General features: G+C 62.7%; 110 protein-coding genes and 1 tRNA gene (2 of these 111 running past the window's edge). 73 read left to right on the plus strand and 38 right to left on the minus strand.

Features of this window, described 5'->3' with window-relative positions:
- On the plus strand, positions 1-565 hold the 3' portion of the coding sequence (locus JAB4_RS18875; protein ID WP_070222935.1) for a LysR family transcriptional regulator. Its footprint begins 362 nt before the window's first position; the window shows 565 of its 927 coding nt (coding positions 363-927); the start codon falls outside the window, past its left edge; the stop codon is at positions 563-565.
- A gap of 197 nt (positions 566-762) precedes the next feature.
- Here the strand turns inward: JAB4_RS18875 and JAB4_RS18880 are convergent, their stop codons facing one another.
- Positions 763-3,030, minus strand: a complete 2,268-nt coding sequence (locus JAB4_RS18880) for a carboxy terminal-processing peptidase (RefSeq protein WP_070222937.1) — start codon at positions 3,028-3,030, stop codon at positions 763-765.
- A 519-nt stretch (positions 3,031-3,549) separates the two neighbouring features.
- Here JAB4_RS18880 and JAB4_RS18885 point away from each other — a divergent pair.
- Together JAB4_RS18885 and JAB4_RS18890 are read left to right on the plus strand one after the other, a co-directional pair.
- Positions 3,550-5,520, plus strand: coding sequence for a Cache 3/Cache 2 fusion domain-containing protein (locus tag JAB4_RS18885; RefSeq protein ID WP_070222939.1), 1,971 nt, complete (start codon positions 3,550-3,552; stop codon positions 5,518-5,520).
- A gap of 49 nt (positions 5,521-5,569) precedes the next feature.
- Entirely contained in the window at positions 5,570-5,842 is a 273-nt protein-coding gene (locus tag JAB4_RS18890) for a DUF2007 domain-containing protein (protein ID WP_070222941.1), read from the plus strand.
- A 9-nt stretch (positions 5,843-5,851) separates the two neighbouring features.
- Here the strand turns inward: JAB4_RS18890 and JAB4_RS18895 are convergent, their stop codons facing one another.
- Positions 5,852-6,400 carry a thymidine kinase gene (locus JAB4_RS18895; protein ID WP_034755172.1) on the minus strand — a complete coding sequence of 183 codons (549 nt, stop codon included), beginning with the start codon at positions 6,398-6,400 and terminating at the stop codon, positions 5,852-5,854.
- Positions 6,401-6,703: 303 nt separating this feature from the next.
- Between JAB4_RS18895 and JAB4_RS18900 the strand changes: the two genes are divergently transcribed.
- Together JAB4_RS18900 and JAB4_RS18905 are read left to right on the plus strand one after the other, a co-directional pair.
- Positions 6,704-8,083, plus strand: coding sequence for a cystathionine beta-synthase (locus JAB4_RS18900; protein ID WP_070222943.1), 1,380 nt, complete (start codon positions 6,704-6,706; stop codon positions 8,081-8,083).
- On the plus strand, positions 8,080-9,261 hold the full coding sequence (locus JAB4_RS18905) for a PLP-dependent aspartate aminotransferase family protein (RefSeq protein WP_070222945.1): 1,182 nt from the start codon (positions 8,080-8,082) through the stop codon (positions 9,259-9,261). Before JAB4_RS18900 ends, JAB4_RS18905 begins: the two co-directional genes overlap by 4 nt.
- A 107-nt stretch (positions 9,262-9,368) precedes the next feature.
- Here the strand turns inward: JAB4_RS18905 and JAB4_RS18910 are convergent, their stop codons facing one another.
- Positions 9,369-11,588, minus strand: a complete 2,220-nt coding sequence (locus tag JAB4_RS18910; protein ID WP_070222947.1) for a penicillin acylase family protein — start codon at positions 11,586-11,588, stop codon at positions 9,369-9,371.
- Between the two features lie 14 nt (positions 11,589-11,602).
- On the minus strand, positions 11,603-12,442 hold the full coding sequence (locus tag JAB4_RS18915) for a hypothetical protein (RefSeq protein WP_070222949.1): 840 nt from the start codon (positions 12,440-12,442) through the stop codon (positions 11,603-11,605).
- 226 nt (positions 12,443-12,668) lie between these two features.
- On the opposite strand from JAB4_RS18915, the gene JAB4_RS18920 reads away from it, so the two are divergent.
- The 11 genes from JAB4_RS18920 to JAB4_RS18970 all read left to right on the plus strand — a co-directional run bounded on the left by JAB4_RS18920 (position 12,669) and on the right by JAB4_RS18970 (position 23,106).
- Entirely contained in the window at positions 12,669-13,361 is a 693-nt protein-coding gene (locus JAB4_RS18920; RefSeq protein ID WP_070222951.1) for a hypothetical protein, read from the plus strand.
- Between the two features lie 36 nt (positions 13,362-13,397).
- Entirely contained in the window at positions 13,398-13,844 is a 447-nt protein-coding gene (locus JAB4_RS18925; RefSeq protein ID WP_070222953.1) for a DUF2939 domain-containing protein, read from the plus strand.
- A gap of 125 nt (positions 13,845-13,969) precedes the next feature.
- Entirely contained in the window at positions 13,970-14,473 is a 504-nt protein-coding gene (locus tag JAB4_RS18930; protein ID WP_070222954.1) for a DUF2939 domain-containing protein, read from the plus strand.
- Between the two features lie 86 nt (positions 14,474-14,559).
- Positions 14,560-14,772 (plus strand): hypothetical protein, encoded by a 213-nt coding sequence (locus tag JAB4_RS18935; protein WP_070222955.1) that lies wholly within the window; start codon positions 14,560-14,562, stop codon positions 14,770-14,772.
- Positions 14,773-14,783: 11 nt separating this feature from the next.
- A complete protein-coding gene (locus JAB4_RS18940) occupies positions 14,784-15,173 on the plus strand; it encodes a nuclear transport factor 2 family protein (protein WP_070222956.1) in 390 nt (129 codons plus the stop codon).
- 312 nt (positions 15,174-15,485) lie between these two features.
- Entirely contained in the window at positions 15,486-17,216 is a 1,731-nt protein-coding gene (locus JAB4_RS18945; protein WP_070222957.1) for a methyl-accepting chemotaxis protein, read from the plus strand.
- A 435-nt stretch (positions 17,217-17,651) separates the two neighbouring features.
- Positions 17,652-19,937 carry a TonB-dependent receptor gene (locus tag JAB4_RS18950; RefSeq protein ID WP_070300301.1) on the plus strand — a complete coding sequence of 762 codons (2,286 nt, stop codon included), beginning with the start codon at positions 17,652-17,654 and terminating at the stop codon, positions 19,935-19,937.
- A gap of 95 nt (positions 19,938-20,032) precedes the next feature.
- Positions 20,033-20,119: transfer RNA gene (locus JAB4_RS18955), tRNA-Leu, on the plus strand.
- A gap of 168 nt (positions 20,120-20,287) precedes the next feature.
- Positions 20,288-21,295, plus strand: a complete 1,008-nt coding sequence (locus JAB4_RS18960; RefSeq protein WP_070222958.1) for a site-specific integrase — start codon at positions 20,288-20,290, stop codon at positions 21,293-21,295.
- A 169-nt stretch (positions 21,296-21,464) separates the two neighbouring features.
- Entirely contained in the window at positions 21,465-21,860 is a 396-nt protein-coding gene (locus JAB4_RS18965; RefSeq protein WP_083287371.1) for an avidin/streptavidin family protein, read from the plus strand.
- 421 nt (positions 21,861-22,281) lie between these two features.
- Positions 22,282-23,106: a hypothetical protein gene (locus JAB4_RS18970; protein ID WP_139143782.1), complete on the plus strand. Its 825-nt coding sequence runs from the start codon at positions 22,282-22,284 to the stop codon at positions 23,104-23,106.
- A gap of 1,070 nt (positions 23,107-24,176) precedes the next feature.
- On the opposite strand, the gene JAB4_RS18975 is transcribed toward JAB4_RS18970, so the two are convergent.
- From JAB4_RS18975 to JAB4_RS18985, 3 genes are read right to left on the minus strand one after another with little or no spacing between them, the layout of a single operon-like run.
- Positions 24,177-24,392: a hypothetical protein gene (locus JAB4_RS18975; protein ID WP_070222961.1), complete on the minus strand. Its 216-nt coding sequence runs from the start codon at positions 24,390-24,392 to the stop codon at positions 24,177-24,179.
- Entirely contained in the window at positions 24,389-25,429 is a 1,041-nt protein-coding gene (locus tag JAB4_RS30725; protein WP_070222963.1) for a phage portal protein, read from the minus strand. The genes JAB4_RS18975 and JAB4_RS30725 overlap by 4 nt, the downstream gene beginning before the upstream one ends.
- 14 nt (positions 25,430-25,443) lie before the next feature.
- Positions 25,444-27,243 (minus strand): terminase ATPase subunit family protein, encoded by a 1,800-nt coding sequence (locus tag JAB4_RS18985; protein ID WP_070222974.1) that lies wholly within the window; start codon positions 27,241-27,243, stop codon positions 25,444-25,446.
- Positions 27,244-27,379: 136 nt separating this feature from the next.
- On the opposite strand from JAB4_RS18985, the gene JAB4_RS18990 reads away from it, so the two are divergent.
- The 24 genes from JAB4_RS18990 to JAB4_RS19105 all read left to right on the plus strand — a co-directional run bounded on the left by JAB4_RS18990 (position 27,380) and on the right by JAB4_RS19105 (position 45,463).
- A complete protein-coding gene (locus JAB4_RS18990) occupies positions 27,380-28,165 on the plus strand; it encodes a GPO family capsid scaffolding protein (RefSeq protein ID WP_217494533.1) in 786 nt (261 codons plus the stop codon).
- Between the two features lie 46 nt (positions 28,166-28,211).
- Entirely contained in the window at positions 28,212-29,231 is a 1,020-nt protein-coding gene (locus JAB4_RS18995; RefSeq protein WP_070300297.1) for a phage major capsid protein, P2 family, read from the plus strand.
- The gene (gpM, locus tag JAB4_RS19000; protein WP_070300299.1) at positions 29,231-29,947 is read left to right on the plus strand and encodes a phage terminase small subunit; all 717 of its coding nucleotides are present in this window, start codon (positions 29,231-29,233) and stop codon (positions 29,945-29,947) included. The genes JAB4_RS18995 and gpM overlap by 1 nt, the downstream gene beginning before the upstream one ends.
- A gap of 96 nt (positions 29,948-30,043) precedes the next feature.
- On the plus strand, positions 30,044-30,547 hold the full coding sequence (locus JAB4_RS19005; protein ID WP_070308513.1) for a head completion/stabilization protein: 504 nt from the start codon (positions 30,044-30,046) through the stop codon (positions 30,545-30,547).
- Positions 30,547-30,756: a tail protein X gene (locus JAB4_RS19010; RefSeq protein WP_070223008.1), complete on the plus strand. Its 210-nt coding sequence runs from the start codon at positions 30,547-30,549 to the stop codon at positions 30,754-30,756. Before JAB4_RS19005 ends, JAB4_RS19010 begins: the two co-directional genes overlap by 1 nt.
- A 65-nt stretch (positions 30,757-30,821) precedes the next feature.
- A complete protein-coding gene (locus JAB4_RS19015; protein WP_035820867.1) occupies positions 30,822-31,193 on the plus strand; it encodes a hypothetical protein in 372 nt (123 codons plus the stop codon).
- Positions 31,193-31,753, plus strand: coding sequence for a glycosyl hydrolase 108 family protein (locus JAB4_RS19020; protein ID WP_227741994.1), 561 nt, complete (start codon positions 31,193-31,195; stop codon positions 31,751-31,753). Before JAB4_RS19015 ends, JAB4_RS19020 begins: the two co-directional genes overlap by 1 nt.
- Entirely contained in the window at positions 31,750-32,262 is a 513-nt protein-coding gene (locus JAB4_RS19025) for a lysis system i-spanin subunit Rz (RefSeq protein WP_070223006.1), read from the plus strand. The genes JAB4_RS19020 and JAB4_RS19025 overlap by 4 nt, the downstream gene beginning before the upstream one ends.
- On the plus strand, positions 32,246-32,734 hold the full coding sequence (locus JAB4_RS19030; RefSeq protein ID WP_070223004.1) for a phage tail protein: 489 nt from the start codon (positions 32,246-32,248) through the stop codon (positions 32,732-32,734). The genes JAB4_RS19025 and JAB4_RS19030 overlap by 17 nt, the downstream gene beginning before the upstream one ends.
- Positions 32,731-33,198, plus strand: a complete 468-nt coding sequence (locus JAB4_RS19035) for a phage virion morphogenesis protein (protein ID WP_070223003.1) — start codon at positions 32,731-32,733, stop codon at positions 33,196-33,198. Before JAB4_RS19030 ends, JAB4_RS19035 begins: the two co-directional genes overlap by 4 nt.
- Before the next feature lie 147 nt (positions 33,199-33,345).
- On the plus strand, positions 33,346-34,062 hold the full coding sequence (locus JAB4_RS19040; RefSeq protein ID WP_070223002.1) for a hypothetical protein: 717 nt from the start codon (positions 33,346-33,348) through the stop codon (positions 34,060-34,062).
- A gap of 153 nt (positions 34,063-34,215) precedes the next feature.
- Complete coding sequence (locus JAB4_RS19045; RefSeq protein WP_227741995.1) at positions 34,216-34,887, plus strand: phage baseplate assembly protein V; 672 nt, start codon at positions 34,216-34,218, stop codon at positions 34,885-34,887.
- A gap of 5 nt (positions 34,888-34,892) precedes the next feature.
- Positions 34,893-35,228: a GPW/gp25 family protein gene (locus tag JAB4_RS19050; protein ID WP_343216239.1), complete on the plus strand. Its 336-nt coding sequence runs from the start codon at positions 34,893-34,895 to the stop codon at positions 35,226-35,228.
- Complete coding sequence (locus JAB4_RS19055) at positions 35,225-36,136, plus strand: baseplate J/gp47 family protein (RefSeq protein WP_070222999.1); 912 nt, start codon at positions 35,225-35,227, stop codon at positions 36,134-36,136. Before JAB4_RS19050 ends, JAB4_RS19055 begins: the two co-directional genes overlap by 4 nt.
- Entirely contained in the window at positions 36,129-36,749 is a 621-nt protein-coding gene (locus tag JAB4_RS19060; RefSeq protein WP_175444805.1) for a phage tail protein I, read from the plus strand. Before JAB4_RS19055 ends, JAB4_RS19060 begins: the two co-directional genes overlap by 8 nt.
- Positions 36,750-36,775: 26 nt before the next feature.
- Positions 36,776-37,999 (plus strand): phage tail protein, encoded by a 1,224-nt coding sequence (locus tag JAB4_RS19065; protein WP_254670563.1) that lies wholly within the window; start codon positions 36,776-36,778, stop codon positions 37,997-37,999.
- A 2-nt stretch (positions 38,000-38,001) separates the two neighbouring features.
- Positions 38,002-38,490, plus strand: coding sequence for a hypothetical protein (locus JAB4_RS19070; RefSeq protein ID WP_070222997.1), 489 nt, complete (start codon positions 38,002-38,004; stop codon positions 38,488-38,490).
- A gap of 30 nt (positions 38,491-38,520) precedes the next feature.
- On the plus strand, positions 38,521-39,696 hold the full coding sequence (locus JAB4_RS19075) for a phage tail sheath protein (RefSeq protein WP_070222996.1): 1,176 nt from the start codon (positions 38,521-38,523) through the stop codon (positions 39,694-39,696).
- Positions 39,697-39,756: 60 nt separating this feature from the next.
- The gene (locus JAB4_RS19080; RefSeq protein ID WP_070308512.1) at positions 39,757-40,266 is read left to right on the plus strand and encodes a phage major tail tube protein; all 510 of its coding nucleotides are present in this window, start codon (positions 39,757-39,759) and stop codon (positions 40,264-40,266) included.
- 43 nt (positions 40,267-40,309) lie between these two features.
- Positions 40,310-40,618 carry a phage tail assembly protein gene (locus JAB4_RS19085; RefSeq protein ID WP_070224413.1) on the plus strand — a complete coding sequence of 103 codons (309 nt, stop codon included), beginning with the start codon at positions 40,310-40,312 and terminating at the stop codon, positions 40,616-40,618.
- Positions 40,619-40,626: 8 nt separating this feature from the next.
- Entirely contained in the window at positions 40,627-40,740 is a 114-nt protein-coding gene (locus JAB4_RS19090; RefSeq protein ID WP_071650284.1) for a GpE family phage tail protein, read from the plus strand.
- Entirely contained in the window at positions 40,741-43,611 is a 2,871-nt protein-coding gene (locus JAB4_RS19095; protein ID WP_070308511.1) for a phage tail protein, read from the plus strand.
- A 14-nt stretch (positions 43,612-43,625) separates the two neighbouring features.
- Positions 43,626-44,234 carry a phage tail protein gene (locus JAB4_RS19100; protein ID WP_070218902.1) on the plus strand — a complete coding sequence of 203 codons (609 nt, stop codon included), beginning with the start codon at positions 43,626-43,628 and terminating at the stop codon, positions 44,232-44,234.
- Positions 44,231-45,463 (plus strand): phage late control D family protein, encoded by a 1,233-nt coding sequence (locus JAB4_RS19105; protein ID WP_070218901.1) that lies wholly within the window; start codon positions 44,231-44,233, stop codon positions 45,461-45,463. The genes JAB4_RS19100 and JAB4_RS19105 overlap by 4 nt, the downstream gene beginning before the upstream one ends.
- Before the next feature lie 71 nt (positions 45,464-45,534).
- On the opposite strand, the gene JAB4_RS19110 is transcribed toward JAB4_RS19105, so the two are convergent.
- The 3 genes from JAB4_RS19110 to JAB4_RS19120 all read right to left on the minus strand — a co-directional run bounded on the left by JAB4_RS19110 (position 45,535) and on the right by JAB4_RS19120 (position 48,593).
- Complete coding sequence (locus JAB4_RS19110; RefSeq protein ID WP_139143780.1) at positions 45,535-46,920, minus strand: hypothetical protein; 1,386 nt, start codon at positions 46,918-46,920, stop codon at positions 45,535-45,537.
- A gap of 12 nt (positions 46,921-46,932) precedes the next feature.
- Positions 46,933-47,985, minus strand: a complete 1,053-nt coding sequence (locus JAB4_RS19115) for a DUF4062 domain-containing protein (RefSeq protein WP_071650160.1) — start codon at positions 47,983-47,985, stop codon at positions 46,933-46,935.
- A 164-nt stretch (positions 47,986-48,149) separates the two neighbouring features.
- Complete coding sequence (locus tag JAB4_RS19120; RefSeq protein WP_070308510.1) at positions 48,150-48,593, minus strand: helix-turn-helix transcriptional regulator; 444 nt, start codon at positions 48,591-48,593, stop codon at positions 48,150-48,152.
- An 80-nt stretch (positions 48,594-48,673) separates the two neighbouring features.
- On the opposite strand from JAB4_RS19120, the gene JAB4_RS19125 reads away from it, so the two are divergent.
- From JAB4_RS19125 to JAB4_RS19205, 17 genes are all read left to right on the plus strand, one after another.
- Positions 48,674-48,877, plus strand: coding sequence for a ribbon-helix-helix protein, CopG family (locus JAB4_RS19125; RefSeq protein ID WP_139143779.1), 204 nt, complete (start codon positions 48,674-48,676; stop codon positions 48,875-48,877).
- A gap of 10 nt (positions 48,878-48,887) precedes the next feature.
- Entirely contained in the window at positions 48,888-49,091 is a 204-nt protein-coding gene (locus JAB4_RS19130) for a hypothetical protein (RefSeq protein ID WP_070218898.1), read from the plus strand.
- 37 nt (positions 49,092-49,128) lie between these two features.
- Positions 49,129-49,317 (plus strand): hypothetical protein, encoded by a 189-nt coding sequence (locus JAB4_RS19135; protein ID WP_035825591.1) that lies wholly within the window; start codon positions 49,129-49,131, stop codon positions 49,315-49,317.
- Positions 49,314-49,577, plus strand: a complete 264-nt coding sequence (locus JAB4_RS19140) for an ogr/Delta-like zinc finger family protein (RefSeq protein ID WP_070218897.1) — start codon at positions 49,314-49,316, stop codon at positions 49,575-49,577. Before JAB4_RS19135 ends, JAB4_RS19140 begins: the two co-directional genes overlap by 4 nt.
- A 120-nt stretch (positions 49,578-49,697) precedes the next feature.
- On the plus strand, positions 49,698-50,099 hold the full coding sequence (locus JAB4_RS19145; RefSeq protein ID WP_070218896.1) for a hypothetical protein: 402 nt from the start codon (positions 49,698-49,700) through the stop codon (positions 50,097-50,099).
- 101 nt (positions 50,100-50,200) lie between these two features.
- On the plus strand, positions 50,201-50,554 hold the full coding sequence (locus JAB4_RS30730; protein ID WP_034745810.1) for a hypothetical protein: 354 nt from the start codon (positions 50,201-50,203) through the stop codon (positions 50,552-50,554).
- Positions 50,544-52,382 carry a replication endonuclease gene (locus JAB4_RS19155; protein ID WP_083287368.1) on the plus strand — a complete coding sequence of 613 codons (1,839 nt, stop codon included), beginning with the start codon at positions 50,544-50,546 and terminating at the stop codon, positions 52,380-52,382. The genes JAB4_RS30730 and JAB4_RS19155 overlap by 11 nt, the downstream gene beginning before the upstream one ends.
- Complete coding sequence (locus tag JAB4_RS19160; protein ID WP_175444804.1) at positions 52,379-52,531, plus strand: hypothetical protein; 153 nt, start codon at positions 52,379-52,381, stop codon at positions 52,529-52,531. Before JAB4_RS19155 ends, JAB4_RS19160 begins: the two co-directional genes overlap by 4 nt.
- A complete protein-coding gene (locus tag JAB4_RS19165) occupies positions 52,525-52,764 on the plus strand; it encodes a hypothetical protein (protein WP_070300264.1) in 240 nt (79 codons plus the stop codon). The genes JAB4_RS19160 and JAB4_RS19165 overlap by 7 nt, the downstream gene beginning before the upstream one ends.
- Entirely contained in the window at positions 52,761-53,375 is a 615-nt protein-coding gene (locus tag JAB4_RS19170) for a hypothetical protein (protein ID WP_217494527.1), read from the plus strand. The genes JAB4_RS19165 and JAB4_RS19170 overlap by 4 nt, the downstream gene beginning before the upstream one ends.
- The gene (locus tag JAB4_RS19175) at positions 53,372-54,223 is read left to right on the plus strand and encodes a phosphoadenosine phosphosulfate reductase family protein (RefSeq protein WP_070220907.1); all 852 of its coding nucleotides are present in this window, start codon (positions 53,372-53,374) and stop codon (positions 54,221-54,223) included. The genes JAB4_RS19170 and JAB4_RS19175 overlap by 4 nt, the downstream gene beginning before the upstream one ends.
- 15 nt (positions 54,224-54,238) lie before the next feature.
- A complete protein-coding gene (locus JAB4_RS19180) occupies positions 54,239-54,607 on the plus strand; it encodes a hypothetical protein (protein ID WP_139143778.1) in 369 nt (122 codons plus the stop codon).
- Positions 54,604-54,876, plus strand: coding sequence for a hypothetical protein (locus JAB4_RS19185; protein ID WP_227741996.1), 273 nt, complete (start codon positions 54,604-54,606; stop codon positions 54,874-54,876). The genes JAB4_RS19180 and JAB4_RS19185 overlap by 4 nt, the downstream gene beginning before the upstream one ends.
- A 243-nt stretch (positions 54,877-55,119) precedes the next feature.
- A complete protein-coding gene (locus JAB4_RS19190; protein ID WP_070220911.1) occupies positions 55,120-55,323 on the plus strand; it encodes a phage tail protein in 204 nt (67 codons plus the stop codon).
- 467 nt (positions 55,324-55,790) lie between these two features.
- Positions 55,791-56,066 carry a hypothetical protein gene (locus JAB4_RS19195; RefSeq protein WP_139143777.1) on the plus strand — a complete coding sequence of 92 codons (276 nt, stop codon included), beginning with the start codon at positions 55,791-55,793 and terminating at the stop codon, positions 56,064-56,066.
- 71 nt (positions 56,067-56,137) lie between these two features.
- Complete coding sequence (locus JAB4_RS19200; protein WP_205602260.1) at positions 56,138-57,001, plus strand: SGNH/GDSL hydrolase family protein; 864 nt, start codon at positions 56,138-56,140, stop codon at positions 56,999-57,001.
- A gap of 337 nt (positions 57,002-57,338) precedes the next feature.
- Positions 57,339-62,381 carry a diguanylate cyclase gene (locus tag JAB4_RS19205; protein ID WP_071650192.1) on the plus strand — a complete coding sequence of 1,681 codons (5,043 nt, stop codon included), beginning with the start codon at positions 57,339-57,341 and terminating at the stop codon, positions 62,379-62,381.
- Between the two features lie 41 nt (positions 62,382-62,422).
- On the opposite strand, the gene JAB4_RS19210 is transcribed toward JAB4_RS19205, so the two are convergent.
- The 16 genes from JAB4_RS19210 to JAB4_RS19285 all read right to left on the minus strand — a co-directional run bounded on the left by JAB4_RS19210 (position 62,423) and on the right by JAB4_RS19285 (position 78,726).
- The gene (locus JAB4_RS19210; RefSeq protein WP_227741997.1) at positions 62,423-63,922 is read right to left on the minus strand and encodes a nucleobase:cation symporter-2 family protein; all 1,500 of its coding nucleotides are present in this window, start codon (positions 63,920-63,922) and stop codon (positions 62,423-62,425) included.
- Positions 63,923-64,401: 479 nt separating this feature from the next.
- On the minus strand, positions 64,402-64,566 hold the full coding sequence (locus JAB4_RS19215; RefSeq protein WP_162995725.1) for a hypothetical protein: 165 nt from the start codon (positions 64,564-64,566) through the stop codon (positions 64,402-64,404).
- Between the two features lie 128 nt (positions 64,567-64,694).
- Positions 64,695-65,021: a hypothetical protein gene (locus tag JAB4_RS19220; RefSeq protein WP_070220917.1), complete on the minus strand. Its 327-nt coding sequence runs from the start codon at positions 65,019-65,021 to the stop codon at positions 64,695-64,697.
- Entirely contained in the window at positions 65,018-65,515 is a 498-nt protein-coding gene (locus tag JAB4_RS19225; protein WP_070220918.1) for a glycoside hydrolase family 19 protein, read from the minus strand. The genes JAB4_RS19220 and JAB4_RS19225 overlap by 4 nt, the downstream gene beginning before the upstream one ends.
- 14 nt (positions 65,516-65,529) lie before the next feature.
- Entirely contained in the window at positions 65,530-65,958 is a 429-nt protein-coding gene (locus JAB4_RS19230) for a hypothetical protein (RefSeq protein WP_070220922.1), read from the minus strand.
- Between the two features lie 71 nt (positions 65,959-66,029).
- A complete protein-coding gene (locus tag JAB4_RS19235) occupies positions 66,030-67,766 on the minus strand; it encodes a tail fiber domain-containing protein (protein ID WP_070220924.1) in 1,737 nt (578 codons plus the stop codon).
- Positions 67,766-68,596: a hypothetical protein gene (locus tag JAB4_RS19240; RefSeq protein WP_070220926.1), complete on the minus strand. Its 831-nt coding sequence runs from the start codon at positions 68,594-68,596 to the stop codon at positions 67,766-67,768. The genes JAB4_RS19235 and JAB4_RS19240 overlap by 1 nt, the downstream gene beginning before the upstream one ends.
- Positions 68,593-69,081, minus strand: coding sequence for a DUF4376 domain-containing protein (locus tag JAB4_RS19245; protein WP_070220928.1), 489 nt, complete (start codon positions 69,079-69,081; stop codon positions 68,593-68,595). The genes JAB4_RS19240 and JAB4_RS19245 overlap by 4 nt, the downstream gene beginning before the upstream one ends.
- Positions 69,081-70,562, minus strand: a complete 1,482-nt coding sequence (locus JAB4_RS19250; RefSeq protein WP_139143776.1) for a hypothetical protein — start codon at positions 70,560-70,562, stop codon at positions 69,081-69,083. The genes JAB4_RS19245 and JAB4_RS19250 overlap by 1 nt, the downstream gene beginning before the upstream one ends.
- Positions 70,559-72,028, minus strand: a complete 1,470-nt coding sequence (locus tag JAB4_RS19255) for a hypothetical protein (protein WP_070220932.1) — start codon at positions 72,026-72,028, stop codon at positions 70,559-70,561. Before JAB4_RS19255 ends, JAB4_RS19250 begins: the two co-directional genes overlap by 4 nt.
- Complete coding sequence (locus JAB4_RS19260) at positions 72,025-75,291, minus strand: hypothetical protein (RefSeq protein WP_139143775.1); 3,267 nt, start codon at positions 75,289-75,291, stop codon at positions 72,025-72,027. Before JAB4_RS19260 ends, JAB4_RS19255 begins: the two co-directional genes overlap by 4 nt.
- 52 nt (positions 75,292-75,343) lie before the next feature.
- Complete coding sequence (locus JAB4_RS19265) at positions 75,344-75,583, minus strand: hypothetical protein (protein ID WP_070220936.1); 240 nt, start codon at positions 75,581-75,583, stop codon at positions 75,344-75,346.
- Positions 75,584-75,687: 104 nt separating this feature from the next.
- Complete coding sequence (locus tag JAB4_RS19270; protein ID WP_070220938.1) at positions 75,688-76,131, minus strand: hypothetical protein; 444 nt, start codon at positions 76,129-76,131, stop codon at positions 75,688-75,690.
- 73 nt (positions 76,132-76,204) lie between these two features.
- Positions 76,205-77,410, minus strand: a complete 1,206-nt coding sequence (locus tag JAB4_RS19275) for a phage tail tube protein (protein WP_070220940.1) — start codon at positions 77,408-77,410, stop codon at positions 76,205-76,207.
- A gap of 334 nt (positions 77,411-77,744) precedes the next feature.
- A complete protein-coding gene (locus tag JAB4_RS19280) occupies positions 77,745-78,287 on the minus strand; it encodes a zinc finger-like domain-containing protein (protein ID WP_034783962.1) in 543 nt (180 codons plus the stop codon).
- A 25-nt stretch (positions 78,288-78,312) separates the two neighbouring features.
- Complete coding sequence (locus JAB4_RS19285) at positions 78,313-78,726, minus strand: FeoC-like transcriptional regulator (protein ID WP_086142938.1); 414 nt, start codon at positions 78,724-78,726, stop codon at positions 78,313-78,315.
- A gap of 149 nt (positions 78,727-78,875) precedes the next feature.
- Here JAB4_RS19285 and JAB4_RS19290 point away from each other — a divergent pair, with 149 nt between their 5' ends.
- Positions 78,876-79,589: a S24 family peptidase gene (locus JAB4_RS19290; RefSeq protein WP_070220944.1), complete on the plus strand. Its 714-nt coding sequence runs from the start codon at positions 78,876-78,878 to the stop codon at positions 79,587-79,589.
- Between the two features lie 35 nt (positions 79,590-79,624).
- On the opposite strand, the gene JAB4_RS19295 is transcribed toward JAB4_RS19290, so the two are convergent.
- The 9 genes from JAB4_RS19295 to JAB4_RS19335 all read right to left on the minus strand — a co-directional run bounded on the left by JAB4_RS19295 (position 79,625) and on the right by JAB4_RS19335 (position 91,494).
- Positions 79,625-81,565 carry a propionate--CoA ligase gene (locus JAB4_RS19295; protein WP_343216231.1) on the minus strand — a complete coding sequence of 647 codons (1,941 nt, stop codon included), beginning with the start codon at positions 81,563-81,565 and terminating at the stop codon, positions 79,625-79,627.
- Between the two features lie 15 nt (positions 81,566-81,580).
- Positions 81,581-82,807, minus strand: a complete 1,227-nt coding sequence (locus JAB4_RS19300) for a hypothetical protein (protein ID WP_070220946.1) — start codon at positions 82,805-82,807, stop codon at positions 81,581-81,583.
- A gap of 12 nt (positions 82,808-82,819) precedes the next feature.
- Positions 82,820-84,364 carry an MBOAT family protein gene (locus JAB4_RS19305; protein WP_070220947.1) on the minus strand — a complete coding sequence of 515 codons (1,545 nt, stop codon included), beginning with the start codon at positions 84,362-84,364 and terminating at the stop codon, positions 82,820-82,822.
- Between the two features lie 144 nt (positions 84,365-84,508).
- Entirely contained in the window at positions 84,509-85,708 is a 1,200-nt protein-coding gene (gene prpF / locus JAB4_RS19310; RefSeq protein WP_070220948.1) for a 2-methylaconitate cis-trans isomerase PrpF, read from the minus strand.
- A gap of 120 nt (positions 85,709-85,828) precedes the next feature.
- Positions 85,829-88,423: a Fe/S-dependent 2-methylisocitrate dehydratase AcnD gene (gene acnD / locus JAB4_RS19315; RefSeq protein WP_070220949.1), complete on the minus strand. Its 2,595-nt coding sequence runs from the start codon at positions 88,421-88,423 to the stop codon at positions 85,829-85,831.
- 11 nt (positions 88,424-88,434) lie between these two features.
- The gene (gene prpC, locus JAB4_RS19320) at positions 88,435-89,589 is read right to left on the minus strand and encodes a 2-methylcitrate synthase (protein WP_070220950.1); all 1,155 of its coding nucleotides are present in this window, start codon (positions 89,587-89,589) and stop codon (positions 88,435-88,437) included.
- A gap of 78 nt (positions 89,590-89,667) precedes the next feature.
- Positions 89,668-90,555, minus strand: a complete 888-nt coding sequence (gene prpB, locus JAB4_RS19325) for a methylisocitrate lyase (RefSeq protein WP_070220951.1) — start codon at positions 90,553-90,555, stop codon at positions 89,668-89,670.
- A 329-nt stretch (positions 90,556-90,884) separates the two neighbouring features.
- Positions 90,885-91,133: a hypothetical protein gene (locus tag JAB4_RS19330; RefSeq protein WP_034751890.1), complete on the minus strand. Its 249-nt coding sequence runs from the start codon at positions 91,131-91,133 to the stop codon at positions 90,885-90,887.
- A gap of 124 nt (positions 91,134-91,257) precedes the next feature.
- Positions 91,258-91,494, minus strand: a complete 237-nt coding sequence (locus JAB4_RS19335; protein ID WP_070220955.1) for a hypothetical protein — start codon at positions 91,492-91,494, stop codon at positions 91,258-91,260.
- Between the two features lie 178 nt (positions 91,495-91,672).
- On the opposite strand from JAB4_RS19335, the gene JAB4_RS19340 reads away from it, so the two are divergent.
- From JAB4_RS19340 to JAB4_RS19360, 6 genes are all read left to right on the plus strand, one after another.
- Positions 91,673-92,530, plus strand: coding sequence for an MBL fold metallo-hydrolase (locus JAB4_RS19340; protein WP_070220958.1), 858 nt, complete (start codon positions 91,673-91,675; stop codon positions 92,528-92,530).
- 460 nt (positions 92,531-92,990) lie between these two features.
- Positions 92,991-95,210: a serine O-acetyltransferase EpsC gene (gene epsC / locus JAB4_RS31060; RefSeq protein WP_083294031.1), complete on the plus strand. Its 2,220-nt coding sequence runs from the start codon at positions 92,991-92,993 to the stop codon at positions 95,208-95,210.
- Positions 95,207-96,343, plus strand: coding sequence for an efflux RND transporter periplasmic adaptor subunit (locus JAB4_RS19350; protein ID WP_083287461.1), 1,137 nt, complete (start codon positions 95,207-95,209; stop codon positions 96,341-96,343). Before epsC ends, JAB4_RS19350 begins: the two co-directional genes overlap by 4 nt.
- Positions 96,344-96,352: 9 nt before the next feature.
- Positions 96,353-97,669, plus strand: a complete 1,317-nt coding sequence (locus JAB4_RS30960; protein ID WP_254670446.1) for an efflux RND transporter permease subunit — start codon at positions 96,353-96,355, stop codon at positions 97,667-97,669.
- On the plus strand, positions 97,666-99,498 hold the full coding sequence (locus JAB4_RS30965; protein WP_254670444.1) for an efflux RND transporter permease subunit: 1,833 nt from the start codon (positions 97,666-97,668) through the stop codon (positions 99,496-99,498). Before JAB4_RS30960 ends, JAB4_RS30965 begins: the two co-directional genes overlap by 4 nt.
- Positions 99,495-100,958 (plus strand): TolC family protein, encoded by a 1,464-nt coding sequence (locus JAB4_RS19360; RefSeq protein WP_070308590.1) that lies wholly within the window; start codon positions 99,495-99,497, stop codon positions 100,956-100,958. Before JAB4_RS30965 ends, JAB4_RS19360 begins: the two co-directional genes overlap by 4 nt.
- Here the strand turns inward: JAB4_RS19360 and JAB4_RS19365 are convergent.
- Together JAB4_RS19365 and JAB4_RS19370 are read right to left on the minus strand one after the other, a co-directional pair.
- Positions 100,945-101,850 (minus strand): LysR family transcriptional regulator, encoded by a 906-nt coding sequence (locus JAB4_RS19365; protein WP_070224663.1) that lies wholly within the window; start codon positions 101,848-101,850, stop codon positions 100,945-100,947. The genes JAB4_RS19360 and JAB4_RS19365 overlap by 14 nt on opposite strands.
- Before the next feature lie 6 nt (positions 101,851-101,856).
- Positions 101,857-103,305, minus strand: a complete 1,449-nt coding sequence (locus tag JAB4_RS19370) for a M20/M25/M40 family metallo-hydrolase (protein ID WP_070224662.1) — start codon at positions 103,303-103,305, stop codon at positions 101,857-101,859.
- A gap of 175 nt (positions 103,306-103,480) precedes the next feature.
- Between JAB4_RS19370 and JAB4_RS19375 the strand changes: the two genes are divergently transcribed.
- The 3 genes from JAB4_RS19375 (at position 103,481) to JAB4_RS19385 (ending at position 105,678) form a co-directional block, all read left to right on the plus strand.
- Entirely contained in the window at positions 103,481-104,011 is a 531-nt protein-coding gene (locus tag JAB4_RS19375; RefSeq protein ID WP_070224661.1) for a GNAT family protein, read from the plus strand.
- 120 nt (positions 104,012-104,131) lie between these two features.
- Positions 104,132-104,584, plus strand: a complete 453-nt coding sequence (locus JAB4_RS19380) for a glycine zipper domain-containing protein (RefSeq protein ID WP_070224660.1) — start codon at positions 104,132-104,134, stop codon at positions 104,582-104,584.
- Between the two features lie 143 nt (positions 104,585-104,727).
- Positions 104,728-105,678 carry a protein phosphatase 2C domain-containing protein gene (locus JAB4_RS19385; RefSeq protein ID WP_070224659.1) on the plus strand — a complete coding sequence of 317 codons (951 nt, stop codon included), beginning with the start codon at positions 104,728-104,730 and terminating at the stop codon, positions 105,676-105,678.
- On the opposite strand, the gene JAB4_RS19390 is transcribed toward JAB4_RS19385, so the two are convergent.
- Positions 105,659-106,078 (minus strand): DUF2177 family protein, encoded by a 420-nt coding sequence (locus JAB4_RS19390; protein WP_070224668.1) that lies wholly within the window; start codon positions 106,076-106,078, stop codon positions 105,659-105,661. The two genes, JAB4_RS19385 and JAB4_RS19390, sit on opposite strands and share 20 nt — an antisense overlap.
- 163 nt (positions 106,079-106,241) lie before the next feature.
- Here JAB4_RS19390 and JAB4_RS19395 point away from each other — a divergent pair, with 163 nt between their 5' ends.
- The 6 genes from JAB4_RS19395 to JAB4_RS19420 all read left to right on the plus strand — a co-directional run.
- Complete coding sequence (locus JAB4_RS19395; protein WP_070224658.1) at positions 106,242-107,093, plus strand: class I SAM-dependent methyltransferase; 852 nt, start codon at positions 106,242-106,244, stop codon at positions 107,091-107,093.
- 227 nt (positions 107,094-107,320) lie between these two features.
- Positions 107,321-108,934 (plus strand): FHA domain-containing protein, encoded by a 1,614-nt coding sequence (locus JAB4_RS19400; protein ID WP_227741998.1) that lies wholly within the window; start codon positions 107,321-107,323, stop codon positions 108,932-108,934.
- 398 nt (positions 108,935-109,332) lie between these two features.
- A complete protein-coding gene (locus JAB4_RS19405; protein ID WP_070224657.1) occupies positions 109,333-109,932 on the plus strand; it encodes a metal-dependent hydrolase in 600 nt (199 codons plus the stop codon).
- A 109-nt stretch (positions 109,933-110,041) separates the two neighbouring features.
- Positions 110,042-110,560: a sigma-70 family RNA polymerase sigma factor gene (locus JAB4_RS19410; protein ID WP_070224656.1), complete on the plus strand. Its 519-nt coding sequence runs from the start codon at positions 110,042-110,044 to the stop codon at positions 110,558-110,560.
- Positions 110,560-111,528 carry a FecR domain-containing protein gene (locus JAB4_RS19415; protein WP_070224666.1) on the plus strand — a complete coding sequence of 323 codons (969 nt, stop codon included), beginning with the start codon at positions 110,560-110,562 and terminating at the stop codon, positions 111,526-111,528. Before JAB4_RS19410 ends, JAB4_RS19415 begins: the two co-directional genes overlap by 1 nt.
- Positions 111,529-111,642: 114 nt before the next feature.
- Positions 111,643-114,110: the 5' portion of a TonB-dependent receptor gene (locus JAB4_RS19420; protein WP_070224655.1), read on the plus strand. The gene runs 16 nt beyond the window's last position; only the first 2,468 of its 2,484 coding nucleotides appear in the window; the start codon lies at positions 111,643-111,645; its stop codon lies off the right edge, out of view.

The following is a 114,110-nucleotide window of genomic DNA, read 5'->3' on the forward strand; positions in this document are numbered from 1 at the left end:
CGTGCAATTGCAGCTGAGCCTGACGGATCGCCTGGTCGACCTGACGCAGGAAGGCATCGATTGCGCCTTGCGCGTGGGCACCTTGCAAGATTCCGCCTTCATCGGCAAACAGGTCGGCCTGATGCGCTTCGTCACGTGCGCCTCGCCCGCGTATCTGGCGCGGCACGGCACGCCGCAGACCCTGGCCGACCTGGCCACGCACCAGGGCATCATGCATTACTCGGGCCGCACGGGACGCGCCTTCGACTGGGATTTTCAACAAGGCAAGGAAGTGCTGCGCGTGCAGATGGCCGGCCCCATCGCCGTCAACGACGCGGACGCCAGCGTCGATTGCGCGCTGCAGGGGCTGGGACTGGCGCAGGCGGCCGTGTACCAGGTGCGCGCGCACCTCGACAGCGGCGCCCTGGTGGCCGTGCTGGCCGATCATCCGCCCACGCCCATGCCGATGTCGCTGCTGACGCCGCAAGGCCGCCTGGCCACGCCCAAGCTGCAGGCGTTTGCTGGCTGGATCACGGCCTTGCTGGCGGCACAGCCCGACGTGCAAGCGCCCACGCACAGAATCTGAGGCAAAAAAAAGCCCGCTGCGAGATCGGGCTGAATCTATTTTCTTGGAGGAGAATAGAGGAGAAAAGTGCATTATGCTGCATCGCGGCATATCAATCCAATTGATTGTTGGAATGATAGAAATACGCCAAACGGATAACTGATCGGGGCGAAAAAAAACCGGCTCCCAAGGAACCGGTTTTCTAGTGCATGAAAGCCTTACTTCGCTGCCGTCACCGGCGTCGCCTTGCCATCGGCGCCATACGGCAAGACCTTCGCCGCCATGCGCGTATCGGCCTTGATCAGCGCCACTTCGTCGGCCAGGATGCGCGCCGCTTCGTTCAGCAGCACGTCCTTGGCGCTCTTGGCGGCCGTTTCGGCATCGAGTTCGGCGCTCAGCGCGCGTTCGTCGCCCTGTAAGCCGTCGTCGGTGCGCAAGGCGCCCTTCACGGCGGCGATCTGCTTGGCCGTCTTGCTGGCCGCTTTCGCGCCCTTCAGCACGTCTTTCGGATCGGGAATCACCACCAGGTCGTCGGCCGGATTCGAAATCTGCGCGATCAGGCGTTTTTCACGGGCCTTCGCGCGCGCTTCCTGGGCATCGCGCTCCTTGCGGCGCACGGTTTCATTGAGCGAAATCTGGTTTTCCTTGCGCTGCTTGACGACGAGAGCGATGTCATCGAGCAAGTACTGGAAATCCTTGTCCTTGGCCACGCGCGCTTCATGCTTCTTGTCCAGCAGCGGCACGATATCCTTCAGGTCGCCCGTCGGCATGTACGGCGCCGGCTTGATGGCCACCCATGGCAAGGCATTGTCATAGCTCGATTCGCCGAAGTTCTCCGTGTCCGACATGGCCGGCAGCTTGATGTCGGGCGTGACGCCGCGCAACTGCGTGGTGCCGCCGTTGATGCGGAAGAACTGGGCGATGGTCATCTTCAGCTCGCCGAAACGGGCTTTCTCGCTGCCGCCGAAACGGTCGAGGTTGAACAGAGTTTGTACGGTGCCCTTGCCGAAGCTGCCTTCGCCGATGATGACGCCTCGGCCGTAATCCTGCACGGCGGCGGCGAAAATTTCGGAAGCGGAAGCGGAACCGCGGTTGATCAGCACGCCCATCGGGCCATCCCAGGCCAGGCCCGCGTTGGTGTCGCTTTCCACGTCGACCTTGCCTTCGGCATTGCGCTGCATCACGACCGGTCCCTTGTCGATGAACAGGCCCGTCAGTTCGACGGCTTCGTTCAGCGAACCGCCGCCGTTGTTGCGCAAGTCGATCAGGACGTTGTCGACCTTGTCCTTCTTCAGCTCGGCCAGCAAACGGCTGACGTCGCGCGTCGCGCTTTTAAAGTCCTTGTCGCCACGGCGGCGCGCTTCGAAGTCCTGGTAGAACGTCGGCAGGGCAATGACGCCGATGCGGCGCTTGACGCCATTTTCCCGCACTTCGATGATCGATTTCTTCGCCGCCTGCTCTTCCATGCTGATTTTCTTGCGCACCAGCGGCAAGACGACGTGCTTGGCATCGGGGCCGGCATCGGCCGGCAGGATGTCGAGGCGCACGACGGAATCCTTGGCGCCGCGGATCAGCTGCACCACATCGTCGATGCGCATGCCCAGCACTTCGGTGATGGGGCCGCTTTCGCCCTGCCCCACGCCGACGATGCGGTCGCCCACTTTCAGCTTGCCCGACAGGCCGGCCGGGCTGCCCGGCACCACTTCGCGCACCACCGTGTATTCGTCGCGCGTCTGCAGCACGGCGCCGATGCCTTCGAGCGACAGGCGCATGGCGATGTCGAAGTTATCCGAAGCGCGCGGGCCCAAGTAATTGGTGTGCGGCTCGATCGACATGGCGTACGAATTCATGAAGATCTGGAACACGTCTTCGCTGTTGAGCTTGCGCGAACGGGTCGTGTAGCTTTCATAGCGCTTGTCCAGCGTCTCGCGGATGGCCTTGTCTTCCTTGCCCGCCAGTTTCAGGCGCAGCCAGTCGTTCTTGACGCGCTTGCGCCACAGGTCGCGCACTTCCTCGTCATTCTTCGGCCAGGCGGCCTTTTCGCGGTCGAGCTGGTAGCTCTCGTCGGCGGTAAAGTCGAACTTGGTTTTCAACAATTCACGCGCATACGCCATGCGCTCATCGAAACGCTGCTGGTACAGGTTATAGATGGCAAACGGCGCCGTCAGGTCTTCATTGATGATGGCGTCGTCGAGCTTGGTGCGCAAGGGAGCGAAGCGGTCGATGTCGGCCTGCACGAAGAACAGTTTTTCTGCGTCCAGGGATTTGAAATAGCGGTCGAAGATTTTCTCCGACATGGCGTCGTCGAGCGGCATGGCCTTGTAATGGACGCGCGTCAATACGCGCGATGCCCACAAGGCGGCCTGCGTTTGCTGGGCCAGCGGCTTCATGGTGAGCGGAGGAGCGGCGCTCTTGTCCGTCTGGGCTGCGCCAGCGTGGGCTGACAGGGCGAGCACCAGGGTGACCAGCATCATTTGCTTCTTCATCGGCTTCTCCGAAAATTAGTTAAATCAATTCCAGGCGGCGCAGAGATGCATGCGCCAGCCAGCAAGACAGTAAGGGGATACACGACTGGTCTGCATATTATTCTACAGGATACGGCCTGGCAGTCTCCCAAGGAAGATCAGTTTCTTCCTGGAAGCTTAAACGCGGATTAAAGGCGGCGTCTCATTCATTACAAAGTGAAACATTCGTGAGAAAAATCGCATCATTCAGCAGCGATGAATATCAACATGCGCCACTGGAATGAAAAAAGTCAATAGATTGAAGCGGTAATCCTTGATCTCAATGATGTTTTTATGTGAAAAAATAATTCCTGCGGGAAACACTTAGTAACAAATGGCAAGCAACATGCTATCATCGCGCCCTGAAATACAGCTTGCCTGCGCGCCGCTCCCACAGCCGGCGCGCTTTCGTTTCAACAGTGTCCCCACCAGATCCCCTCCCCGCGTGTCATGTCATGACCAGGAATGGCCGAGCTGATTACCCTTTGCCAGACTCACACTATGCCTACAATTTCCTTCTCCCCCCGCCATTGGAGTGTCGGCGGCAAGATTACCGTCTTCACGTTTGCCCTCGTCAGCCTGATCCTCGCCAGCCTGACTGCCTTGATGAGTATCAATACCTCGCGCGTGCTGGAACAGCGTGCCGAAGCGGCCGTCACCAGCGAACTCAATAGCGTCATGACGACCACGCAAGTCTTCCATACTGCCATGGTCAACGAAGCGGCCAGCTTTGCGCGCCTGTTCGCGGCCGAATTTCCCGGCCCGTTCACGGTCGACGCGGGCGCCATGGTGGCCGTGGCCGGCAAGGCCACGCCGGCCCTGGCCAACGGCGGCAAGGTGCTCAACCTCGATACGGCCCTGGTCGACCGCTACACGGCGCAGACGGGCGTGATCGCCACCATCTTTGCCGCCAACGGCGATGAATTCGTGCGCATCAGCACGTCGCTGAAAAAGCAGGATGGCGAACGCGCCATCGGCACCCAGCTCGACCACAACCACCCCAGCTACGCGCCCCTGCGTGCGGGCCAGCGTTTCGTCGGCATGGCAACCTTGTTTGGCAAGCAATACATCACGCAATATGATCCCGTGCGCGACGCGGCAGGCAAAGTGGTGGGCGTGCTGTTCATCGGCCTCGATATCAGCAAGAATCTGGCCATGCTGAAAGAGAAGATTCGCCAGGTCAAGATCGGCCAGACGGGCTACATCTACATCGTCGACACGGCTCCCGGCGCCAATTACGGCCACCTGGTGCTGCACCCGAACAGCGAAGGCAAGAGCGCGCTGGACTTCAAGGCCAGCGACGGCCGGATGTTCATCCAGGAAATGCTGGCGCAGAAAGACGGTGCCATGCGCTATACGTGGACGGCGCCTGGCGAAACGGCTGCCAGCGCGCGCGAAAAGCAGCTGTATTACCGTCAATTCAAGGATTGGCAATGGATCATCGCGGGCGGCACGTTCACGGACGAAATCACCTTGGAAGCGCGCCAGCTGCGCAACCAGCTGGCCATTTCCGGCTTCGTCGCCCTGCTCGTCTTCGCCCTGCTGCTGTACTGGCTGGTGCGCACCCTCGTCTCGCGCCCGCTGGCCGCCGCCGAAACGGCCGCCGCGCAAATCGCCGCCGGCGACCTGACGGTGCACCTCGATACGACCAGCCTGGACGAAATCGGCCGCCTGCTGCGCGCCATGAACCGCATCAGCGACAACCTGTCGCAAGTGGTCGGCAACGTGCGCGGCAGCGCCGGGCAAATCGCCACGGCGTCCGGTGAAATCGCCAGCGGCAACCTGGATTTGTCGAGCCGCACGGAACAGCAAGCCAGTTCGCTGGAAGAAACGGCCGCCTCGATGGAAGAACTGAGTTCCACCGTGCGGCAGAACGTCGATCACGCGCAGCAGGCAAGCCGGCTGGCGCACGACTCGTCCAGCCTGGCAGCCGAAGGCGGCGCCGCCGTGGCACAGGTGGCCAGCACCATGGACGCCATCCGAAGCTCATCTGGCAAGATTGCCGACATCATCGGCGTCATCGACGGCATCGCCTTCCAGACGAATATCCTGGCCTTGAACGCGGCCGTGGAAGCGGCCCGCGCCGGCGAACAGGGACGGGGCTTCGCCGTCGTCGCCACCGAGGTGCGCACCCTGGCGCAGCGTTCGACGGCCGCCGCGAAAGACATCAAGGATCTGATTCAGGCATCGGCCGGCACGGTGGACCTGGGCCACGCCCAGGTGAGCCAGGCCAGCGCCACCATGGACACCGTCGTGGCCAGCGTCCAGCAAGTGAGCACCATCATGGCCGAGATCGCGCAGGCGAGCGAAGAGCAGCGCAGCGGCATCGAGCAAGTCAACCAGGCCATCGCCCAGATGGACCAGGTGACCCAGCAGAATGCGGCCCTGGTGGAGGAGGCGGCCGCGGCCGCCGACGCCTTGCAGGAGCAGGCGCATGAGCTGAACCAGGTGGTGAGCGTGTTCAAGCTGTAAAAGCGGGCGCGGTGCTAAGATGGCGCATACCACCTTGCCAGGAGACACGATGCACGACGACTATGTTTTGATTGCCCGGCTGATGATCCCCACGGATGCGCACGTCATCCGCGGCTGCCTGGCAGCGGCCGGCATCGACGTGCTGCTGACGGATGACCAGCACATGCAGGCCGACATGCTGCTGGCAGCCGCCATCGGCGGCGCCCGCGTCATGGTGCGCGAACACGACGTGGCGCGCGCCAATGACATCCTCGCCGCGTTCGAGCGGGGCGATCTGGCGCTGTCGGACGATGCGGACGTGGGCGTGCCCGTCGCCGAATAAGGAATTAGCTTAGGAGTAGAAACAGCGCCCGCAAGCCTGGCGGTAACTCTCGTTGCCGCCTATGCTGATCTGCTCGCCTTCCTTGATGCGGCGGCCCTGCTCGTCCACGCGGATGTTCATCGTGGCCTTCTTGCCGCAAGTACAAATATTCTTCAACTCTTCGATATCGTCGGCCAGCGCCAGCAAATAGGCCGAGCCGGGGAACGGTTCGCCCTTGAAATCCGTGCGCAAGCCGTAACAGATGACGGGCACGCCCTTCACTTGCGCCAGCTGGTGCAATTGCTGCACCTGGGCCGTGCTGAGAAATTGCGCCTCATCCACCAGCAAACAGGCGACCTGGGGAATATCGTCCAGGAAATTCGTGTCGGCATGAAAGATATCGACCTGGCGCTGCGGCCCCAGACGCGAGGTGACCCGGCCCACGCCGTAGCGGCTGTCGATGGCGGCCGTGTACAGGCGCACCTGCTGGCCCTGCTCTTCATAGTTGTGCGCGACCTGCAACAAGGCCGTCGACTTGCCCGCGTTCATCGCGGAATACCGGAAATAAAGTTTTGCCACCGCCGCCTGCCCTGTCTGGTTGATTTTCAATACTATTTAGTATCTTTTCGAGGCGTGATTATAAATCGCAATGGCGGGCTTGCGGCAGCTTAATAGTCCTGCCTGTGGTGCGGCAAGCGGGCGAAAAACGGCGCATACTCGCATCGCGCACCTTGCCGCCGATATACGCAGCGCGCATATGCAAGCATGGAAACATTCGTTCGCCGCACTCGTCCACCCGCCTACACTGCGCGGCACGGAAGGCGGCTCGGGACACGATCCTGAGCGGCTGTTTCTCTGACAGGAGCCAACATGAATGATCGAATGCCATCCCCCTCCCAGCCGCCAGCGCTATACAAGCTGATCGGCAACACCCCGCTGGTCGAAGTCACCAGGCTCGATACGGGCCTGTGCCAGCTGTTCCTGAAACTGGAATCGCAAAATCCCGGAGGTTCCATCAAGGACCGCATCGGCCTGTCCATCATCGAAGCGGCCGAAGCGGACGGCCGCCTGCAGCCGGGCGGCACAATCGTCGAGGCGACGGCCGGCAACACCGGTATCGGCCTGGCCCTGGTCGGACGCATCAAGGGCTACCGCGTGATTCTCGTCGTGCCCGACAAGATGTCGACGGAAAAAGTGCTGCATTTGAAGGCGCTGGGCGCCGAAGTGCACACCACGCGCTCGGACGTGGGCAAGGGCCACCCCGAGTACTACCAGGATTACGCGGCGCGGCTGGCGCGCGAACTGCCGGGCGCCTTCTTCGCCGACCAGTTCAACAATCCCGCCAACCCGCTGGCCCACGAAACGACGACGGCTCCCGAAATCTGGGAGCAAACTGGCCATGACGTGGACGCCATCGTCGTCGGCGTCGGTTCGTCCGGCACCCTGACGGGCCTGACGCGCTACTTCCGCAAGGCGCAGCCCAAGCTGGAATTCGTGCTGGCCGACCCGCAAGGCTCCATCCTCACCGAATACATCGACACGGGCAAAGTCAGCGACACGAGCGGCTCGTGGGCCGTCGAAGGCATCGGCGAAGATTTTATTCCGTCCATCGCCGACATGGACAGCGTCACGAAAGCCTATACCATCAGCGACCAGGAAAGTTTTGATTCGGCGCGCGCCCTCTTGCGCGCCGAAGGCATCCTGGGCGGCTCGTCCACCGGCACGCTGCTGGCCGCCGCCCTCAAATACTGCCGCGAGCAGACTAGCCCGAAGCGCGTCGTCACGTTTGTCTGCGACACGGGGACGCGCTACCTGTCGAAGGTCTACAACGACGGCTGGATGCGCGACCAGGGCCTGTTGCAGCGCGCGCTCTCGGGCGACTTGCGCGACCTGATCGGACGCCGTTACGACGAGGGCGACGTCGTCAGCGTGGCGCCCGGCGACACCCTGCTCACGGCCTTCAACCGCATGCGCGCCAGCGACCTGGCGCAACTGCCCGTCATCGACGGCGGCCAGCTGGTCGGCATTATCGACGAATCGGACTTGCTGCTGCATGTGTCGAGCGACGCCGCCCATTTCGCAGGTCTGGTGGGCGCCACCATGACGACGCAGATCGAAACCCTGGCGCCATCGAGCGGCTTGCCCGCCCTGCGCGCCACGCTGGACCGGGGCTTGACGGCCGTCGTCGCCGACGATACCGGCTTCTATGGCTTGATCACCCGCTTCGACCTTCTCAACCACTTACGCAGGACTTTATCTTGAGCCAAGAAACCACCCGCAAGCGCCATCTGGCCACCCGCGTCATCCACGCCGGCCAGTCGCCCGACCCGTCGACGGGCGCCATCATGCCGCCCATTTACGCCACCTCCACCTTTGTGCAGGACAGCCCCGGCGTGCACAAGGGCCTCGATTACGGCCGCTCGCACAATCCCACGCGCTGGGCGCTCGAGCGCTGCGTGGCCGACCTGGAAGGCGGCAACGCGGCGTTCGCGTTCGCCTCGGGCCTGGCCGCCATCTCGTCCGTGCTGGAATTGCTGGACGCGGGCAGCCATATCGTCGCCGGCGACGACATGTACGGCGGCACCTACCGGCTGTTCGAGCGCGTGCGCCGCCGTTCGGCCGGTCACGCATTCACGTACGTCGACCTGACGAATCCCGAGAACCTGCTGGCCGCGCTGCGCCCGGAAACGAAGATGGTGTGGGTGGAAACGCCGACCAACCCCATGCTGAAACTGGCCGACTTGCGGGCGATCGCCGACATCTGCCGCGAGCGGGGCATCATCGCCGTGGCCGACAACACGTTTGCCAGCCCGATGGTGCAGCGCCCGCTGGAGCACGGTTTCGACATCGTCGTCCATTCGACAACCAAGTATTTGAACGGCCACTCGGACATCATCGGCGGCATCGCCATCGTCGGCGCGGAAGCGCGCCAGTCGGAATGGCGCGAGCAGCTGGGCTTCCTGCAAAACTCGGTGGGGGCGATTGCCGGGCCTTTCGACAGCTTTTTAGCCTTGCGCGGCGTGAAAACCCTGGCCATCCGCATGCAGCGCCATTGCGAAAGTGCCCTGGTGCTGGCGCAGTGGCTGGAACAGCAAAAGGAAGTCAAACAGGTGTTTTATCCGGGCCTGGCGTCGCACCCGCAGCACGCGCTGGCGCAGCGCCAGATGGATGGTTTCGGCGGCATCATCTCGATCGACCTCGACACCGACCTGGCTGGCGCGCGGCGCTTCCTCGAGCGCTGCGAAGTATTTGCCCTGGCCGAAAGCCTGGGCGGCGTGGAAAGCCTGATCGAGCACCCGGCCCTGATGACGCATGCCAGCATTCCCGCCGAACAGCGGGCCAAGCTGGGCATAGGCGACGGCTTGATCCGCCTGTCGGTGGGGATCGAGGATATCGAGGATTTGCGCCATGATCTGCGCACGGCGCTGGACGCGATTTGAGGGGAGAGGTGTCGGATTACGCTGCGCTAATCCGACCTACGGCATACCGAGGCCGGTAGGTCGGATTAGCTCGGCAACGCCGGGCGTAATCCGACACACCACAAACCTCACTCCCCCGGCCGATACCTGCGCTCCAGGTGCTTCGCCACGTCCTCCGGATAAAACAACACCTCCTTGAATTCGCCGCGGGCATACATGGCCGCCTGGTCCTGGAAGTGCGGCGACTTCGGGTCGCCGCTCTGGCCGCCCGCGAGGATGCTTTTCGCCTTGATGCGGGGGCCGAATTCCACGGCCGCGACAAAGCTGTTGCCGCGTTCGCCGTAGATGCGTTTCGTGCGGCTCTTGCTGCTCTGGCCATACGCAGCCAGCGCGCCCCAGTTGCCCGACGCGTAAGGCACCGGCAAGCTCGGCTGCGCATCATCGAACGGCTGCACGATGTCGCCCGTCAGGCGCTGGAAGCGGTTGATCTCGCCCCACGGCGTTTGCCAGTGGCCGAAATCGCGCTGCAGTTTGTCCGCCGCCGTCGCCAGGGCAGCCAGCCGCTGCGCCGCCGTAACCTTGTCCGTCGCCAGAAAATCGACCACGGGCACGCCTTGTTCCCTCGCCTGCTTGCCCGTCAGCTCGGCCAGCTCCTGGCCCCAGAACACGGCCAGGGACGTGGCCGTGGAAGTGAGCGAATAGCGCCAGTCCCAGGCCCGCAGCAAGGCGATCTTGCCGGCCAGCGCCAGCTGTTGCGCGCCGCCGGCCGGCAGCGCATCGTAGGCGGCGAACAGCGGCGGCAGCAGCGCTTCAAAGGCCGTCAGTTCGCTGTCGTAGGACGCGGCGATCAGGCTGTCGAGCGTAAAACCCGTCTTGTTCTGAAAAACCTTGACGGCATGCAGGCCGCGCGCGTTTTCGCCGTAGACCGACATGTAGGCGGGATAGTCCTGCTGGCGCGGGCTGTTGGCGCCGGCCGCCGAATACGGCCAGTTGTTCGTGTTCTGAATCCAGCCATTCTTCGGATTGAACAAGGTGATGGTTTGCGCCACCGTGTGCAGCCCCTTCCATTCCGTGGCCGGGTCGCTGCCGTCGACGGGCTGCTTCCAGTTGAAGCGCGGGTCGCGCACGGGGATGAAATTGCCGTGAAAGTAGGCGATATTGCCGTCCGCATCCGCATACACCGTGTTGTTCGACGAATTCGTGCGCAGCTCCATCGTCTTGTAAAAGGCCGCGTAATCGCGCGCCTTGGTGCGCGTGTACGACTGCATGAGCGCCTTCAACGGCTCGCTCATCAGGCGCACGGCCACCCATTTACCGTCCAGCGCGCGCACGATGGGGCCGTGGTGGCTGTAATAGACGGTGATGGTTGTCGATCCCATGCGGCCATCGGCCAGTTTATAGGGCAAGGTGATCGGCACGGTTTTCAAAGGGCGCAGCCCGCCGTCATAGCGGTAGAACCATGCGCCGTCCTTGTCGACGATGCTTTCCAGGTATTCGTCGATGACGTCGCCGCCGCCCGAGGTATGCATCCAGCCCAGGCGGTCGTTAAAACCCTGGTAAACGAAGAACTGGCCCCAGGTGACGGCGCCGTACGCGTTCAGGCCTTCGCCGCTGGTCACCTGCACTTCGGGACGGAAGTAGAACGAGGTGTGCGGGTTGATCATCAGCAGCGCATGGCCGTTTTTGGTAATCGCGGGCGCGATGGCGAAGCCGTTCGAGCCGCTCGGTTCGGGGTCCAGGCCTGACGCCAACCTGGTCTCCACGCTGGCCAGCGCCATGGCGACGGGCCTGGCCTGCTGGCCGTAGAACGCTTCGAGCTGCGTCAGGTTGACCGATTCGATATCGCCGCCGATGCTGCCCTCGCTGAAACTGAGGGCCATCCACGGCTCGAAATGCGTAATCAAGCGAGGTTTGACGTGCGGATGCGTGGCCAGGTAAAAATTCAGGCCGTCGGCAAACGCATCCATCAGCTTGCGCAGCCACGGCGGGCTGGCGCGGTACTGCGCCTGCAGCTCCTGCGGATCGATGAAGAGCTTCATGCGCAGGTCGCGGTACAGCTCCCGCTCGCCCTCCACTTCCGCCAGCCGCCCCATGGCATTGATGTAATTGAGTTCCACGCGGGGGAAGTCATCCTCGGCCTGCGCATACATCAGGCCAAAGACGGCATCGGCATCCGTCTTGCCCGTCACATGGGGCACGCCCCACGTGTCGCGCGCGATGCTGACGTTGGCAGCCTGCGCCTGCCAGCGGGCCATATCCGTGACGGAAGCGGCTGGCACCGCCAGCACGGGAGGAGCGGTAACGATGCCGCAGGCGATGGCGGCGAACAAGGCACGGCGAACTGGCATGCACTACTCCAATATCAGGATGCGTCGATCAGGGTGGCGATACGCTGGTTGAGCTCCACATTTTCCGCCTGCAGCTGCGCCACTTTCTGCTTCAAGCTGGCGATCTCGCCGCGCAGGCGCTCCGTTTCGGACGGCGCCTGCGCCGCGTTTTCCGCCCACGGCTCGTTGCCCGTTTCCGGCGTGTCCTGCGAAACGTGAGGCGCTTTCGGCTCGCGCGGCGTGCGCGTGGCGGCGCGCTGTTCGCGGATTTCCTTGGCCGCCTGGCGCAGCAGCTTCTTGCCGCCGGCGACGGCCGCCACCTGCTCTTCGGGCGGCAGCGATGCCACGGTGGCCGCCGCATTGATGGAGATCGTGCCCGAACGGACGGCTTCCACCAGTTCGGGCGAAGCGGCTTTCTGGATCTTCTCGATCTGGCTGATCTGGTTGCTGCTCAATCTGGCCGCCTTGGCCACCTCTTCGCGCGTGCTCATGGGAGGCTTGGGTGCGTTTTCGCCATCGGGGGCGTCTGCCGCGCTGACGGGCGCCGGGCTGCGCGCGGCGACGATTTCCTTCTTGCGCAAGGCCAGCACGCCGCGCTGGAAGTCCGACACGCTGCGGCGCGCCAGGTGATTGTCGATCATCCACAGCATGACGTCGTCGAGCGAGGTAAAGCTGGTGTTCTGGATGGTCTTGAATTCGATGCCGTGCTGGCGGCAGATGGCGTAGCGGTTATGCCCGTCGATCAGCACGTCGTTCCACAGCACCAGCGCATCGCGGCAGCCTTCGGCCAGCAGGCTGCGCTCGAGCGCCGCGTACTCGCTGGCGGTGAGCGGGTCGATATACGACTGCAGCACCTGATTGATAGTGATATTCATGGTTGTCCTCAATATTGCGGCGCGATGGTCCGCGCCGGCACGAATGCTACACCATCCGCCCTCCATAAGGCTGACCGAGGTCCCCCATCGCTCGTCACGGCAGAAAAAAGCGCATTTTTCCTTTCCTTCAGAAGCAACTGAACTTATCATTTGGCAATATTTAACGACCTTCCCCTTACTCGCGCCTGCTTGCGTATGAGCGCTTCGAAGACAAACAAGGAAATCAATGAAAAAGTTATGCCGCGTCGCCATCGCTGCCCTGGTACTCAGCGGGTGCGCCACCATGGAAGTGCGCGAGACCACCCGCACGATGGAACGCATCGGCCATGATCCGCAACTGAATGTCGTTTCAAAGGTCACTGCCGGTGAAGCACTGTTGTCCACATTTCAATACACAAGCAAAACGGGCTATCAGATTTACGATGGACGCGCCGTGTCGATTGGCGGCGGACGTGTAGCTGTCATCGAGGGCGACTTCCTGTACCGCGCCGATGTCGAGGGAAAACCTGCTTACTGCACTGAACGGCAGGTATTCAATATGCTGCTGCCCGGAATGACCAAGAATGCCTGTTTTGCCGACCGAAACAATGATGGCCTGCTGGACCAGGTGATGATCGCAGGCGATCTGGCGTGGTGGCACGAAGACGTCAGCCCCGGCATCAAATTCGGCCCGGGAGTGGAAACTGCACCTATCGACAGGTCCATCAATTCACAATTGCTATATCAGGGCTACAGCAATAAGACTTTGCGCATTGCCTACCGGGAGTATGCGGGCAGCCTGGCAAGGCCGTCGTTTTCGCAAGATTTATCATTCGAGATCACAAATTTTCCTACGGAAATCACCTTCAGGAAAATCAAGATACAAGTACGTAGCGCAGGAAATCAGGGCCTGGAATACCAAATCATTGGCGGCTACTGACACTCGCGGGCAAGCTGCGATCCAGGCAGATATAGCATGAAAAGAAAGTACGCCACCGCGATCATTTTTACCGTCGCCGCCATCGGCTTCACCTGGGTCAGCCCCTACATCGCCATGTACCGCATCAGCATCGCGGCGAAATCCGTGCGCCTGGAAAACCTGGCGCAGCAGGCCGACCTGCCTGCGATCCGCGCCAGCGTGGCGCGCCAGCTGCGCGCGGGCGGCGAAACGGCCAATGACGATGATTTCAAGGAAATGCTCGACACCATCGTCTCGCCGCCCGGCATCACGGTATTGATCTTGCACGGCAAGCAGGGGGCTGATGGCAAGCGCCACGACTTCGGCATGGCGTACCGCTCGTGGAATGAAGTGGTGCTGCGGCGCAGCGGTGCCGGACCCGCCGCCAGCCAGTTTCTGCTGCGCCGCCATGGCATCTGGGACTGGAAACTGATGGACATTACCCTGCCGCCGGAATTACTCTAAAGAAACTTGATCTAAAACAACACTTACCTAAACCGTCATATTGATTTTGGGAAATATTATGTAGAATGCCAACACCTCAGGCGCACCGGGTCGCCAGGCATCCGAGAGATTGCACGATGAAAAGAATGATGCTTCTCGCTGTAGCGGTACTGGTCGCGCTGGCCGGCGTCTTCTATGGCAGCCCGTACTTCACCATGAACAAGATCCGCGCGGCCACCATGGACGAGGATACGCAGGCGCTGGCCGCGCAGATCGACCTGGCCCAGTTGCGCGGCAGCCTGGGGCAGCAATTGCACACCCTGTTCTCGGCGCCGGAAGTCGCCGACGATATCAATCCCGAGGTCATCGATCCCTTGCTCGACACCATGCTGATGCCCGAAGGCATCGTCGCATTGATGAAGCTCAATGACCGCTACGAAAACCCGATCGCCAAGGTCAGCGACATCAGCGGCCGCAAGCGCAACACCAAGCCCGACTACAGGCTGCGCTACACCTCGTGGAACAGCGTGGTGGTGCAGCGCGCCCACAGCAAAAGCCATATCGGCGAACTGACCCTGACGCGCGACGGCCTGTGGCACTGGAAGCTGGTATCGGTGGCCCTGCCAAAGAACTTGCTGGCCGACGCGTAAAGCGCCCGCCCTTCGTGTCGTCAATCCAGCGGCTATCCGACACCGGACACTGCTATCATCGGATTTTGATTTCCAACGGAGGCAGCATGTCAGACCTGGTACAACACGCCCTGGCCCACGCGGGCAAACCGGCCACCACGCCTTGGGTGGTGACCTTGGTCGGCGGTGAAAAACTCACCGGCCCCATTTCCCCGCTCAGCGACGGCTGCTACGCCATCGGCCTGGGACAAATCAAGTACTTTTCCAGCGACAAGGTCGCCTGCCTGAATGTATCGGGCGCGGGCGCATTTCCTATCTGAAGATCTTGCCAATGGATGACGCGCGGGATACTCAGCAGGACAGCCTGGCGGCGCAGCTGCAGGCGCTGGAAGCGGCGCTGCAAAGCCAGGCGGTGCGCGCCGACAGGGCCAGGCTGGCGGCCCTGCTGGCTGACGACTTCGTCGAGTTCGGCAGCTCGGGCAATCTCTGGACGCGCGCGGCAACCCTGGCGGACTTGCCGGTGGAAGACTTTTGCCAGCGCAGCATCCACGATTTTCAGGCCCGCTTGCTGGCGGACGATGTTGCCTTGGTTACCTACCGCTCGCAACGCCACGCCAACGGCACCCTGCCCGCCAGCGCCAGCTTGCGCAGTTCCTTGTGGAAATGGCGCGATGGCCGCTGGCAAATGATTTTTCACCAGGGCACGCCCATTCCCGGCTGATCCACCTCCCCGAAGATACTGTCCTGCGCCCGATCAAACGGCGCAGGAACCAGCATCCATGCCGAAAAGTTGTTTTTTGACACGCAAAATATCATTGATTTAATGAATTTTTTGTGCAACAATGAATTTAATAAATAAAACAAATAAATTATTGAAATCGGTTTTTTAAATTAATTCCATCCTTGCACCACGAATCCGTGTTCTGGATAGAAAAGCACTGCGTAGGACTCGACCCGTCGCCAGGCAAGCGCCTGCCACCGGTCTCACGCAAGCCCCCTTTCTAATCATCACCACGTATTTTGGAGAGACATCATGGACAAATTCACCGTACGCACCCAGCTCACTCTGGCTTTCGGCCTGCTGGTCTTTTTCCTCATCGGCATATCGATCCTGTCCGTGCGGAGCTTTTCCAACTTCAACGCCAGTTTTGACCAGTATGTCAACGGCATCACCGCCCGCGCCAATACGGCGCACCGCGTACGTGACGCAATCGACATGCGTGCCGTGGCGGCCAGGAATCTGGTGCTCGTCACCAAGCCGGAAGACCTGGAGATCGAACGCAAACAGGTCTTGCAGGCGCAGGCTGAGGTCGTCAAGAACATGCAGCATCTGCTGCAGCTGACACAGCAGCCTGAGGTATCGGATGAAGTGCGCGCCATAGTCAACAAGATAGACGGCATCGAAAAACGCTATTCTCCCGTAGCGATGGCTATCGTGGACCTGGCGCTGCAAAAGAAAACCGAGCAGGCCATCGTCAAGATGAATGAGGAATGCCGCCCGCTGCTGGCCGCCCTCGTCGCCGCCAGCGATGAATATTTCGCCCTGACGGACCAGCGCTCTACCGCCATCTTGCAGGAAGACAACGAGCGTTACACGCTCAACAGGAATATTCTCATCGGCGCCAGCCTGCTGTCCATCGTGCTGGCAGCCCTGGCGGGCTGGCTCATCACACGCAGCCTGCTCAAGGCGCTGGGCGCAGAACCGAAGCAGCTGTGCGACGCCGTCAGCCTGCTGGCCGGCGGCGACCTGACAGGCAAACTCAACGTTGCACCGCACGATACCGCCAGCGTGCTGTCGGCGCTGCAGCGCATGCAGGAGTCGCTGACCACGGTAGTGTCGTCGGTGCGCCAGGATTCCGACACCGTTTCCCTTGCCGCCGCGGAAATTTCCAGCGGCAATAGCGATCTGTCGCTGCGCACGGAACAGCAAGCCAGTTCGCTGGAAGAAACCGCTTCGTCAATGGAAGAGCTCACCAGCACCGTGCGCAAGAATGCGGAAAATGCCCGCGAAGCCAATGTGCTGGCCACGACGGCATCGGACGTCGCCAGCAAGGGCGGCGCCGTGGTGGGGCAAGTGATGGGCACCATGGACCTGATCAGCGAATCGTCGCGCAAGATTGTCGACATCATCAGCGTCATCGACGGCATCGCCTTCCAGACCAATATCCTGGCCCTGAATGCCGCCGTGGAAGCGGCACGTGCCGGCGAACAGGGCCGCGGCTTCGCCGTCGTGGCGACCGAAGTGCGCGGCCTGGCCCAGCGCAGCGCCAGCGCAGCCAAGGAAATCAAGGCGCTGATCGACGATTCCGTCAGCCGCGTCGATGCGGGCTCCAGGCTGGCGGCGCAAGCGGGCACGACGATGTCCGAGGTGGTCGCCAGCGTCGCCCGCGTCAGCAACATCATCGCTGAAATCACGGTGGCCAGCCAGGAACAGTCCGCAGGAATCGAGCAGATCAATCAGGCGGTGACCCAGATGGATAGCGTCACGCAGCAAAATGCCTCGCTGGTGGAAGAAGCGGCGGCGGCGGCCGAATCGCTGCGCGAGCAGGCCAGCCACCTGGTGGAAACCGTGAGCATCTTCAAGACGCATGACAGCCATCTGGCGGCACCCGCACCGGCGCCAGCACCGGCACGCGCCAGTCACAAGCCGCTGCACCTGGTACCGGCAACGGCCAGCAGCCCCGCCAAGCGCCAGGCCGCGCCGGCAAAACCCCGTGCGGCGCAAGCGGAAGCCGTGACGGCCGGCGACTGGGAAGAGTTTTAAGCACATACAGGCATGCAGCCACGCATGCCCCGCTTCACACGCACAGGGGAGAGCCGCAGCCGGCCTCCCCTGTCGCGTTGCAACAACACGCCCCTCACATAAAAAATCCGCGGCAACTGTTGTATTTGTGCCGCCCCGGATCCCGCTACTACGCCGAAATGGCGCATGCTTTTTTGCGCCGCCGCAGGAAACCGCGTCGTCTTGTCCAGCCTATTTTGTTCCCGCACAAGCCTGCCGGCACTCCACTATGCACCCGCCAGATAGTGACGACAAATACGATTTTATTCGCGTATTGAGTCGAAACGGATATGAATAACCATCGTAGGAAAATGGCATGAATACCAAAATTTCCCGTGCTAGCATGATTTTTCGTTCAGCTGGCCAGCGCCAGCTTGCATGCCCCCAACAACCTTGACCGACAGGAGCCGTTTCATGATGACACCGCATGCCAGCACAGTACGCCACACCCTGATTGCCCTGGCAATCAGCGCCGCCTTTCCGCTGCAGGCGATGGCACAGGATAGCGTCCCGGCGCCAGCCGCCGACGCGCCTGCCGCGCCGGCGGCACAGACCGGTCCTGGCCAGCTGGAAACGGTGATCGTGACGGCGCAGCGGCGCGCGGAAAACATCAAGGACGTGCCCATGTCCATCGCCACCTTGAAAGGCGACAAGCTCGACACGCTGACGGCCGGCGGCGCCGACATCCGCTTCCTCAACAGCCGCTCGCCCAGCGTCTCCGTCGAATCGGATTACGGCCGCACCTTCCCCCGCTTCTACATTCGCGGCCTGGGCAATACCGACTTCGACCTGAACGCCTCGCAGCCCGTGGGCCTGGTGATGGATGACGTAGTGCAGGAAAACGCCATGCTCAAGGGCTTTCCCGTGTTTGACGTGGATCAGGTCGAAGTGCTGCGCGGCCCGCAAGGCACCTTGTTCGGCCGTAACTCGCCAGCCGGCGTGATCAAGTTCGATTCCGCCAAGCCCGTCTTCAAGACGGAAGGCTACCTGAGCGGCGGCTTCGGCAAGGATGGCATGAAGAACCTGGAAGGCGCGTTCAACGTGCCCGTCAGCGACACGGTCGCCCTGCGCTTTTCCGGCCAGACGCAGCGCCGCGACGACCGCGTGCACAACCCGCGCCCCACCGGCACGCGCGACTTCGAAGGCTATGAAGACAGCGCCGCCCGCCTGCAGGTATTGGTCAAGCCCACGCGCGACTTCACGGCCCTGTTCAACGTGCACGCGCGCAATCTCGACGGCACGGCCACCCTGTTCCGCGCGAATATCCTGAAACAGGGCACGAACGACCTCGTCGACGGATTTGATTACGACAACTACCCGACCGACGGCATCAACCGCCAGCACCTGAAAACCAAGGGCGCCAGCATGCGCCTGAAATGGGACTTGCCCGGCGTCACCTTGCATTCGATCACCGGCTACGAAAAGCTCGATTTCTACAGCCGCGCCGACGTCGACGGCGGCTATGGCGCCGTGTCCGCGCCGCCGATGGGTCCCGGCTTCATCCCGTTCGTCGTGGAAACGGCCGACGTGATCCCCAAGCACAAGCAGATTTCGCAGGAATTCCGCGCCGAGTCGTCTGCCCGCGGCCCGCTGCAATGGATAGCCGGCCTGTTCTACTTCAAGGAAGATATCCAGATCGACAGCATCGGCTTCAACAGTCTGGCGCCCGGCAACCCGCAAAGCCCGAACTACGCCACGCAAAACCAGAGCTCGAAGTCGTACGCGGCGTTCGGCTCGCTCAACTACACGGTCTCTGACGCCCTGAAACTGCGCGCCGGCCTGCGCTACACGACCGACAAGAAGGATTTCTCCGCCAAGCGGGTGGAGGCGACCACGGCCGGCCCCTTCGACTTGCACGACACCTCGCACAACGTCAGCTGGGACTTGAGCGGCACCTATGTATTGACGCCGGCAACGAATGCCTACGCGCGCATCGCCACCGGCTACCGCGCGCCGTCGATGCAGGGCCGCCTGAACGGCCTGGCCGACCGCCCTTCGTTTGCCGGCGCCGAGAAAGCGCTGTCCGTCGAGGCGGGCATCAAGCAGGACCTGTTCGACAAGCGCGCGCGCCTGAGCCTGGCCATATTCCAGTACCGCGTGAAGGACAAGCAACTGACGGCCGGCAGCGGCGCCGTCAACATGAACCAGCTGATCAACGCAGACAAGGCCACGGGCCGCGGCGTGGAACTCGATTTCCAGGCGAACCTCAGCGATTCGCTCAGCATGACCCTGGGCGGCAGCTACAACCATACGGAAATCCAGGACAAGAAGCTGTTCGTGCAAAGCTGCGGCAACGCGCAAAACAACCCGGCCAGCGGCTGCACCGTGACCGACCCGCTGGGCCCGTTCAAGGGCACGGCCTACATCGACGGCAACCCGCTGCCGCGCGCGCCGGAATGGCAAACCAACTTCACATTAAAGTACAGCATTCCCCTCGCCAATGGCGAGTTCTACGCCTACACGGACTGGGCCTACCGCACCAGCTACAACTTCTTCCTGTATGAAGCGAAGGAATACAAGGCCAAGGAACTGCTCGAAGGCGGTTTGCGCGTCGGCTACAAATGGGACAAATACGAACTCTCCGCGTACGGCCGCAACATCACCAACCAGATCCAGTCGCTGGGCGCGATCGATTTCGACAACCTGACGGGCATCATCAACGAACCGCGCACGTATGGGGTGCAGTTCAAGGCAGTGTTTTGATGGCGGGTAGCGGATACCTGGCTATGTCTGCGGCCCCGTCGCTCAGGCACAAGATGGCGTAATACACATCACCTGTGCTAGAATCTCGCCGCGCTGCCCGGATGGTGAAACTGGTAGACACTGGAGACTTAAAATCTCCCGCCTGTAAGGGCGTGCCGGTTCGATTCCGGCTCCGGGCACCAGCGCACAGAATTCAGAAGCATCGAAAAAGCCACCAAATCCAATAAAATCAACGGGTTAGTGGCTTTTTTTACGTCCCGGCATTTCCCTTAATCCAGATTAAACCCGACAAAAACCAATAGCGATTACGCCAAATTTACGCCATGATTACGCCTCAACGAGAGGGATGCATGGCTTCATTCAGGAAACGGGTTGGCGGTTGGCGGGCAGAAATCGCCATCCTCGGCACACGGGAATCTAAAACATTCAGTACCAAGGCCGAGGCTGCGGCCTGGGCGTCGGAACGCGAAACCGAAATCCGGCGCGGCGCCGACAGCGGCATCGTCATCGGCAAAAGCTGCGGCGACGCGTTCGACAGGTATCTGGAAGAAGTCTCGATCCACAAGCGCGGCGAGCGCTGGGAAAGGCTGCGCCTCAACGCCATCGGCGAAGTGATCATTGGCGGTGAAAAAATCAAAGACATCAAGCTGGCCAACGTGACGCCTGAACTGCTTGGCGCCTGGCGCGATCAGCGCATGACCGGGGAAGGCAAGGTCAGTGGCGCCACCGTGAATCGTGAGCTGAACTTGCTTTCCCACGTTTTTACGACTGCGCGCAAGGAATGGAAATGGCTTGCGGACAGTCCGACGAGCGACGTGCGCCGCCCCAAGCCTGCCGCGTCCCGCGAACGCATTCCTACCGAGGATGAAATCGAACGCCTGTGCAATGCACTTGGCTTCGCCAACGAGCCTGTGACAACGAAGAGCCAGGCCGTGGCGGTCGCCTACCTCTTCGCCATCGAGACGGCGATGCGGGCCGGGGAAATCTGCGGCCTGATGCCTGCCTGGGTAGATGGCACTGTCGCCCGCCTCCCCGCCTCGATCAATAAAAATGGTGTACGGCGAGACGTGCCCCTATCGACGCGCGCGCTGGACCTCCTGGCGCTGTTGCCGGACTCCGGCGAGGCGCCGTTGTTCGGCATTTCCACATCCTCGCTCGATGCCCTATTCCGCAAAGCGCGCGAACGATCCTGCATCGAAGGACTGACTTTCCACGACAGCCGGCATGCGGCCATCACGCGGCTGGCAAAAAAACTAAACGTGCTGGACCTGGCGCGCATGGTCGGCCACAGGGATTTGCGTATGCTCCAGGTCTATTACAACGAGAGTGCCGAGGATATGGCGGCTAAGCTCGGGTAGGCACGGCTATATGCAAACGAAGTGGGCGGCATAGACGACACTAGGAGAACGGACTTCCTCAGAAAAGCCGCCCTAAAATCAGCACTCTCGTGACATTTGACAAGAATCGACGGTTAGTAAAGTTGTACCATGGTGTTGGTTACAACTCCAACTTTTCCACGAGGGCACTATGTCACATGAACTCGCGCTCACAACTGCGGTGAGTACAGAAAATAATAACGTCAACAACTCCATCTGGATCGGGCATTGGAAAAATCAGATGGGCTCTACGATGGAATTGCAGCTAACCGGTTCCGACTTGTCTGGCACCTACGTGTCAAGCAGCAGCAGTGCCGGCGGCCCAATTAAAGGTCCCTTAAAGGGCTATGCAGCGGGAGATAGAGCGGCGTTCGTCGTGATGTGGCCAGGCGGATCGATAACCACGTGGGCAGGCCAAATTATCAATGACCAGCTAAACCCATCCATAAAAACGTTGTGGCATTTAGTGACGGATGTTCCTGATGCCGATGAGCCAACAAAATTTTGGCAATCTACACTTGCTGGCGCAGACGAATTCACTCGATGATAGATGCGGATTCGATTCCCACCCCCACAACTAAATTGTTTAAAATCAAGTAGTTAGAAAGAAAAAGAGTGTCATTATTTGGGTTGTTTTAACCTAGGAATGACAACAAAATGACAGCCTTTTTTCCGTGTACGCGCCTGACACGGTGATCTGAGATCTGTACCCTGTTCATGGTTACCCGATACGGGGTTCGGAGATGTTGGCGACCGAATAAATGCAGAACTGGTCGTAATTTCAGACACTGCGGAAGGACGGATTACAGGCCCCCGTCTCGGTGCAGACGTTATAGATTCGTCGGGCCAACGTAAGACCAACCAAGCTGGCCATCATGGCAGAGGCAGTGTCATGCTCCTCACCTGGCACATCACTTGGACTACCCAAAACCACAGGTACTAGGCACACGCCTCAAAAATGTTAAACTTTGCAAGCATTTTCTTTAAATACGCGTAGAATACGTGAAGAACATAACGCAAAAAATAGTACAAAAATGACAATTCAACCCCAGACCACATGCAATGAAATAAGGGAACTGATTCATACGTTTGTGGATAAAGGTAAATTTCTAGACCGTGACTCACAAGTAGCCCTAGAAATTTTTGCAGAAATCGACAAGCTGGATAACTCCAATCCAGATGAAGGATTAGAACTCCGTGCTGCTTTGTTACATATTTGCGGTGATTTAAACGGTGCAATTACTGCATTAGATCAACGAACGAACAAAGATTTAAGCTCAGACTTAACTATATTGGCAAACTACAGTAGGTGCGAAGCCGCGCAAGCACTTTTTGCGAAGTGCGGTCCTACTACAGGCATGTTTTGGTCAAATGTTATGTATGCGAAACCTGCTGGAGCATTCCACATGGCGGCTAGTTTCGCTCGTGAAGCAGAGCGCATGCACTTACAAAGTACGAAGAGTACTTGCACCAGTGTGTACTCCTTAGAGGAGATTTTCATGATTGACGAAGTTCTTGATGAACTAGGAATCACCGACCCTAGTGCTGGAAAGATCATGGAAGTTGCAGGACGCGTCCTTGAACAACATGGATATATGTTCCTAAGCGCCGGGCCAGAGATTGAGATTTTTGGCGACCGCGGAGAGCAACGCACCATAAACTTAACCTATCGCGTCGCGGCAAGCTCTTCTGATGCAATCAACATGTACATGGACTTCATCGATGGACTATTCCAACGAGACTTAGATATGCCAATAGGGTTCCACGTGAGTTTTGGCGGGTCAAACGCATGACAACGACCTCGCAAGACCTCATTAACTCTGTTACAAAAAACCATACCCTTTCAACCTGCGAAGCCGATTGGCGGGGGATCTGCTCCAGATCCTATTACACGATATACCAGGATGGGAAAGAGTTTCACAATCAGCTTCCGATACCCGGAAACCTACGTCCGGGGAGTGCCTCTGGCATGCATCAGGAGTTGCTTGAACGCCTGTCTAATCCGGGAATTCCTAAGGCAGATAGAAAATGTTTGCTATCAAAGCAAATTGGTGCACTTATGACAAGTCTCCACCTTAGACGAATCAAAGCTGACTATAAACGGCCAATGCTTATCACTCGCCAGGATGCAGATGACAGTCTTGCCGAGGCAAACGCAGTGTTTACCGCCATTTACGGTGGAACGGCGGCTATACATCCCGTGGTTGCCACGCCTGCGCCGACTTTGCCGCAAGCGGGACAACCGGCAGTAAAGGCAGGAAATCGAGTGGGGGCGCCTAGTAGGCCTACGCTTACCCGAATAAAATAAAAGAGGCCCGCGTATGCGGGCCTTTTCTATTCCGTCCATCGCGATGCTCTAGCGGTCACCAACTCACTTACATACTCTGTCGTACACGAACGGCTTCAAGTAAACGTCTTGTTCTCAACTTCGATAGTTTCTACTATCGGCTGGTTGACTTTCTTAAAGTGGAATGGTCCGTGAAGTTTTAATGCAACCCATCGACGTACAGAGCCTCTTCCCTACTACTCCCCACGCAGCCACGCACCACCAGCACGAAAAACCGCTCAAAGTGCGTCAAAATGCGTCAAATTGCATGCCCCCTCTTCGCCCCGCCGTGCCAGTCCTCATGCGCCTTCGGCCATAGTGCAAATTTGAGTCAAAAGACCTCTATATAGCGGGCAGGTGTGGAGGGGGGACAACTGCGCGCGCCGGGCCGAAACTGACCTTTTTCTTGCCCCGGGTGCAACATCATTCGTCAGGGCGTGAAAAAGCCGCCTCTTGGGCGGCCTGTGCGGTGGCTGGGGCGCTCCGGCGCGGCTGGGCTATCTCAGCCCCGCCCTGCCGGCTATCGCGGCGTAGCGGTCATCCTGCGCGGCCGGCGCGTGCCTTCGCCGCCTGCTCCTTGTCGTAGTCGTCGCGGCAATCCACATCGCAGAACAGCAGTGCGGGCGCCAGCGGCTCGTCGCAGTAGTGGCAGCAGCCGTGCGCCTCCAGGCCTGGCCGGCGCCGCACGGCGGCCAGGCCGCGCGCCACCTCGGCAAAGATGATCTTGTCCGTGTTGTCGACGTGGTCGCTCATTGCACGCCCTCCCCGCCCGTGGCCAGGTCATACGGGGCGAACTTCACCACTTCCACGCCGGCCCACTCGTTGATCGCCATGAACTGTGCCTGCAGCGGCACCAGCTCGTTGCGCGCGAAGACGCGCGCGGCAGGTTCCACGGCGCCGAAGCCGCCGGCATTGTTCGGCAGGATGCCCATGAGCTGGGGCGGCACGCGGTGCGCGGCCAGTTGGTCGTCGCGCGTGACGCTCTTGATGTTGAAAAACTCGTCCTTGGCGGCCACGTCCGACACGGGCAGAATCTGGATGCCGTCCTTCTTGCCGTTCGGCGCGTACATGAACAGGTTGCGGAAGTTGCCCGGCCCCTTGCTGTCGCGCATGGCCTGGCGCAGGTTGTCCACGTCCTGGGTGTTCGCCGCGGCATCGGTCATGTAAAACACGAAACCGGCGTGCGAGCCGTTCTTGTAATACTTACGGCGGAACAAGGTGGCCGCCTCGTTGAGCCATGCCGACTGCAGCGCGCTCAGGTACTGCGGCACACCGTACAGCTCCTGATTCACGTCCGGTTCCATCAGGTGGAAGACGCGGCCCTTGTCGAACTGGTGCACGGCCTGGTAGCCGTTCACGAAATAATAGGTATCCAGATCGACGCCGCGCCGCATGTACTTGGCCAGCGCATGCTGGTACATCAGCGCCTTGCCGCTGCGGCTGGGCCGGTCTTCCAGGTAGGCATTGCCGAACGTCAGGAAGTCCAGGGCCATGCGCTTGAAGGCGTCGCGCGACAGGTACTTGCTGGGGATCAGCGTGGACGCCAGCACGTTGGCCTTGAAGTGGATGGCGCTGCTGTGGTGCACGCCCGCGTTAAACGACTTGGCCAGGCCAGCCAGGTTGACGGGCGGCTCGTACCAGTGCCCGTTCTTCCAGCATTCGAAGCAGTCGAGAATGTCGGCGTGCTCGAGCACGGGCGTGGGGTCGCCGAAGGAAAACGCCTCGATGCCGGCGGCGGCCGGCGCCGTGGCCGCTGTGGGTGGTGCGCTCTCGGCCTGCCGGCCGCGCAAGTGTCGTGCTTTGCTCAAGAATAAATCTCCATGAAAGAGTGGTGGTTGTCGGTGGTGCCTTCGAAGGGCTCGTGATCGAGGGCGTGCATGCAGGCCCACGCCAGATCGGCGTGGCCGGTTTCGTCGCTGCGGCCGGCGACATACGTCACGTGCCGCCCGCTGGGGGTGAGGGTCTTGTGGATGGCCATGAAGGACTGCGCAATGTCGGTCCAGCCGGCGTCGAATTCCAGCCGGCCCTTGCTGATGATGTTTTTCGCCTTCAAGACCATGCGGGTTTTGACTTCGGGCGAGTAGTTCAGGGCCGTGACGGCCGGGAAGAAGCCGCGCACGATCGGCAGCACGCCGATACCCATGCCCGTGGTATCGATGCCGATGTATTCGACGTTGTAACGCTGGGTCATCTGGCGGATGGCGTCGGCGTGATCCTCGAAGCTCTGCCCGCGCCACTGGTGGCGCTCCAGGATGCGGAACTTGCCGCCGGCCGTCATGGGCGGCGCCAGCACGACGCAACCGGCGCTGTCGCCGTTCAAGGCCGGGTCGTAGCCGATCCACACGGGGCGGTTGCCGAACGGGCGCAGGCCCAGCAAGGGCTTGTAGTCGTCCCACTCGACCCAGGAATCGACCATGCAGCGCTGCAGCTCGGCCAGCGGGAAGACCGAGGCCGAGTCGTCGATAAAGTTGCACATCAGCAGGTTGTCGAACTGGTCCGGGCTGTATTCGAAGTTGCGCAGCTCGTCGATGTCGAACAGGTTGCAGCCGCCGCGCTCGGCGTCGAGGATGGTGACGATCTGGCGCCATATCTTGTCCTCGCCCGTAAAGCCCGACGACAGGCGGGCGTGGCTCACGTCGATGTTGACTTGATCCGCCTTGGCGCGGCGCTTGTTGAACAGCTCGCCCGTCCAGAACGGGTAAGCCTGGTGCGTGGTCGAGGATGGCGTCGAAAAATACGTCTTGCGCCACTTCTTGTGGATGGCCATGCCCGAGGCCACCTTGTTGAGTTCCTGGAAATTCTGCGTCCAGAAGAATTCATCGAAGTAGAAATTGCCGTGATAGCCCTGCGCCGTGCGCGCATTGGTGCCCAGGAAATACAGGTGCGCGCCGTTCGGCAGCACGATGGGGTCGCCCGTCAGCTCGATGCCGGCAGCTTCACGCGCGAATTGCACGATGTATTGCTTGAAGACGTGCGCCTGCGACTTCGAGGCGGACAGGAAGATCTGGTTGCGGCCCGTCGCCATCGCGTCGGCCAGCGCCTCGCGGGCGAAGTACCACGTGGCGCCGATCTGCCGCGACTTGAGGATGGCGCGCGTGCGCTGGTCGCCGTTGCGATACCAGACCTTTTGATAGTCGAAGAGCGAATCCTGGAAGGCGTCGAGCAGCTGGATTTTCTGTTCTTCGCTGAAATCGTTGCGCGTCGGCTTCTTCTTCGGGCCGGCGTTGCGGTTCGCCAGCTTGGGGTTGAGATCGACCTCGTTGCCGCCCGGCTGCTCGTAGCGGCGCACGCGCGCCGCCTGCACGATGGCGCGCATCAGCAGATCGATTTCCTTGTAGTCGCTACCGCTCTTGACCTCTTTTTCGATCAGTTTGACCAGGCGCAGCTCGGCCGCTGCCTCGACGTGCTCGATGGCCTGCGCCTTGTCCCACTCGTCGCGCGCCTTCCAGCTATTGATCGTGCTGCGCTTGATCCCTAAGTGTCGGGCGATGGACGAAATGCGCCAGCCCTTCCAGTACAGGGCGCGCGCAGCACGGCGCGGCTCGGATTCGGGCACGGCCAGTTCGGCGATTATTTCTTCGGTTTTTTGTTCAATGACTAGCATGCCGCCAGCGTAGGCCGCGCGCGCGCGGAGCGGGGGAAGGCAAAAGTCGCTATGGCCCATAGCAACCCGCACCGCATTGAATCGCGGCGCCAAGACGTTGACCATGGCGTTATCCGATCAACCGAGACACGCCACCATGCCTAAATCCCAATTCTTCCGCGTCGCCACCGAAGGCGCCACCACGGACGGCCGCAACATCGACCGCGCCACCATCGAGCAGATCGCCGCCACCTACAACCCGAAAACCTACGGCGCGCGCATCTGGCTCGAGCACATCCGGGGCATCCTGCCCGACAGCCAGTTCAAGGCCTACGGCGACGTGATCGCCGTGAAAGCCGAGGAAGTGGACACGGACAGCGGCAAAAAACTGGCCCTGTTCGCGCAGATCGAACCCACGCCGGAACTGGTCGCCATCAACAAGGCAAAGCAAAAGCTCTACACCAGCCTGGAAATTGCCCCCGACTTTGCCGACTCGTCGCAGCCCTACCTGGTCGGCCTGGGCGTCACCGACAGCCCGGCCAGCCTGGGCACCGATGCACTGAAGTTCTCCGCCGCCCGCAAGCAGCAAAGCACCAACCTGTTCGCGTCGGCCGTCGAGGTCGAGCTGGAATTCGAAGAGCAGGGCATCAGGCTGGCCGACGCCGTGAAAAACCTGCTGTCGCGCTTTTCGAATAAATCCGGCAGCGACGCCGCGCAGTTCGCCGACATCAGCGAGGCCGTCGAGGCGCTGGCCGGCCACGTCGTCACCGCCAACGACAACTATGCCGGCACCCTCAAGCGCCTCGATGCGGCGGAAAAGGCGCAGAAAGCGACCCAGGAAGAGCTGGCCGCTTTCAAGGCGCAGATGGACGAAGCGCCCGGCAACGGCCCGCGCCGTCCGGCCGCCACCGGCAACGACGGCGCCGTGCAGACCGAGTTTTAAGCGCCCTCGCCCTTTCTTCCCCCATTCAACAACGGAGCATCAATACATGAAAAAGCAAACGCGCCAGGTCTTTAGCCAATATGAAACCCGCCTGGGCCAACTGAACGACACGGACAACGTGGCCAAGACGTTCAGCGTCACGCCCAGCGTGCAGCAGAAGCTGGAAAACAAGATGCAGGAATCGAGCGAGTTCCTGTCAAAAGTGAACATCATCGGCGTGGGCGAGCAGGAAGGCGAAAAACTGGGCCTGGGCGTGTCCGGCCCGATTGCCAGCCGCACCAACACCAAGGACAAGGAACGCGAAACGCGCGACCTGTCCACCATGGACAGCACGAAGTACCGCTGCGAGCAGACCAACTTCGACACGCATTTGAGCTATGCCAAGCTGGACGCCTGGGCCAAGTTCCAGGACTTTCAATCGCGCGTGGCCAATGCCATCCTCACGCGCCAGGCGCTGGACCGTATCGTCATCGGTTTCAACGGCGTGAAAGTGATGGCCACCACCGACCTGGCCAGCAATCCGCTGCTGCAGGACGTGAACAAAGGCTGGCTGCAGCACCTGCGCGAGCAGGCGCCCGAGCGCGTGCTGGGCCTGGTGGCAGCCGGCATGCCGGGCAAGGTGATCATCGGCGACGTGGACGGCGCCGACTATGCCAACCTGGACGCGGCCGTCACGGATGCCGTCAATCTTCTGGACCCGTGGTATCAGGAAGACACCAACCTGGTGGCCATCGTCGGGCGCAAGCTGTTGAACGACAAGTATTTCCCGCTGGTCAACACCAAGCAGGCGCCCACGGAAACCCTGGCGGCCGACATCATCATCAGCCAGAAACGCATCGGCGGCTTGCCGGCGGCGCGCGTGCCCTACTTCCCGGACAACGCCATCCTCATCACGCGCTTCGACAATCTGTCGATCTACTTCCAGGACGGCGCGCGCCGCCGCCGCGTGGTGGACGAGCCCAAGCGCGACCGCATCGAGAACTACGAGTCGTCCAACGACGCCTACGTAATCGAAGACCTGGGCCTGGCCGCGCTGGTGGAAAACATCGAGCTGAAAGACAAATAATGGCGAACCAGTCCCCCGCCCTGCGCCACCGCGCGCGCATGCTGGCCGAGCGCACGGCCGGCGCAGCCGCGCCGCAGGGCGTCACCACCGGCACGGCCTACGAGCTGATGCTCTACAAGCTGGCCGATGACCGCCGGCGCCTGAAGTCCATCCAGTCGGTCGAACGCAAGATCGAGGTCAAGACCACCTTGCTGCCGGATTACGCGCAGTGGATCGACGGCGTGCTGGCCGGCGGCAAGGGTGCCCAGGATGATGTGTTTGCCACCCTGCTGGTGTGGCACATCGACACGGGCGAGTACGAGCGCGCCCTGGTCATGGCCGCCTACGCCCTGGAGCACAAGTTCACTCTGCCCGACACCTACAGCCGCGACATCGCCACCCTGATGCTGGACGAGTTTGCCGAGGGCTTCCTGCACGGCAAGCTGGCCGCCGATCCACAGCACGCGGCCCAGGTGCTGGGCCAGGTGGAACAGTTGACGGCCGCCAGCGACGCGCCCGACCAGGCGCGCGCCAAGCTGCACAAGGCCATGGGCCTGGCCATGATCGCCGTGCTCGATCAGGCCGACGAGACGGACATCGCCCCGGAACTGGTGGCGCAGGCGGAAACAGCCATGGGCCAGTTGAAGCGCGCCCGCGCGCTGTCGGAATCGTGCGGCGTCAAGAAGGATATGGAAAAGCTGGAACGGCGCCTCAAGCGCGCGGCCGGTTCCACGTAAAGAGCATCCCCCGCAGCACGGCGGCACGGGGGGAGTCTGGCCAAACCTTTGACCTGATGAACCCCGTCCACCGCCCCCTTTTTGAAAGCGCCCCGTATGTCCTTCATGGCCCTGCCCCCGTCCATCCCGCCCGGCGCCACCCCGGCGCCGCCGGCGCCTGTCCCTGGCGTCATCGAGAACGACGGCTGGTTTCCCGACATCCTGCTCACCGATATGCGCGACGCCATGCGCCTGGACGGCACCGTCACCGACGCGCGCCTGGTGCAAGCCGTGGTCGATGCCATCCTGCAGGTCAACCGCGAGCTGGCCGACTGGCAGGGCAAGCAGGCCGCTGCCGGCATCACCGCCCTGGTAGACGTGCCGGCTGCGCGCATCAACCGCGAATCGCGCTTGCTGGCGCAGTACCGGCGCGCCGTCTACAGCACGGCGAAAGCGGATCTGATCGAGCGTTACCGCGATTACGACAGCACGGCCACGTCCGTCAGCGACAAGAAAAGCATGGAGTGGCTCGACGAGGCACCCGGTGCGCAGCGGCGCAATGCGCAATGGGCCATCGCCGATATCGTCGGGCGCACGCATCTGACCGTGGAATTGATCTGATGCAGGTGCGCACGCAGCAGCACGACACGGTAGACGCCCTGGTGTGGCGCTACCTGGGCGACGGCGCGGGATACGTCGAGCAGGCCTTGGCCCTGAATCCCGCGCTGGCGCGCTACGGCGCCGTGCTGCCGGCTGGCCTGGTCGTCACCCTGCCCGAGCCGGCGCCCAGCACGGGCCAGGTGGCGGACATCGTGCAGCTATGGGATTAACGCAGCAATCCACCATTTTTACTCTCATGAAAAATCTATCTACCCTCTCACCGGAGAATCAAGCAATGTCCGCAGAATCGTTTGGTGGTTTCGCCACCCTGGTCAAACTATACGGCTTCAAGGCGGCGCTGGGCATGGTCGGCGCGGCCATGCTGTACATCGTGCTGCCGCCGCTGAACAGCGACGGCACCTTCAACAAAGGCGAATTCGTCGCCCGCCTGGCCTGCGCGGGCGTGTTCTCGTGCCTGCTGGGCGGCACCGTGTATCAACTGCTGTGCGCCCAGCTCCCCGCCATCGGCGCCATGGTCAACGCTTCCGCCATCGACCTGATCGTCGGCGCGCCCGGCTGGTGGGTGTCGCGCGCCGTGGCCCTGTGGTTCCAGCGCCGCAGCGACAAGGACATCGCCGAGCTCGTCAAAGACGCGAAGGAACACTGATGGCCACCATGGAAAATCCCCTGATCGTGCGCACCATCGATGCCATCCTGCGCGCCGAAGGCGGCTATGTGAACGACCCGCAAGACAAGGGCGGCGAAACCAATTACGGCATCACCGTGGCCGTGGCGCGCGCCAACGGCTATCAAGGCCCGATGCGCGAGCTGCCCGTGGCCATGGCGCGCGCCATTTACACGGCGCGCTACATCACGGAACCGAAGTTCGACCAGGTGCTGGCCCTGCATGCCGGCATCGGCGCCGAAGTGATCGACACGGGCGTGAACATGGGGCCGCATCGCGCGGCCGAGTTCCTGCAGCGCTGGCTGAACGGTTTCAATGACACGGGCGCCCGCTATCCCGCCCTGTTCGTCGACGGCCGCCTGGGCGCGCAGTCGCTGGGCGCGCTGGCCGCTTTTCTCAAATGGCGCGGCCAGGATGGCGCCGCCGTGCTGCTGCGCGCCCTGAACGGCCTGCAGGCGGCGCGCTACCTGGACATCACCGAAGCCAACAAGAGCCAGCGCCGTTTCCTGTTCGGCTGGATCAAGGAACGGGTGGCCATGTGACCGCAACCACCTGGCGCCCGCTGGCCGCCTGCCTGCTATGTGGTGCCATCGCGGGCTGGACGGCGCAGGGCTGGCGCAAGGATGCCAGCATCGCCGAGCTGCAGCGGGCGGCGGCAACCCAGGCGGCCACCGCCGCCACCGCGCTGGCCCAGGCCACCGCCCGCGTGCTGACGTTGGAGCGCGCCGCCGGCACCGCCCTGGCGCAGCGCGCCGACCACCTCACCCAGGAGCAAACCCATGCGAAAACTGAACGTGACCGTTTCAGCCTTGATGTGCGCAGCGGCGCTGTGCGCCTGTCAATCCCCGTTGCCAGCAGCCAGTGCGCCGCCACTGCAGATACCGCCGCTGCCGCAGGCGATCGGCACCAAACGCGCGCCGAACTTGACCCAGCGACTGCGGCAGCTCTTAACGCCATTGCCGGCGACGGTGACGACGCCACCCGCCAGCTGAACGCCTGCATCGACGCCTACAACCTAGTACGAGACACCTACCATGTACAAACCGAATAGCCTGCGCCAGCACTTGGCCGCCGCCATCCCCGACTTGCAGCGCGATCCCGACCGCCTGCTGGTCTTCGCCGACGAGGGCAACGTGGTGGCGTCGGCCACCGCTTCCCTCTCCTTCGAATACCGCTTCAAGCTCAACCTGATCGTGACCGATTACGCGGGCGACGCCGACGCCATCATGGTGGCCCTGATCGCCTGGCTGAAAGTGCACCAGCTCGATCTGATGGCCAACGAGGAAACCCGCAAGCACGGCATCGCCTTCGAGGTGGATTTCAACAACCATGAAACGGTCGACATTTCCATCAAGCTGGACCTGACCGAACGCGTGGCCGTCAAGACCGGCGAGGCGGGTCGCCTGGACATCAAACACCTGGCCGAGATACAGCACACGCCCGCCTACGCGGACGAGTTCTGGAAGCTGTATGACGGCGAGACCCTGCTGGCCGAATGGCGCACGCCCGAGGCGACGCCATGAGCGGCGACCTGCACGCGCTGGAAGCCTGGGCCGGCGCCCTGCTGGCTAAGCTGCAGCCCGCCCAGCGCCGCGCCATCAATCACAAGGTGGCCATCGACCTGCGCCGCAGCCAGGCGCAGCGCATCAAGGCCCAGCAGGGGCCGGACGGCGCGGCCTATCCGGCGCGCAAGCGACGCAAGGAATTCAAGGGGAAGAATGGGCGCATCAAGCGGCAGAAGGCGGCCATGTTCGCCAAGATCCGCACCGCCAAGCACTTGATAGTAAAGGCGAGCGGCGACCAGATCGAGGTCGGGTTCTTTGGCTGGGTGGCGCGCGTGGCGCATGTGCATCAGTTTGGCCGGCAAGACCGCGTGTCAAAAAAAGGGCCCGCCTACAAATACCCGGAGCGGCCGCTACTTGGCTTGAGTGAGTCGGATCGGACGTTGATACGTGAATCGTTGCTGCATCAAATGGATAAAAATTGAGATGCTTCAATGCAAACTTCAACTGACAGTAGTTATCAAATGAGTTAGAGTCGTATGATACCGAGTGCAACCGGCCAAAACCGGCCGAATTTACCCTGCGAAATTCCTTGCTTTTCCGTCTGTTGGTAAACTTTATGATATTTTGATATGTACGAAGATGACAAGGATAAGGTTCGTCGCAACCTGGTGGCCTTAAGCGGATTCATCCTTGTCTCCGCCTATCTTAAGCTGAGGTTGCCGAATAAAATATTTGACGTTGAGCTTCCGAAAGAAACCAACAAGATTTGGGTTGTGGTTTTGATCGCCTTGGCTTATGCGTTTTGGCGGTTTATTCACAGCGATGAGGCACGCAAAGCGCGGTCGAGCATTGCCTCCCAATATGCTGATTGCAGACTCCAAGTCTATAACTACTTGCTCTTTCGAGATTTAAAGCGGATATTTCTCGCCAAGCCGCCACGATGGCTCAATTCCTTGCCAATAGATGCGAGGCTAGAGCAAGAACGAAATAGTTCCCAGTATCAATACGTTCGCCTTACTGCACTTGCACCACGCAACACGCGGAGGTGGCCACATCAGGGATTCGAGCAACGGAGCGGCGCGACAGCGGTGGAAATGGAATTCGCGGGGCTCTACACCGCAGACAGGGCGTCAACAATGTTTCCCGCATCTCCCAACATAGAGCAACAGTTTTTGACAACTGTCGGAGAACAAACGTTTACGTTCCCACGGTGGATCGAATTTTTTGTAACCTTGTCTGCAATCATTATCTTATTGGTGCGCAGCGAGATTATTCCCGAAGTTCTAATACCATATGGTATGGCCGCCAGTGCAGGAGTGATCGCACTTGTTCGGGTACTGAGCTGAGTATTTTCACAAAGGTTCGAGTTGAGACGAAGTCATTCACTCACCACCTCGCCCCCAACTTGCGAATATAGGCTTGTGCCTTACTGGCTTCCATAGTCGCTAAGCCGCTTATCAACCCGCCCCCGCGTGCATCCGCACGCGGACTTCGGCAACATGCACTGCATGAACGCCGACCTGTCCGACCTCACCCGCTTGCTGCAAAACCTGATCCGCCTGGGCACCATTGCCGAGGTCAACGGGGCCAAGGCGCGCGTGCGGCTGGGGCCGACACTCACCACTGAATGGCTGAAATGGGTCACGCCGCGCGCCGGCAGCACGCGCACCTGGTCGGCGCCGACAGTTGGCGAACAGGTCATCGTCTTTTCCCCGGGCGGCGACCTGACGCGCGGCATCATCCTGCCCGCGCTGTACTCGCAGGAATTTGACGCACCAGAAACCAGCGACACCATCCACACCACACACTACCCGGACGGCGCCGTGGTGCAGTACGACCATGCGGCCCACGCCCTGACGGCCCTACTCCCCGGCGGCACCGCCACCATCACCGCAGACAAGGTGACGTCGAACGCCCCCAGCACCATCTGCACGGGCGACCTGACCGTCATGAAAAACCTGATCGTCATGCAATCGGCCACCGTGGAAGGCGCCACCGCCCTGAACGGCGGCGTGAACGCCAAGGCCGGCGCCGCCGGCGGCGTGGCCATGGCCGTGCAAGGCACGATCAAAGCCAGCGACGACGTGCTGGCCGGCGCCATCAGCCTGGCCAAGCATCCGCACGGCGGCGTCAAGGCCGGCGGCGACCAGTCGAATGGGCCACTGCCATGATGGGCATGCACGCCGCTACCGGGCGCAGCCTGACGGGCCTGGGCCACCTGCGCCAGTCCGTGACCGACATCATCACGACGCCCATCGGTTCGCGCATCCGTCGCCGCCGCTATGGTTCCGAAGTGCCCGAGCTGATCGACCAGCCCCTCAACAGCGCCACGCAGTTGCGCATCTATGCCGCCACCGCCTTTGCCCTGCGCCGCTGGGAGCCTCGCTTGCAACTGTCCAGCGTACAACTCACGCGCGACACGGACGGCGCCATCGCCTTGCTGCTCGATGGCACGGCGAATGGCCAGGGCATCACGCTGGCCGTGCCCGTCAAGCAAGGCGGCGTCGTATGAGCACGCCTATCGACCTGACCCAGTTGCCCGCGCCCAGCGTGGTGGAAGCGCTGGACTTCGAAACCATTCTGGCCAGCCGCAAGGCGCACCTGGTCAGCCTGCTGCCGGAAGCGGAGCGCGCGGCCGTCACGGCCCTCCTGGAGCTGGAATCGGAACCGGCCACCAAGCTGCTGGAAGAGAACGCGTATCAGGAAACCATCCTGCGCAACCGCGTCAACGAGGCGGGCAAGGCCGTCATGCTGGCGTTTTCCCTCGATGGCGACCTGGACCAGCTGGGCGCCAACGTCAACGTGGCGCGCCTGACCATCACGCCGGCCAATCCGAACGCCCTGCCGCCCGTGGCCGCCGTCATGGAAGATAACGACGCCTACCGCCTGCGCATCCAGGAAGCGCCGGACGGCCTGTCCGTGGCCGGCCCGAAAGCGTCGTATGAATTCCACGCCCGCAGCAGCGACGGCCGCGTCAAGGACGCGAGCGCCACCAGCCCGGCGCCGGCCAGCGTCACCGTCACGGTGCTGGCCAACAACGATACCGGCATTGCCGGCGCAGACATCTTGGCCATCGTGGCGCGCGCGCTCAACGCCGAGGACGTGCGCCCCCTGGGCGACCGCCTGAGCGTGCAGGCCGCCCAGGTCATCGACTACCAGATCGAGGCGACCTTGTATATCGGCGTCGGGCCAGAAGTGCCGATTCTGCTGGATGCCGCGCGCGCCAACGCCGCGCGCGTGTCGCAGCCGCGCCGCCCGCTGGGCCACAGCATCTATCGTTCCGCCTGCAGCGCCGCCGTCCACGTCGAAGGCGTGCGCAAGGTCGTCTTGAACAGCCCGGCGGCGGACATCGAACTGAACGCCACCCAGGCCGCGCGCTGCACCGGCATCAATCTCAACGTGGTGGTGCTCGATGAATAAGCACGTGCCCACCCTGCCGCCGAACACCACGGCGCTGGAGCGCGCCATTGCCGTGGCCTGCGCCGAGCTGGTCAACGTGCCCGTTCCGCTGCGCGACGTGTGGAACGCCGACCGCTGCCCCGTCGCCCTGCTGCCGTTTCTGGCCTGGGCCTGTTCCGTGGATCGCTGGGACGACGCCTGGCCCGAATCGATCAAGCGCGGCACCATCAAGGCGTCCTATTTCATCCACAAGCACAAGGGCACGATTGCCGCCGTGCGCCGCGTGGTCGAATCCCTGGGCTACCTGATCCGCATCACCGAATGGTGGCAGACCACGCCACCGGGCACGCCCGGCACGTTTCGCCTCGACGTCGGCGTGCTCGATACCGGCATCACGGACGCCATGTTCCAGGAAATGGAACGCCTGATCGCCGACGCCAAGCCCGTCAGCCGGCATTTGACGGGCCTGGCGCTGTATCTGGAAACCCGGGGCCAGGTGCGGATCGGGCTGGCCACCTATCACGGCGATGCGATGACGGTCTACCCGTGGATCGCCGAAGAAATCGAAGTGCGCGGCACGCTGTTACAGGGCGGCGCACCCCATACCATTGACACCATGACCATCTATCCATGAGCACATATTTCGCTATTCTGACGCAGGTGGGCGAGGCCAAGCTGGCCAACGCCATCGCCCTGGGCCAAACCCTGAAACTGAAAAAAATGGGCGTGGGCGACGGCAACGGCGCCCTGCCGATTCCCGACCGCTTGCAAAAGGCACTGGTGCATGAAGTGCGCCGCGCCGACCTGAACCAACTCGCCATCGACCCGGCCAACGCCAGCCAGATCATCGTCGAGCAAGTCTTGCCCGAGGACGTGGGCGGCTGGTGGCTGCGCGAAATCGGCATCTACGACGAGGCGGGCGACCTGTGCGCGGTGGCCAACTGCCCGCCCAGCTACAAGCCCCTGATGGTCGAGGGCAGCGGCCGCACGCAGGTGGTGCGCGTGGTGCTGATCGTCGCCAGCACGGCCGCCATCGAACTGAAAATCGATCCGTCCGTCATCCTGGCCACCCGTCAATATGTCGATGACCAGGACATCGTTGTCCGCGCCTATAGCGACACGCTGATGGCCCAGCACCTGGCCGCTCTGGACCCGCATCCGCAATACAGCATGAAGGAGATCGTGACACCGCCGAAATTTGACGCGTCGAAAAAGCTGGTCAATGCCGATTTTGTGCAGCGCGCGCAAGGAAACATGGTGCGCTATGCCGACGTCATTGAAAGCCGCACGCTCACCGCCGAGGATATGGGCTGCGCCTTGTACTTCCCGACTGCGGGCAAGACCATCACCATTCCCGACCCTGTATCGCTTGGCATTCCCAACAATTCCGGCAAGTGCGTCAAGTTCTTCGGGCTGTTCAATAGCGGCACCATTCTTGCCGCGCCAGGCGTGAACATGGGATTTGATGTCGGCAGTGTGCCGAGCATCACAATTAAGCCGGGACAATTCCTGACCCTCATGGCGACCGGGGCAAAGGTTTGGCAAGTCATCGACTCGACCGCCGAGCTGTGGCGCAATGCCGACTTTGCGGCAATGTTGTCGTCGAGCGGCTACCAGAAACAACCCGGCGGCATGATCCTGCAATGGGGCGGCGGAGCGCAGACACCGGAATCCGGCTATGTCGATGTGATCTTTCCGATTCCGTTTCCAAACGCGTGTTTTCACGTCTTCACTGGATATGAAGGGCAAGGCGGAAGCGGGTCCAGTCTGCCCAGCAACATCAACGTCGGTATGAGGACAAAAACGGGCTGTCGGTTGTTCACCTACAACGGAAATGCGCTGTCGGCCGGCATCACCCCATCCTACTTTGCGATTGGAAATTAATCATGCCCGTCAGATATTCACCGAGCACAGGTTTTTTTTACCCCGTCAACATCACGTACCAGGATATCCCGTCCGATGTGTTTGAGGTATCCGAGGCGGACCACCTGGCCGCCCATGCCGCCCGCGCATCGGGCGGATCGTTCAAGTTTGTCAAAGGGACGTTGCGCACCACGCCGCCGCCAGCCATGCCCTACGCGCGAGTGTCCGCCGCCTATCTCGATAGCGTTCGCGCGCGTCGTGACGCCATCCTCAACCGCCTGGCCGGCATCGGCTTTGCCGCCATGGCCGACGGCGACGCGGACACGGTGCGCGCCATCACTGCCGCGCGCGCCTGCCTGCTCGACATCACCATCTGCCCGACGGTGGCCGCCGCGCAGGACATGGCAGCGCTGCAAGCGGCTGTCAACGCCGAATTCGCGCGCATCGCCGCCACCCTGTCCGACGAGGCGCGGCGCGCCTTCGACGAGGCCGGCACGGCAGCCCCCCAGTAACGCTTTTTCACCACTCACCAGGAGAGCCACATGGCCACCGACTACCACCATGGCGTGCGCGTCATTGAAATCAACGAGGGTTCGCGCCCCATCCGTACCGTCTCCACGGCCGTGCTGGGCCTGATCGCCACGGCCGACGATGCCGACCCGGCTGCCTTCCCGCTCGACACGCCCGTGCTCGTCACCAACGTGCTGGCCGCCATGGGCAAGGCCGGCAAGACGGGCACCCTGTACCGCGCACTGGAGGCGATTGCCGCGCAAACCAAGCCCCTGACCATCGTCGTGCGCGTGGCCGAAGGCGAGACGGAAGCGGAAACCACCACCAACGTGGTGGGCGGCGTATCGGCGGACGGCAAGTACCTGGGCGTGAAAGCCTTGCTGGCCGCACAAAGCAAGCTCGGCGTCAAACCGCGCATCCTGGGCGCGCCGGGCCTGGACACCAAGGCCGTCACCAACGCCCTGGCCAGCGTGGCGCAGCAACTGCGCAGCTTCGTCTACGCCTCCGCGTATGGCTGCAGCAACGTGGTGGCCGCCACCACCTATCGCGGCCAGTTCGGCCAGCGCGAGGTCATGATCATCTGGCCCGATTTTGTGAACTGGAACACCGCCACCGACGAGGAAGCGAGTATTTCCGCCGTCGCCTACGCCATGGGCCTGCGCGCCAAGATCGACGAGGAAACGGGCTGGCACAAGACCCTGTCCAACGTCGTCGTCAACGGCCCGACCGGCTTGACCCGTGACGTATTTTTCGACCTGCAAGACCCTGCCACCGACGCCGGCGTGCTCAACGCCAAGGAAGTCACCACCCTGATTAACATGGGCGGCTACCGCTTCTGGGGTTCGCGCACCTGCGAGGCGCCGGGCGGCTTCTTTTATTTTGAAAGCTACACCCGCACGGCCCAGGTGCTGGCCGACACCATCGCCGAAGCACATTTCACCTTTGTCGACCTGCCCTTGCATCCGTCCCTGGTGCGCGACCTGCTGGAAAGCATCAACGCCAAGTTCCGCGACCTGAAATTGCAGGGCTACATCATCGACGGCCATGCCTGGTATGACGAGCAGTACAACGACAAGGACACCTTGAAGGCGGGCAAGCTGGCCATCGACTACGACTACACGCCCGTGCCGCCGCTGGAAAACCTGCGTTTCCAGCAGCGCATTACCGACCGCTACCTGGCTGACTTCGCCTCGCGCATCGCCGCGTAATCGCCCACATCACCACCCTGCCCGCGCCCGCGCGGGCGCAACTGAACAACGGAGAACACTATGGGCCTGCCCCGCAAACTGAAAAATTTCAACCTGTTCCAGAACGGCGTGTCCTTCCTGGGCATGGTGCCGGAAGTCACCTTGCCCAAGCTGAGCCGCAAGATGGAAGAATACCGCGCCGGCGGCATGAGCGGCCCCGTGTCCGTCGACTTCGGCAACGAGGCGCTGTCGCTGGAATGGAGCGGCGGCGGCCTGATCGCCGAAGCGCTGAAACAGTACGGCGCGCACACGCACGGCGCCGTTCAACTGCGCTTTGCCGGCGCCTACCAGGAAGACGATGACGGCACGGTCGCCGCCGTCGAAGTGGTCGTGCGCGGCCGTTACAAAGAAATCGACATGGGCGCGGCCAAGATGGGCGACGACACCACGCACAAATACACGATGCCCTGCAGCTACTACAAGCTGATGATCGACGGCGCCACCGTCATCGAACTGGACTTCATGAGCGGCACCGAGAACTTCGGCGGCGGCGACACCAACGCGGCCATCCGCAAGGCCATCGGCCTGTAATCCCCCTTTTTACTTTTCACCACCACCCTGCAAGGACAACACCATGAACACCGAAAACAACAATCAAGCCGTCATCGAACTGGACGAGCCGATCAAACGCGGCGACACCTTCATCGCCTCGCTGACCGTGCGTAAACCCAAGGCGGGCGCCCTGCGCGGCATTTCCCTGATCGAGCTGGCCAACCTGAACGTGTCGGCCCTGCAGATCGTGCTGCCGCGCATCACCGAACCAACCTTGACCGCGCACGACGTCGCCAACATGGACCCGGCGGACTTGCTGGCCGTGGGCGCCGAGGTTGCCGGTTTTTTGGCGAGCAAAGCCGATCGCCTTTCGGTATCCCCGGCGAAGTAGAAGACGCCATGGCCGACATTGCCGGCGTCTTCCACTGGACGCCGGCCGCGATGGACGGTTTTACGATTGATGAACTGATGGCCTGGCGCGAACGCGCCAGGCAACGAAGCGGAGCGGAATAGATGGCTGGTCGGGATCTGAAATTACAGGTGGTATTTGCGGCACTGGACAAGATTACCGGCCCGCTGAAAAAAATCATGGGCGGCTCCAGCGACACGGCCAAGGCGTTGAAGGCGACCAGCGACCGCTTGCGCGAGCTGAACGCCCAGCAAAAGAACATCGGCAAATTCCGCGAGTTGCACGGCGGCCTGGACGCCACCCGCACCAAGCTGGAAGCGGCCCAGCAGAAGGTGGCCAGCCTGGCCACCAAGATGAAACAGACGGAAGCGCCCACGCGCGCCATGACGCGCGAGTTGAACGCCGCCGTCAAAGCGGCCGGCGCCCTGAAGACGGCCGGCCAGCAGCAGGCCCAGCAACTGCAGGTCATGCGCGAGCGCCTGGCGGGCGCCGGCATCGGCACCAAAGACCTGGCCAACCACGAGCGCACCTTGCGCCGCGAAATCGAGGCCACCAACAAAACCATGACCTTGCAGCAGCAGAAGCTGGCCAATGCAAACGCCAGGCAGCAGCGCGTGACCAATGCCACCCAGCACGCCGACAAGCTGCGCAACAAGGCGGGCAACCTGGCCATGGCCGGCGCCGGCGCGACCGCCACGGGCGCCGTGCTCGGCGCGCCCGTCGTGAAGGGGCTCAACGAGGCCAAGCACTATCAAACGGAAGTGGGCCGCGTCAACGCGCTGGGCCTGGGCGATAAGGTATCCGCCGAGGCCGTCGCCTTCGCGCGCAACATGAAGACCTACGGCACCAGCCAGCTCGACAACCTGCAGCTCATGCGCGACGGCATGAGCGCCTTTGCCGACGTGCACCACGCGGAAATGGTCGCCCCTACCCTGGCCAAGATGAAGTTTGCCAATCACGCCTTCTTTGGCGAGGCCGAAGGCGCCGACAACGAACGCAAGTTCATGGACATGCTCAAGGTCATCGAGCTGCGCGGCGGCCTGGAGAGCAAGGAAAAGTTTGAAGCCCAGGCCAATATCGTGCAGCAAGTCATCACTGCCACGGGCGGGCGCGTCGGCCCGAATGAATGGCTGAACATGATCAAGACGGGCGGCATCGCGGCCAAGGGCTTGAAGGATGACGCCTTTTACTACCAGATGGAACCACTGGTGCAGGAAATGAGCGGCAACCGCGTCGGCACGTCCCTGATGAGCGCCTACCAGAACTTGTACCAGGGCCGCACGACGAAGCGTTCGGCCAAGAAATTGGAAGAATTTGGCTTGATCGGCGACAAAAGCAAGGTCACGCATGATAAAGCGGGACAACTTTCCTTCCTCAATCCTGGCGCGCTGCTGGGTTCCGAGCTGTTCCGCGAAAATCAGTTTGAGTGGATGGAAAAGGTGCTGTTGCCGCAACTGGCCAAGAAAGGCATTAAAGACAAGAACCAGGTGCTCGACGCCATCGGCAGCATCTTTTCGAACCGCACGGCGTCGAACCTGTATTCGCAGATGTATTTGCAGCGCGGGCAGATTCACAAGAACGAAAAGCTCAACCGTGGCGCCGCCGATATCGGCAAGCTGGAAAAGCTGGGCCGCGACTCGGCCGCCGGCAAGGAACTGGAAGCGCAGTCGAAGCTGGCCAACTTGAAACTGACCATGGGCGAAAAAATCCTGCCGCTGTATGCGCAGGGGCTGGAAATGGCGATCAGTGCCATCACACGCCTGAACGGCTTCATGGAACGCAACCCGACCGTGGCCAAGCTCATGATTACCGCCTTTGCCGTGCTGGCCGGCATGCTGCTGGTGCTCGGCCCGCTGATGCGGGGCGTTGCCGCCATGATCGGCCCGTATGCCATGCTGCACGTCATGTTCGCCAAGATAGGCGTGACGGGCGGCGTGCTCACGCCCATCCTGCGCGGCCTCGGTGGCGCCTTCATGTGGGCCGGCCGCGCCGTGCTGTGGCTGGGCCGCGCCTTGATGCTCAATCCAATTGGCGTGGCCATCACGGTCATCGCCGGCGCCGCCTACCTGATCTATAAATACTGGGAGCCGATCAAGGCGTTTTTCAGCGGCATCTGGTCGCACGTCAAGACCGCCTTTGCCGGCGGCATAGGCGGCGTCAGCAGCCTGATCGTCAACTGGTCACCGCTGGGCCTGTTCTATCGCGCCTTCGCGGGCGTGCTGAGCTGGTTCGGCATCGCGCTGCCGGCCAAATTCAGCGAGTTTGGCGCCAGCATCCTGCAGCGCATCACCGCATCCTGGGAACCTATCGCCGCCTTCTTCGCCGATATCTGGGCGCGCCTGCGCACGGTCTGCGCGGGCGGCATGGGCAGCATCACGGCCCTGATTATCAACTGGTCGCCCGTCGGCGTGTTCTATCAGGCGTTCGCGGGCGTCATGAGCTGGTTCGGCATCCAACTGCCGGCCAAATTTACTGACTTCGGCGCCAACATCCTGCGCGGCCTGGTCAACGGCATCACCGGTTCCATGGGCGCCGTCAAGGACGCCATCAGCAATGCCGGTTCCAGCACCATTGCCTGGTTCAAGGAAAAGCTGGGCATCCACAGCCCGAGCCGCGTCTTTGCCCAGCTCGGTGACTACACCATGCAGGGCCTGGCCGTGGGTCTGGACCGCAGCGAGGGCGCGCCGATTGCCAAGGTTTCCGGCCTGGCGCAGCACCTGACGCAACTGGGCGCCGGCATCGCCATCGGCACGGCCACGGCGCTACCCGCCAGCGCCTTCGACACGCGCGCGCCGCTGGCCAAGGGCGCGTTCGGCGCCGGATTGAGCATCCAGGGCGACAAGATCGAAATCACGATCCAGGCGCAAGCCGGTTCCGATCCGCAGGCCATCGCGCGCGCCGTGTATGCGGCCATGGAACAGCGCGACCGCGAAAAGGCGGCGCGCATCCGCTCGTCCCTGCGCGACCACGATTAGGAAAGAAGCACACCATGATGATGATTTTAGGAATGTTCGTCTTTAGCCTGCCGACGCTGGCCTATCACGAGCTGCAGCGGCAAACGGAATGGAAGCACGCCAGCACGGCGCGCGTGGGCCTGCGCGACGCACACCAGTACGTGGGGCCAGGCGACGACACGATTACGCTGTCGGGCTGGGTGGCGCCGGAACTGACCGGCTCCCTGTACTCGCTCGACGCGCTGCGCATGATGGCCGACACGGGCAAATCGTGGATTCTGATCCAGGGCACGGGGCGCATACTCGGCTCGTATCGCATCACCAGCATGACCGAGGGGCGCACCATCCTGGACGGCAGCGGCGGCGCGCGCCGCGTCGAGTTCTCGATTGCGCTCAAGCGCGACGACGACGGCGTGCTGGCCATGGTCGGCCTGGGCGACATCGGCGACCTGAAAAACATGCTCAGCATCGACGGCATGACCAGCAGCATCGCGGGCGCAGCCAAGAATGCCGTGGGCAGCGTGGTCGGCAATGTGGTCGGCGGCATCACGTCGAAATACGGCGGCGTCGTCAGCGACATGAAAGACAAGATCGGCGGCAGCATCAGCGGCGCCATCGGCAGCGCGGCGGACAAGTTCAAATGAGTACCAACATCCCCGCCTTCAGGGTCAGCATCGAGGACAAGGATTTGACGGCCATCGTCTCGCCGCGGCTCATCAATCTGACCTTGACCCTGTGCCGCGGCGACGAGAGCGACCAGCTCGACATTTCCCTGGACGACAGCGACGGCAAGCTGGCCCTGCCGCCGCGCGGCGCGCAGATCGCCCTGGCGCTGGGCTGGCAAGCCACCGGCCTGGTGGACATGGGCAAGTTCACCGTGGACGAGGTGGAGCACAGCGGCGCGCCCGACACCATCACCCTGCGCGCCAGGTCGGCCAACCTGATCGACACCTTTAAACAGCAGCAGGAACACAGCTTTCACAAGACCACCCTGGGCGCCATCATCGAGGCGATCGCCTTCCGCAACGAGCTGGCGTCGGGCGTGTCGGCGCGCCTGCGCGATACGGCTGTCGAGCACATCGACCAGACGCACGAAAGCGATGCGGCCTTCCTGCGCCGGCTGGGCAGGAAATACGATGCGGTGGCCACCGTAAAGAATGACACCCTGCTTTTCATCCCCATCAACCAGAGCCGCACCGCCAGCGGCAAGGCGCTGCCCGTCATCCCCATCACGCGCGCCCTGGGCGACGGCCACCGCTACCACAGCGCCGAAAGCGACGCCTACACGGGCGTGCGCGCCTTCTGGCACGACGAGCGCTACGCGCGCCGCCGCAGCGTGGTGGCCGGCGTGCCGGGTAACAGCAAGCGCCTGCGCACCACCTTCGCCAGTGAAACCGACGCGCGCGCGGCGGCCGTGGCCGAATGGCAGCGCATCCTGCGCGGCCTGGCCACCTTTGAAATGAGTCTGGCCCTGGGCAACCCGGCCGTGTTCCCGCAATCGCCCGTGACGGTGCAAGGCTTCAAGCCCGAGATCGACGCCACAGAATGGCTATCGGTCAAGGTCACGCACAGCCTGGGTGGCAACGGCTTTACCACGCGCGTGGAGTTTGAAACGAAGACGGAAGCGGTGGAGGCCGAACGCGAGGAAGAGAAAGACCCGGACGAAGGCATCACGGGCGTGGTGGCGAATTGGAAGGACGTGGCGGCGAAGAAGAAAAAAGCAGGGCAGGAGCAGGCCGGCGCCACGGGCACGCTCAAGACGCTGGAGCATCTTTACAAGAGCAAGCAGGCCGCCAAGCGGGCGGCACTGCATGCGTGGAAGCATATCGAAGAAGTGCGGGAAATCATCCAGGAAAATAGTGAACAATATTAAATCTAAGACAATATACAATTTTTTGGTAAAAACCGAAAAATCAAATCAACACATATCGATACGATGATTCTTTAGGTCGTTTTGGGTTTTCCAGGACTCAGGTTAAATACTCCCTCGCCATACCAACACAATTTATCCGTATCGGAGTTGAGGGAACGCCAAGGTTGGGTTCTGCAATCGGACTCTTTATCAATACGAGTTGAAACTATGCAAGATGTGTAAAATGGGCAATGCCCCTTTCTTGCTTCGGTAGTGGGGAGAATACTTCCGTCTGGAGTCAAATGTCTAGAGACATAGTCGAAGGAGGCCTGCATTATTCGACGAGCGATGTTTAAATCGGGATTCTTCCCAACGACTGCAAAGTCAAATAGTACATCTCGCCCAACTTCATCTTCAAATCCAGGATGCTCTTGCTTTCCGGCACACATTCCATGACGAGTCATCAACTCATCCATAAGCGCTTTAAAACCATCAGCTCCCGCAGAGTACATATTTTCGATAAAATCCAACTCAAAGAAGGGACTCACCTTGCGAATTTCGAGATTCCGACGCATATATGAAACCGTCTCGTTCACCGCTAAGCCCATTGACTTTGAGTATGAGAACATGGAGTCAAGTCTATCTAGCCACGCCAAATATTCAGGTTCGTGCGTTAAAATCTGCTCAATAACCCTATCTGATAAGTATTTCATCCTCTTATCAGCTATCGGATCAATGGCTTCGCATTCCTTCAAAATCTGCATCAAATCACTTACGGGGCTGGTACTTTGAAGACTCGCTAGGCCGCACATTAGAATATCGTCGTCGCTTAAGGATGGCGCAAAGTAGCGGGAAAAAATAGTTAGCACATGATAGGGAACAATGGAGGTTTCTTTCGATTTCTCCTTTGCGAGTCGTTCGAGAAATCGTTTTTCTAACTGGTAAGCCACTGACTCAATAATTTCTTCAGGACCAAGTACGATTGTTCCAATAGTCTGATCACCGTGCTTATTGGAGATGAAAACCGAAATACTCAGATGAGTTATACCACCATCTTCGCCTGCCGCCTCCGAAACGAAGGATTTTATTGTGATACTTTCTGGAACTGTATCACGGGGTAGACGAACTGCCATACTTTTACGTGCGGCTTTTTGTATTTCAATTAAATCACGAATTCTAAATAATTCTGGTTTTTCATGCTCGATCTTCCCGGTACTTCTCCCTAAGCTATCGGTGGTATAACGAAATGCACTCCACAATTCCGCAAGAGCAACAAAGGCGCCAATCCCATGCAGGGTCGAAATATTGTGAATATAATGAATCCACTCATGAAAGAAATATGAAATATCTTTAGCACAAGAAAATCCTCCTTCAACATTTTCCTCTTTTGGAACAATTATCATTCCAGTTGAAAATGTAATAAGCTGGCGGTCTGGCATATATCTAGCAATCGCCGAATTAAGATCCTCATATTTCATTTCGCAATCACTCTATTCAGTGGCATCTAAGACCGGAACGGCGGCACTCGTCTCAATTTTTTTACTCGTCCGTATAGCTTGAGCGGCGATGAGCTGTTGATGGCCACGATCTGTAATCCGCCAATAAGTATTTCTATCCGAGACAGTTCTCCTTTTTACACCGGCAGCCATATACCCAAGGGCCTGAAGTTGTATTTTTATTCGATCTTCAGTAACACTACGTAAAACAACATTGGAAATCGACAATTTCCCGACAGGAGGTGCGGCGACATGATGAAATGCGCACAGGCGAAGTTTTGCGTTTAGTTCAACTTCAGTACACTCATTTACCAATATTGGACCAACATAACGCAATATTGAATCCCAACTAACGTAGATATGCTCTCCCTTGTACTCTCCTTTTTCTTCACGCTTGACTTGGGGATTTAAGTTGAATTTCTCAGAGCCACTTGCCAACTCCTCAATATTAACAAATGGAGACGCTATATTTACCGCAGCAGCCATCAACTCAGCTACCTTGGCTCTCAAATTTGCAAGTTCGATTTGCATTGCCTCGGTGGCCGCAAACCGACCACGTACCCATCCCTCTGCTGGATTCGACTTCCGCATATTTACTAAGCTCCTAGAGACTAATCCTCCTAGTTCTGCTGCTGACATCCATGCCTTGCGGTGATGCGCTAGCTCTACCTTCTTACGGAAATCTTCTAATTTCTTTCTACCTTGCTCCGACTTCTCTGTCTTTGAAACAGGCAGTTTTTCTATATCACCATGTAAAAAAGCCATAATCGGCTTTTTCTGTGATACGGCGTAGTCATACTCTTTCTCAGTGAAGCTAATTCCAATAGCATCTGTACTGCCATAGCGCCCAGCAAGAACTAAGCAATAATAATCAGAGTCATCTATAACACCTTTTATCAGATCCCATGCTTCGCCGTCCGTAGCTGGAAATAGTTCCATTCCAGCAGGAATACAGTCCAGTTCCAGTAATGCCTGAATTATTTCTGCACGCTCTTCTTTTAAATCAGAAAAGGTAGAAGAGATGAACACTTGATGTCTTTTTTCCATAGCTTCCCTTCATTTTTGTAAGGTAGAATCGGTTTTAGTTGTATCCATCAGGACTTAAAAGTCCTCTTCATCGAGCGATTTTTTACTTTTTTAATCCACTGAAAACTATACATAAAAAGCAGGAAACATTTACAATATGCATAAGAAGATTAATAATTTCCAGACTATTTTTCCTTTTTCCGTCCGCTGCCGGCCACATTAAAAGTCTGCGGTCCAATGATATTGCCCACGAAATTTTGCCCAATCTTGCCGTGGGCTTCAACGTGCGGGGCATTACCCGCTTGTGATGACGGAGACGTTGGCGAGCGCATACCACCAATCATTCCAAGTACGCCTGCTTTCCCGCGAACGTCCATACTTCGATAGCCAGTCAACAATTCATGCTCGTCCGCAGGTAACGAAGAGAGCGCATGTTCCCCGGTCAGCAAATACAACACATCTACCCCAGCCGCAGCTACGGCCGCCAAATAGTCAGAATCTGGCGTGCGAGAACCATTTTCATAGTTGAACTGGGCCCCCTTCTTTACTCCACCAAGGGCCGCAAACTCGTCCTGATTGAGGCCGAGACGCTTTCGTTCTTCCTTGAGACGATCAAAAAAATACTTCATTTGAGTACAAATACCTTTCCAAATCACTCAAATGAGTGATATATTTACGCCATTCCGTAGCGATTACAGATCATAACATTATGAATAATTTGTCAAAAGTCGGACGCATTACCAAAGGCGTCACCTCCCAGCCGCTTGGCGTTCGTCTGGCTCCTGACGAGGTAAAAGAAATTGAGACTCTTGCCGCCGACCAACAACGATCCCGTGCATGGTTCCTGCGCTTTCTGATCCTGCGCGGCCTCGCCGACTACAAGCGTGAACTCGCATCTAAACCCACCCACTAAGGACAACGTCATGTACCCCGATGCAAAACGTATCCGCAGCCACCGCGTCATGCTGCGCCTCGACGACTATGAGCACCAGCTCGTTTCCTCGATCGCCAACTACCAAGGCGAAGAGCTTGCGGTGCTGGTGCGCCAGATCGTGATGCGTGAAGCCCTGGCCGTGATTGCCTTGGATGACGCCACTATCAACAGCGTACAACGTCGCAGCGTTTAAACCGAGTCACTTTTGAGCAACTCTAAAGTTACAGAAAATGCCAGACCATCAAATTCACCTCAATGACGAAGAGCGCGCGGTGCTGGAACTCGTGCGTCAGCGCCAGGGGCTGGCAAGTATCGATCAGGCGGCTGAATGGCTCGTCAAGTCGCGCTTACGCATACAGTCGAAAAACATGACAGGTCGCGGTCGCGCCCTGTACCAAGTGGAAAGAAAGCTGAAATGAGAGTCATCGGCCTGCCCTGCCCGCATTGCACCTACACCGTCCGCGCCGTCAAGAGCCGCATGATGTCCGCTATGTTCAAGGAAATCACCTATATGTGCCAGAACCCGGACTGCGGGCACGTCTTCGTGGCAGGCCTGGAAGTGCTGCGCACCCTCTCGCTGTCCGCCATACCCAAGGCCGATATCCGCATTCCAATGTCCCAGCATGCGCGCGCGGCAGCCACCAGCCAGCTAGCCCTGGACCTGACTGCGGGTTGCTGATGACTATCCCGATCCTCGCGCCGCCGTAGCCCGGCTGCCGTAACTCCCCTCTTTTGCTGTGCCCTGCAGCGCTCCCTATTGAGCGTGCGGGATTCGTTCAACCTGAAATAAGGAAAACCGATGGAAAACACGCTGTACGCCGCCAGTCATGCCGACAAATCCATGGCATCAAGCACGATCCGCCCGACCTTGCAAAATTGCATTGTCCCCGTGGCACCAACGTGTTTTCTGCTGCAAGCCAGTGCGGGCATCGGCATCGCGGCGCTGACCGCCCACATCCATGAGATTGCCAAGACCTATCACGCCTACGGTGCTGCCAATCTAACCTTTATCGTCAGCGACGCGCAGGCACTGGAGCGTGAGGGCTTTTTCGCGCCAGCCAAGCAACGCGCCCTGGTCGGCAAGCTGTCCATCGATGTGAACTACATTTTCGCCAATGAAGCGGGTTCCCGGTACTGCTGCGGCGCATCGCACACGCTCCCGTACTGGGCAGAACAATTTCTCAAGCCAGGAGCACGCTGATGCTGCGCTTGGTCAAAACCTGCGGCATCTGGCTGCTGTCGTTCCTGATCGTCATTGCCCCCGGCGTGCTGCGGGCCATTGGCTTCATCAAGGACTGAACCATGCCGGCGTCGCTTATCGACAATCACCTGTCCTTCCAGCCTGCCGCCGAGATTCTGGCTGCGCGCGACAAGGACATGCCGACGCCACCTGGCGCCGGGCATGCGCTGGCCGCCATCGCCGAAGCAAAGGCCCAGCTGCGCAGCATCAAGCCGCGCAATCTGGCGCCCTTCATGGCCCAGGCCTGGGGATTGTCGCCGCGTGGCGCGCGCCGCTCTGTGCTGATCGCCGCCGGCATGGACGCCGACCGCTGGGAATCGCCCATCCACTCATTTACCGAGGAAGAGCGCATCGAGCTGCGCGCCGCCACCTCTGCCGCTATCCGTGTGTACGAAAGACTGTTGAATGCAATCTAAACAAATCCTGCTGCCTGCCCCGCAGCGCCACGAAGCCTTCTTGCGCTCCGCCCAATTCGCGCCCGAGCTGGCCCGTATCCCGTTCAAATGGCGCAACCGCGTCATCACGGCCGCCATGGCAAAAATGGCCTGGTCGTCCTGGTACAAAGTCTATGAATCCGTCGCCACCAGCTTTGTGCGCAAATTTGCCGACCAGTACGTGCCGGCCGGCGTCGACTTGTCGCAGAGCGATGCCGACATCGTGGCCACTGCTGAGCGCGCTGCCTCTGGCGTCTCCAAAATGCTGTGGATGGCCGTGTCCGACAAGCACGCCCTGCAGATCATGGAAGACGAATGCGCCTCGTATGGCATCGAGCTGCCCGAGTTCGACACGATGACCGACACCATCGCCCGCCTGGTGGACGCCCGCTGGTGGCGCCGCCAACTGCGCAAGCGGGTCAAGCGCGCCTTCGAGGCCGGCAATATCCGCCTGGGCTATGTGAAATACAGCGGCGAACCCTACGCCAGCAACGACGCCGTGCTGTCGCGCCTGGCGCAAAACCGGCGCAACGCGGCGGCGCTGGCCGCCACCCTGGTGCAAAACGAAAACGGCCAGCAATTCAGCATAGCCGAGCTGGCCGAGAAAACGACTGCGAATAAAGCCATCCGGCGCGGCGAGCTGATGTTGCGCATCAACGGCTTCGAGCAGATCGCCCGCGAGTGCGGCGACCAGGGCATTTTCATCACCTGGACGTGCCCTTCGCGCTTCCACGCCATGCAGCACAGTGGCAAGCCAAACGACAAGTTTGACGGCTCCACGCCGCGCGAGGCGAATGCATACCTGGGCAAGATGACTTCCCTGTGCCGTTCCGCGCTGGCGCGCCGGGGCATCGGCCTGTACGGCTTTCGCATCGCCGAACCGCATCACGATGGCTGTCCGCATTGGCATCTGCTTCTGTTCGTGCGCCCGACAGCGAAATACAAAACGGCCCACCTGCGGGACGTGGCGGGCCGCGCCATCCGCATCATGAAGCGCTACGCATGGCGCGTGGACCGTGGCGAACCGGGCGCATTCGCGCGCCGTCTGGACGTGAAACGCATCGACTGGTCCAAGGGCAGCGCCGCCGGCTACATCGCCAAGTATGTGGCCAAGAACATCGACGGCGTGGCCGAGCACAAGACCAAAGAGGGCTATGTCGTCACGGCCGACACCGAAGGCGATGTCGAACTGACGCCCTCCGCGCGCGTCGAGTCCTGGGCCGCTTGCTGGGGCATCCGTCAATTCCAGCAATGGGGCGGCGCGCCCGTCACCGTGTGGCGCGAACTGCGCCGCATCGAGGAAAGCATGCTCAATGAAGCGCCGGCCGCCATGCGCCGCGCCTGGGACGCCGTGCAAAAGATCGACGGCGAAAAGCGCGCCTGCTGGGCCGAGTACCTGCGCGCCCAGGGCGGTGCCCTGGTGCCACGCAAGGAGCTGATCGTCACCCTGGCCAAGGACGAAAAGACCGTCATCGGCCGCTACGGCGAAACGCTGCGCACCACGCCCTACGGCGTGCGCTGCAGCGACCTCATAGGCGTGGTCTTCAAGTCGGTGCGCCATACGTGGACGCCGGTACAGGCCACAGGCGGGCGCGGGGTGGCTGTTGGGGTTGCCGTTCCTCGGACTCGTGTAAATAACTGTACGCATCCCGACCGCCCTGCCCCGGCCACGCCGCCGACGGCGCCCGTACCCAATCTGTCCGACGAGGCAAAAACAGCACTGATTGCCGCCTGGGCGGCCGTCAACGCCTGCCCGTATCCCCGGCTGATCGTCCCCGACACCCCACCCCAAGAAGGAAATGGCACATGAGCACCTATGCCGTGATCGTTCGCACGCAAACCGAACGCTTTGAATTTTTTGAGGTTGCCGCATCCAGCGGCGACGTGATCGACGCTGCCATCGACCGCTTTGGCGTGTGCGGCGTTACCGCCAAACTGAAAGGAGCACCGCAATGCTGACCACCCTGACCAATTCGCCGCGGCAAATCGCCCTGGGCGACCGCGTGACATTCGATACCGATGAAGGCTACCAGGCCGGCACCGTCAACGACCTGCGCCGCGACGTGGGCAATGGCGAGCTGCATGCCTGGGTGGAACTGGACCACCAATGGCCTGGCATGTTCCGCGCCGTGCCACTGGGCGCCATCGAGGCGGTCAAAAAAGCAGCCGCGCCTGTCGGGTGCCCAGCATGACAGCGGAACGCTCATTACCTGCCGTGGCGGCCTTGTTCGTGCGCGCCAATTCCATCTACAAGACCATGCCGGCGGTTGACGCCTGGGACGCGGAGCGCGACGCCCGCGCCTGGCCGGGTGGCGTGCCGGTGGTGGCGCATCCGCCGTGCCGCTCCTGGGGTACGCTGCGCCACCTGGCCAAGCCGCGCCCAGACGAAAAGGAACTCGCGGTGTGGGCCGTCGCCCAAGTGCGCAAGTTCGGCGGCGTGCTGGAGCACCCGAAGCGCTCGACCCTTTGGCCACACTGCGGCCTGCCAGCGATCGGCGAGCGGGACCAATTTGGCGGCTGGACGCTACCGATTTTCCAAAGCTCGTTTGGCCACCGAGCGGAAAAGGCTACCTTGCTGTACATCGTCGGCTGTGCGCCGGCTCAAATACCGGCCATGCCCATCGTCCTGGGCGACGCCTCGCATGTGATCGCTCCATCCGGCCGCAACCGCGCCGGCGAGCGGCGCCGGAAAGGCGATCCGGGCTGGCGGCCGGAATGCGGCAAGGCAGAACGCGAACACACGCCGGCCGAGCTGGCGCATTGGCTGGTGGCCTTGGCGCGACGCTGCATGGTGCCCGCATGAACAGCCCATTCCTGTTCGATGGCCCGGGCGTCATTTCGTTCAGCGGCGGCCGTACCAGCGGCATGATGCTGTGGATGACGCTTCAAGCCTACGGCGGCACGCTGCCGGCCGACGTGGTGGTGTGCTTCGCCAACACCGGCAAGGAAGAGGAAGCGACCCTTGAATTCGTGCGCGACTGCGGCGAGCGCTGGGGCGTTCCCATCGTCTGGATAGAAAACCGCCCTCGCAATGAAGCGCGCGGCAAGGAATTTGCCATCGTGGACTTTGCAACGGCCAGCCGCCGCGGCGAGCCGTTCGCCAATCTGCACGACGAAAAAAAATTCCTGCCAAACCCGGTCGCACGCTTTTGCACGGCGGAACTCAAGGTACGCCCGATGCAGCGCTACTTGAAGTCGATAGGCCTGGTCGAGTGGACTACGTTTATCGGCATGCGCGCAGACGAACCCATGCGCGTGGCGCGGCTGGCGAATCAGGACTACGGCAAGCACGAAGTGAAAGAAGCGCCCCTGGCGGCGGCCGGCCTGACCGTGGCTGACGTCAGCGCGTTTTGGGCAGCACAAGATTTTGACCTGGGCTTGCCGAACATGAGCGGCAAGACGATGCACGGCAACTGCGATCTGTGCTTCCTGAAAGGCGGCAACCAGGTTTTATCCCTGATCAGGGAAAAGCCCAGTCGCGCCCTGTGGTGGATACAGCAGGAAAAGAACGCCCAGGCGTCCGGATCTGGTGCTGGCGGCTGGTTCCGCAAGGACAGGCCCAGTTATCAGGCGATGTATGACATGGCAATGAATCACGGGGAGCTGTTCCCCTTCGATGATGCCTTAACCGATTGTGGATGCACGGATTAGATGGAGATTACGAAAATGGACCAATACAAAGAATTTTGCCGCCTTCGTGACTATCGCAAGCACGGTGCAGAAGTCCCGCAGCGCACCGAGGCCGAAGCGTTCGCTTTGGTGATTGCCGGATACGCGGATCAGAAATACATGGCCCTGGCCGCGCGGCATGAGTCGGTACTCGATGGCGCAATTCTGATGGCTGAGGAATTTGCCGAAGCGCGCACCCCGGACGAGGGTGGCAACGCATTTCGAAACTATGCCGAAATCCTGCGTGCTTTAAAAAATGAGCATGCGCTGTTCGCCAGAGTTACAAAAGAACAACACCTTGTCACAGCATTGCCGAAGAACCTTACAACTATCACTGCCGGTACGGCGGCCAGGAGCACACAATGAATATGAACGAAACGGAATTCGTCGCCAAACTGGCTCTGGCCATCGATAAATTGCAGCGCCCCGCCATTCCGCTGGCGATTGACCTGTGGGACATCGCCACAATCGCGCAGTACTTAAAGCGGGAACCGGGAACCGTGCGGGAACGCATGGCGTGCCTTCCAAGCTTCCCGAAAGCCATCCGGCTGCCAACGTCGAAGGGGCATGCGCAGCCCCTGTATAATGCAAAGGAGGTGATCGCCTGGGCCGAATCGTACCGAGAAAAGAATTAATTTCGTTTACGCCAAAATTACGCCAACACCCCGGAAAGCCGCATTATTCAATAGGTTGAGTTTCCGGCTCCGGGCACCAGCGCACAGAATTCAGAAACATAAAAAAAGCCATTAAACCCAATAAAATCAACGGGTTAGTGGCTTTTTTTACGTCCCGAGATTCCTGCTAATGCATAGTAAACCCGACAAAAACCTCTAGCGGTTACGCCAGATTTACGCCGTGATAGCGCGGGCGATGCCATCATGGTGGCCCTGCTCGCCTGGCTGAAAGTTCACCAGCTCGACCTGATGACCAATGAGAAAACGCGCAAACACGGCATCGCCTTCAAGTTCGAATTCAACAACCGTGAAACAGTCGATATCTCGATCAAGCTGAACCTGACCGAGCGCATCGCGGTCAAACCGGCGAGGCCGGTTGCCTGGACATCCAGCATCCGGCCGAGATAAAGCACATGCCGCCCTACCGGGACAAGTTCTGACAGCAGTACGACGTCCCCCCTGCTGAAATGGGCCGCGCGGCACGCTGACAGCACGCCCACCTAGTCGGTGCGGACCATGGGCGAACAGTTGATCGTCTTTTCCCGAGAGACCACCTAACGCGCGGCGTGATTACGCGGCGATGTATCCGCAAGCGTCTGAGGCACGCGAGTCCGACGACACTATCCACACGAAGCATTACCCCGACGGCGACGTGGTGGAGTACGACCATGAGGACCACGCCCTGCCCCCTGCCCCGGCGTGATCGCCGCCATCACCGCCCACAGAGTGACGTCAAACGCTCTCTAGAAAAGCGGCTGACCATGGCCGTGCGGCGGCGATAAAAGCCAGCGAGGACGAGCTGGCGAGCACCATCAGCTTGTTCAAGCAGCCTCACGGCGGCGTCAAGGCCGGCGGTGCCATTCGAATCCAAAAAAATGAACCTAATTAGCTCTCTGCTGACTAATAGAGAGCCAATCTTAACAATCCATCAAAAAGAAAATTATATACAGTCACAGTTTCAAAAAACTGATGACGGAATGAAATTTAATTTAGCATCAAATTGTCAGATTGAGAAATTTACTCAGCCAATTAAGGAAGACGCACCGAAGCAACCAATAGAATCAGGCACCATTTCTTATACCGATGAAATACAAAAATACAAATTATCAAAAAATTCCATAAGCGCGTTTCGCACATTCTCACCTGCTTGACCTCATCGCCAGAGGAAAAAAATATTCGTAATGCTTAGGAATCTGTCCGCTTTCCACCAAGAATCCTAAGCATGAATTCAAAGATGGTTCATACTGGAGAAATTATTATGCACAACAAAAATGTTTATTGGGACGAGACCATGATGCAGAACGATTTTCATCAACCGTCAATATTGGCAATCGGCGACAGCTGGTTCTGGTATCCTCTTCCTGGTGGCTCATTATTAAGCAAATTAGGAAATTTGGTTGAAAAAAAGGAGCATTACATTCTAGCTCACGGAAATAACGGTGCCGAAGCCTACGATTATGTTTACGGAACCTATAAAAGAAGAATCCAGACCGCATTACAACTACATGGGGATTCTTTGTCGGCTGTTTTCATAAGCGGTGGAGGGAACGACTTCGCCGGCCTATCCGATATGCGCCCGCTACTGCTAAAAGACTGCTCCGCCTGCACTTCGGCTGAAGCTTGCTACCGATCCGGTGATGACGAGCAAAGCCTGAACCGATTTTTAAATAAAGTTACGGGAAGCTTCATCGCTCTTATCGACAAGATAATTGGTGCAACTTGGAATACGACGCAAAATGCAACCGGTCCAACGAAGATCTATTTACATAACTACGACTATGCTCGGCCAACAGGTATCGGCATCTTTGGTGCCGAAAGCAAATGGCTGCGAGCATCGCTAGTAGTCGCAAACGTGCCTACCCACCTGCAGGATTCCTGCATCCGTTTTTTGATCGACGAGTTCACTTTGCGGTTGAAGGGGTTGGTCGCTCGTTATCCCGGCCGCGTTCGTCTTGTCGATAGTCGCGGCACCTTAGGTGACGACGACTGGGCTAACGAACTTCATCCAACGTCGACGGGTTTCGAAAAAATTGCGCACAATGTGTGGCTACCCATATTGCAAGGCGATGGACTTGCACCTAAGTGATAACTACTTCAAGAAAGGTATGGAGGCTTCATCAATTCCAGAAAATCCTCTTGTATCTTGCCCAATAGCATGTGCTGGCCGAGGTGCGGCATCTACGCGTAACTCTTCCTTGTCTGTAAATTCCGACACTTCCATCACCTCTACTTCTTCACCTTGCCGCGACTGTCATCACGATCAATTCCCACACCCGGGCTAACCTGCTCCCACTGACGTTTTTACAACACCCCGCCCCCCTCTCCCTCCTCCAAAGGCCCCTACTGATATAATACTTACAATCAAGTAATATTCCGAAATGTGCGCCTCCAGGCTCCCGCAACCGTCTGTGTACTGCTAGCCCATGCGCTCTCTTTTCGACCACGAGATCATCAAACAGCTGCACAGCGGTGTCCGCTCACGGGTTTACCGTGCCAGGGCCGCCGATGGCACCGCGTTGATCGTCAAGAAACCCAATCAGCAGTTCCCCTCCTTTCAGCAACTGGCGCAATTCAAGCGCGAGTATGCGATCGCGCGCCGTTGCCGCCATCCGGGCGTGGCGCATCCGCTGGCGCTGCAGCTGCACGGCGGGTGCTGGACGATGATCGTGGAAGATTGCGGCGGCCTGGCGCTCGACCAGGTGTTGCGTGCGCAGGTGGCGGCGCGCAGGATGCCGTCGCAACCCGCCTTGGCGCTGGACGACTTTTTCGACATCGCGCTGCAACTGTGCGCGGCGCTGGACGAGGTTCATCGTCAGGGCGTGATCCACAAAGACATCAATCCCGCCAATCTGGTGTGGAATGGCGGCCGGCGCCTGCTGCAGCTGATCGACTTCGGCATCGCCTGCGAACTGCCGTACGAAAGCCATGGCATCGCCAATCTCCAGACGCTGGAAGGCACGCTGCGCTACATGGCTCCGGAACAGACCGGACGCATGAACCGGCGCGTCGATTGGCGCGCCGATTTCTATGCGCTGGGCGCCACCTTCTACGAGCTGCTGGCCGGCCAGGCGCCGTTCGAGACGGGCGACGAGATAGAACTCGTGCATTGCCACATTGCGCGCAGTCCCGACTGGTCGCACCCGGCGCTGGCAAGCTTGCCTGGCCAGCTGCTGCCGATCATCCAGCGGCTGCTGGAAAAAAATGCCGATCAGCGCTACCAGAGCCTGCAGGGCTTGCGCAGCGATCTCGAAGCATGCCGCGCGCAAAAGCCGGCGCAGACGCTCAAGCTGTCCGACCACAACGGCCATTTCCTCGTGCCGCAAACGCTGCACGGGCGCGAGGATGCCATCGCCGTGCTGCTGGCGGCATTTGAACGCAGCGCCGCGGGCAGGTGCGAGATGCTGCTGGTGGCCGGCCATTCGGGCATCGGCAAGTCGGCGGTCGTCAACGAAGTGCAAAAGCCCATCATCGCGCGGCGCGGCTGCTTCCTGTCCGGTAAATTTGACCAGCTCCAGCGCGACGTGCCGTATGCCCCGCTGATCCAGGCCTTCCAGGAGCTGGTGCGCCAGCTGCTCGGCCAACCCGAGGAAACGCTGCGGCAGTGGTCCGCCAAACTGCACGAGGTGCTGGGCAGCGGCATCGGCATGCTGATCGAACTGATTCCCCAACTGGCGCTGATCGTCGGCCCCACGGACGCAGTGCCCGCGTCGGACCCGGCACAGGCCCAGCTGCGCCTGGACCGCCTCTTCCCCCGCTTCGTCGAAGTGTTCGCCTGCGCCGGGCATCCGCTGGTGCTGTTCCTCGACGACCTGCAATGGGCCGATGCGGCCACGTTGCGAATGATCGAACTGCTGATGGTCTCCTGCGACAAGAGCTGCATGCTGTTCATCGGCGCGTATCGCGACAACGAGGTGAGCGCCGATCATCCGCTGATCGCGCTGCGCGACAAGCTGCTCGCCCGCGAGGTACGCCTGTCGACGCTGTTACTGAGCGCATTGACCGAGCCGCAGGTGGCGCAAATGGTCTCGGCCACCGTGCGCGTGGCAACCCACGATTGTGCGCCGTTGACCAGCATTTGCTACCGCAAGACGGCCGGCAATCCCTTTTTCCTCAACCAGTTCCTCGCTTCGCTCAATGAGACGGGCCATCTGCGCTACCGGGCCGCCGACGATTGCTGGGACTGGGACCTGCCCGCGATAGAACAGGCCAAATATACCGACAACGTGGTCGAGGTGCTGCTGGAAAAAATCCGCCGCCTGCCCACGGTGACGCAGCATCTGCTGCAACTGGCCGCCTCCTGCGGCAACCGCTTCACGCTCGATACGCTCGCGCTGGCAATGGACCGCGCTCACCGCAAAACGCAGCAAGACCTGTGGCCGGCGCTCAGGGCAGGCTTGATCCAGCCGCTCGACGAACGCTATAAGTACGTCAGTGGCGAGAGCGATGCGGCCAACAGCGGCGTCGCTTACCGCTTCCTGCACGACCGGGTGCAGCAGGCCGCCTACCTGGTCGCCGACGACGCTACGCGCGTGGCCAACCATCTGCTCATCGGCCGCTTGCTCCTGCGGCATACGGCGCTGCAGCACCAGGACGCAACACTGTTTGAAATCGTCGAGCAGCTCAACGCCGGTCGCGCGCTGATCAAAGATGCGGACGAGCGCGTGCAGCTGGCGACGCTCAATCTCCAGGCCGGCGTGAAGGCACGGCGTTCCGCCGCGTTCCAGTCCACGCTGGAACACATGCGCATAGGTCTCGAGCTGCTGCCGGAGCACGCATGGAGCGTCCACGCCAGCCTTTGGCTCGACCTGCAGCTGGGCGCGGCCGAAGCGGCTTACCTGTGCGGCCAGTTCGATACGGCCGAGGCGATCTATCCACTGGTGCGCGCCCGCTCCCTGAGCCCCTTGCAGCAGGTGCGCTGCATTACCATCCAGGCGCACCAGTATCAATTGCAGGGCCGCCTGCTCGACGCCATTGCCGTGCAGCGCGACGGCCTGGCGCTGCTGCACATCGACATCCCGCACGATGTGGCGCAGATGAAGGCGCGCTTCAGCGACATTCTCGCCGACATCGGACAGCAGCCTGGCGCGCACGCGCCCGACACCCTGCTGGCGGCCGATGACATGTGCGAGCCGGACGCCGTGGCCGCGATGCAGATGATGCAGGGCCTGTGGATGGCCAGCTACTACGCCGGCCAGCAGGATCTGAGCGCGCTGATGGTGGTGTCGATGACGCAGCTGTCGATGCAGCGGGGGAACAGCGATTTCAGCGCTGTCGCCTATGTCGGCTACGCGATGATGCTTGCGCTGTACAGCGGCGACATCGCGCGCGGCTACGCCTTCGGCGCGATGGCGATGGCGCTGGCCAGGCGCCGTGCCAACCTGCAGACGCGCACGCTCACGGGCCTGATGTTCGGCGCGCTCAGCAACCACTGGACGCAGCCGCTGCGCAGCTCCGACGCCCTGTACGAAGAAGCGTTTGGCTGGGCGCTGGAAATCGCCGACTTCGTGCAGGTCGGCGTGGTGGCGGCCGTGCGCGCCACCGACCGTATCATCCTCGGCGACTACCTGCCGCACCTGATGCACGACATCGAGCACGACCTGGCGCTGATGCGCGCCAACGGCCAGCAGGCGATGGCCGATTGCTGCGTCGCCGCCGCGGTCCAGCCGATCAAATGCCTGATGGGTCTCCTGCCCCGTCACGACAGCTACGATGATGGGGCCTTCAGCGAGGCGCGCTTCCTCGATCAGTATGGCGGCTCGCAGCTGTACCGCGCCTACTTCTTGCAGGGGAAAATACGCAACGCCTACCTGTTCGACAGCGCCGACGCCGAGCCGCTGGCCGGCCAGCTTGGCATCGTCACCCAGATCATGCGCGGTCAGGCCAAGGTTGCCGAGTGCAGCTTCTACGCCGCGCTGATCCTGATCCGCGCCTTGCGGCGCGATCCTGCGCGTGCCGATGCGGGCGATATGCTGGCCGTGGTCGACACGCTGCAAACGAGCCTCGCCGAGTGGTCCAGGCAAGGCTCGGACAATAGCGACGCCAAGCATCTGCTGGTGATGGCCGAGATGGCACGCTACCGGAAAGACCTGCAGCTGGCCACGCGCTGCTACCAGCAGGCGATCGACGCGGCCGGCCTGGCGGGCTACGTCAACATGCAAGCGCTGGGCAATGAACTGTGCGGCGAATGCTGGTTCGACCAAGGACATGCGCGCGTGGCCGGCGTCTTCATCCAGGACGCCATCGCGCACTACGGCCAGTGGGGCGCGCAGGGCAAGGTGGCGCAGCTGCAGGCGCGCCATGGCGCACTGCTGTCAAGGATGGATGGCCGCGGCGCACAACGTCATTCCGTCTCCCACACGCACGGCAGTTCAGCGCTCGACCTGGCGTCGCTGCTGAAAGCGTCGCAGATCCTGTCGAACGAAGTGGGCCTGCGCAGCGTGCTGACGCGCCTCATTACCATCGTGTGCGAAAACGCCGGCGCGCAGGTGGCGCGCCTGCTGTTGCTGTCCGAAGGCAACTATCAGCTGGAGGCCAATATCGATGGCGATGTCGTCACTGTCCTGCAATCGCGCCAGTTCGACCTGAACGCCGCCAGCGACTCGCAGTTCCCGCTGTCGCTGCTGCGCTACGTCATTCGCACCGGCGCCGAGGTGATCGAAGACTGCATCACGGGCGCCTCGCGCTTTGCCGCCGATCCGTACGTGCAGTTGCACCTGCCGCGCGCCGTCATGTGCCTGCCGATACGGCACGGCGGCCAGATCGGCGGCATCCTGTATTTCGAGAACCGGCTTGCAGAAGCCTCGTTCACGGAGGAACGCGTGGCGTTCCTGCGCATGCTCGGCGCCCAGGCGATGATCTCGATCTCCAGCGCCAGGCTGCATGACAGCCTCGAACGGCGCGTTGCCGAACGCACGGAACAGCTGGAAGACGCCAACCGCAAACTGGCGACCTTGTCCATCACGGACGGTCTGACCGGCCTGGCGAACCGGCGTCATTTCGACGACGTATTGCGTGCCGAATGTGCGCGTGCCACGCGCGTCGGCCGGCCGCTTGCCGTCATCATGCTCGATGTCGACTACTTCAAGCGCTTCAACGACAGTCACGGCCACCAGGCCGGCGATGCATGCCTGGTGCGGGTCGCGCATGCGCTGGCGGCCGGCATGCGGCGCGCGGGCGACCTGACGGCGCGCTATGGCGGCGAAGAGTTTTCGATCGTGCTGCCCAACACCGGCGCGGACGAAGCGCGCCAGATCGGCGAAGCACTGCGGCGGGCGATCGAAGATCTGGGTATCTCCCACGCGAACGCGGAGGCGCGGCAGGTGACGATCAGCGTCGGCATCGCGGTCCAGCCGGCACCGGGAGCCGCCGATCCGGACGCCCTGCTGCGCCTGGCCGATGCCGCGCTGTACCACGCCAAGGATGAGGGACGCAATTGCGTGGTGCTCAGGGTGCTGCCGCCTGGCTGACCGGCAGCGCCGCGCACCGCATTCACGGCGCCGGCGATGCCTCAATCGCTGCCGTGACTGTTCTCGCGCGCCTGCTGCCGCGCTTTTTCGCTTGACGCCAGCCCGTTGAAGAACAGATTGAGCAGCACGGCAACGATGGCGGCCAGCAGGATGCCGCTGTGCAGCAACGGCGACAGGACTTTCGGCATGTGCTGCGCATATTGCTCGGCCACCAGCGGCAGCATGCCGAAGCCGATAGCCAGGGCCACGATGAACAGGTTGTTGCGGTTGCTCTTGTAGTCGACGCCGGCCAGAATGCGGATGCCCGTCGCGGCGACCATGCCGAACATCACCAGCCCCGCCCCGCCCAGCACGAACGCCGGCACGGCTTCGGCCGTCTGCGCGATCTTCGGGATCACACCCATGATGAGCAGGAGGATGCCGGCCGCCACGCAGACCCAGCGGCTGCGCACGCCCGTCACGCCCACCAGGCCCACGTTTTGCGAAAACGACGTGTACGGGAAGGTATTGAAGATACCGCCGATCAAGGTTCCCAGACCATCGACGCGCAAGCCGCGGCTGATGTCGGCCTGTTCGATACGCTTGCCCGTCATCTCGCCCAAGGCCAGGAACATACCGAGCGACTCGATCATGACGACGATCATCACCAGGCTCATGGTCACGATGGCAACCAGGTCGAAAGTCGGCATGCCGAACTGGAACGGCGTAACGATGGCGAAAGCCTTGGCGCTGGCCACCTTGGCGAAGTCGGCCTTGCCCAGCGCAAACGACAGGGCCGTGCCGGAGATGATGCCGATCAACACGGCGATATTCGACAGGAAACCACGGCCATACTTGGCCACCAGCAAGATGACGGCCAGCACGAAGAAGGCGATGCCCATGTTGTCCAGCGCGCCGTAGCCGGGGTTGGCGATCAGGGGCACGGGGCCAGGCGGCGCGGGCAAGCCGGCCGCCGTGGCGGCAGCGGCCATCTTGAGAAAAGCGGGATCGGCGATCTGCGCCATGGCGGGCGGCCCGCCCATGGCCCAGTTTACGCCCACGCGCATCAGCGACACGCCGATCACGGCGATGATGCTGCCCGTGACCACGGGCGGGAACAGGGCCAGCAGGCGGCTGATGAAGGGCGCGATCAGCATGGAAACGACGCCGGCGCCGATCACGGCACCAAAGATGCCGGTGATGCCCAGGGCCGGATTGTTCGCCATGGCCAGCATGGGACTGACGGCGGCAAAGGTCACGCCCATCATGACGGGCAGACGGATGCCGAAATGCTTGCCGATTCCCAAGGACTGAATCAGGGTCACGAGGCCGCAGCAGAACAGGTCGGCACTGATCAGCGCCGCCACCTGCTCGGGCGGCAGCTTGAGCGCGCGGCCGACGATCAGCGGCACGGCGATGGCGCCCGCATACATGACGAGTACGTGCTGCAAGCCCAGGGTGAACAGTTTCCCGGCCGGCAGCACTTCATCGACGGGGGACGGAGCGGCAGGCGTGGTACCGGACACGCCGCGGTGGATGGATTTCAGACGGGGAGAGGCCATTTACGCTCCATTTCCTGGGTTACTGCGGCACGGATGGGTGCAGGTGAAAAGGAAAAGCAAGACAGAAACGGGACGACAGAAACACACTAGCGGCCGATGATGCATGCGAAGCTCCTTGGATGGAATGACCGAGGTAGCCATGCACGCTTCGTGCCAGGTGATTGTATACAGAGATTGTGCCGAAAGTCAGCAGAAATCAGCTAATCAGGCGGTGAATGCACCGTTTTCTCGCATGCCGCCCCGCATCTGCACCAGAAGGCGGCGGCGCTGGCAGGCCACGGGTGAATGGGGACTGCTGCCTGGAACGCCTGTCAAAAACCAATGCGCATCGTCATTTGCGGCCGGCGATGCTCACTGCCTCGGCGGCACGCTGCTTCGGGCAGTGGCGTTTCTCGGGCCAGCGGGACGCCGGGCCTTCCTTGCGCCCGTCACGGTTTTGGTGGGCGCTATCAGGCGCAGTCAGGCGCCATCAGGCGTTGTTAGCCGCCCGCACAGGCATCGAGCAGCGCTTCCAGCTGACGCACATGGGCGGCACGCAATTGCTCGCGCGCCAGCAAGGCTTGCACTTGCTCGAAGATGCCGTGGGCTGGCACCGCCGGCAAGGCGGGCGAGGCGGGGCGCGTGGCGATGCATGGCGCGCTCACCGGCCACGCTTGCACCTGCGATGCTGGCCCCCATGCCGCACAGCCGGTCAACAAGCTTACCAGCAATAAACTGGCTAAACGATTGGCGAGGCTGCCTGCATGCCTTCCGGCACGTTCGCCTGGCGGCCTCATGGCATTTCTCTGGCGATCAAGGCCTCGGCGGCACGGCAGGCGTCGCCTTCGGGCGGCAGCGCCAGGATGCGCGCTGCCGCCGCTTGCGCGTCTGCCTGCCCGGTCTGCGCTGTGGCCAGCGCCTGGCGTACCCGCGCCGACCGGCGTGCGCCCTCTTCCCGCATCGTGTCGAGCGCCTGGCTCTGGCGCCGCAACACGGCTTGCACTTCGAGTACTTGCGCCGCGCACGCGGCACGGCCCGTTTCGCGGCCCCAGCGCTGGGCGCAAAACACGGCCGTGCCCAGCAACAACAGCATGGCCACAATGCTCCAGGACGGCTTCATGCCAGCACCTTGCGCGCAGCCTGGTACAAGGACAGACGCTCTGCCAGGCCGTTCACGCCACCGTTGATGCGACGCGTCACCCGTTCCTGGTCACCCGCGTCTGCCAGGCGGTTCAAGCCGCGCGATTGCCAGAACCAGCCCGCCGAGCGACATGCGAAAGTCGTCTGCTCCAGCAACTGCGGCGCCGCCAGCAAGTCGATATCCAGCGCCACGCCGCACGCCGCGTAGTTGGCGCGCCCCGTCACCTGCAGCAAGCCGCGCCCCTTGAAGCGCACGCCATCGCCAGCGACCACATTACCCAGGTCCGCGCGTCCTTCATAGGCCGTGCCGCTGGCCAGCTCGCGCACATAACGCAACTGTCCCGATTCGTGCCCCACCTGCGCCAGAAACGCCGCCTGGCGCAGCGGCGTATCGATGCTGAACTCGCTCATCGCCGCATTCAGCGGAGCCAGGAACAGCGTAGCGCGGCGGCCGGCCAACGGCATGATCTGCATCAATTGCGCGCCTGTCACAGCATGCCCCGCACATCCTTGACGGCAGCGGCCGCATCGGCCGCCAGTTCGCCGATATCCTTGCCGCGCCGCTTGTCGAACCAGCGCACGCAGGCGCCCAGTACCCACCAGGCAGGCAAGCCGGCCGCCACCATCAGCGGCGCGGCGATAAATAAAAATCCCGTGGCCGGGTCGCCGCCATACAGGCTCGCCACGGTTTTCGCACTGTCGAACAGGCTGGGCCACCACGACAGCACGGCGGCCACCAGCACGGGGCCGAGAAAGGTGGAAATGATGATGCTGGAACAAAAACGAATAAATGCCTCCTTGGTGGTTTGGGGCCACATGAACATGAAGCCCAGCGACGTGGCGGCGGCGCCGGCCAGCACGGGCACGCCAAACAGTTTGATCAATGCGCCGCCGGCGGCGGTGGTTTCGAGGGCCATGGTTGCCTTTCAGGTGATGGAAATGAAAAAACCCGCCGAAGCGGGTTTGTGGTGACGATGAATGATATGGACTAGGACGCCTCGAGCGCAGCAAGGCGCGCCTCTGTTCTGGAGATACGAGCCACGAGGCCACGGGCGATAAACAGATTGAGCTGATCGTTGCGCAGGGAATACAGACTACCTGCCTCCCTGATGACCACTTGCGTTGCCTCCACGGCCTCAGCTGCAGGAACAACGACATTCCCATCGGCATCGGTAAAAGCAGGCTGAGGGGGCACGGCCGGCCGATAACCCAGCTCCTCCTCCCACTGGTCGAAACAGATGAATCCGTATTCGAACGGATCGAGTCCATGCTGCTCCATGATGGCAATGATGCCCTGGACCGTGCCGCCGACGTGCCGGCGAGCATCCGCCCCTTTGGCCTGGATCGACTCCAACCACTTGTAAGTGCCGACACTTTCAGCGATGGTCTCCGCCGCACTGATCTCAGCGTCTGTCATTGGGCGGATAGGTGTCTTCATCCTGGCGTCCGAGGTATTGATGGCGCCTGTAACGGCATATACGGTGGTGTATCTGGATGCGGGCGCGCCAAGGGACAACACGCTATCTGACGTTGGGTACAACTGTTGCGGATTAATGGCGACGATATCGCTTAACACGCCACCTTTTCGCAACTGAAATGCGAACGTAGAATCCACGGCACTGTTATTGCATAACATCCGCCCACACAGGCCATTGGCGTTATACGAATCCCATATTGAGGGATTCAGGCCCGAGGCCTTCGCAGAGAAAACGCCGTATCCGTTTTGTCCCTGGGAGATAATTTCAGTTGACCCCCCGGATGTTACCGTCAACGTAGGAGAATTCATCGCTACTGAAACTAAATTGCTGAACGTCATCACCCCGGTATCCGCTACACGGAATCGCTCAACCGAATTTGTAATCATTGACAGTGTGCCTGCTACAGGCGAGTACAGGCCATACCCGCTGGCACCGATCAGGTACCCGACAGTCGACCGCACTGGTCCTGTGAATGAAGGGTTGGACTTCGGAGCCAGTAAATTCATTGCCTCCTGCTGGAGAATACTCACGGGTTTGTTAGCATCAGATGTATTGCTCACTTTATCCAGGGACGCTGCATTTGCCTTGAGGTCCAGCGCTTCCTGCTGCAAAAGGCTGATCGGTTTATTCGCGTCGGCTGTATTGTCCACTTTACTCAGGCCCACATCGTTTTTGCTGCCTGACGTGGCCACCGCCGCAAACTGTGGTTTACCAGTAATGCTGCCCCAGGTCGGCACATATGAGCTCGGCAGGGCGTCAGTAATGCCATAGCCAGCCAGCGTTGTCGCGCGCACCGCTTTTTTGGTATCCAATTCGGCCAGAGCCGCCTGCACGTTTGTCGCAACGATGCCACCCGCCGGCGTGCTTGCAACTTGCGACGCCACGTTCGTCGGAATCGTCACCCAGGCGCCAGCCTGGAATACGCGCAGGCAGCCGCCGTTCAGCACCGTGTCCCAGTAGGTCGCGCCGGCCAGCAGCGCACCGCCATTATTGTCAACGTCCGGCGGAAGCGCCTTGGCGCCAAGATAGCGCACTTCAAGCGATTTGAGCGCTGCCTCCGCCTTTGAGGCAGCGATGGCAGCAGTACCATCCGACTCTGCCGCCGCAGCGGCTGCAGCCGCCGAAGCAGCAGCGCTCGCGGCCGCCGCCGCGGAATTCTGCGGGATATCGACAATATCCTTCGCCTTGGCCAACTGGTTCAGCTGATAGATCAGATCCTGCTGGCCGTATTTAAAAGCATCAGTCATTACAGCTCCTCGACTTCAATGGTAGTGGTATATGCCTGGAAAGATGGCGTGGTGATGGCGGCCAAGTTGGCCAGGCGCCCATACACCTGGTGAGTCTGCTCGAGCTCGACGTCGTCGCTGTCCGGAAACAGGCTGACAAATAGCGGATGCGACAGACCATTCCCGCGCACGATGCGCCACAGCTCGGCTCGATCCATTGGCGTCATGTGGTCGAGAGAAATCGACAGTTTTCGGTACAACGCACCGCGCTCGACTTTCTGCTCGCCGGCGCCATTGCGGTACTGGCTGCTGGTATCGCCTGGCGTGACGCCGGCGCCGTAAGATGCGTTCTGCTCGGGGCTCCACCAGGCGCCGGCCACCAGGCGCGCAGCCTCAATGTAGCCGGCAGGGTTGTCGGGATCGACCAGGTCGATCACCAGTTTTTTGACGCTGCGCATCTGGAACCAGCTGCGGCCATACGTGCCACCTCCGTAGCTGAATGCATTCACACCGAGGGGCAGCGCCCCCCAGTTCCACATGCCCAGTCGCGCGTACTCGCATGCCGGCACGGTGCCGATATCGAAATCGGGTACGGCATCCCCTGGCTCGACGTAGCCGCGCACGCGAATCGTCGCCGTCGGCGTCAGGTTGCAAAATGGCAGAACCACGCCGCCGATGATCTCGGGCGTGGGCCAGGTGGCCGTAATGGTCAAGGCCTGGCCGAGCGAACGCAGCACGTCATACTTGCCCTCGTGCTGCAGGTTGGCCGGCCCCAGCGCGCCAGCCTGGCTGGACGCGGTCAGCACCGCCCGGTCGCCGGCGTTGTCATGGATGATGCGCAAGTTGTTCATACGTCACTCCGCGCTGGCCAAACAATGGCCTCAAGTTCTTCAAAGGAATTCGCTGCCGCGATCTGCTGGCGCAAGTGAAGGCCAATGGCGAATGCCTCGGCAACTTGCGCCCCCAGAGCTGCGCCAACGGCGATCATGCCGGCAGCATCGAGCGTCAGGTGGGTGTTATTTGATAAGGTCCAGTCAATGCTGTATGGCCGGCCGGCAGCCTGCGCCATCAGGGCCAGCTGCGTCGCACCAACTATGCGATCCTTGTCTGCCTGGTACACGACGCCATCGCACGCGAAATCCGCAGCTTCAGCCATACAGCGTGCCGCCTTGATGCGATCCCAAGTGCGCGCTTTGACGCCATCCAGCGTTCTTGCATCTATCCACATGTCTGCCGCCACATCATATTCGTGATATTCGCTGGGCTGGGGCGGTATCGTTTTTCCTGTGCGCTCGTTTGTTTGAGTGCCGTCACTGTTAATAATTATTGTTCCCATTAAAAATTCCTTGCGATCACAATCGCCTGACATTGTTTAACATAAAGCTTGCCCATATTCGCAGCGGTAAGGTATGCATTGGTGCCGGAAACACCGAACTGCACGGTGTCACCCACGTTGATATCCAAGGTAAGTCCGTAGACCGTTGCGGCAGGAGCATCGCCATCCTGCCGCTCCTGGACTCCGCTCAACCAGAGCCAGTTCCCGCTATTGATGCGATACCAGATGCTCAGTTGATCGTCGACCACCGCCGTGCAAACGATTGAAAAAAAGACTCTGCCAGAGCGGATACGGAGCGCGGCAGGCCACCCTGGAGCGTTGTGCTTGAACAGCACTTCCAGATTCGTAAATACGGCAGCAGAATTGAGCGACGAAGCTTCAACAAATACTCCGGATGCGGACGATTGCAGGGAAATCGATGGATAACCGGGTTCGAAAAATGCCGTTGCAGCGGAGGCAGTGCCAACAGACACACGTGCAGATGAAAGATCGCCAGAGAATGTACCTTTCACAGCGTCCAGCTCACCGGAAAATTTTCCTTTGGCTGCATCCAACACACCGGCAAAGCTGCCCTTCGCCGCTTTTAACTCACCGGTGAAGCTCCCATCGACACTGTCCAGATTGCCGCTGAAAACGGCGCGGCCATTAATGATGGAAAAGCCAGGCGCATAGATATTGCCTGCCGCATCGATCTGCACATACTTTCCCAGGCCCGGATTGCCAAACAGCAATCCACTCTCGCTCAGATGAAAACCGCTACCGCCATTGCTTGGCCATGCATAGGCATTGTTGGGATAACCACTACCGCCGTGCAGCGTCGCGCTGTAAATATCGCCGGCAGTAACTTTGCCGAGATCGGCGGAAATCGCACTCAACTGCCCCACCTTCAGCGCATTCAGATACGGCGCCGCCCACTTGGTCGTGCCGCTGGCCGGATTGAAAATACCATCGGACCGGTACAGCGATTCACCTGCGCCAAACAGCGGCGGCGAACCTTCCCACACCGTGCCTGCGCCCCAGGTGTCAATTGGCGGGAAAGAGGCATCGCCCTGCGTACTGAGCGTCGCCGGGGCGCTGGCCAGCGACAGCAGCGTAGTCTTGCTGTAGGCAACGCGAGCAGAATTGCCTGTCACGCCGTCGAAAATCTTGCTCACCGTCTGGCTGGCCGTGTAGGTCAGACCGTCAGCCACAATGGTCGCCGTGATCGTCACGCTGTCGCCCACCATGCCGGCATACGCCAGGCTGGCCACGTTGCCGACGCGCGTCAGCACGCTGGCATTGCTGGCGGTGAACGCCACCTGGCCCTGCATGTTCACCAGGCCAGCCGTGAAATCGATGCTGGCAGGAGCGGCAATAGTCGTGGCGGCCACCTTGAACGCCTGTGCAGTCGCCGCCAGCAGCAGCACGCGGTCGTTGGCCGGTGCGAAGCGCGGCACGGTACTCATGATCAACCTGTCACGCTCCCCCACAATCGCGCTCATACGAGCACCCCCACCGTCACCCGGCCCGTCAGCCAGAAGCGCGACAGCAGCACCACCACGCCCGGCACGCCATCCTGCAAGCCAAAGCGCTCGGCGCGCAGTTGTACGGGCTGCCCCAGTTCCAGCATCATCATTTCGGGTTCTCCATCGAATTCGTAAATGGTCCGCGGCACCTTGTTCAAGGCCAGGCGCCGTTGCGCTTCCGCGCGGGCGTCGGCCCGCGTCTTGAGGCAGGTATCGATCTGCGCCGGGTCGTCGGAAAGGCGGTAACGTGTGCGCACGGCTTCATCGACCACCGTTTCGGTCAGCCATTCCGTGGCATACAAATCCGCATGCGCGGGCGGAATGCTGGTCATCAGGCCGGCCTGCAGCGTGTAGTTGCGGTCGAAACCGATCTTCACGGCCGCCGTCACGGGCAAACGCTGAGCGGGACGCAGCGAGCGTTCGCGCATCTGCTCCAGACCGATCGCCACCGGCACGCCGGCGGCCGGCAATGCGATCTGCACCAGGCGCAGCTGGCCGGTGCGCGACATCAGCGCTTGCGCGCCCACGCTCGCCGCCAGCTGCTGGATGGCCTGCGCCTGGTTCGTGCGGTCCGCAACATACAGCCCCACCGGCTGCGGGTGGGCCGCATCGAAGGCAGCCAGGTTGTCCATATCCAGGTCCGCCACGGTAAAACGGTCGGCCGCCTTGCCGTAGGCCGTGGCGATGCGCTGCACCAGCGGCGCGATGCGCGGCGCATAACCGCCGCCCTTGTCGCCCTGCACGCTGGCCGTGATCGTGGTGGAAAACGGGTCAGTCGTCAGCTTGAAGCGCCCCGTCTGGTCATTCAAGCCCACGGCAATCGGCTTGCCGTTCGTGCGCACCTCGAACGTCGATTCGACCGCGCCGAGAAAACCATATTCCAGGGTGGCGGGATTGATCAGCAAGGGCGCCACGTTGTGACACTCGCCAAACGGTATCGGCAGGATGGCGTCCTTGTTGGGCGTCGTACCGCCCAGCTTGGTTTCGGAGATCGGCGTATTCAGGCGCTGCAGCTTGTCGCGCAGCACCAGGTTGACCGACTCGCGCCCCGCACTGGCCACGTCGGCGATGATGCCGTCGAAGACCAGCTGGAAGTCGGCCCGTGGCCAGGAAGGATCGCCGGCCCAGGCCTTGATCGGCCGGTTCATCCAGACGTCATCCAGCCAGCCATCGAGAGCCCCGTCGGCGTTATCGAGTTCGATATCGCCGCCCGACAGCCCCGCCTCGCCGGACAGGCTGACCTGTTCCGTGAAGGCCAGGCCGCCCTTGGCCAGCGGCAGGTACGCAGTATTTTCCGGCACCTCCTGCGGGCCGGTCACGTAGGGCCGCGAAGCGATATACCGCGTCACTTCGCTGCCGGCCATATTCACTTGCGCCTCGATCAGCACCATGCGGATGGCCGACGGGCTTTGCAGCCATTTCTGAAATTGCGCATCGGTCATGCATATTCTCCTTTCACCGCATTGGCCCAGGCGGATGCCCGGGACGATTTATCCACGCCATCGACCACCGTCCTGGCGGCATTCGCGTTCGATTCAAAGGTGGCCTGGATGGTGGCGCCCGTTTGCGCCCGCTGGTCGGCGCGCAAGCCTTCCAGCTCCACGCGCATGGCCTGGTTGTCTTCGCGCAGGCCGCGGATTTCGGCGACCAGGACGTCGGAGCCGACGTTCGCCGCCGACGAGTAGCGCACGGGGTCGAAGACTGCCGCTGCAACAGGGGAAGTCATCGCTGCCAGCGCGGCGATGACGGGAGGATTACCGAGTTGCACACCCAGATCCGCCGCACCGCCCATCGCCGCCCGCAGGCCGGCAATGGCCTGCGCCACCGTCAGCACGCTGTCGTTAATGGTGATCAAGCCCGATACCTGGGCATTGAGCGCATCGAGGCTGGCCTGCTGCACGTCGACCTGCGCGGCTGCCCATTTCAATGCTTCCTTGTTCGCTTCCACCACACGGGCATAGTCCGCCGCATAGCGGGCGTCGGACGCATTGACCACTTGCGATGCCGTCAAAAACGCCTGTTCGGCGGCAGACAAACCCGATTGCGCCGTCGTGTCGCCCGCATTCGCGGCCGCCAGTGTCTTCTCGAACTGCGCCCGCGCCTCGGCGTACTTCTGCTCCGGCGTCAGCGTCGACTGGGCGCCCAGCGCCATGCTGGAATTGAGCCCGTTCAAAGTCGTCACCCACGATTTCGACTTCTCCAGCGCCGACTTGGCCGCCGTAGATTCCGTCTCGTAGGCCTTGGCCAGCGCATCCTTCGCGCTGGTCACCGCCTTGACGGCCTGGATCTGGTCGAACAGCCCGCGATTGACTTCGGCAACGCTGCTGCGTTGAGCCGCCAGCAACTGCGCTTCCGTCTTCGTCAATTCGTTCAACTGCTGCTGCATATCCTTGCGCTCGCTGGCGATGTCGCTGGCTGTCTTGCTCACTTCGGCGAGCTCGCCGGTGGCGGCGCTGAGGTCTGCCGCATAGTCGGCCGCCTTTTTGAACGGCTCGGCGATGGCAAGCAGCTGCACATACATGTTCTGGCCGGCGGCCGTGTTCAAGTCCTGTGCCAGCACCAGCGCCTTGAATTGCTCGCTCGTCGTCACGCCGGACTGTCCCATCGCCGCCATCGCGCTGCGCACCGATTTGGTGATGGGATCCATCTGCTCGGCTTCGCTCAGGAAGTTCTGCACGAAGAAGCTGGTGCCGCTGGTCAGGGTATCGAGATCGCCAGCCGCGTTTATCAGGCTTTCGCTCAGGGCCACGGCGGCAAGACCGGAGCTGTTGAACGACTTGCCCAACACGGCCAGCACATCCGTCACCTGCATGTAGTCATTCGCAACGCGCGCCAAGGTTTCCAGATAACCCTCGCCGACCTTCTGGTACTGCTCCAGGCCACCAACGCCAAACTTGGCCATATCATCGCCCAGCTTGGAGAATGCGGCTTCCAGCGCTTTCTGAATCTCATCGCCCTTCAGGTCTTTCAGCGATATCTTTCCCATATCGACCACGAAGGACTTCAACCGCGCATTGAATGCATCACCGTCCATCCCAAGCACGCCGGCCGCAGCCTTGACGGTGTCGGACAGGCCGAGAATAACTTTACTGAACTGGTCGTTCGCTTCGCGATCAAGGCCACTCAAGGCCGTACGTTTCTTGTCACGGGAAAACCAGCCTCCCGACGTTTTGGTATCCGTGTACTGACTGGCTGATACGCCACCCGCCTGAATGCTGTCAAGCGAAGCTTTGTTCAACATTAGTCCTGTGTCAATCGTCGTCGTTTTACCACCGAAGATGGAACCAAGGATGCCGCCAGTGATTTTTCCTACCAGCCCACCCGTCAGCTTATCGAGTGTAAGTCCAATGACGCCGCCAGTGATTGCAACGGCAAGCGCGGAAGAACCAAATGCCGCCGCGCTGCCCTTGTTATCAGCGGCCATAACGCCAGTTACGCCGGAATTGCGCACCAACAGCCCGCCCAAGCCACCAATGCCTGTCGCCACCTGGCGCAGCGAATAGGCCATCGAGGCGGAATACGCCAGCCCCAGGCCGGAGTTTTTCTCCATGATTTCCAGTGAATTCGCAATCGAATTACTTTTCGCGGTGGAGTCCCCCAATACCGTACCAGTACCGGTGGCCGCCTGCCGGTCCCTGGCCGTAGTATCGGCACCGCCACCACCGGAAACAGCGACCCCAATTGCCAGCAGCATGCCAGCCACCATCGCAAATGCACCGATATTGGCGGGAAATGGCGCAGCCAACGACGCGGCGAGAGCCGACGTGCCATAAGCGCTGGACTTGGCAGCTTCTGCGGCAGCTACTGGACCAACAGAGGCCGCAGTACTGGTAATCTCGGCCGTCGTCGCCGCAGTTTTCGCCGTTGTCACCAGGGTGATATTCGTCAGCTTTTCAAACAGCGACTTGGCATTCATGGCAAATTCATAGGCGCGAAAACCCTTTTCCACCTTTTCCATGACTTCATAGCCAGTCGAATGTTCCTTGAAAAAGCCTTTTGCCGCCGTGGCCATTTCGCGGTACTGCCTGACCGTCGACATGTGTTTTTTATCTTGTGCCTTGTCCTTGTCTTTGTCGGTCTTTGCTTCGCCCATCTCCTTGACAAAGGTAAAATCGATATCGTCCTGTGCCTTACGGAAGCCCAGCAAGGCCGTCGTCATCTTGCCGATGGTGCCGCCGACCTTGCCAAACGCCGTCTCCAGTTTTTCAGCAAACGTCTTGGCAAACTCCCCCGCCTCCTTCCACTCGGCCTCGCTATACTTACGCGTGGGCGCCGCCGGTGCCGCTTTTGCCTTCGCATCGGCCGCCACTTTACCGGCGGTGTCCAGCTTGTCCTGGCGCTGTTCTTCCAATGCAAACGCACCATATTTGGCACCCGCGCCGGCTGTGGCAGGGCTACCTTTGGCGCGGAAAGCAGCCAGCCGCGAATAGGCATTGCCCAGGCCACTTACCACATTGAAGGCATCGACCAGCGATTTTTCCTCGCTGGCATTCACTGCACCCAGGGCCTTCGAGGCGGCGGTGGCGGCGCGTGCCTGCTCCGCCAGGGCGCGCAGTAACAGCGCCGACGATTCCGCCTCTGTATTGGCCGCCTTCATGCCCTCGGCCGCAGCCAGGCTGGCCTCGCTAATTGCTTTCAGTACCTGAGCGGTGTCGGTCGCCTTCGTCAAGTCAATGACAAGTTTTAATTCTGTTATCTCTGGCATGTTTGGCCCATAAAAAAAAGCCGCGCATGGCGGCCGGGTTGAAAAATGCGGGTCAGCCCGCCGCATGCTGGTGCGACAGGAACAGCGCGTCGAGCTGGTCCAGCAGCTGGTGCTCGAACGGCTCGATGGCGATGCCGTGGCGCGCCTGCCAGGCGAGGATTTCCGTGCTGGCGATGGGATTGACGGCCATGCCGTTCTGCCGCTTGCGGTTCAATTGCGCGAACCATTCCCACACGTGGGCCAGCTCGAACGGCACGGGCGACGCAGCTTCCTCGGGCGGCGCGCGGAACAATGGATGGCGCCGGGCCGCATCGATATGCTCCCCCTTGGCATGGCCATCGGCCGCCCGCGCGCCGCGCTCGAACTGGTGCCCGGCGTAGCGCAGCAGGCTGGCCGTCAGAGTTTCAAAAAATTCGACTCGTTTTCCAGCGCCGTGGTGACCTTTTCCTGCCAGGTCGGGTATTTTTCAAAGGCCGCTTCCAGCAGCGCCGGATCGAGGGGTACCGGTGCGCCGTTGCTGGTAAAACCGTACCAGCCCGTGACCACGGCCAGCGCCAGGCGTTTCTGGTTGCCGTCGATGGCTTGCACCAGCAGTTCCGCGCCTTCGTCGGTGGAGGCGTCGATGGCCGTCTTGCGGCGCGCCGATTTCTTGTAGCCTTCGGCGCGCACGGCGTTGTTGGCCAGGCGGTATTGCTCGCTGTTCTTGCCGACGATGGTCAGGCCGGCCACCGCTTCGCCGTCCGCGTCGAAGATGACGGGCACGTCGAACGTGACGGGCGTGGCAGCCGCATGGATATTGCCGATGTCGAAACCTGCCTGGATTTTTTGTGCGTTGTTCATGTGTGCTGCTTTCTGTATGAAGTAAAAAGTAAAAGGCCGCCATCACGGCGGCCCCGGATCAAGCGTCAGCCGCTTACAGCGCGCTGTCCTGGATGCTCAAGGTGGTCGCTTCATGCTGCGCATCGGCGCCCTTGTAGCGCAGGACGTCGAAGGCGCAGGTGACGATTTTGTTTTTCTCGCCGTCGTCGATCTTGGCCGAGGTGATCTTGATGCGGCCCATGGCCAGCGCCAGCACGTCGGCGGTTGGCGCCGTGCCCGACGCCATGGCGTAGGCCAGCGGGATTTCCGTCTCGGACTTGAAGTAGTCGAGATAGGTGGCGTCCTGCAGCAGCACCGTGAACTGGCCCGAGCCCATGACCTTGCCGCGCGAGGCGGCCGTGGCGTACTTCGAGCCGATCACCGGGTCGACCTTGACCTGGCCGTCGAGCGAGACGGACATGCCGGTGCAGATCTGCGACGGGATGCCGTTCACGGACAGCATCGCCGTGGCGCCCGAGAACTTGCCGGTGCCCGGCGCGGCCAGCGGCGTGGGGAAGTACGGCACGGCCGTGGTCGGGCCTTCCGCCTTGCCCATCAGGGTGAAGTCCAGGCTGGTGATGCCGTTCGGCTGCACGGCGATATCCATCTTGCTGACCAGCTGATCGACGAAGCTGCGGTGTACACCGATCTTCGGGTCCTGCACTTCGGCCGTGAACCAGTCGGTGGTGTGGCCGCTCAAGGGGGTGAAGCTGCGCTTGCCCACGGCCGCCACGCCGACCGAGTCGCCGGCCGCCTTGACGATCATGGCCGAACCGTCCATGAACTGGCCATTCAGGTTGGTCGCCGTCACCGACGTGACGAAGAAGTTCTTTGCATTGTTGGCGGCGGCCGGCGCCGTCATGCCGGTGATGCGCACCACGCTGCCGGCGCGGAAACCTTCCGCCAGCCAGGAACCGGCGCTGCGCGTCAGGCCGGAGGCGGCAGCGGCGATAGTGGTTTGCGCGGCAGCGACGCCGCCGGCCGTGAAGTCGCGGCGCAGCAGCGCTGCCATCAGCGGTGCGTAGGTGCCGCACGCCGCTTCGGCCTTGATGGCGCCCGTGGTGCGGAAATTGCCCAGGCGGGTATCGCCCTGCTGCTGGCTGGCGTCGATTTCGGCGCTCGCATATTTGTCCGCTTCCGTGTCGAAGGTGGCCGTGACGCGGGGATAAATCTGGCCGCCGCCGGCGGCGGCCTTGCTGCCTTCGGCACTTTGTTTGCTGATAACGATCAAGCTGTCGATGCCGTTTGCTGTCGATGCCATAAGTAATACCTTTCGTGGGATGAAAAAAAAGACCACAGCTGTGGTCTTGAGGGGGGAACTGCCAAGTATCGGGAAAATAAAAAGCCCGCACGCGGTGAGGCGGCGGGCTGGCGTCCGGATGGCATGGGGCCATGCCGGATGGATGTTGGGCGAAGGGGCCATGAAGGCCGTTCGCTGCGCTGATTTCCCCTATCGGTGTCGCGCCAGAGGCGCGTCTATTACGAGTGGAGAAGCATGTGGTCCTGCGGTGTTGCCGGTGTTTCTGTTGCTGCGTGATCGAGACTCTATTGTAGGGGCGTTTTTTTCAGCGCCAGGCATATTGCAAAAAAACTTTTCAGTGCCCCAGGCGGCGCATGGCGCGGGCGCCGTGCGACTGGAAGATGCCTTCCAGCTCGCTGACCATGTCCTTGATGCGTTCGAGCTCGAAACCGCCGGAGCAGCTGATGGCCGCTTCGCCGGCGCCGTGGCACGCCTTGCAGACGACCGGCGCGCCGGCCTGCATGGCGGCGACGACGCCCGTGCCGTGGCAAACCTTGCACTTGCTGTCGAGCCAATGCGCGAGCGACGCTTCGGCCACGCGGCGGTACAAGGTATTGGCGGCCTGCGCATCCCAGGCCGTCTGCGCCTTGACCCAGCGCCGTGCGCGGCCCTTCTGCGTCACGGCCGCCGTCCAGGCGCGCAGCAGCTGCGCCAGGTTGCCGGCATTGCCCTCGAACAGGCGGCTGACGGTGCCGTCCGCGTATTTGACGCGGCACAGCAAGGCGCCCATGTCGCCGGCCAGCGCCGCGGCCGCGATCACGTCCAGGTCGTGGTGGACGGCATCGTCGCGCAGGTTCTGCGACGACAGCGATGCGATGAATTTTTCTGCAAACCCCATGATTTTCTCCTCGTTGATTCTTGTCTTAGTTTTCCCGCGCCGGCCCGAACAGGGCCGCCACCAGCGGATCGCGGCGCGCCGCACCGCGTGGCCAGCTGGCCGTACGGCGCACCTGCGGCGGCAGTTCGGCCCAGCCGTCGACCTCGTCGTCCTGCTCGCCCAGCGCGTACAGGGCGGGCCGCTGGCGTCCCGGCTCCGTGCAATGGCGCTGCGCCAGATGAATCTGCCCCATGCCGCACATGTGGCGCAAATAGCGGCTCATGGTGCCCGCGTCGAGTCCCAGCAAGGCGGACAACTGCGCCGCGCTGGCCTGGCCCTGCTCGCGGATGTACTGCGCGATGCGGGCGATATGCAGCTGCGACTTCTTGCTGCGTCCCTGTAACTGGCGCCCCTGCCGCGGCACCGCCCTGCTTTCAACCGACTGACTGCTGTTCAACATCTGCCTGACCTCCCGTGGTGTCGCCAACCGGCAAACGCTGTAGTGCGTTTGCGACAGGCAACGAGTGGACTTTATCAATCGCTAATGTTAAAGTCAAGCATTTGGTAATTTATCAAACGGTAAATTTCAGGTTTAATGTGGAGATGAATATGTATCAATACAGACGCGACCGCCTGCTGGCCCTGATCCGCGAGCACTACGACAACACGCGCAAGAAAATTTCCGACGTCAGCGGCTGGAGCGAGGCGCGCATCTCGCAAATCCTCTCGCCCACCTACCGCGAGGGACGCGCGTTCAGCGAAAAGATCGCGCGCAAGCTGGAAGCGGATCTGCAGCTGGACAGCATGTACTTCGACCAGGGCGCGGCGCCCGACCAGGCGGCCATGGCCGCGCGCGCGCTGGCCGGCGTGCAGCCCGTGGTCGTGGAAGATGGCGAAGATGAACGCTTCTACCCGATCCGCAAGGTGAAGCTGCGCCTGTCGGCCGGCATCACGGGCTTTGCCATCGAACCGGAAACGCACGACGGCAGCACCATCAGCGTGCCGCGCAGCTGGGTCGAGCGCAATGGCTACCACCCTGAAAAACTGGTGGCGATCAAGGTCAAGGGCGAGAGCATGGAGCCGGCCCTGTACGAGGACGATGTGGTGATCATCAATACGGCCGACAACCGGCCGGCCGACGGCATCGTGTTTGCCATCAATTACGAAGGCGAACCGGTGGTCAAGCGCATGGCGCGCGACATCGGCGAATGGTGGCTGACGTCGGACAACCCCGACCAGCGCAAATACCACCGCAAGCTGTGCCGCGGCAATGAATGCCTGATCGTCGGCAGGGTTGTGCGCAAGGAAAGCGACCGGATCTGAGAACGAAGTTTATCGATTGATAAACTTCGTTCCCATCATGGCGCTGACGCCAATGCTGCCTGGATCTGCTGCAGCGATGCCGGATCGTCCATCGACGTCAGGTCCCCCGGACTGCGTCCTTCGCAGATGGCCTGGATCGAACGGCGCAGCAGCTTGCCCGAGCGCGTCTTCGGCAGCTGCGCCACGAACAGCACGCGCGCGGGCCGCGCCACGGCGCCCAGCTGGCGGTCGACCACGGCCATCACTTCGCGTTCCAGCGCTGTTTTCGCCTCGACGCTGTCAAAACCCTGCGGGTCCTTGAGGATCACGAAGGCCATCGCCACCTGGCCTTTGAGCTTGTCTTCCACGCCCACCACCGCCACTTCCGACACGTTCGGATGGCTGGTGATGCTTTCCTCGATTTCGCGCGTGCCCAGGCGGTGGCCGGCCACGTTGATCACGTCGTCCGTGCGGCCCAGAATGAAGTAATAGCCGTCCGCGTCGCGCACGCCCCAGTCGAAGGTCGAATACACTTGACGACCGCTGAAGGTGGACCAGTAGGTGTCGACGAAACGAGAGTCGTCGCCGTAGACCGTCTGCATGCAGCCGGGCGGCAGCGGGCCTTCCAGCACCAGCACGCCCTTCTCGTTGGCGCCGCACTCCTCGCCCGTCGCCTCGTTGAGCAGCTTGACGCGGTAGCCGTACATGGCCTGGCCGGGGCTGCCCAGGCGCGTCGGCGTGTCGGCAATGCCCTTGGCCACCGAGAGGATGGGCCAGCCCGTCTCCGTCTGCCAGTAATTGTCGATGATGTCCACCTTCAGTTCGTCGGCGATCCACTGCGAGGTGGTTTCATCGAGCGGCTCGCCTGCCAGGTACAGGGCCTTCAGGGAAGACAAATCGTATTTGCGCATCAGTTCCACCGGGTGCTTGCGCAGCACGCGGATAGCCGTCGGCGCAGAGAACATGCGCGTGACCTTGTATTTTTCAACGATGCTCCACCAGATGCCCGCATCGGGACAGATGGGCAAGCCCTCGTACAGGATGGTGGCCATGCCGGCGATCAGCGGGCCGTAGACGATGTAGGAGTGTCCCACTACCCAGCCGATATCCGAGGTGGCAAAGAAGGTTTCGCCGGGCTTGCCGCAGAAGTTGTACTGCATCGACGACGCCAGCGCCACCGCATAGCCGCCCACGTCGCGCTGCACGCCCTTCGGTTTGCCCGTCGTGCCCGAGGTATACAGCACGTACGACGGCTCGTTCGATTCGAGCCAGGCGACTGGCACCTGCGCGTCCAGGTGCCGTTCGCGCAGGGCCGCGTAATCGACGTCGCGGCCAGGCGTCCGTTCCATCGGCACCAGATGGCGGTCGACCAGCAGCACATGCTGCGGCTTGTGCGCGGCGATGCGGATGGCTTCGTCGAGCAGCGGCTTGTAGGCAATCGCCTTGCCATTGCGCGAACCGGCATCGGCGGAAAACACCAATTTTGGCTGCGCATCGTCGATGCGGCTGGCCAGGCTGTTGGCGGCAAAGCCGCCGAACACCACGGAATGCACGGCGCCGATGCGCGCGCACGCGAGCATGGCAAACGCCGCCTCGGCGATCATCGGCATGTAGATCAACACGCGGTCGCCCTTGACCACGCCCAGCGACTGCAATATGGCGGCGCAGCGCTCCACTTCGCGCTGCAGCTCGCGAAAGCTGTAGCTGCGCTCCGTGTTCGTTTCGGTGGAAATGGCGATCAGCGCGGCGGCATCGCCCTGGCGGTCCACCCAGCGGTCGACGGCGTTGTGGCACAAATTCGTGGTGCCGCCGACGAACCATTTGGCGAACGGCGGGCGGGAATAATCGAGGATCTGCGAAAACGGGGTGTTCCAGTCGATCTTTTCCGCTTCCTCGCGCCAGAAAACGTCAGGCGTGTCGATCGAGCGTTGATAAAATGCTGCGAAATTCATGTCTCCTCCGGTATGCGTGCAATCTGTGTTTTTTTGTTCGTGCATGTTCTGCTTATCTGTTCATCTGCTTCCTCCAGTGTGGCCATGCTGTGTGGCGAGCAGCTGCCTTGAAAACAATGCCGGCTGCGCCGCCGCGCAACTGTTGCGTTCCTGCGCGATCCGCGCGCGGTTTTGCTCGAGGCTGGCGTCATCGAGCGGCATGCCAAACTGCCCATCGCCAGGCGCAACATCCTGCGGCGACATCACGCGCTGCAATACGATATCGCCCAGCGCCTTCTTGAAATGTCCGGCCTCCCAGTACCAGCGCGTGGCAGTGCCGCGCTCATTGGCGGCGGGTATCGGCTCGCAGTTGTATGCGCCATAGCCGCTGAAATCCGTGAGGGAAATATGCGCATCCGGGTAGCGCGCCTTGACCGCGCCAATTTCCCGCACCAGCTGTGCTTTCCATACTTCGAACAGGGGCCACAGCCCGGCAGCCTCGAACATGGCCAGCATTTGCGCGTGATACGGATAGATCACCAGCTTGATATCGGCCTCGGTGGCCGCCATCGCCAGCAAAAAGGTGCGCAGCAATCGAAAGTCTTCGGTGGCAAGGCTCCGCGTCGATTTGCGGCGCAAGCTGGCGGCGCTTTCCTGCGCCCGCTGCGTGAACATCTTGTGGTAGCCATCCCGGCGCGCATGGGCGCCGTACTCCAGCAAGGGATTGAAGCCATCGGCCGACAAGGTGGCCGCCTCATCGTCGTGCTGAATGCGCAGCGTGTGCACGGCATCCTTGACGGAGGCCAGCGAAAAGAGCGCATCGAAGCGCCAGAACGCGCGGCCATGCGCCGGCGCGGCGGCCGCTGACGCAGCACGTGCGGACGGTGCGACGGCGGGATTGAGAAAATCGATGAATTCCATGCCCACGATGACCGTGCGTGGCCGGACGCCGGCCTGGCGCAGTTGCGCAAACTGGCTGGCGGATGTCGCCAGGCCCGTGCCCGGAATCGCCAGATTGTAGCCGGCGCCCAGCGCCGACAAGGCGCTGGCGCGCGGATCGAAGCCGATCTCCGCGCGCGAATTGCCGAGGATGATGAAGCGCGGCTGCCTGCGCAGCGCATGTTCCTGCTTGATCTGGTTCTGGTAGCGGCTCAGGCCCGGCTTGACGGCATTGAAATTATCGCGCCGGACGACGCCATACAGGCCATAAGGGTCGACAACGAAAACGAAGGCGCCCGCCAGCACGGCGCCCCCCGCCAGCACCAGCGCCAGTACGGCCAGATAGGATTTGAAAGGGGATGCCGTCATGATGCGCCCTTTCTAGAATTGAAAATACAGGAATTCAGCGGGCCGGTTCAGGGCCAGCATGCTCGCCAGCGCGAGCACGGCGATGGCGGTCGCCCACGCAGGCGAGGCGCGCCAGGTGAGCCAGGCGCGCAGGTGTCGCCCACCGGCAGGAAAATCCAGCGCCGGATCAAAGTGGCGCATGATCTGCTGCGTATTCGGCATGGAAAAAGTAATCAGCGCTGCCACCGCTATCCACGTCCAGCTTTCAATGAACACCGTGCCGCCGCCCAGGTAATAGCCCATGCCCATGGCGGCCAGCACAGGCTGAAGCGGCAGCAAATGGGGCGCCAGCGCATCGGGCAAATCCAGGCCAAAGCCGCCCGCCATGCCTTGGATGATTGTCAGGGCGGTTGCCATGTCGGGTGCGCGAAAGAAGACCCAGGCGACGCAGACGGCAATGAAAGTAAGGGCCGTCGCCAGGATGTTGCCAACGCGCGTACCGGACGGCAGGTGCAGCTTGCGCGTCACCGTGCTCCAGGCCTTGTGGATCGCCAGGTAAGCGCCATGCAGCGCGCCCCAGACGATGAAATTCCAGCCGGCGCCATGCCACAGGCCGCCCAGCACCATGGTGATCATCAGGTTCAGGTAGCGCCGCACGGGCCCGCAGCGGTTGCCGCCCAGCGGGATATACAGGTAGTCGCGCAGGAAGCGCGACAGGGTCATGTGCCAGCGGCGCCAGAATTGCGCGACATTGCGCGCTTTATAGGGCGAAGCAAAATTCAGCGGCAGCCGCACGCCAAATAGTCTCGACAAGCCGATGGCCATGTCGGAATAGCCGGAGAAATCGAAGTACAGCTGGAAGGCATACGCGAGCACGCCAGCCCAGGCGATCAGCAAGGATGGCGCGGCGGGATCACTGAACAAGGGCGCCGAATAGGCGCCGATATTGTCGGCAATCAGCACCTTCTTGGCCAGGCCGATGAAAAAAATCGTGCTGCCGATGGCGATATTGCTGGCCGACAGGCGGAAGGTACGCCGGTCGGCGAATTGCGGCATCATTTCCTTGTGATGCAAGACAGGACCGGCAATCAGATGCGGGAAATACGTGACGAACAGCAGATAGTGGACGAAGCGGCTTTCCTGCGCCTTGCCCTTGCAGGTGTCGACCAGGAAGGCGATCTGCGTAAACGTGAAAAACGAGATGCCAATCGGCAGAATCACGTGCAAAGCGGGAATTGGCTGCGCCAGCAATTGCGCCAGGCTGGCAACGAAAAATCCCGCGTATTTATAGTAGGCAAGCAAGCCGAGGTTGGCGGCAATGGCGGCAATGGCGGCAGCCAGTATCCATTTCTTGCGCGGCCGGGGGCTGGTCGCCAGCCAGGCCGCGCAGCCATAGTTAAAGACGACGGAGCCCAGCAACAGCGGCAGGTAGCGGTAATCCCAGTACGCGTAGAAGAACAGCGACGACGACGCCAGCCAGGCGGCAGCCCATAATTCGCTGCGCCGTCCCAGGATGAAAAAACCGGCCACCGTGATGGGCAGATACGCGAACAGGAAGACGTAAGAGTTAAATAACATCAGTTCACCCGTCGGGAAGTGTGGGAGGTCGCCAGCGTCTGCGCTGCACGCATCGCGGCTGACGCTCCCCCATTTTCCTTGTCGCTCCGTTTCTTTGCTAGCAGAAATATCAACTGATCTGCCTGCGCATCGGCCTACCTGGCCTTAAAACGCGTCGCCGGGAATGCGCACGCTGCCTTCCATCAGCACGCGCGCGCTGCGGCTCATGATGGCCTTGGTGACGCGCCATTGGCCATCGACCTGCTGCGCTTGCGCGCCCACCGTCAGGGTGCCGGACGGGTGGCCGAAGCGCACCGAGTTGCGGGCTCCGCCGCGGGCCGCCAGGTTGACCAGGGTGCCGGGAATAGCCGCCGCCGTGCCGATGGCAACTGCCGCCGTGCCCATCATGGCGTGGTGCAGCTTGCCCATGGACAGAGCGCGCACGAGCAGGTCGATGTCGCCCGCCTCCACCTTTTTTCCGCTCGACGACACATAGCCGGCCGGTTTGGCGACAAAGGCCACCTTCGGCGTGTGCTGGCGCTTCGCCGCTTCATCAAGATGGGAAATCAAACCCATGCGCAGCGCGCCATGCGCGCGGATGGTCTCGAAGCGGGCCAGCGCGGCCGGATCGCCATTGACGGCGTCCTGCAGTTCCGTGCCCGTGTAGCCGATGGCGTCCGCATCGACGAAAATCGTCGGGATGCCGGCGTTGATCATCGTGACTTTCAACACGCCGATGCCGGGCACGTCGAGGTCATCGACGAGATTGCCAGTAGGAAACATGGCCGAGCTGCCACCATCGCCGCCCTCCTCGTCCGCGGCCGGGTCGAGGAATTCCAGCTTCACTTCGGCGGCCGGGAAGGTCACGCCATCGAGTTCGAAGTCGCCCGTTTCCTGGACTTCGCCCTGCGTCATGGGCACGTGGGCGATGATGGTCTTGCCAATATTGGCTTGCCAGATGCGCACCGTGGCGATGCCATCGGCAGGCACGCGGGCCGCGTCCACCAGGCCGCTGGCAATGGCGAACGAGCCGACGGCGGCCGACAGGTTGCCGCAGTTGCCGCTCCAGTCGACAAAAGGCTTGTCGATCGAGACCTGGCCGAACAGGTAGTCGACGTCGTGCTCCGGCATCGTGCTTTTCGCCAGAATCACCGTCTTGCTGGTGCTCGACGTGGCGCCGCCCATGCCGTCGATCTGCTTGCCGTAAGGGTCGGGACTGCCGATCACGCGCAGCAGCAAGGCGTCGCGCGCCGCGCCCGGCACTTGCGCGCTGGCGGGCAAATCCTGCAGACGGAAGAACACGCCCTTGCTGGTGCCGCCGCGCATGTAGGTGGCGGGGATCTTGATTTGGGGTACGTGGATCATGAATTTTCCTGGAAGAGGTAGGTCGGATCAGCGGGGCATCGCCGCGCGTCATCCGACACATTGTTGGCGCGTTTTGGCAGACAGCGTCGGATTACGCGCAAGCGCTAATCCGACCTGCCGTTACGCGGCTTTCGAAGATTCGAGGAAATCCTGGGCAAATCGCTGCAGCACGCCGCCCGCCTCGTAGATCGACACCTCTTCCGCCGTATCGAGGCGGCAGGTGACGGGCACTTCGACCTTGTCGCCGTTCTTGCGGTGGATGACGAGGGTCAAGGTGGAGCGCGGCGTGCGCTCGCCCACGACGTCGTAGGTTTCGCTGCCGTCCAGGCCCAGGGTCTTGCGGTTCACGCCAGGCAGGAATTCCAGCGGCAAGACGCCCATGCCCACCAGGTTGGTGCGGTGGATGCGTTCAAAACCTTCGGCCACGATGGCTTCCACGCCGGCCAGGCGCACGCCCTTGGCGGCCCAGTCGCGCGAGGAACCCTGGCCATAGTCGGCGCCGGCGATGATGATCAGGGGTTGCTTGCGCTCCATGTACACCTCGATGGCTTCCCACATGCGCGAGATTTTTCCTTCCGGCTCGATGCGCGTGAGCGAACCGGCCTTCACTTTGCCGTCCTCGATGACCATCTCGTTCTTCAAGGTCGGATTGGCGAACGTGGCGCGCTGCGCCGTCAGATGGTCGCCCCGGTGCGTGGCGTAGGAATTGAAGTCTTCCTCGGGTAAACCCATCTTCGCCAGGTATTCGCCGGCCGCGCTATCGAGCATGATGGCGTTCGATGGCGACAGGTGGTCGGTGGTGATGTTGTCGCCCAGGACGGCCAGCGGACGCATGCCTTTCAAGGGGCGTGCGCCGGCCAGCGCGCCTTCCCAGTATGGCGGCCGGCGGATGTACGTCGTCTGCGGACGCCAGTCGTACAGCGGGCTGACCTTGATGCCGTCATCCGCCTGCGCGGCAAACATCGGGATATACACCTTGCGGAACTGCTCCGGCTTGACGCTGGACGCGACGATGGCGTCGATTTCCTCGTCCGACGGCCAGATATCTTTCAACAGAATCGGTTTGCCGTCCGCGTCATGGCCCAGCACATCCTTTTCGATGTCGAAGCGGATGGTGCCGGCAATCGCGTAGGCCACCACCAGCGGCGGCGAGGCGAGGAAAGCCTGTTTCGCGTACGGGTGGATGCGGCCGTCGAAGTTGCGGTTGCCCGACAGGACGGCCGTGGCGTACAGGTCGCGCGACACCACTTCGTCCTGGATGACGGGGTCGAGCGCGCCCGACATGCCGTTGCACGAGGTGCAGGCGAAAGCGACCACGCCGAAGCCCAATGCTTCGAGCTCCGGCATCAGGCCCGCTTCCTGCAAGTACAGCTCCACGGTTTTCGAGCCGGGCGCCAGCGACGATTTGACCCACGGCTTGCGCGTGAGGCCCAGGTGGTTCGCATTGCGCGCGATCAGACCGGCCGCGATCATGTTGCGCGGGTTGTTCGTATTGGTGCAGCTGGTGATGGCGGCGATGATCACGGCGCCGTCCGGCATCTTGCCCGGTTCGTTTTCCACCACGCCGGAAATCCCGCGCGCGGCCAGTTCCGACGTCGGCACGCGGTTGTGCGGATTCGACGGCCCGGCGATATTGCGCACGACGGACGACAGGTCGAAGCTCAAGACGCGCTCGTACTGCGCGTCCACCAGGCTGTCTGCCCACAAGCCAGTCTCCTTGGCGTACAGCTCCACCAGTTTGACCAGTTCGTCGTCGCGGCCCGTCAGCTTCAGGTACTTGATGGTTTGCGCGTCGATGTAGAACATGGCGGCCGTGGCACCGAATTCCGGCGCCATGTTGGAAATCGTGGCGCGGTCGCCCAGGGTCAGGTGCGATGCGCCTTCGCCGAAGAATTCCAGGTAGGACGAGACGACCTTCTGCTTGCGCAAAAATTCCGTCAGCGCCAGCACCGTGTCGGTCGCCGTGATGCCCGGCTGTGGTTTACCCGTCAGCTTGACGCCGATGATGTCGGGCAGTCGCATCCACGAGGCGCGGCCCAGCATCACGCTTTCCGCTTCCAGGCCGCCCACGCCGATGGCGATCACGCCCAGCGCATCGACCATCGGCGTATGCGAATCCGTACCCACCAGCGTATCCGGGTAGGCCACGCCATTTTGCACCTGGATCACGGGCGACATGCGCTCGAGGTTAATCTGGTGCAGGATGCCGTTACCGGGCGGGATCACGTCAACGTTTTTAAAGGCCTTCTTGGTCCAGTCGATGAAATCGAAACGGTCTTCATTGCGGCGGTCTTCGATGGCCCGGTTCTTGGCGAAGGCGTCGGGGTCGAAACCGCCGCATTCGACGGCCAGCGAATGGTCGACCACCAGCTGCGTGGGAACCACCGGATTGACCAGGGCCGGGTCGCCGCCCTGGGCCGCGATGGCATCGCGCAGGCCGGCCAGGTCCACCAGGGCCGTCTGGCCCAGGATGTCATGGCAGACGACGCGCGCGGGGAACCATGGAAAATCGAGGTCACGGCGGCGCTCGATGAACTGGCTCAGCGAAGCGTTCAGGGTAGCCGGGTCGCAGCGGCGCACGAGGTTTTCGGCCAGCACGCGCGAGGTGTAGGGCAAGGTGGCATAGGCGCCTGGGGCGATTGCATCGACGGCGGCGCGCGTGTCGAAGTAATCTAGCTGGGTACCCGGCAAGGATTTACGGTACAGGGTATTCATGGGGGTACTCATTATTTGCGGTCCTTGATTGGCACGAATTCCAGGTCTTCCGGGCCGACGTAATTGGCACTCGGGCGGATGATCTTGTTGTCGATGCGCTGCTCGATGATGTGGGCGGCCCAGCCCGAGGTGCGCGAGATGACGAACAGCGGCGTGAACATCGCCGTCGGCACGCCCATCATGTGGTAGGACACGGCCGAGAACCAGTCCAGGTTCGGGAACATGTTCTTGATTTCCCACATGACCGATTCCAGGCGCTCGGCGATGTCGAACATCTTGGTCGACCCCGCTTCCTGCGACAGCGAACGGGCCACTTCCTTGATGACTTTATTGCGCGGGTCCGAAATCGTGTAGACGGGGTGGCCGAAGCCGATCACCACTTCCTTGTTGGCGACGCGCTCGCGGATATCCGCTTCCGCTTCGTCGGCGTTGTCGTAACGCTTCTGGATGTCCAGCGCCACTTCGTTGGCGCCGCCGTGTTTCGGGCCGCGCAGTGCGCCGATGGCGCCCGTGATGGCCGAGTGAATGTCCGAACCCGTGCCGGCGATGACGCGGCTGGTGAAGGTCGAGGCATTGAATTCGTGTTCCGCGTACAGGATCAGCGACGTGTGCATGGCTTTTTCCCACGACGCCGACGGTTTTTCGCCATGCAGCAGGTGCAGGAAGTGGCCGCCGATCGAGTCGTCGTCCGTTTCCACTTCGATGCGCTTGCCGTTATGGCTGTAGTGGTACCAGTACAGCAGCATGGAGCCAAACGACGCCATCAGGCGGTCGGCGATGTCGCGCGCGCCCGGCGCGTTATGGTCGTCCTTTTCCGGCAGGGTGCAGCCGAGCACGGACACGCCCGTGCGCATCACGTCCATCGGGTGGGCGGCGGCCGGCAGCGCTTCCAGCGCCGCTTTCACTGCCGACGGCAAGCCGCGCAAGGACTTCAGCTTGGCCTTGTAGCCTTTCAGTTCCGCCAAGGTCGGCAGCTTGCCGTGCACCAGCAAATAGGCGATTTCCTCGAACTCGCAGCTGTCGGCCACGTCCAGGATGTCGTAGCCGCGGTAATGCAAATCGTTGCCGGTCTTGCCGACCGAGCACAGCGCCGTGTTGCCGGCGGTGACGCCGGACAGGGCGACGGATTTTTTAGGCTTGAAAGTGGCGGCTTGCGGTGCGGTCATTGTGTTCTCCAGATTGAATAGTCTCGGGTGCGTCACTGCGGGACCGGCATGCGGTCCCTGCTTTTTGCTTATTTCTGCTTATTTCTTTTGCGCGGCGAACAGCGCGTCGAGTTTTTGCTCGAAATCATGGTAGTTGATCGATTCATACAGTTCCATGCGCGTCTGCATGGTGTCGACGACGTTCTTTTGCGTACCGTCGCGGCGCAGCGCCTGGTAGACGTTTTCCGCCGCCTTGTTCATGGCGCGGAAGGCCGACAACGGGTACAGGGCCAGGCCCACGTGGGCGCTGCGCAGCTCGTCCAGCGTGAACAGCGGCGTGGAACCGAATTCCGTGATGTTGGCCAGGATCGGCACGTTGACGGCCTTGGCGAACGTGGCGTACATGTCCAGGTCCGTGATGGCTTCCGGGAAGATCATGTCGGCGCCCGCTTCGACGCAGGCGACGGCGCGCTCCAGTGCCGCTTCCAGGCCATCGACGGCCAGCGCATCGGTACGCGCCATGATGACGAAATTCGGGTCCGTGCGCGCATCGACGGCCGCTTTGATGCGGTCGACCATCTCTTCCTTGCTGACGATTTCCTTGCCCGGACGGTGACCGCAGCGCTTGGCGCCCACCTGGTCTTCGATGTGCAGGCCGGCCGCGCCGAACTTGATCATCGATTTCACCGTGCGCGCCACGTTGAAGGCTGAGGCGCCGAAGCCCGTGTCGGCGTCGACCAGCAGCGGCAGATCGCACACGTCGGTGATGCGGCGGATGTCGGTCAGCACGTCGTCCAGGCTGGAAATGCCCAGATCGGGCAAGCCCAGCGAGCCGGCCGCGACGCCGCCGCCGGACAGGTAGATGGCCTTATAGCCGGCGCGCTTGGCCAGCAAGGCGTGGTTGGCGTTGATGGCGCCGACGACTTGCAACGGGGATTCTTCCTGGACGGCCTTGCGGAATGCGGCACCTGCGGAGTATTGAGTCATGTGTTCACCTTATGGGTTTCGGACGGTCCCGAATGTTTCACGGAGTGGCTATGAACATTGATATTGCAAATGCCGTGCCAGCACCATGCGCTCGCGCGGAAAATGCACCACGGCACAGTGAAAACCAGGGAAATGGCCACGCATCGGCGCTGCACGCGTTGTCACGCCAGGGAACAGCGATGTCACGATTCAGGCCAATGATGTTTCAAATATGTTTCAATCATTCCATTTGAAACATTGAAACATGAAACATATGAGACTGCCACCGGCGACGCGCATAAAAAAACAGCCGGCGGGCGCCGGCTGCAGGTTTGCTGGAAATTCAAGGACTAGGCCAGCCGCACCAGCGGATTGGCGATGATGTTGTCGATCTGGCGCACGGCTTCTTCGCAGGCGGCGGCAATGGCGCCCTCCTCGTCGTCGCGCACGAATTGCATGGTCGAGCCTTCGAACACCTCCAGGCCTTCCGCCGTGGCGCGTTCAATGTCGCAGCTGGCCGACCATTTGCCATCGGTGGTGGGCACGGCCAGGGGAACGATTTCCCAGCCTTTATAGTGAATTTTAGAACTGCTATTCATGGGGTGCCTCCTTGGTGACTGACTCAATACTGGAAATCGTAGCATGAAGCGGCACCGCTAGCGACGTGTTTCACGCGCCGGCGCGCGGTCAGGCCGACTTTCAGGCTAAACGATTTACGCTGGCTCAAGGACGCAGCAGATTATCCACTTCCGTCCTGGCCACTTCCAGGCCCGCCGTGCAAGCGGTCTCGGGCGCCGCGTAGCCGCCCAGGGTACGGCTGCGCGTGATCGCCTGCGCTTCCGGCTCACCGTCGCGCTGCAGGCGGTAGGTAAAATCCCATAAATCGTCGTTATCCTTTTGCGGGGTCACGGAAATCGTAAAACCGCGGTACTGTTCGCTGCGTGCAGTGATATCGTTCATGAATTCCTCCTTGGAAGAATGAGGTTACCATGCTGCAAGCGCGAGCGTGCGCACGGCTGCGACGGAGGCATGCATGCCCGCTTATCTGTTTTTCGCATGTCAAATGTCAATTTGCAGCATTTTTTTAGCGAACTCTGGCGATATAATGCCATTCCCTTGCCCGTCCCTTGCCGCCGCGATGACTCCACAAATCCAAGCTTTCTTCGACCCGACCACCGCCACCGTCACCTACGTTGTCTACGAAGCGGATGGACGGGACTGCGCCATCATCGATTCCGTGCTCGATTACGACCCGAAGGCGGGCCGCACTTCAACCGCCTCGGCCGACAAGGTGATCACCTTCGTGCGCGAACACGGCTTGCAGTGCCGTTGGCTGCTGGAAACCCATGCGCACGCCGATCATCTTTCCGCCGCGCCCTACCTGCAACAGCAGCTGGGCGGCGACGTGGCCATCGGCGCCGCCATCCAGACGGTGCAGCAGGCCTTCGCCGCCGTCTACCACCAGGACGGCGCCAGGGCCGACGGCTCGCAGTTCGACCAGCTGTTCGCGCCCGACCAGGTGTTTCATATCGGAAAACTGGAAGTACGCGCCCTGCACGTGCCCGGCCACACGCCGGCCGACCTGGCGTACCAGATCGGCGACGCCGTTTTCGTGGGCGACACCTTGTTCATGCCGGACGTAGGCTCGGCCCGCTGCGACTTCCCCGGCGGTTCCGCTACCCTGCTGTACCGCTCCGTGCAGCGCTTGCTGGCGCTGCCGCCGCAGACGCGGCTGTTCATGTGCCACGACTACCCGCCCAACGGCCGCGCGCCGCGCTGGGAAGTGACGGTGGCGGAACAGCGCGCAAGCAACATCCATTTGCGCGACGGCATCACGGAAGAACAATTCGTGGCCATGCGCACGGGCCGCGACGCCACCCTCGACATGCCGACCCTGATCCTGCCCGCCATCCAGGTCAACATCAACGCGGGCAAGCTGCCCGAGCCGGAAGACAATGGCGTGCGCTACCTGAAGATTCCGCTCAACGCGCTGTAATTTCGCGGGGCCACGCTCCGCCCCTCCCTCCCGCCTCATCGCACCTCCCCTGGCGCCGCCTGCCCGCGCGCCAGCGCGCATGCGCCGCTGCCTCCCCAAGCATCAGGAATCGTGAGCCGCACGCTCAGTATTTACGATTTGCTTCGTCCTTCGTGGCGGCTTATCGTGTATCCGCAATTGCCTGGCCCTGCCTTCCGGGAGCCCGGGCACTTGCCAGCCGGCGCCGGCCCTGTTGCCATGCGCTCCACTTTCCCCCTTCCTTTGCCTGGACAGGCACCACGATGACTTACTTGACCTATGCCAGCCCCCTGCCGCCTGCGCCGCCCTTGCGCCGCATCGATGCCGCCGCAGCCAGCCAGTCCGACGACATTCCCGGCGTGTGGACGCAGGTGCGCGGCATGGCGCAGCAGCTCGCCAAGCTGATACTGCCGCACGACAGCCCCGCCGGGCTGCCGCCATCTTGGCACAGCGCCTGGGCGCGCGCGATATGCGCCCGGCCGTGCTGCGGCCCCTGTTCGAGGACAATCCAAGCACGCAGCCGCCCATCCTGGCCAGCATCACGGCCGACCTTGCGGCCATCGCGCAGCGCGATCCCGCCTGCCCCGACAGCTTGCACGCGCGGCTGAACCTGAAGGGTTTTCACGCGCTGCAAACCTGCCGCATGGCGCACCATCTGTGGACGGCGGGCCGCAGCGAGGCCGCCTTTGCCCTGTCCAGCCATGCGGCCGGCATCTTCGGCATCGACATCCATCCGGCCGCGCGCATCGGCGCGGGCATCATGCTCGATCAGGGCAGCGGCATCGTCATCGGCGAAACGGCCGCAGTCGACGACAACGTCTCCATCCTGCAGAACGTCACCCTGGGCGGCACCGGCAAGGAGCATGGCGACCGCCATCCGAAGACACGCTCGGGCGTGATGCTGGGCGCGGGCGCCAATATCCTCGGCAACATCGAAATCGGCACCATGAGCAAGGCGGCAGCCGGCAGCGTGATCCTGCAGGACGTGCCCGCCCATTGCACGGTGGCCGGCATTCCCGGGCGCATCGTCCGCTGCCACCTGGCCGACAGCCCGCCCGCCTTCGAGATGGGCCAGATGCTGCAGCGCCGCCCACGCACCAGACATGGCGTCAAACGCAACAATATAGTGCAAATGATGCGTCTTCCGCCATGCCAAATCCCTCGTTACCATGGAATCACTCTTATTGGATGGACAAGCCACCTTATGAATTCGCCGTCAAAACCCCTACCTCCAAGCCAGCAGGCCACCCCGGCCGGCACCGCCACCATGCCCGTGCGCGGCGCCCTTGCCAGCCTGTCCCTGTCGATGCTGCTGCCCGCGCTGGGCACCAGCATCGCCAACGTGGCCCTGCCCGACATGGCCAGGGCCCTGCATGCGCCGTTCCAGGACGTGCAATGGATCGTGCTGGCCTACCTGCTGGCCATCACCGCGCTGATCGTCAGCGTGGGCCGCCTCGGCGACATGCTCGGCCGGCGCCGCCTGCTGCTGGCCGGCATCGCCCTGTTCGCCGCCGCTTCCATCCTGTGCGCCCTGGCGCCCACCCTGTGGCTGCTGGTCGCCGCGCGCGCCCTGCAGGGCCTGGGCGCGTCCGTCATGATGGCGCTGACCATGGCCTTTGTCGGCAGCACCGTGCCCAAGGCGCAGACGGGCAGCGCCATGGGCCTGCTCGGTACCATGTCGGCCGTCGGCACCACGCTCGGGCCCGCGCTGGGGGGCCTGCTGATCGCCCGCTTCGGCTGGCAATCCATCTTCCTCGTCAACGTGCCGCTGGCGGGCGTGGCGCTGCTGATGGTCTGGCGCTTCCTGCCGGCTGACCGGGGCGGCGCGCACGCCAGGCGGCCCGTGTTCGACCACCGCGGCACCTTGCTGCTGGCGCTGACCCTGGCCGCGTACGCGCTGGCCATGACCCTGGGGCGCGGCCATTTCGGCATGCGCAACGCAGCCCTGCTGCTGGCCGCCTGCGTGGGCGGCGCCCTGTTCGTCCGCGTCGAACTGAAGGCGCCGGCGCCGCTGATACGCCTGGCCATGCTGCGCGCGCCCGTGCTCAGCGCCGGCCTGGCGACCAGCATGCTCGTATCGACGGTCATGATGTCGACCCTGGTGGTCGGTCCGTTCTACCTGGCGCGCGGCCTGGGCCTGGGCACGGCCGTCACCGGCATGGTGCTGGCGGCCGGGCCGCTGGTGGCGGCGTTCTGCGGCGTGCCGTCCGGCTGGCTGGTGGACCGCTACGGCGCGCAGCGCATGGGCGGCGCGGGCCTGTGCGGCGCGGCCGCCGCCTGCTTGGTGCTGTCCCTGCTGCCGGCCAGCCTGGGCATCCCCGGCTACGTCGCGCCGATCATGCTGCTCACGGCCAGCTACGCGCTGTTCCAGGCGGCCAACAATACGGCCGTGATGGGCGACATCGTGCCCGACCAGCGCGGCCTCATTTCCGGCATGCTCAATCTGTCGCGCAATCTGGGCCTCGTCACGGGCGCCTCCGTGATGGGCGCCGTCTTCGCCGCCGGCGCTGGCGATATCGCCGGCGCCCGGCCAGCCGCCATGATCCGTGGCATGCACGCCACCTTTGCCGTCGCCAGCGCGCTGATACTCGCCGCGCTGGCCATTTTCGCGCTCGGCCGCGCCCTGGCCAAGCCCCCTACGCCTTCTGGAGACCCCGCATGATGCGCCCCCGTCCGATCCCGTCCCTGCCCTTCCCACTGCTGCTGGCCCTGGCCTGCAGCGCCACTTTATCCGGCTGCGGCCGTTCCCAGGCCGCGCCCGGGAGCCCGCCGCCCAAGCCGACCGTTTCCGTGGCGCTGCCGGAAACGTCGATGGTGCAGGCAAGCCTCGACTACACGGGCCGCATCGAACCGTCGCAGCGCGTGGAAGTGCGCTCGCGCGTATCGGGCTACTTGCAGCAAATCGCGTTTCGCGACGGCCAGCAGGTCAAGGTCGGCGATGCGCTGTTCGTCATCGACCCGCGTCCCTTCGCGGCGGCGCGCGACCGCGCCCGGGCCAGCCTGGCCCAGGCCCATGCGCGCAGCAAGCTGGCCACGGCCCAGTTCGAGCACAGCAGCCGGCTGCAGCAGACGGGCGCGGCCAGCACCGAGGAGCTGGAACGGGCGCGCGGCGAGCTGGAAGGCGCGCAGGCGGCCGTCATGCTGAGCCAGGCGGAATTGCGCAGTGCCGAGCTGGAACTGTCCTTCACCACCATGCGCGCGCCCATCGCCGGCACCGTGTCGGACCGCCGCGTCGATGTCGGCAACTACGTGGCCGGCGGCGCCGCGCAAAGCGGCGTGCTGACCACCATCGTCGCGCACAGCCCCGTGCGCGCCACGGTCGACCTGTCGGAAGCGGATTTCCAGCGCCTGCGCCAGCACAGCAGGCTGCCGTCCAAGGTGCAGCTGGCGCTCGACGGCGGCGGTCCCGCCCAGGATGCCAGCGTCGATTTTGTCGACAACGAGATCAGCGCCCGCTCGGGCACGGTGCGCCTGCGCGCCAGCCTGGCCAACGCCGACCGCGCCGTCATGCCGGGCAGCTTTGCGCGCGTGCGCATTCCCGTCGGCGCGGCGCAAGAGCGCCTGCTGGTGCCCGACGCCGCCATCCTCAGCGACCAGAACAAAAAGATGGTGTTCGTCGTGGACGCGGCGGGCAAGGTGGCGCCGCGCAAGCTGGAACTGGGCGGCCTGCAGGGCGACAAGCAGATCGTGCTGTCCGGCCTCGGACCGCAGGAGCGGGTCATCGTCTCCGGCGTGGCCAAGGTGCGCCCGGGCGACCAGGTCCTGGTGGCCGCTCTCCGCGCCAGCGGCGCATAAGGAGCTGCCATGCGTTTTTCCCAATTTTTCATCCGCCGTCCCGTGTTTGCCATCGTGCTGTCGATCCTCATCACCCTGGTGGGCGCGGTGTCGGCCATGCGCCTGCCGATCTCGGAGTTTCCCGAGATCGTGCCGCCCACGGTGACGGTGAAGGTCAGCTATCCTGGCGCCTCGGCGCAGGAAATCGCCGATACGGTCGCCGCGCCGATCGAACAGGAAATCAACGGCGTCGACGGCATGCTCTACATGTCCTCGCAATCGGTGGGCGACGGCAAGCTGACCATCAGCGTGGTGTTCAAGCCGGGCAGCAACATCGAACAGGCGCAGTCGCTGGTGCAGAACCGCGTGGCGGTGGCCGAAGCGCGCCTGCCCGACGCCGTGCGCCGGCTGGGTCTGGCCGTCAAGAAGGCCTCGCCCGACCAGCTGATGGTAGTGCTGTTCGATTCGCCGAAAGGCACGCGCGACCAGCAGTACATCTCCAACTTCATCGGCACCGCCGTCAAGGACCAGCTGGCCCGCATCGAAGGCGTCGGCGACATCTACACGCGCGGCGCACGCGACTTCTCGATGCGCATCTGGCTCGATCCGGCGCGCGTGGCCTCGCTGGGCCTGAGCGCGCCGGAAGTGATCGCGGCGGTACGGCAAGCCAACTCGCAGGTCGCCGCCGGGGTATTGAACCAGCCGCCCGGCGGCAGCGATGGCGCCTACCAGATGCAGGTGCAGGCGCAAAGCCGCTTGCGCGACGTGGCCGAATTCGAGGCCATCATCGTCGCCGCCCATGCCGACGGCGGCGTGGTGCGCCTGCGCGACGTGGCGCGCGTCGAGATGGGCGCGCAGGATTACGCGGAAAGCGGCTTCGTCGACAACCGCACGGCCATCGCGCTGAGCATCAGCCTGCTGCCCGGCTCGAACGCGCTGGCCACCGGCGACCGCGTGCTGGCGCTGCTGGCCAAAATGGAAGCCGATTTCCCGCAGGACGTCGCCTACCATGCCTACTACAATCCGACCGAATTCATCCGTTCCTCGATCGACAAGGTGCGCGACACCATCTTCGAGGCGGCACTGCTGGTGTGCCTGGCCATGCTGCTGTTCCTCGGCTCGTGGCGCGCCGCCATCATTCCCATCCTGGCCATTCCCGTGTCCCTGGTCGGCACCTTCACGGTGCTGGCCGCGATGGGCTATTCCCTCAATACGCTGTCGCTGTTCGGCCTGGTGCTGGCGATCGGCATCGTCGTCGATGACGCCATCGTGGTGGTGGAAAACGTCGAGCGCCACATGGAGGACGGCATGAGCCCCGTCGCCGCGGCGCAGCGCAGCGCAGCATGAACGAGGTGGGCTTCGCGCTGGTCGCCATCGCGCTGGTGCTGGTGGCCGTGTTCGTGCCAACGGCCTTCATCGATGGCATCTCCGGCATGTTCTACCGCCAGTTCGCCGTCACCATCGCCGCCTCCACCGTGATCTCGGCACTGGTCTCGCTGACGCTGTCGCCGGCCCTGGCCGCGCTGCTGCTCAAGCCGCAGCACGATGCCAACAGCCTGGGCGCGCGCTGGATGGCCATCTTCAACCGCGGCTTTTCCCGCCTGACGGGCGGCTACGTGCAACTGACCGGGCGTATCCTCTCGCGGCGCTGGCTGATGCTGCCCGTGTACCTCGTGCTGGCGGGCCTGACCCTGTGGCGCCTGGACGCGACGCCGCGCGGCTTCGTGCCGCAGCTGGACCGCGGCTATGCCATCGTCTCGATCCAGCTGCCGGCCGGCTCGACCCTGGCGCGCACCAGCGCAGTGGTGCAGGACGCCACGGCACGCCTGATGAGCCACCCCGGCGTGGCCCACACGGCCGCCTTCGTCGGCACCGACGGCGCCACGTTTACGTCGGCGCCCAACACGGCCGTCATCTTCACCATGTTCAAGGACTTCGGCGCGCGCGCCAGCAGTGGCCTGGACGGGCCGGCCATGCTGGGCGCCCTGCGCGGCAAGCTGGCGCCCATCAGCGCGGCGCGCGTGATGGTGATACCGCCGCCTTCCGTGCGCGGCATCGGCACCGGCGGCGGCTTCAAGCTGATGCTGCGCGACACGGGCGGCCTGGGACCGCAAGCCTTGCAGGCGGCCGCGCGCGGCATCGTCGAGGAAGCGGGGAAACTGCCCTCGGTGACGGGCGCCTTCACGCCGTTCAACGCCATGAGCCCGCAGATCAAGGTTGAACTGGACAGCACCAGGGCCGAATACCTGGGCGTGCCGCCGCTGCGCATCAACGAGACCCTGCAAAGCTACCTGGCACCCGTGTTTGTCAACGACATGAACCTGATGGGCCGGGTCTGGCGCGTCACCGCGCAGGCGGACGCGCCCTACCGGCGCAGCGTGGCCGACCTGGCCGCACTCAAGACGCGCACCGCCAGCGGCGACATGGTCCCGCTGGGCAGCGTGGCCACCTTCAGCGAAGGCACGGCACCGTTCCGCGTGCCGCGCTACAACCTGTATCCCGCCGCCGAAATCCAGGGCAGCACCAGGCCCGGCTACTCGACGGGGCAGACCATCGCCGCGATGGAAGAACTGCTCAAGGCGCGCCTGCCGGCCGGCTTCGACTACGAGTGGACGGAACTGGCGCTGCAGGAAAAACACGCGGGCGCCAGCACCGGCATGGTGCTGGGCCTGGCCGTGCTGCTCGTGTATCTGCTGCTGGCGGCCCTGTTTGAAAGCTGGCTGCTGCCCCTGTCCGTCGTGCTGATCGTGCCCAGCTGCGTGCTGGCCACGCTGATCGGCGTGTCGTGGCGCGGCCTGGACAACAACGTGCTGACGCAGATCAGCATCGTGGTGCTGATCGGCCTGGCCGCCAAGAACGCCATCCTGATCGTCGAATTCGCGCGCCAGGCGATGGCGGCCGGCGCCGATGCGCGCGCAGCGGCCATCGCCGCCGCCCGCACGCGCTTGCGTCCCATCCTGATGACGTCGCTGGCTTTCCTGCTGGGTGCGATACCGCTGATGCTGTCTTCCGGTGCGGGCGCGGAAATGCGCCAGTCGATGGGCACGGCCGTCTTCGCCGGCATGCTGGGCGTGACCTTGTCGGGCCTGTTGTTCACACCCTTGTTTTTCACCTTGCTGAGCCGCCGCCGCGCGGCGCCGGCCACGCACACGGTCGCGCTGGGAGAAGCCGCATGAGCCGCATGACACACCTGAACACGCGCCACTCCGCGCCGCTGCTGGCGGCGGCCATGCTGGCCCTGGCCGGCTGCAGCGCCGGCACGCCCACGGCGACGCGGGCGCTCGAGCCGGCACAGCTGCCGGTCCTGCCCTCGGCAGGCGGCCCGGAACTGCAGGCCGGCGCGCCGCCGGCGCTGTGGTGGCAAGCACTGGGCGATGCCAGCCTGGAGCAGCTGGTCAAGCGCGCCTGGCAAGACAATTACGACGTGCGCATCGCCGCCGCGCGCCTGGCCAGCGCCCGCGAGTTCGCGCAGGCCGCGCGCGGCGCCCGCCTGCCGGCGGTGGATCTCGACGCCCAGGCCGGACGCGCGCGCCTGGCGGCGATCGAGAGCCGCGGCGGCCAGCCGCACATCGCCTCGCCGGTGCAGTGGAACGCCGTCTTCAGCTGGGAGCTCGACCTGTTCGGCCGCGTACGCCACAGCATCACCGCTGCCGAGGCATCGGCGGACGAGCGCGCCGCCGTGCGCGACGATGTGCGGCGCCTGATCCTGGCGCAGGTGGTCGACGCCTACCTGGTGCTGCGCGGCGCGCAGCAGATGCGCGCCAGCCTGCAGGAACAGCTGTCGAACCAGTCCGGCACCCTGCAACTGGTGCGCGAGCGCGAGAACGCGGGCCGCGCCGCGCCGGCCGAGCGCATGCGCGCCGAGGCGCAGATGCGCCTGGCCAGCGCCCGCCTGCCCAGCCTGAACGCCGAAGAACGCCTGGCGCGCAACCGGCTGGCGACGCTCACCGGGCAGCGTCTCGATGCGCCGGAGCTGGCGGCGCTCGACCAGCCGATGCCGCTGGCGCTGCCGCAAACCTTGTTGACGGACGAGCCGGCCCACCTGCTGCTGCGCCGGCCCGACGTACGCGCGGCCGAACGCGCGCTGGCGGCGGCCAGCGCGCGCGAAGGCGCCGCCATCGCCGAACGCTTCCCGCGCATCAGCCTGGGCGCGCTGTTTGGCGCCTCCGGCGTGGCCGGCGACTGGAATGGCGGCGATGCGGCGCGCTGGCAGGCGGGCGCCGCGTTTTCCCTGCCGCTGTTCGATGGCGGCACGCGCCGCGCCCGCGCCCGCGCGGCCGGGGCCGAAGTGCAGGCCGCGCAGGCCGGCTTCGACAAGGCGCTGGCGCTGGCACTGGAAGAAGCCGACAGCGCCATCGCGCAATGGGTGCAATTGCGCAACCGCCAAGCGGAACTGCGCGAGGCGCACCGGCTGGCGCAGGAAAGCGCGCGCCTGGCGCGCGTGCGCTACCAGGAAGGCGCGGAAAGCCTGCTCGGCGTGCTCGAAGCGGAACGCATTGCGCTGGCCGCGCAGGAGCAGCTGGTGACGGCGCAGCGCGACGTGGCCATCGCCACGGCGCGCGGCTACACGGCCATGGCCGGCGGCTTCGACGGGCCCGTGCAGCAGGCCGCTGCCGGCGCCATCAGCCGGCGCTGATCCGCGCCGCGCAGGCGTCGACCACGCAGCCGCGCAGCCAGCGGTGGGCGGGGTCGGCATCCATGCGCGGATGCCACATCAGCGACACGGTCAGGTCCGGCATGCCCAGCGGCAGCGCAAAGCTGAACATGCCGGCACGCAGATTGCCCGTATGCCGTTCCGGCACGGTGGCGATCAGGTCGGAGCCGGCGGCCAGCGCCAGCGCCGCCGTGAAGCCGCCGACGATGCTGGCGATCGTGCGCTGCAATCCCAGCGCGGCCAGCGCGTCGTCCATCGGTCCCGTATCCTGGTCGCGCCGCGCCACCAGCACGTGCTGGCCGGCCGCATAGCGCTCGGCGCTGATCGCTCCTTGCGCCAGCGCATGGCCGCTGCGCACCACGCCCACGAAACGGTCGCCGAACAGCCTGCGCGTGCGCACTTCCGGGCTGGTGAGACTGCCGATCACGCCCGTTTCCAGGTCGATGCTGCCCTCGCGCAGCTGCACGCTTTCGCGGTCGAGCTTTTGCACGAAGCGCAGGCGCACGCCGGGCGCCTGCGCGCCGATATGCGCGAGCAGGGCCGGGCCGAAATTTTCCACGAAGCCGTCGCTCGCACGCAGCGTGAACGTCTGCGCCAGCTGGCGCGGATCGAGCGCTTGCACCGGTCCCAGCACGGCCAGCGCCTCGCCCAGCAGGCGGCCCACCCGTTCGCGCAGCTCCAGCGCGCGCGGCGTGGGCACCAGTTCACGCCCGGCGCGCACCAGCAGCGGATCGCCGGTCGTCTCGCGCAGGCGCGCCAGGGCGCGGCTCATGGCAGAGGGACTCAGACGCAAGCGCCGCGCCGCGCGCGTGACGCTGCCTTCGGCCAGCAGGACATCGAGGGTGATCAACAGGTTCAGATCGGGTAGCGACATTGGCGCTTACTCGCCCTGCTCCGGCGCGCGACCGATCTCGCCATCGATATTGGCCAGGAACCAGGCCAGCGACGCCATCAGCGCCACGTTGCGCTTGAGGTTATCCGGGTCGACCTTGTCCAGGGTGTCGGCCGGCGTATGGTGGTAGTGGAAGTAGCTGTGGCTGTCGACGAGCGGCTCGAAGCTGGGCACGCCGCCCGTTTCCAGGCGGTGCAGGTCGCCCGTGCCCAGCGCGTCGCGGCGCGTGAACGCGTGCGCGCCCATCGGCAGCAAGGCAGCGCGCAGCGGCGCGAACAGTTTTTCCGACTTCGGCCCCACGCTGGCGAGGATGCCGAACGGGCGGCCGGCGCCGCTGTCCATCTCGATGGCCGCGTATTGTTTGCCGAGCGCCTGCTTGTGGGCCTCGAAGTAGGCCTGGCCGCCACGGCCGCCGTTTTCCTCGTTCATCCAGGCGATCACGCGGATGGTGCGGCGCGGGCGGTAGTCGAGCTTTTTCAAGGTTTCCACCACGCCCATGGCCGCCACGACGCCGGCGCCGTCGTCGTGCGCGCCCGTCGCCAGGTCCCAGGAATCGAGGTGGCCCGAGACCACCACCACTTCGCTAGCCTTGTCCGTGCCGGGCCAGTCGGCGATGACGTTGTAGCTGTCCGCTTCCGGCAGGTTTTGCGGCGTCAGGGTCAGGTGCATTTTCAAGGGCCCGCGCGCGGCCAGGCGGCCGATCAGCAAGGCGTCTTCCACGGTGACGGCGGCGGCCGGAATGCGCTTGTTGTCATCGAGGCCCGTGGCGCCCGCATGCGGGATGCGGAAGTTCGCGCCGCCGACCGAGCGCACCAGCGCGGCCGCCGCGCCCAGGTCGGCCGCCGCCTTCGGCCCGAGGAAGCGCGCGCGCGAACCCTGGCCGTAGGTAACGCCGGCCAGGCCCCGTTCGGCCATCTCCTGGTCGAACGGCGTGTCGATCAGCACGATGGCGCCCTTCACTTCCGGCGCGCGTGCCTTGAGTTCGTCCAGGCTCTTGACGATGATCACGGGCGCCGTCAGGCCGGCGGCCGCAGTGGCGCCCGAGCCGCCCAGGGCCGTGAGCACCACGCGCTGCGACACGCCCTGCGGACGGCCCGCATAGTCGACGATTTCCGCCGTTTCCACGCCGCGCACCCAGTGCGGCACTTTCACGGGCTGCAGGGTGACGGTGGCGCCCAGCTGGCGCATGGCGTCGGCCACCTGCTGCACGGCGGCGGCCGCGCCTGCGGAGCCGGACAGGCGCGGGCCGATCAAATCCGTCATGTCGGCCAGGCGGGCGTAGGCCCAGTCGCTTTGCAGCGCCGTGTCGCGCACCTGCGCCAGCGCTTGCGGCGTATTGCCCGGTGCGGCGGCAAAGGCGCCGGCGCTGACGATGCAGCCAAGGGCGATGGATAAAACGGAACGGCGCAATGGCGCGCCAGTCAGGATGATTTGCATGTGATGTCAGTTCCAGTCAACGAGGTCGAAGCGGGTACGCCGTGGCCATGGGCAAGGCGCGGCTGTCTACGATAGCGTATTTGTTCTGTCATTGCAGCAACTTTTACGGGACCGATTGCCTCTTGCCCCCAGAGTCGATTACCATGAAGATTCGTGATCGCTACCGGAAACCGACATGCTCAAGGGAACCCTCTGCACCATCCGGCATTTGCAGGCTGCCGACCTGAATACCTATATTTCCCTCGTCAACGACCTGCCCTCGCGCGGCGAGTTTTTCTCCATGCAATTCAAGTCGCCCGAGGCCATGCGGCGCGACTTCCTGCAATCGGGCTTTGTCACCGAAGACAGCGAATTGTTCCTCATCGAAGATCACTCACAGCACATCATCGGCACGATCACGCACTTCAAGAGCCGCACGCCAGCCTCTCGCGAAATCGGTTACCGCCTGTTCGACCGGCAGCGGGACGGGCGCGGCTACATCAGCGAAGCGACGCGCCTGGTGGTCGATTACCTGTTCAGCGCCTATCCGTATCACCGGCTCGAGCTGCTGATGGACCCGCTGAACATCGGCTCCGAGCGCATCGCGCAAAAGAACGGCTTTACCCAGGAAGGCTTGATACGCCAGGCTTTCTTTATCAACGGCGTGATGCGCGACGCCAAAATGTACAGCCTGCTTCGTCCAGAATGGCAGGCGCGCCGGCGCTGACTTGTTACCGCCCCGCCCCGATTGTAATAAGTTGTATTAGACGTGGAACAAGCTTGCGGCAGCAGATATAGTCCAGTTCATGCAGATCATTGTGATCTCGCCGGAATGGAAGGAAATGCCATGTTGAACAAGAAACTCCTGGGTGCGGTAATGGTAGCGGCAGTGGCTGTGTCTTCGGCCGCAGTCGCCGGTGACCGCGACTTCAATACCGTTGCAGGCGCCGTTGTCGGGGCGGCCATTGGCAACAGCACCGGCGGACGCAATGGTGCGATCGTCGGTGGCGTGCTGGGCGCCGCCGTCGGCAACAGCATCAGCACGAATGACCGCTACTACGACCGTGGCGGCTATCGCGGCGGCTACCGCGAAACCTATTACGCGCCTGCGCCGCAACCGGTGTACTACGCCCCGGCGCCGCAGCCCGTGTACTACGCGCCGCCACCGCGCTACTACGGCCCGCCGGCTGTCGTCTACGTGCAGCCGGGCCGCGGGTACTACCGCGACCATGGCCGCTACGACTACTATGACCGTGGTCACGGTCACGGTCACGGCCACGGCTGGGGCCATCGCCGTTAAGCGACACCCGCCACCATATAAAACCTGCGCCAGCCTGCTGCCGCAGGTTTTTTTGCGAAACAGGCAAGGTATCGCCCCCGCACGATTTCGGCTAAGCTGTGTCCTACGATCAACATTGCTGGCCGCCTGGACCGCACCAACCGATGCATTTAATTAAAGACGCGCTCGACTTTGGCCCCTGGCTCGATGCCGCCGCCGGCACCAGCGTGGGCGCCGGCCCGATGCCCCGGCGCGAGAACCAGGACAACTTCCTGCTGATCGATGCCAGCGGCCACGCCGTCTGCCTGTCGCGGCAGGCGCCGTTCCACTGCCAGGTGCCGGGCTGGCCGCGCGGCCATGTGCGTGCCGCCGTGCTCGACGGCATGGGCGGCCACGGCCTTGGGCGCGAAGCGGCGGAAGCGGCCGTGCAAGGCTTGCTGGCCATACCCGCCTGCCTCGACACGGCCAGCCTGGCAGCCAAACTCGACCAGTTGCACACGCGCTTGCAGGATACCTTCGCCAGGACGGCGCCAGCTCAGGCCCGCCCGCCCGGCACCACCCTGACCTTGCTGGAAGTGCCGCCCGGCGAAGCGCCGCTGCTGTATCACGTGGGCGATTCGCGCCTGTATGAAATTGCCGACGGGGTTGCCAGCATCCTCACCGTCGACCACGTGCCGGCCACCGTGTACGCCATGCGCGGCGCGCTCGACGAGACGCGCTGGCGCGCCGCCGTGCACGGCGAGCACCATCCGCAAATCTCGCAGGCCTTCATTTTAGGCAACGCCATCAGCGACAGCTTGCAGCTCGACAAGCCCTTGCGCGGCCTCGATGCGGCCACCTTGCCGCCTTTCCTGGCGCACCTGGGCGACCGCCGCGTGCTGCGCGTGCGTCCCGGCGCCCACTATCTGTTGGCCAGCGACGGTTTCTGGGCCTGCGAGGATCCGCTGGCCCTCACGGCCCGCTGGCCCGCCTTGTGTGCCGGCAAGACTGCGGCTCAGGCCGTCAGCGACCTGTTCGACGACTTCCTCTTGCATCCGCCAAAAGGCTTGTATAGCGACAACATTACCGTGGTGGCGCTGCGCTTCGATGCGGCATTCACCGTCCCAGGCGGCTAGCGGCCAGGTAGCCGGCCGTGGCCGACAAGGCAGACAAGGCGGCGCCCCAGACCATGTCGATCGCCGTCAAGGCCAGCGGCCAGCCGCGCAAGGTCGCATAGTTGCTCAAATCATAGGTGCCGTAGGCAAGCAGCCCCAGCAGCGCGCCCAGCGCCGCCGCCGTGCGTCCGCGGCGCGCGCGCAAGCCGGGCAGGATGGCAAAGACCAGCAGTCCGGCCACGTACAGCAGATAAAACAACACGGCCGGCGCCCAGCGGGGCGTGTCCGCCAGCAAAGGGCCCAGCGCCGCGGCGTACACGGGTTTCATCAGCACCGCCAGCCACAGGGCGTCGATGGCCAGAAATACGCACAAGGCGGCGCCATAGGCAATGGCAAGCTGGAACGGGCGTTGGGCAGGCATGGTCATCTTTCGGCGTCAGGCGGCGTTGAGGGCAACAGTTGCGCCAGCATAATGCAAAATGCCGCCACGCTCACGTTGGCCCGCATAAATACAGCAGGCAGTGAACCATGCCCATGGCGCGCGGTCTGACGAAAGGATCTCTCCAACGTCACAGGAGCATGCCATGAGCAACACCCTTCCTACACCGCAGGCCGGCGCCGCCGGCGCGCCCGACTACGCCGCCATCAAGCAGCGCCAGCAAGCAGGCTGGGCCAGCGGCGACTTCGCCGTCATCGGCGTGACCCTGCAGCCGGTCGGCGAGTCGCTGGCCGAGGCTGCCGACATCCGCGCCCACGAAGACGTCATCGACATCGCCGCCGGCAACGGCAACGCCACCCTGGCGGCGGCGCGCCGCTTTGCCCGCGTCGTCTCCACCGATTATGTGCCGGCGCTGCTGGACAAAGGCCGCGCGCGCGCCGAGGCGGAAGGGCTGGCCGTGACCTTCCGCGTGGCCGACGCCGAAGCCCTGCCCTTCGCCGATGCCAGTTTCGACGCGGCCCTGTCGACCTTCGGCGTCATGTTCACGCCCGACCACCGGCGCGCGGCCAGCGAAATGCTGCGCGTGCTGCGTCCCGGCGGACGCATCGGCATGGCCAACTGGACCCCGGACGGCTTTATCGGGCAACTCTTCAAGACCATCGGCAAATATGTCCCGCCGCCGGCAGGCGTGGTGTCGCCGGCCCGCTGGGGCGAGGAAGCGTATGTGCGCGACCTGTTCGGCCAGGCGGCCGAGCAGGTGCACAGCCAGCGCAAGGTCTTCAATTTCCGCTACGCCTCCGCCCACCACTGGGTGCAGGTCTTCCGCGATTTTTACGGCCCCGTCCACAAGGCCTTTGCCGCGCTGGACGCGCCTGGCGCCGAGGCGCTGGAGCAGGAGCTGTTCGCCTTGCTCGAACGCCTGAATACAGCGGGCGCTCACTCGCTGGTGGTGCCGGGCGAGTATCTGGAAGTCATCGTCAGCAAACAGCGCAGCTGAACGCAGCTGGACTGGCGATATCAAAATAACATATCCGGAAAGACATAAAGTGTGTTTTTAAGCAATAGTTTCCATAACAAGCATGACAAGCTGTGACCAAGGGGATGAATTTGGGCAAAAAGAGCGCATTCGAGCGCCGCGAAAGTTGCCAAGCAGGCGCAAAAGCGCGTAAGCTCTCATGTAGAACAGAGGGCGCAATGTCCCCGCTCGATTCGAGTCAGAATGTCATGAAAAAATGCAGCAACCCGGAGCACCCGCACTGTACGTTCTGGGTCTTGCCTGGGGAAACAGTCTGCGCGGGCAACCACCCGCAAGCGACGAATGCCCCCAGCAGCTACGACCTGTTGAGCGCACTGCGCAGCGCCCGTTCCGAACCATCGGCAACGGCGCTTCCGCACGCCCGTGCGCATGATGCCGGGCTGCGCGATGCGGTGATACGCGATGCTGCTCAAGCGGTGACCAGCCTGACCAGCTCCATGCCAGCCTCGTCCCCCGCCAGCCTGCCGGCATTTACCCCAGTGCCCGCCGCACAACCCGCCACTGCGCCCGCCTACCAGCCGATACATGCCCACCTGCACATCAGCGGCTTCGATCCCCGTGCGGCAGGCGGACGGCAAACCCTGAAAATGGAATTGCGCGGCATGAGCGCCGCCTGCGCGCCGCAGCTGACCTTGCGCCTGCGCTCGGACCTGATCCCGCGCGGCGCCGTCCAGCATGATTTCGTGCGCACCACGCGCGGCGACTGGCGCCCCGTATTTGTCGAGTTTTCCTCGCGTAACAAGGAGCACGGGCAATACCAGATCGAGGTCGAAGTGCACAGCCACGTCGACGGCGCCGTGGCGCAGAAATGGGTATGCACGTTTGTCATCCTCGTACCGCGCCGCGACGCCACCCTGACGGAAATCCACCAGATTTTCCTCAGCACGCACAAGAACGTGCGCGTGATGGCCGACGACGCCTCGATTGCCCGCGTGACGGGCGGCGACGGCTGCAACCTCGACGTCACGGCGCGCAATGCCGGCATTGCCCACGTGGATTTGTCTGCCCCGCAAGGCAAGATCGACATGGGCTTTACCACCATCGCCTGGGACGAGGAATTGATCGAAGTCGACCTGCCCGCCGCCAGCCACTGCCATCCGCACCCGAGCCAGGCTGCCTGCCTCGTCAATGCGGCGCCGGAAGCGGGCGAACAGCGCCAGATCCGCCTGTTCGCGCTGGAAGAATGCATGCTGGGACGCTTCGAGCTGGTGGACCCCGAAGCCGATGTGCTGCTCAGCCATTTCAGCCCCGACGGCCAGGACAACAACGGCTTGACGCGCCGCCTTTCGGGCCGCCACGCCATCATCCGGCGCAGCCAGCAAGGCTTTGAAATCGAAGACGTGTCGCGCTACGGCGTGCTGCTCGACGGCGTCTGGCCCGGCAAGCACAAACCCGTGCCCCTGCGCCTGGGCATGCGCATCGAATTGTCAGCCAGCATCAAGGGCATCGTCGTGCTCAGCGTCACGGCCATCCTCGCGCACGGCGTGATTCTGCACCGCATCGACCACGGCGCCCGCGCCGAGTGTTTTTACCTGCTGCTGCCCGATACCCAACCCACGCCGGCCAGCCATCTTGCCACGCCGCAGGCCAGCTGCCTTCCCCTGCTATTCCACCGCAACGGCGGTTTCTGGCACCTGGACACGGCCAGCGGCAAGGAAACCGCGCTGGCCCCGGCCACGCCGCTCGACAAGCTCAGCGGCTTCGCGCGGCACAACCGCTTCGCCAGCGAACCGTATCCGGAATGCTGGATCATCCGTACCGAAGGCGCGGCGCTGTGCGATAGCACCATGCAAACTGCATAAGAACACTGTTGTAAATCTGCAGTTATCCGCAAGGCACTAGCGTGGTATCAGTACGAGAAAAATCATCGACAAGCCCAGAATAAACACCGCTTCCAGCGTAAACACGATGGCGGGAATCTGCAATTCGCGCGGGATTTTCATGGCGACACCTCTTAAAACGTAAGACTGCTTTCAGCATAGCGCGCCCTGCGCCAAATGCATTATCAGCCACACAACACACTTGGCCGGCCGGCATCAGGCGCCGAGTCCGCCATCACGTCCATCCCGACACACAATTTAACACTTTAATAGCAGATATTGCGCAAATAGCCCACAGCGACGCCCTTTCGTACTGTATATTCATCCAGTTAATATCCATGACATTTCACAAAGCGCCTGCGCGGCGTTTTACATTTCCTATGGCTTCCAACAAAGCGCATCATGCGACCGGTTGGGCTGCCGGCGTGATCGCCGCGGCCCTCGTCGCGCACGCTGGCGCCGGCGGCCCCTATCAAGTGCTGAGCATGCTCGCCTTTGTCATGGGGGCGCTGGGCGGCACGGCGCCGGACTGGCTGGAAGTGGCCTGGTGGGCGCGCACGCACAAGCTGTGGATCACGCACCGCACGTGGACGCACTGGGGCCTGGCCTGGATCGCCCTGCTCGTCTACACGTATCTGCAATTGCCGTACCACCTGTGGGCGCCGCCCCTGTTCGGCTTTGCCGCCGGCGGCATCATGCATCTGCTGGCCGACTGGCCCAATCCGCTGGGGGTGCCGTGGATTTTCCGCCGCCACTCGCTGCGCTGGTGGAAAAGCGGCCGCCACGACATCATCGTCATCATCGCCGCCTGGCTGGCCGCCACCATCGTGGCCGACCATGTGTTTTTCGACGGTATCCACTGGCAGCGCAGCGTGCTGGCGTTCGACGGCCTGCTGCGCTGGTCCGCTACTGCCCTGCAGCAAGCCTGGGCGGATCTGCAACAGTGGCAGGAACGCTGGCGCCTCGGTGGCGGACAGTAATTGACGCCGCCCGCATGGCAATGTGATAATGAGTATCATTCTCAAACAGCCCAGCCAGCCGGCACCCCGCGTTCCGTCAGCCCAGCCCATCCCTTGCCTGGAGAACGCAGTGAGTACCGTCAGTCCCACCCATGCCAGCCACCTGAGCACCTTGTACAGCGAACACCATGGCTGGCTGTATGGCTGGCTGCGCGGCAAGCTGGGCAACCGCGCCGAGGCGGCCGACCTGGCGCAGGACACTTTTTTACGCCTGCTGGGCAAGCACGAGGTGGCACCGCTGGCGCCGCTGCGCGAGCCGCGCGGCTACCTGGCGACCATCGCGCGCGGCTTGCTGATCGACCGCTACCGGCGCCAGGCGCTGGAACAGGCCTACCTGGAAGCGCTGGCCCAGCAAGCCGAGCCGATATCGATCTGCGCCGAAACGCACGCCATCATCATCGAAACCCTGCTCGCCATCGACCGCCTGCTCGACCGCCTGGGCGCGCGCACGCGGGCCATCTTCCTGCTGGCGCAAATCGAAGAACTGAGTTACGTGGACATCAGCCGGCGCCTCGGCGTGTCCCTGCCCACCGTGAAAAAGCACCTGGTGCGCGCCTACACGGAATGCCTGATGCTGGCGGCCGCCTGATGTTTTCCCCTTCCACCCCGCAGTCAGCGCCCATCCCCCGCAAGGTGCTGGCCGCCGCCGCCCATTGGCATGTGGAACTCCAGTGCGGCAGCGCCGACCCGGCCGCCCTGCAGGCATGGCGCGACGCCAGCGCCGAGCATGACCGGGCCTGGGCGCTGCTGCAGCGCATGGACGGCCAGCTGGCCATCATACCGCCGGCGCTGGCAATTCCTGCCCTGCAGGCGGCGCAGCAGCGACGGCGCAGCGCCGCGAAAGTGCTGGCCATGCTGGTGGCGGCCGGCGGCGGCATCATGTTGGGCCAGGCGGGCTTGCAGTCCGCTCCCTGGCAAGCGTGGACGGCGTCCTTGCGCACGGCGCCGGGCCAGCGCCGCCACGTGACGCTGGCCGATGGCGGGCGCATGGAGATGAATACGGACAGCGCCGTCGACGTCGATTACAGCGCCGCGCGCCGCCGCATCCGCCTGCATCACGGCGAAATCATGATCACGACGGCGCCCGATGCGCGCCCCTTCCTCGTCGACACGCCGCACGGCGTGATCCGCGCGCTGGGCACGCGCTTCGGCGTGCGCTGCGATGACGGTGGCAGCGTCGTCAGCGTCTTCGAACACGCCGTGGAAGTGCGCGGCGCGGCGCGCCCGGATGCCGTGCGCCGCCTGGAAGCGGGGCAGCAGCTGCGCTTTGGCGGCACCGGTCTGGAAGCCGTGCTGGCCATGCCCGCGCACCAGGACAGCTGGCTGCGCGGCATGCTGGTGGCGGCAGACTGGCCCCTGCAACGGCTGGTGCAGGAACTGTCGCGCTACCGGCGCGGACGCCTGGCCTGTGACGCAAGCGTGGCGAAACGCCCTGTCACGGGCACTTACCGGATCGACGATATCGACGCCGTGCTGGAAAGCCTGTGCGCCTCGCACGGACTGCAAGTGACCTACTTCACGCGCTACTGGGCCACGGTGGCGGCCCGTTCAAGCTAATTATTTTCAGTTTTTTTTGCGCCAGGGGTTGGTGTTTCGCTGCGCTGCTTCGGCTTGACAGGTAAGAAGCCGATTCATCCACCATAGCCCTTACCCTGAGCAGAAAGACCGAGCATGCAGCTGACCACCCCCGTCCTCCATCCCGCCGCGCGCGCCATCCGCCTGGCCGTCCTCGCCATGGCGTGCGCCGCCCCCGCCGCCTTTATCGCCGCGCCCGCGCTGGCGCAAGGCCAGGCCGCCGCTTCAAGCGCTGCGCCGCAAGCCTACGCCATTGCGGCCGGCCCGCTAGCCACCGCTTTGAACGATTTTGCCGTCGCCGCCGGCGTCAGCCTGTCGACCGATCCCGCGCAGACGCGCGGCCTGCGCTCGCCCGGCGTGCACGGCAGCCACAATGTGGCGCAGGGCTTTGCCCAGGTATTGGCCGGCAGCGGCCTGGAAGCGGTGCAGCTGCCGAACGGCGCCTGGGTGCTGCGCCAGGCGGCACCCTCCTCCGCGCCGGCGGCCGGCGTGGAAAAGACCATGGCGCCCGTGGTCGTGAACGCCAGCATGGAGCGCGACCCCGTCAGTGAACACAGCAACTCGTACGCGGCGCGCGCCGTCACCGTCGGCAAGGGCGTGCAGACCCTGCGCGAGATTCCCCAGTCCGTCAGCGTCGTCACGCGGCAGAAGATGGATGACCAGAACCTCAACACCATCGACGCCGTGCTGGCCAACACCACCGGCATCACCATGTACGACAGCCCCATGGGCGGGCGCTATGTGTATTCGCGCGGCTTCATGGTCGACACGTACCAGTTCGACGGCGTCAACCGCGCCATGTACTACCCGCAGGCGAACAGCTTCACCAGCAATACGGCCATGCTCGATCGCGTGGAGATCGTGCGCGGCGCCACGGGCCTGCTGCAGGGCACCGGCTCGCCGGGCGCCGCCATCAACATGGTGCGCAAGCGTCCGCTGGCGGAAAAGCAGGTGCAGCTGGCACTCAGCGCGGGCCGCTGGAACGACGTGCGCGGCGAAGTCGATGTCACCGGCCCCTTGAACGAATCGGGCAGCATCCGCGGCCGCGCCGTGGCCGCGCATGACCAGCGCGATTATTTTTATGACGTGGCCGACAGCCGCACGGACGTGCTGTACGGCGTGCTGGAATTCGACCTGGCGCCGGGCAGCAAGCTGACGACGGGCGCCAGCTACGAAAAACTGCACGCGACGCCCTTCTTTTCCGGCATGCCGCGCTACCGCGACGGCAGCGATCCGAAACTGCCCCGCGAGACTTTCCTCGGTGCCGACTGGAACCGCTGGGCTAGCCGCCAGACGGCCGTCTTCGCCGAATTCGAGCACCACTTCGACGCCGACTGGTCGCTCAAGGCCAGCGCCAACTACACGCGCGAGCGGCATGACGTGAAATACATGTTCAGCCAGGGCGCGATCGACCCCGCCACCCTGGCCGGCATGATGATGTATGGCGGCGTGTTCGACTACGGCAGCACCAACAAGGGCCTCGACCTGTCGCTCGACGGCAAATTCAACGCCTTTGGCCGCCGCCACGGCTTCAGCGCCGGCATCAGCACGAACCGCCTGGAAAGCGACAGCGATTTCAGTCTGGCCCTGCTGCAGCAAGCGAACAATCCGCTGCAGCCGAATCACGGCGTGGCCGAACCGAGCGACGCCTGGTTCCGCGAACACAGCTACCGGGGCGACCCCAGCGTAACAAAAATGACGCAGACGGGCGCCTACGGCGTGGCCCGTTTCAGCGTCAGCGATCCGCTCACCGTGGTGGCGGGCGCCCGCGTGTCGAACTACAAATGGAGCAGCGTGTACCGCGACACGGGCGAGGTGTACATCGACCCGTACCGCGAAAACGGCGTCGTCACGCCGTATGGCGGCGTGATCTACGCATTCGACAAGCGCTGGTCCGGCTACGCCAGCGTCTCCGACATCTTCCAGCCGCAAAACCAGCGCACGGCCGATGGCGCCCTGCTCGACCCGCTCAAGGGCCGCAACCTGGAAGTGGGCGTCAAGGGTGAACTGTTCGACGGCAAGGTGAACACCTCGCTGGCGCTGTTCCGCATCGAGCAGCGCAACCGCGCGGAACTCGACCTGGCCAATACCTGCTCCAGCGGCACGGAGTGCTATTTCTCGACGGGCAAGGTGCGCAGCGAAGGCCTCGATGCGGAAATCAGCGGCGAAGTGGCGCCGGGCTGGCAGCTGTTCGCCGGCTACACGCTGAACAATTTCAAGTACCTGGAGCAGACGTCGAACGCGGGCGTGATGTTCGCCAGCACCTACTCGCCGCGCCACATGCTGCGCGCGTGGAGCGACTACCGCCTGCCCGGCGCCTTGCAGCAGTGGAGCGTGGGCGGCGGCGTGAACTTCCAGACGGAGAGCTCGCGCGTCACGCGCGACGTGACCGTGGCGCAAGGCGCGTATGCCTTGTGGAGCGCGCGCGCCGCGTACCAGATCGACCGCAACTGGACGGCATCGCTGTCCGTGACGAACTTGCTCGACAAGCGCTACTACCAGACGGTGGGCGCGCCGGCCTGGGGCAATTTCTATGGCGAGCCGCGCAAGGCGCAACTGACCTT

It is taken from the genome of Janthinobacterium sp. HH102, from assembly GCF_001758625.2.
Classification (GTDB): domain Bacteria; phylum Pseudomonadota; class Gammaproteobacteria; order Burkholderiales; family Burkholderiaceae_D; genus Janthinobacterium.

Bases quoted from the DNA above. Each gene is read 5' to 3' on its own strand.
- JAB4_RS18880 (WP_070222937.1), bottom strand. From the start codon at position 3,030: ATGAAGAAGCAAATGATGCTGGTCACCCTGGTGCTCGCCCTGTCAGCC.
- JAB4_RS18885 (WP_070222939.1), top strand. From the start codon at position 3,550: ATGCCTACAATTTCCTTCTCCCCCCGCCATTGGAGTGTCGGCGGCAAG.
- JAB4_RS18890 (WP_070222941.1), top strand. From the start codon at position 5,570: ATGCACGACGACTATGTTTTGATTGCCCGGCTGATGATCCCCACGGAT.
- JAB4_RS18900 (WP_070222943.1), top strand. From the start codon at position 6,704: ATGCCATCCCCCTCCCAGCCGCCAGCGCTATACAAGCTGATCGGCAAC.
- JAB4_RS18910 (WP_070222947.1), bottom strand. From the start codon at position 11,588: ATGCCAGTTCGCCGTGCCTTGTTCGCCGCCATCGCCTGCGGCATCGTT.
- JAB4_RS18915 (WP_070222949.1), bottom strand. From the start codon at position 12,442: ATGAATATCACTATCAATCAGGTGCTGCAGTCGTATATCGACCCGCTC.
- JAB4_RS18920 (WP_070222951.1), top strand. From the start codon at position 12,669: ATGAAAAAGTTATGCCGCGTCGCCATCGCTGCCCTGGTACTCAGCGGG.
- JAB4_RS18925 (WP_070222953.1), top strand. From the start codon at position 13,398: ATGAAAAGAAAGTACGCCACCGCGATCATTTTTACCGTCGCCGCCATC.
- JAB4_RS18930 (WP_070222954.1), top strand. From the start codon at position 13,970: ATGATGCTTCTCGCTGTAGCGGTACTGGTCGCGCTGGCCGGCGTCTTC.
- JAB4_RS18935 (WP_070222955.1), top strand. From the start codon at position 14,560: ATGTCAGACCTGGTACAACACGCCCTGGCCCACGCGGGCAAACCGGCC.
- JAB4_RS18940 (WP_070222956.1), top strand. From the start codon at position 14,784: ATGGATGACGCGCGGGATACTCAGCAGGACAGCCTGGCGGCGCAGCTG.
- JAB4_RS18945 (WP_070222957.1), top strand. From the start codon at position 15,486: ATGGACAAATTCACCGTACGCACCCAGCTCACTCTGGCTTTCGGCCTG.
- JAB4_RS18950 (WP_070300301.1), top strand. From the start codon at position 17,652: ATGACACCGCATGCCAGCACAGTACGCCACACCCTGATTGCCCTGGCA.
- JAB4_RS18960 (WP_070222958.1), top strand. From the start codon at position 20,288: ATGGCTTCATTCAGGAAACGGGTTGGCGGTTGGCGGGCAGAAATCGCC.
- JAB4_RS18965 (WP_083287371.1), top strand. From the start codon at position 21,465: ATGTCACATGAACTCGCGCTCACAACTGCGGTGAGTACAGAAAATAAT.
- JAB4_RS18975 (WP_070222961.1), bottom strand. From the start codon at position 24,392: ATGAGCGACCACGTCGACAACACGGACAAGATCATCTTTGCCGAGGTG.
- JAB4_RS18985 (WP_070222974.1), bottom strand. From the start codon at position 27,243: ATGCTAGTCATTGAACAAAAAACCGAAGAAATAATCGCCGAACTGGCC.
- JAB4_RS18990 (WP_217494533.1), top strand. From the start codon at position 27,380: ATGCCTAAATCCCAATTCTTCCGCGTCGCCACCGAAGGCGCCACCACG.
- JAB4_RS18995 (WP_070300297.1), top strand. From the start codon at position 28,212: ATGAAAAAGCAAACGCGCCAGGTCTTTAGCCAATATGAAACCCGCCTG.
- gpM (WP_070300299.1), top strand. From the start codon at position 29,231: ATGGCGAACCAGTCCCCCGCCCTGCGCCACCGCGCGCGCATGCTGGCC.
- JAB4_RS19005 (WP_070308513.1), top strand. From the start codon at position 30,044: ATGTCCTTCATGGCCCTGCCCCCGTCCATCCCGCCCGGCGCCACCCCG.
- JAB4_RS19010 (WP_070223008.1), top strand. From the start codon at position 30,547: ATGCAGGTGCGCACGCAGCAGCACGACACGGTAGACGCCCTGGTGTGG.
- JAB4_RS19015 (WP_035820867.1), top strand. From the start codon at position 30,822: ATGTCCGCAGAATCGTTTGGTGGTTTCGCCACCCTGGTCAAACTATAC.
- JAB4_RS19020 (WP_227741994.1), top strand. From the start codon at position 31,193: ATGGCCACCATGGAAAATCCCCTGATCGTGCGCACCATCGATGCCATC.
- JAB4_RS19030 (WP_070223004.1), top strand. From the start codon at position 32,246: ATGTACAAACCGAATAGCCTGCGCCAGCACTTGGCCGCCGCCATCCCC.
- JAB4_RS19035 (WP_070223003.1), top strand. From the start codon at position 32,731: ATGAGCGGCGACCTGCACGCGCTGGAAGCCTGGGCCGGCGCCCTGCTG.
- JAB4_RS19040 (WP_070223002.1), top strand. From the start codon at position 33,346: ATGTACGAAGATGACAAGGATAAGGTTCGTCGCAACCTGGTGGCCTTA.
- JAB4_RS19045 (WP_227741995.1), top strand. From the start codon at position 34,216: ATGCACTGCATGAACGCCGACCTGTCCGACCTCACCCGCTTGCTGCAA.
- JAB4_RS19050 (WP_343216239.1), top strand. From the start codon at position 34,893: ATGCACGCCGCTACCGGGCGCAGCCTGACGGGCCTGGGCCACCTGCGC.
- JAB4_RS19055 (WP_070222999.1), top strand. From the start codon at position 35,225: ATGAGCACGCCTATCGACCTGACCCAGTTGCCCGCGCCCAGCGTGGTG.
- JAB4_RS19060 (WP_175444805.1), top strand. From the start codon at position 36,129: ATGAATAAGCACGTGCCCACCCTGCCGCCGAACACCACGGCGCTGGAG.
- JAB4_RS19070 (WP_070222997.1), top strand. From the start codon at position 38,002: ATGCCCGTCAGATATTCACCGAGCACAGGTTTTTTTTACCCCGTCAAC.
- JAB4_RS19075 (WP_070222996.1), top strand. From the start codon at position 38,521: ATGGCCACCGACTACCACCATGGCGTGCGCGTCATTGAAATCAACGAG.
- JAB4_RS19080 (WP_070308512.1), top strand. From the start codon at position 39,757: ATGGGCCTGCCCCGCAAACTGAAAAATTTCAACCTGTTCCAGAACGGC.
- JAB4_RS19085 (WP_070224413.1), top strand. From the start codon at position 40,310: ATGAACACCGAAAACAACAATCAAGCCGTCATCGAACTGGACGAGCCG.
- JAB4_RS19090 (WP_071650284.1), top strand. From the start codon at position 40,627: ATGGCCGACATTGCCGGCGTCTTCCACTGGACGCCGGCCGCGATGGAC.
- JAB4_RS19095 (WP_070308511.1), top strand. From the start codon at position 40,741: ATGGCTGGTCGGGATCTGAAATTACAGGTGGTATTTGCGGCACTGGAC.
- JAB4_RS19100 (WP_070218902.1), top strand. From the start codon at position 43,626: ATGATGATGATTTTAGGAATGTTCGTCTTTAGCCTGCCGACGCTGGCC.
- JAB4_RS19105 (WP_070218901.1), top strand. From the start codon at position 44,231: ATGAGTACCAACATCCCCGCCTTCAGGGTCAGCATCGAGGACAAGGAT.
- JAB4_RS19110 (WP_139143780.1), bottom strand. From the start codon at position 46,920: ATGAAATATGAGGATCTTAATTCGGCGATTGCTAGATATATGCCAGAC.
- JAB4_RS19115 (WP_071650160.1), bottom strand. From the start codon at position 47,985: ATGGAAAAAAGACATCAAGTGTTCATCTCTTCTACCTTTTCTGATTTA.
- JAB4_RS19120 (WP_070308510.1), bottom strand. From the start codon at position 48,593: ATGAAGTATTTTTTTGATCGTCTCAAGGAAGAACGAAAGCGTCTCGGC.
- JAB4_RS19125 (WP_139143779.1), top strand. From the start codon at position 48,674: ATGAATAATTTGTCAAAAGTCGGACGCATTACCAAAGGCGTCACCTCC.
- JAB4_RS19130 (WP_070218898.1), top strand. From the start codon at position 48,888: ATGTACCCCGATGCAAAACGTATCCGCAGCCACCGCGTCATGCTGCGC.
- JAB4_RS19135 (WP_035825591.1), top strand. From the start codon at position 49,129: ATGCCAGACCATCAAATTCACCTCAATGACGAAGAGCGCGCGGTGCTG.
- JAB4_RS19140 (WP_070218897.1), top strand. From the start codon at position 49,314: ATGAGAGTCATCGGCCTGCCCTGCCCGCATTGCACCTACACCGTCCGC.
- JAB4_RS19145 (WP_070218896.1), top strand. From the start codon at position 49,698: ATGGAAAACACGCTGTACGCCGCCAGTCATGCCGACAAATCCATGGCA.
- JAB4_RS30730 (WP_034745810.1), top strand. From the start codon at position 50,201: ATGCCGGCGTCGCTTATCGACAATCACCTGTCCTTCCAGCCTGCCGCC.
- JAB4_RS19155 (WP_083287368.1), top strand. From the start codon at position 50,544: ATGCAATCTAAACAAATCCTGCTGCCTGCCCCGCAGCGCCACGAAGCC.
- JAB4_RS19160 (WP_175444804.1), top strand. From the start codon at position 52,379: ATGAGCACCTATGCCGTGATCGTTCGCACGCAAACCGAACGCTTTGAA.
- JAB4_RS19165 (WP_070300264.1), top strand. From the start codon at position 52,525: ATGCTGACCACCCTGACCAATTCGCCGCGGCAAATCGCCCTGGGCGAC.
- JAB4_RS19170 (WP_217494527.1), top strand. From the start codon at position 52,761: ATGACAGCGGAACGCTCATTACCTGCCGTGGCGGCCTTGTTCGTGCGC.
- JAB4_RS19175 (WP_070220907.1), top strand. From the start codon at position 53,372: ATGAACAGCCCATTCCTGTTCGATGGCCCGGGCGTCATTTCGTTCAGC.
- JAB4_RS19180 (WP_139143778.1), top strand. From the start codon at position 54,239: ATGGACCAATACAAAGAATTTTGCCGCCTTCGTGACTATCGCAAGCAC.
- JAB4_RS19185 (WP_227741996.1), top strand. From the start codon at position 54,604: ATGAATATGAACGAAACGGAATTCGTCGCCAAACTGGCTCTGGCCATC.
- JAB4_RS19190 (WP_070220911.1), top strand. From the start codon at position 55,120: ATGGTGGCCCTGCTCGCCTGGCTGAAAGTTCACCAGCTCGACCTGATG.
- JAB4_RS19195 (WP_139143777.1), top strand. From the start codon at position 55,791: ATGAACCTAATTAGCTCTCTGCTGACTAATAGAGAGCCAATCTTAACA.
- JAB4_RS19200 (WP_205602260.1), top strand. From the start codon at position 56,138: ATGAATTCAAAGATGGTTCATACTGGAGAAATTATTATGCACAACAAA.
- JAB4_RS19205 (WP_071650192.1), top strand. From the start codon at position 57,339: ATGCGCTCTCTTTTCGACCACGAGATCATCAAACAGCTGCACAGCGGT.
- JAB4_RS19210 (WP_227741997.1), bottom strand. From the start codon at position 63,922: ATGGCCTCTCCCCGTCTGAAATCCATCCACCGCGGCGTGTCCGGTACC.
- JAB4_RS19220 (WP_070220917.1), bottom strand. From the start codon at position 65,021: ATGAAGCCGTCCTGGAGCATTGTGGCCATGCTGTTGTTGCTGGGCACG.
- JAB4_RS19225 (WP_070220918.1), bottom strand. From the start codon at position 65,515: ATGCAGATCATGCCGTTGGCCGGCCGCCGCGCTACGCTGTTCCTGGCT.
- JAB4_RS19230 (WP_070220922.1), bottom strand. From the start codon at position 65,958: ATGGCCCTCGAAACCACCGCCGCCGGCGGCGCATTGATCAAACTGTTT.
- JAB4_RS19235 (WP_070220924.1), bottom strand. From the start codon at position 67,766: ATGACTGATGCTTTTAAATACGGCCAGCAGGATCTGATCTATCAGCTG.
- JAB4_RS19240 (WP_070220926.1), bottom strand. From the start codon at position 68,596: ATGAACAACTTGCGCATCATCCATGACAACGCCGGCGACCGGGCGGTG.
- JAB4_RS19245 (WP_070220928.1), bottom strand. From the start codon at position 69,081: ATGGGAACAATAATTATTAACAGTGACGGCACTCAAACAAACGAGCGC.
- JAB4_RS19250 (WP_139143776.1), bottom strand. From the start codon at position 70,562: ATGAGCGCGATTGTGGGGGAGCGTGACAGGTTGATCATGAGTACCGTG.
- JAB4_RS19255 (WP_070220932.1), bottom strand. From the start codon at position 72,028: ATGACCGATGCGCAATTTCAGAAATGGCTGCAAAGCCCGTCGGCCATC.
- JAB4_RS19260 (WP_139143775.1), bottom strand. From the start codon at position 75,291: ATGCCAGAGATAACAGAATTAAAACTTGTCATTGACTTGACGAAGGCG.
- JAB4_RS19270 (WP_070220938.1), bottom strand. From the start codon at position 76,131: ATGAACAACGCACAAAAAATCCAGGCAGGTTTCGACATCGGCAATATC.
- JAB4_RS19275 (WP_070220940.1), bottom strand. From the start codon at position 77,410: ATGGCATCGACAGCAAACGGCATCGACAGCTTGATCGTTATCAGCAAA.
- JAB4_RS19280 (WP_034783962.1), bottom strand. From the start codon at position 78,287: ATGGGGTTTGCAGAAAAATTCATCGCATCGCTGTCGTCGCAGAACCTG.
- JAB4_RS19285 (WP_086142938.1), bottom strand. From the start codon at position 78,726: ATGTTGAACAGCAGTCAGTCGGTTGAAAGCAGGGCGGTGCCGCGGCAG.
- JAB4_RS19290 (WP_070220944.1), top strand. From the start codon at position 78,876: ATGTATCAATACAGACGCGACCGCCTGCTGGCCCTGATCCGCGAGCAC.
- JAB4_RS19295 (WP_343216231.1), bottom strand. From the start codon at position 81,565: ATGCACGAACAAAAAAACACAGATTGCACGCATACCGGAGGAGACATG.
- JAB4_RS19300 (WP_070220946.1), bottom strand. From the start codon at position 82,807: ATGACGGCATCCCCTTTCAAATCCTATCTGGCCGTACTGGCGCTGGTG.
- JAB4_RS19305 (WP_070220947.1), bottom strand. From the start codon at position 84,364: ATGTTATTTAACTCTTACGTCTTCCTGTTCGCGTATCTGCCCATCACG.
- prpF (WP_070220948.1), bottom strand. From the start codon at position 85,708: ATGATCCACGTACCCCAAATCAAGATCCCCGCCACCTACATGCGCGGC.
- acnD (WP_070220949.1), bottom strand. From the start codon at position 88,423: ATGAATACCCTGTACCGTAAATCCTTGCCGGGTACCCAGCTAGATTAC.
- prpC (WP_070220950.1), bottom strand. From the start codon at position 89,589: ATGACCGCACCGCAAGCCGCCACTTTCAAGCCTAAAAAATCCGTCGCC.
- prpB (WP_070220951.1), bottom strand. From the start codon at position 90,555: ATGACTCAATACTCCGCAGGTGCCGCATTCCGCAAGGCCGTCCAGGAA.
- JAB4_RS19330 (WP_034751890.1), bottom strand. From the start codon at position 91,133: ATGAATAGCAGTTCTAAAATTCACTATAAAGGCTGGGAAATCGTTCCC.
- JAB4_RS19335 (WP_070220955.1), bottom strand. From the start codon at position 91,494: ATGAACGATATCACTGCACGCAGCGAACAGTACCGCGGTTTTACGATT.
- JAB4_RS19340 (WP_070220958.1), top strand. From the start codon at position 91,673: ATGACTCCACAAATCCAAGCTTTCTTCGACCCGACCACCGCCACCGTC.
- JAB4_RS19350 (WP_083287461.1), top strand. From the start codon at position 95,207: ATGATGCGCCCCCGTCCGATCCCGTCCCTGCCCTTCCCACTGCTGCTG.
- JAB4_RS30960 (WP_254670446.1), top strand. From the start codon at position 96,353: ATGCGTTTTTCCCAATTTTTCATCCGCCGTCCCGTGTTTGCCATCGTG.
- JAB4_RS30965 (WP_254670444.1), top strand. From the start codon at position 97,666: ATGAACGAGGTGGGCTTCGCGCTGGTCGCCATCGCGCTGGTGCTGGTG.
- JAB4_RS19360 (WP_070308590.1), top strand. From the start codon at position 99,495: ATGAGCCGCATGACACACCTGAACACGCGCCACTCCGCGCCGCTGCTG.
- JAB4_RS19365 (WP_070224663.1), bottom strand. From the start codon at position 101,850: ATGTCGCTACCCGATCTGAACCTGTTGATCACCCTCGATGTCCTGCTG.
- JAB4_RS19370 (WP_070224662.1), bottom strand. From the start codon at position 103,305: ATGCAAATCATCCTGACTGGCGCGCCATTGCGCCGTTCCGTTTTATCC.
- JAB4_RS19375 (WP_070224661.1), top strand. From the start codon at position 103,481: ATGCTCAAGGGAACCCTCTGCACCATCCGGCATTTGCAGGCTGCCGAC.
- JAB4_RS19380 (WP_070224660.1), top strand. From the start codon at position 104,132: ATGTTGAACAAGAAACTCCTGGGTGCGGTAATGGTAGCGGCAGTGGCT.
- JAB4_RS19385 (WP_070224659.1), top strand. From the start codon at position 104,728: ATGCATTTAATTAAAGACGCGCTCGACTTTGGCCCCTGGCTCGATGCC.
- JAB4_RS19390 (WP_070224668.1), bottom strand. From the start codon at position 106,078: ATGCCTGCCCAACGCCCGTTCCAGCTTGCCATTGCCTATGGCGCCGCC.
- JAB4_RS19395 (WP_070224658.1), top strand. From the start codon at position 106,242: ATGAGCAACACCCTTCCTACACCGCAGGCCGGCGCCGCCGGCGCGCCC.
- JAB4_RS19400 (WP_227741998.1), top strand. From the start codon at position 107,321: ATGAAAAAATGCAGCAACCCGGAGCACCCGCACTGTACGTTCTGGGTC.
- JAB4_RS19405 (WP_070224657.1), top strand. From the start codon at position 109,333: ATGGCTTCCAACAAAGCGCATCATGCGACCGGTTGGGCTGCCGGCGTG.
- JAB4_RS19415 (WP_070224666.1), top strand. From the start codon at position 110,560: ATGTTTTCCCCTTCCACCCCGCAGTCAGCGCCCATCCCCCGCAAGGTG.